The 115,343-nt window shown below is 57.3% G+C and carries 89 protein-coding genes; 41 read left to right on the forward strand and 48 right to left on the reverse strand.

Going from position 1 to position 115,343, the window contains the following annotated elements; genetic code table 11:
• Positions 1-444: 444 nt before the first annotated feature.
• Complete coding sequence (locus tag HDF12_RS05525; protein ID WP_179581586.1) at positions 445-1,839, forward strand: sensor histidine kinase; 1,395 nt, start codon at positions 445-447, stop codon at positions 1,837-1,839.
• Between the two features lie 245 nt (positions 1,840-2,084).
• Here the strand turns inward: HDF12_RS05525 and HDF12_RS05530 are convergent, their stop codons facing one another.
• The 3 genes from HDF12_RS05530 to HDF12_RS05540 form a co-directional block, all read right to left on the reverse strand.
• Positions 2,085-2,885, reverse strand: a complete 801-nt coding sequence (locus HDF12_RS05530) for an SDR family oxidoreductase (protein WP_179581587.1) — start codon at positions 2,883-2,885, stop codon at positions 2,085-2,087.
• 25 nt (positions 2,886-2,910) lie between these two features.
• Complete coding sequence (locus tag HDF12_RS05535; protein ID WP_179581588.1) at positions 2,911-3,315, reverse strand: GlcG/HbpS family heme-binding protein; 405 nt, start codon at positions 3,313-3,315, stop codon at positions 2,911-2,913.
• A 264-nt stretch (positions 3,316-3,579) separates the two neighbouring features.
• Positions 3,580-4,407 carry an AraC family transcriptional regulator gene (locus HDF12_RS05540; protein WP_179581589.1) on the reverse strand — a complete coding sequence of 276 codons (828 nt, stop codon included), beginning with the start codon at positions 4,405-4,407 and terminating at the stop codon, positions 3,580-3,582.
• An 82-nt stretch (positions 4,408-4,489) separates the two neighbouring features.
• On the opposite strand from HDF12_RS05540, the gene HDF12_RS05545 reads away from it, so the two are divergent.
• Complete coding sequence (locus tag HDF12_RS05545) at positions 4,490-4,909, forward strand: VOC family protein (protein ID WP_179581590.1); 420 nt, start codon at positions 4,490-4,492, stop codon at positions 4,907-4,909.
• A 292-nt stretch (positions 4,910-5,201) separates the two neighbouring features.
• Complete coding sequence (locus HDF12_RS21965; protein ID WP_218892306.1) at positions 5,202-5,372, forward strand: hypothetical protein; 171 nt, start codon at positions 5,202-5,204, stop codon at positions 5,370-5,372.
• 1,358 nt (positions 5,373-6,730) lie between these two features.
• Here the strand turns inward: HDF12_RS21965 and HDF12_RS05550 are convergent.
• Positions 6,731-8,119 (reverse strand): di-heme oxidoredictase family protein, encoded by a 1,389-nt coding sequence (locus HDF12_RS05550; protein ID WP_179581591.1) that lies wholly within the window; start codon positions 8,117-8,119, stop codon positions 6,731-6,733.
• Positions 8,120-8,356: 237 nt separating this feature from the next.
• Between HDF12_RS05550 and HDF12_RS05555 the strand changes: the two genes are divergently transcribed.
• From HDF12_RS05555 to HDF12_RS22215, 5 genes are all read left to right on the forward strand, one after another.
• Positions 8,357-8,593, forward strand: a complete 237-nt coding sequence (locus tag HDF12_RS05555; RefSeq protein WP_179581592.1) for a ferritin family protein — start codon at positions 8,357-8,359, stop codon at positions 8,591-8,593.
• 30 nt (positions 8,594-8,623) lie between these two features.
• Complete coding sequence (locus HDF12_RS05560) at positions 8,624-8,836, forward strand: hypothetical protein (RefSeq protein ID WP_179581593.1); 213 nt, start codon at positions 8,624-8,626, stop codon at positions 8,834-8,836.
• A gap of 436 nt (positions 8,837-9,272) precedes the next feature.
• Positions 9,273-9,611 carry a DUF362 domain-containing protein gene (locus HDF12_RS05565; RefSeq protein WP_179581594.1) on the forward strand — a complete coding sequence of 113 codons (339 nt, stop codon included), beginning with the start codon at positions 9,273-9,275 and terminating at the stop codon, positions 9,609-9,611.
• 30 nt (positions 9,612-9,641) lie between these two features.
• Positions 9,642-9,899, forward strand: coding sequence for a hypothetical protein (locus HDF12_RS05570; RefSeq protein WP_179581595.1), 258 nt, complete (start codon positions 9,642-9,644; stop codon positions 9,897-9,899).
• Positions 9,900-10,136: 237 nt separating this feature from the next.
• Positions 10,137-10,361, forward strand: coding sequence for a hypothetical protein (locus tag HDF12_RS22215; RefSeq protein WP_257025367.1), 225 nt, complete (start codon positions 10,137-10,139; stop codon positions 10,359-10,361).
• Between the two features lie 116 nt (positions 10,362-10,477).
• On the opposite strand, the gene HDF12_RS05580 is transcribed toward HDF12_RS22215, so the two are convergent.
• A complete protein-coding gene (locus tag HDF12_RS05580) occupies positions 10,478-10,753 on the reverse strand; it encodes a hypothetical protein (protein WP_179581596.1) in 276 nt (91 codons plus the stop codon).
• A gap of 493 nt (positions 10,754-11,246) precedes the next feature.
• Positions 11,247-11,636: a DUF5367 family protein gene (locus HDF12_RS05585; RefSeq protein ID WP_179581597.1), complete on the reverse strand. Its 390-nt coding sequence runs from the start codon at positions 11,634-11,636 to the stop codon at positions 11,247-11,249.
• Positions 11,637-11,716: 80 nt separating this feature from the next.
• Between HDF12_RS05585 and HDF12_RS05590 the strand changes: the two genes are divergently transcribed.
• The 4 genes from HDF12_RS05590 (at position 11,717) to HDF12_RS05605 (ending at position 15,137) form a co-directional block, all read left to right on the forward strand.
• Entirely contained in the window at positions 11,717-12,298 is a 582-nt protein-coding gene (locus tag HDF12_RS05590; protein WP_179581598.1) for a TetR/AcrR family transcriptional regulator, read from the forward strand.
• A gap of 342 nt (positions 12,299-12,640) precedes the next feature.
• Positions 12,641-13,336, forward strand: a complete 696-nt coding sequence (locus HDF12_RS05595; RefSeq protein WP_179581599.1) for a response regulator transcription factor — start codon at positions 12,641-12,643, stop codon at positions 13,334-13,336.
• Positions 13,314-14,657, forward strand: coding sequence for an ATP-binding protein (locus HDF12_RS05600; RefSeq protein WP_179581600.1), 1,344 nt, complete (start codon positions 13,314-13,316; stop codon positions 14,655-14,657). Before HDF12_RS05595 ends, HDF12_RS05600 begins: the two co-directional genes overlap by 23 nt.
• Before the next feature lie 132 nt (positions 14,658-14,789).
• Positions 14,790-15,137 (forward strand): hypothetical protein, encoded by a 348-nt coding sequence (locus HDF12_RS05605; RefSeq protein ID WP_179581601.1) that lies wholly within the window; start codon positions 14,790-14,792, stop codon positions 15,135-15,137.
• A gap of 158 nt (positions 15,138-15,295) precedes the next feature.
• Here the strand turns inward: HDF12_RS05605 and HDF12_RS23040 are convergent, their stop codons facing one another.
• Positions 15,296-15,736: an outer membrane beta-barrel protein gene (locus HDF12_RS23040; RefSeq protein ID WP_479729374.1), complete on the reverse strand. Its 441-nt coding sequence runs from the start codon at positions 15,734-15,736 to the stop codon at positions 15,296-15,298.
• Between the two features lie 192 nt (positions 15,737-15,928).
• Between HDF12_RS23040 and HDF12_RS05610 the strand changes: the two genes are divergently transcribed.
• Positions 15,929-18,466: a beta-glucosidase gene (locus HDF12_RS05610; RefSeq protein WP_179581602.1), complete on the forward strand. Its 2,538-nt coding sequence runs from the start codon at positions 15,929-15,931 to the stop codon at positions 18,464-18,466.
• 215 nt (positions 18,467-18,681) lie between these two features.
• Here the strand turns inward: HDF12_RS05610 and HDF12_RS05615 are convergent, their stop codons facing one another.
• From HDF12_RS05615 to HDF12_RS05650, 7 genes are all read right to left on the reverse strand, one after another.
• Entirely contained in the window at positions 18,682-19,113 is a 432-nt protein-coding gene (locus HDF12_RS05615) for a TetR/AcrR family transcriptional regulator (RefSeq protein WP_257025369.1), read from the reverse strand.
• A gap of 830 nt (positions 19,114-19,943) precedes the next feature.
• Positions 19,944-20,657, reverse strand: coding sequence for a hypothetical protein (locus tag HDF12_RS05620; RefSeq protein ID WP_179581603.1), 714 nt, complete (start codon positions 20,655-20,657; stop codon positions 19,944-19,946).
• Between the two features lie 543 nt (positions 20,658-21,200).
• The gene (locus HDF12_RS05625; protein ID WP_179581604.1) at positions 21,201-23,021 is read right to left on the reverse strand and encodes a caspase family protein; all 1,821 of its coding nucleotides are present in this window, start codon (positions 23,019-23,021) and stop codon (positions 21,201-21,203) included.
• Between the two features lie 8 nt (positions 23,022-23,029).
• Positions 23,030-23,668, reverse strand: coding sequence for a hypothetical protein (locus HDF12_RS05630; protein WP_179581605.1), 639 nt, complete (start codon positions 23,666-23,668; stop codon positions 23,030-23,032).
• Positions 23,669-23,707: 39 nt separating this feature from the next.
• Complete coding sequence (locus HDF12_RS05640) at positions 23,708-25,927, reverse strand: glutamine--fructose-6-phosphate aminotransferase (protein ID WP_257025370.1); 2,220 nt, start codon at positions 25,925-25,927, stop codon at positions 23,708-23,710.
• Positions 25,928-25,993: 66 nt separating this feature from the next.
• Positions 25,994-26,728, reverse strand: coding sequence for an FkbM family methyltransferase (locus HDF12_RS05645; protein ID WP_179581606.1), 735 nt, complete (start codon positions 26,726-26,728; stop codon positions 25,994-25,996).
• Positions 26,725-27,933 carry an O-antigen ligase family protein gene (locus tag HDF12_RS05650; RefSeq protein ID WP_179581607.1) on the reverse strand — a complete coding sequence of 403 codons (1,209 nt, stop codon included), beginning with the start codon at positions 27,931-27,933 and terminating at the stop codon, positions 26,725-26,727. The genes HDF12_RS05645 and HDF12_RS05650 overlap by 4 nt, the downstream gene beginning before the upstream one ends.
• A 251-nt stretch (positions 27,934-28,184) precedes the next feature.
• Between HDF12_RS05650 and HDF12_RS05655 the strand changes: the two genes are divergently transcribed.
• Together HDF12_RS05655 and HDF12_RS05660 are read left to right on the forward strand one after the other, a co-directional pair.
• Positions 28,185-29,384, forward strand: coding sequence for an acetate/propionate family kinase (locus tag HDF12_RS05655; protein WP_179581608.1), 1,200 nt, complete (start codon positions 28,185-28,187; stop codon positions 29,382-29,384).
• A 68-nt stretch (positions 29,385-29,452) separates the two neighbouring features.
• Positions 29,453-31,870 (forward strand): phosphoketolase family protein, encoded by a 2,418-nt coding sequence (locus tag HDF12_RS05660; RefSeq protein ID WP_179581609.1) that lies wholly within the window; start codon positions 29,453-29,455, stop codon positions 31,868-31,870.
• Positions 31,871-31,943: 73 nt separating this feature from the next.
• Here HDF12_RS05660 and HDF12_RS05665 read toward each other — a convergent pair whose 3' ends face one another.
• A complete protein-coding gene (locus tag HDF12_RS05665) occupies positions 31,944-35,189 on the reverse strand; it encodes an outer membrane beta-barrel protein (protein ID WP_179581610.1) in 3,246 nt (1,081 codons plus the stop codon).
• A 662-nt stretch (positions 35,190-35,851) separates the two neighbouring features.
• Here HDF12_RS05665 and fabF point away from each other — a divergent pair.
• Positions 35,852-37,105 carry a beta-ketoacyl-ACP synthase II gene (gene fabF, locus HDF12_RS05670; protein WP_179583387.1) on the forward strand — a complete coding sequence of 418 codons (1,254 nt, stop codon included), beginning with the start codon at positions 35,852-35,854 and terminating at the stop codon, positions 37,103-37,105.
• 2 nt (positions 37,106-37,107) lie between these two features.
• On the opposite strand, the gene HDF12_RS05675 is transcribed toward fabF, so the two are convergent.
• A complete protein-coding gene (locus HDF12_RS05675; protein WP_179581611.1) occupies positions 37,108-37,926 on the reverse strand; it encodes a glycosyltransferase family 2 protein in 819 nt (272 codons plus the stop codon).
• 223 nt (positions 37,927-38,149) lie between these two features.
• On the opposite strand from HDF12_RS05675, the gene HDF12_RS05680 reads away from it, so the two are divergent.
• Positions 38,150-39,697, forward strand: a complete 1,548-nt coding sequence (locus HDF12_RS05680; RefSeq protein WP_179581612.1) for an MFS transporter — start codon at positions 38,150-38,152, stop codon at positions 39,695-39,697.
• A gap of 14 nt (positions 39,698-39,711) precedes the next feature.
• On the opposite strand, the gene HDF12_RS22805 is transcribed toward HDF12_RS05680, so the two are convergent.
• Both HDF12_RS22805 and HDF12_RS05690 read right to left on the reverse strand, forming a co-directional pair.
• Positions 39,712-40,947 carry a beta-ketoacyl-[acyl-carrier-protein] synthase family protein gene (locus tag HDF12_RS22805; protein WP_179581613.1) on the reverse strand — a complete coding sequence of 412 codons (1,236 nt, stop codon included), beginning with the start codon at positions 40,945-40,947 and terminating at the stop codon, positions 39,712-39,714.
• 403 nt (positions 40,948-41,350) lie between these two features.
• Positions 41,351-42,031 (reverse strand): VOC family protein, encoded by a 681-nt coding sequence (locus HDF12_RS05690; RefSeq protein ID WP_179581614.1) that lies wholly within the window; start codon positions 42,029-42,031, stop codon positions 41,351-41,353.
• Positions 42,032-42,299: 268 nt separating this feature from the next.
• On the opposite strand from HDF12_RS05690, the gene HDF12_RS05695 reads away from it, so the two are divergent.
• Positions 42,300-43,193, forward strand: coding sequence for a class I SAM-dependent methyltransferase (locus HDF12_RS05695; protein ID WP_179581615.1), 894 nt, complete (start codon positions 42,300-42,302; stop codon positions 43,191-43,193).
• Between the two features lie 37 nt (positions 43,194-43,230).
• Here HDF12_RS05695 and HDF12_RS05700 read toward each other — a convergent pair whose 3' ends face one another.
• From HDF12_RS05700 to HDF12_RS05720, 5 genes are all read right to left on the reverse strand, one after another.
• A complete protein-coding gene (locus HDF12_RS05700; protein ID WP_179581616.1) occupies positions 43,231-44,676 on the reverse strand; it encodes a PP2C family protein-serine/threonine phosphatase in 1,446 nt (481 codons plus the stop codon).
• Between the two features lie 237 nt (positions 44,677-44,913).
• A complete protein-coding gene (locus HDF12_RS05705) occupies positions 44,914-45,171 on the reverse strand; it encodes an acyl carrier protein (protein WP_179581617.1) in 258 nt (85 codons plus the stop codon).
• Between the two features lie 96 nt (positions 45,172-45,267).
• A complete protein-coding gene (locus HDF12_RS05710) occupies positions 45,268-45,486 on the reverse strand; it encodes a hypothetical protein (RefSeq protein ID WP_179581618.1) in 219 nt (72 codons plus the stop codon).
• A gap of 45 nt (positions 45,487-45,531) precedes the next feature.
• A complete protein-coding gene (locus HDF12_RS05715) occupies positions 45,532-46,608 on the reverse strand; it encodes a type III polyketide synthase (protein ID WP_179581619.1) in 1,077 nt (358 codons plus the stop codon).
• A gap of 162 nt (positions 46,609-46,770) precedes the next feature.
• Positions 46,771-47,643, reverse strand: a complete 873-nt coding sequence (locus HDF12_RS05720) for a hypothetical protein (protein WP_179581620.1) — start codon at positions 47,641-47,643, stop codon at positions 46,771-46,773.
• Positions 47,644-48,132: 489 nt separating this feature from the next.
• Between HDF12_RS05720 and HDF12_RS05725 the strand changes: the two genes are divergently transcribed.
• Positions 48,133-48,849 carry a PEP-CTERM sorting domain-containing protein gene (locus tag HDF12_RS05725; protein WP_179581621.1) on the forward strand — a complete coding sequence of 239 codons (717 nt, stop codon included), beginning with the start codon at positions 48,133-48,135 and terminating at the stop codon, positions 48,847-48,849.
• Positions 48,850-48,946: 97 nt separating this feature from the next.
• Here HDF12_RS05725 and HDF12_RS05730 read toward each other — a convergent pair whose 3' ends face one another.
• Complete coding sequence (locus HDF12_RS05730) at positions 48,947-49,918, reverse strand: SDR family oxidoreductase (RefSeq protein ID WP_179583390.1); 972 nt, start codon at positions 49,916-49,918, stop codon at positions 48,947-48,949.
• 393 nt (positions 49,919-50,311) lie between these two features.
• Between HDF12_RS05730 and HDF12_RS05735 the strand changes: the two genes are divergently transcribed.
• Positions 50,312-51,679: a nucleotide sugar dehydrogenase gene (locus tag HDF12_RS05735; protein WP_179583392.1), complete on the forward strand. Its 1,368-nt coding sequence runs from the start codon at positions 50,312-50,314 to the stop codon at positions 51,677-51,679.
• A 120-nt stretch (positions 51,680-51,799) separates the two neighbouring features.
• On the opposite strand, the gene HDF12_RS05740 is transcribed toward HDF12_RS05735, so the two are convergent.
• Complete coding sequence (locus HDF12_RS05740) at positions 51,800-52,711, reverse strand: hypothetical protein (protein WP_179581622.1); 912 nt, start codon at positions 52,709-52,711, stop codon at positions 51,800-51,802.
• A gap of 365 nt (positions 52,712-53,076) precedes the next feature.
• On the opposite strand from HDF12_RS05740, the gene HDF12_RS05745 reads away from it, so the two are divergent.
• Positions 53,077-53,973 carry a glycosyltransferase family A protein gene (locus HDF12_RS05745; RefSeq protein ID WP_179581623.1) on the forward strand — a complete coding sequence of 299 codons (897 nt, stop codon included), beginning with the start codon at positions 53,077-53,079 and terminating at the stop codon, positions 53,971-53,973.
• Between the two features lie 10 nt (positions 53,974-53,983).
• Here HDF12_RS05745 and HDF12_RS05750 read toward each other — a convergent pair whose 3' ends face one another.
• From HDF12_RS05750 to HDF12_RS05800, 11 genes are all read right to left on the reverse strand, one after another.
• Positions 53,984-54,859 carry an FkbM family methyltransferase gene (locus tag HDF12_RS05750; RefSeq protein ID WP_179581624.1) on the reverse strand — a complete coding sequence of 292 codons (876 nt, stop codon included), beginning with the start codon at positions 54,857-54,859 and terminating at the stop codon, positions 53,984-53,986.
• Between the two features lie 84 nt (positions 54,860-54,943).
• The gene (locus HDF12_RS05755) at positions 54,944-56,668 is read right to left on the reverse strand and encodes a hypothetical protein (RefSeq protein WP_179581625.1); all 1,725 of its coding nucleotides are present in this window, start codon (positions 56,666-56,668) and stop codon (positions 54,944-54,946) included.
• Positions 56,665-63,450, reverse strand: a complete 6,786-nt coding sequence (locus HDF12_RS05760; RefSeq protein WP_179581626.1) for a beta strand repeat-containing protein — start codon at positions 63,448-63,450, stop codon at positions 56,665-56,667. Before HDF12_RS05760 ends, HDF12_RS05755 begins: the two co-directional genes overlap by 4 nt.
• A 594-nt stretch (positions 63,451-64,044) precedes the next feature.
• Positions 64,045-66,486 carry an Ig domain-containing protein gene (locus HDF12_RS05765; protein ID WP_179581627.1) on the reverse strand — a complete coding sequence of 814 codons (2,442 nt, stop codon included), beginning with the start codon at positions 66,484-66,486 and terminating at the stop codon, positions 64,045-64,047.
• A gap of 564 nt (positions 66,487-67,050) precedes the next feature.
• Positions 67,051-68,256, reverse strand: a complete 1,206-nt coding sequence (locus HDF12_RS05770; RefSeq protein ID WP_179581628.1) for a glycosyltransferase family 4 protein — start codon at positions 68,254-68,256, stop codon at positions 67,051-67,053.
• Positions 68,253-69,419 (reverse strand): glycosyltransferase family 4 protein, encoded by a 1,167-nt coding sequence (locus tag HDF12_RS05775; protein ID WP_179581629.1) that lies wholly within the window; start codon positions 69,417-69,419, stop codon positions 68,253-68,255. Before HDF12_RS05775 ends, HDF12_RS05770 begins: the two co-directional genes overlap by 4 nt.
• Positions 69,394-70,185, reverse strand: a complete 792-nt coding sequence (locus HDF12_RS05780) for a polysaccharide deacetylase family protein (RefSeq protein WP_179581630.1) — start codon at positions 70,183-70,185, stop codon at positions 69,394-69,396. Before HDF12_RS05780 ends, HDF12_RS05775 begins: the two co-directional genes overlap by 26 nt.
• Positions 70,186-70,269: 84 nt before the next feature.
• On the reverse strand, positions 70,270-70,698 hold the full coding sequence (locus HDF12_RS05785) for a VOC family protein (RefSeq protein WP_179581631.1): 429 nt from the start codon (positions 70,696-70,698) through the stop codon (positions 70,270-70,272).
• Positions 70,695-70,943, reverse strand: a complete 249-nt coding sequence (locus HDF12_RS05790) for an acyl carrier protein (RefSeq protein ID WP_179581632.1) — start codon at positions 70,941-70,943, stop codon at positions 70,695-70,697. The genes HDF12_RS05785 and HDF12_RS05790 overlap by 4 nt, the downstream gene beginning before the upstream one ends.
• Positions 70,909-72,858 (reverse strand): HAD-IIIC family phosphatase, encoded by a 1,950-nt coding sequence (locus HDF12_RS05795; protein ID WP_179581633.1) that lies wholly within the window; start codon positions 72,856-72,858, stop codon positions 70,909-70,911. Before HDF12_RS05795 ends, HDF12_RS05790 begins: the two co-directional genes overlap by 35 nt.
• On the reverse strand, positions 72,848-73,423 hold the full coding sequence (locus tag HDF12_RS05800) for a serine O-acetyltransferase (RefSeq protein ID WP_179581634.1): 576 nt from the start codon (positions 73,421-73,423) through the stop codon (positions 72,848-72,850). Before HDF12_RS05800 ends, HDF12_RS05795 begins: the two co-directional genes overlap by 11 nt.
• A 341-nt stretch (positions 73,424-73,764) precedes the next feature.
• On the opposite strand from HDF12_RS05800, the gene HDF12_RS05805 reads away from it, so the two are divergent.
• Together HDF12_RS05805 and HDF12_RS05810 are read left to right on the forward strand one after the other, a co-directional pair.
• The gene (locus HDF12_RS05805; protein ID WP_179581635.1) at positions 73,765-74,922 is read left to right on the forward strand and encodes a glycosyltransferase; all 1,158 of its coding nucleotides are present in this window, start codon (positions 73,765-73,767) and stop codon (positions 74,920-74,922) included.
• Positions 74,923-74,984: 62 nt separating this feature from the next.
• Positions 74,985-75,953: a glycosyltransferase gene (locus HDF12_RS05810; RefSeq protein WP_179581636.1), complete on the forward strand. Its 969-nt coding sequence runs from the start codon at positions 74,985-74,987 to the stop codon at positions 75,951-75,953.
• A gap of 65 nt (positions 75,954-76,018) precedes the next feature.
• Here the strand turns inward: HDF12_RS05810 and HDF12_RS05815 are convergent, their stop codons facing one another.
• Positions 76,019-77,545: an oligosaccharide flippase family protein gene (locus HDF12_RS05815; protein WP_306457996.1), complete on the reverse strand. Its 1,527-nt coding sequence runs from the start codon at positions 77,543-77,545 to the stop codon at positions 76,019-76,021.
• 481 nt (positions 77,546-78,026) lie between these two features.
• Between HDF12_RS05815 and HDF12_RS05820 the strand changes: the two genes are divergently transcribed.
• The 3 genes from HDF12_RS05820 (at position 78,027) to HDF12_RS05830 (ending at position 81,781) form a co-directional block, all read left to right on the forward strand.
• On the forward strand, positions 78,027-79,142 hold the full coding sequence (locus HDF12_RS05820) for a glycosyltransferase family 2 protein (RefSeq protein WP_179581638.1): 1,116 nt from the start codon (positions 78,027-78,029) through the stop codon (positions 79,140-79,142).
• A 64-nt stretch (positions 79,143-79,206) separates the two neighbouring features.
• The gene (locus HDF12_RS05825; RefSeq protein WP_179581639.1) at positions 79,207-80,550 is read left to right on the forward strand and encodes an O-antigen ligase family protein; all 1,344 of its coding nucleotides are present in this window, start codon (positions 79,207-79,209) and stop codon (positions 80,548-80,550) included.
• 58 nt (positions 80,551-80,608) lie between these two features.
• A complete protein-coding gene (locus tag HDF12_RS05830; RefSeq protein ID WP_179581640.1) occupies positions 80,609-81,781 on the forward strand; it encodes a glycosyltransferase family 4 protein in 1,173 nt (390 codons plus the stop codon).
• A gap of 52 nt (positions 81,782-81,833) precedes the next feature.
• Here HDF12_RS05830 and HDF12_RS05835 read toward each other — a convergent pair whose 3' ends face one another.
• From HDF12_RS05835 to HDF12_RS05845, 3 genes are all read right to left on the reverse strand, one after another.
• Positions 81,834-84,131, reverse strand: coding sequence for a tetratricopeptide repeat protein (locus tag HDF12_RS05835; RefSeq protein ID WP_179581641.1), 2,298 nt, complete (start codon positions 84,129-84,131; stop codon positions 81,834-81,836).
• Positions 84,132-84,251: 120 nt separating this feature from the next.
• On the reverse strand, positions 84,252-84,917 hold the full coding sequence (locus HDF12_RS05840) for an exosortase C-terminal domain/associated protein EpsI (RefSeq protein ID WP_179581642.1): 666 nt from the start codon (positions 84,915-84,917) through the stop codon (positions 84,252-84,254).
• The gene (locus HDF12_RS05845) at positions 84,914-85,825 is read right to left on the reverse strand and encodes an exosortase/archaeosortase family protein (RefSeq protein WP_179581643.1); all 912 of its coding nucleotides are present in this window, start codon (positions 85,823-85,825) and stop codon (positions 84,914-84,916) included. The genes HDF12_RS05840 and HDF12_RS05845 overlap by 4 nt, the downstream gene beginning before the upstream one ends.
• A gap of 457 nt (positions 85,826-86,282) precedes the next feature.
• Between HDF12_RS05845 and HDF12_RS05850 the strand changes: the two genes are divergently transcribed.
• From HDF12_RS05850 to HDF12_RS05875, 6 genes are read left to right on the forward strand one after another with little or no spacing between them, the layout of a single operon-like run.
• On the forward strand, positions 86,283-86,993 hold the full coding sequence (locus tag HDF12_RS05850; RefSeq protein ID WP_246373575.1) for a polysaccharide biosynthesis/export family protein: 711 nt from the start codon (positions 86,283-86,285) through the stop codon (positions 86,991-86,993).
• 8 nt (positions 86,994-87,001) lie between these two features.
• Positions 87,002-88,330: a hypothetical protein gene (locus HDF12_RS05855; RefSeq protein ID WP_179581644.1), complete on the forward strand. Its 1,329-nt coding sequence runs from the start codon at positions 87,002-87,004 to the stop codon at positions 88,328-88,330.
• 9 nt (positions 88,331-88,339) lie between these two features.
• Positions 88,340-89,878 (forward strand): GumC family protein, encoded by a 1,539-nt coding sequence (locus HDF12_RS05860; protein WP_179581645.1) that lies wholly within the window; start codon positions 88,340-88,342, stop codon positions 89,876-89,878.
• A 1-nt stretch (position 89,879) separates the two neighbouring features.
• Positions 89,880-90,806: an ExeA family protein gene (locus HDF12_RS05865; RefSeq protein WP_179581646.1), complete on the forward strand. Its 927-nt coding sequence runs from the start codon at positions 89,880-89,882 to the stop codon at positions 90,804-90,806.
• On the forward strand, positions 90,803-91,753 hold the full coding sequence (locus HDF12_RS05870; protein WP_179581647.1) for a CpsD/CapB family tyrosine-protein kinase: 951 nt from the start codon (positions 90,803-90,805) through the stop codon (positions 91,751-91,753). Before HDF12_RS05865 ends, HDF12_RS05870 begins: the two co-directional genes overlap by 4 nt.
• An 18-nt stretch (positions 91,754-91,771) precedes the next feature.
• On the forward strand, positions 91,772-93,148 hold the full coding sequence (locus HDF12_RS05875) for a TIGR03013 family XrtA/PEP-CTERM system glycosyltransferase (protein WP_179581648.1): 1,377 nt from the start codon (positions 91,772-91,774) through the stop codon (positions 93,146-93,148).
• A 135-nt stretch (positions 93,149-93,283) separates the two neighbouring features.
• On the opposite strand, the gene HDF12_RS05880 is transcribed toward HDF12_RS05875, so the two are convergent.
• Complete coding sequence (locus HDF12_RS05880; protein WP_179581649.1) at positions 93,284-94,378, reverse strand: sigma 54-interacting transcriptional regulator; 1,095 nt, start codon at positions 94,376-94,378, stop codon at positions 93,284-93,286.
• 502 nt (positions 94,379-94,880) lie between these two features.
• Here HDF12_RS05880 and HDF12_RS05885 point away from each other — a divergent pair.
• From HDF12_RS05885 to HDF12_RS05905, 5 genes are all read left to right on the forward strand, one after another.
• The gene (locus HDF12_RS05885; RefSeq protein ID WP_179581650.1) at positions 94,881-96,326 is read left to right on the forward strand and encodes a sigma-54-dependent transcriptional regulator; all 1,446 of its coding nucleotides are present in this window, start codon (positions 94,881-94,883) and stop codon (positions 96,324-96,326) included.
• Positions 96,221-96,832: a DUF6982 domain-containing protein gene (locus HDF12_RS22810; RefSeq protein WP_373563849.1), complete on the forward strand. Its 612-nt coding sequence runs from the start codon at positions 96,221-96,223 to the stop codon at positions 96,830-96,832. The genes HDF12_RS05885 and HDF12_RS22810 overlap by 106 nt, the downstream gene beginning before the upstream one ends.
• A 30-nt stretch (positions 96,833-96,862) precedes the next feature.
• Positions 96,863-97,219: a cupin domain-containing protein gene (locus HDF12_RS05895; protein WP_179581652.1), complete on the forward strand. Its 357-nt coding sequence runs from the start codon at positions 96,863-96,865 to the stop codon at positions 97,217-97,219.
• A gap of 324 nt (positions 97,220-97,543) precedes the next feature.
• Entirely contained in the window at positions 97,544-98,842 is a 1,299-nt protein-coding gene (locus tag HDF12_RS05900; protein WP_257025371.1) for an alginate export family protein, read from the forward strand.
• 137 nt (positions 98,843-98,979) lie between these two features.
• Entirely contained in the window at positions 98,980-100,293 is a 1,314-nt protein-coding gene (locus HDF12_RS05905) for a cupin domain-containing protein (RefSeq protein ID WP_257025372.1), read from the forward strand.
• A gap of 12 nt (positions 100,294-100,305) precedes the next feature.
• On the opposite strand, the gene HDF12_RS05910 is transcribed toward HDF12_RS05905, so the two are convergent.
• Positions 100,306-101,247 (reverse strand): branched-chain amino acid transaminase, encoded by a 942-nt coding sequence (locus tag HDF12_RS05910; protein ID WP_179581653.1) that lies wholly within the window; start codon positions 101,245-101,247, stop codon positions 100,306-100,308.
• 64 nt (positions 101,248-101,311) lie between these two features.
• On the opposite strand from HDF12_RS05910, the gene HDF12_RS05915 reads away from it, so the two are divergent.
• Both HDF12_RS05915 and egtB read left to right on the forward strand, forming a co-directional pair.
• On the forward strand, positions 101,312-101,989 hold the full coding sequence (locus tag HDF12_RS05915) for a MarC family protein (protein ID WP_179581654.1): 678 nt from the start codon (positions 101,312-101,314) through the stop codon (positions 101,987-101,989).
• Between the two features lie 130 nt (positions 101,990-102,119).
• On the forward strand, positions 102,120-103,520 hold the full coding sequence (egtB, locus tag HDF12_RS05920) for an ergothioneine biosynthesis protein EgtB (RefSeq protein ID WP_179581655.1): 1,401 nt from the start codon (positions 102,120-102,122) through the stop codon (positions 103,518-103,520).
• An 87-nt stretch (positions 103,521-103,607) separates the two neighbouring features.
• Here the strand turns inward: egtB and HDF12_RS05925 are convergent, their stop codons facing one another.
• Positions 103,608-105,140: a glycoside hydrolase family 1 protein gene (locus HDF12_RS05925; RefSeq protein WP_179581656.1), complete on the reverse strand. Its 1,533-nt coding sequence runs from the start codon at positions 105,138-105,140 to the stop codon at positions 103,608-103,610.
• Positions 105,141-105,234: 94 nt separating this feature from the next.
• Here HDF12_RS05925 and HDF12_RS05930 point away from each other — a divergent pair, with 94 nt between their 5' ends.
• Positions 105,235-105,417 (forward strand): DUF5522 domain-containing protein, encoded by a 183-nt coding sequence (locus HDF12_RS05930; RefSeq protein ID WP_179581657.1) that lies wholly within the window; start codon positions 105,235-105,237, stop codon positions 105,415-105,417.
• Between the two features lie 12 nt (positions 105,418-105,429).
• Here HDF12_RS05930 and HDF12_RS05935 read toward each other — a convergent pair whose 3' ends face one another.
• The 4 genes from HDF12_RS05935 to HDF12_RS05950 form a co-directional block, all read right to left on the reverse strand.
• Entirely contained in the window at positions 105,430-106,341 is a 912-nt protein-coding gene (locus tag HDF12_RS05935; protein WP_179581658.1) for a tetratricopeptide repeat protein, read from the reverse strand.
• Between the two features lie 65 nt (positions 106,342-106,406).
• On the reverse strand, positions 106,407-108,623 hold the full coding sequence (locus HDF12_RS05940; RefSeq protein WP_257025373.1) for a VWA domain-containing protein: 2,217 nt from the start codon (positions 108,621-108,623) through the stop codon (positions 106,407-106,409).
• 11 nt (positions 108,624-108,634) lie between these two features.
• Positions 108,635-112,150: a TonB-dependent receptor gene (locus tag HDF12_RS05945; RefSeq protein WP_257025374.1), complete on the reverse strand. Its 3,516-nt coding sequence runs from the start codon at positions 112,148-112,150 to the stop codon at positions 108,635-108,637.
• Between the two features lie 8 nt (positions 112,151-112,158).
• The gene (locus tag HDF12_RS05950) at positions 112,159-112,989 is read right to left on the reverse strand and encodes a hypothetical protein (protein ID WP_179581659.1); all 831 of its coding nucleotides are present in this window, start codon (positions 112,987-112,989) and stop codon (positions 112,159-112,161) included.
• Between the two features lie 155 nt (positions 112,990-113,144).
• On the opposite strand from HDF12_RS05950, the gene HDF12_RS05955 reads away from it, so the two are divergent.
• Positions 113,145-113,879 carry a VIT1/CCC1 transporter family protein gene (locus tag HDF12_RS05955; RefSeq protein WP_179581660.1) on the forward strand — a complete coding sequence of 245 codons (735 nt, stop codon included), beginning with the start codon at positions 113,145-113,147 and terminating at the stop codon, positions 113,877-113,879.
• A 449-nt stretch (positions 113,880-114,328) separates the two neighbouring features.
• Here HDF12_RS05955 and HDF12_RS05960 read toward each other — a convergent pair whose 3' ends face one another.
• Entirely contained in the window at positions 114,329-114,880 is a 552-nt protein-coding gene (locus HDF12_RS05960; protein ID WP_179581661.1) for a DUF4337 domain-containing protein, read from the reverse strand.
• Positions 114,881-115,343: the final 463 nt, after the last annotated feature.

Here is a 115,343-nt window from a genome sequence, read left to right on the forward strand (position 1 = left end):
GACTAGCGCACTGGTGTCTTGAGCATTTCTCAAGCCTAGTCAGCGTCCAGGCTTCCTCGCTGGTGATCTGGTTGCTAACCGTCATCCGCAAGGCGGATACGAGTCGATCAAGGTATGTGAGGACAGGGTTATCCAGATGATCGAAGTCACCAAATTGCTCTGTCTGACGAAGGCCGGCTTTAGAACCCGTGAACTCTGACCACTTGGCGATGAGATTCGCTCGCGCTTCGGCCATTTGAGCTGCTTCGAGAATGACAATCAGGTGTTCGAATAGGTGTAGGAAGTTTTCTCACTCGGCAACCTGGATCGTTTTTGACTTTCGATTCTCTCCAATCCGATCGTAAGATTTTCCTGAGACTGGACGAGCCGCCCACGAAAGGCGATTTTCTCTCTGATATGTTGTTAGGCAGCAGTTTTTTCCTCTTATAGGGAGATTGCACGCCCGTGATAGCACGTGATCTTATCGATCGGCTGGCGGAGCACAGAACTCTGAGCGCAGCGTCCCGGACCGAGCTGGAGTGGCTGGCAGCGCATGGGTCCATTCGAAATCTGAATACTGGAGACGCGTTAAGTATGAAGGGCCACCCGGTGGAGGGCCTTTACATCATTCTTTCCGGACGACTGGTTGTGTTTGTCGATCGTGGCGACGGGCCGAGCAAATTTATTGAGTGGCGTGAAGGAGATGTCACGGGTATGTTGCCGTATTCGCGGATGGTGACTCCGCCCGGAGATGTGCGTGCCCTGGAACCTGTGGAGGTTTTCGCGATACCCCGCGAGCATCTCAGGTCGATAACGCGAGAATGTTACGAAGTCACTGCGATTTTGGTGCATAGGATGCTTGATCGCGCCCGGCTTTTTACCTCAAGTGAGCTGCAAAACGAAAAGATGATCTCGCTGGGCAAACTCTCGGCGGGTTTGGCGCACGAACTCAATAATCCTGCCTCGGCGATCGAGCGTTGCGCGGCGATGCTTGAGGATCGTCTGAAAGACTCCGAAGAGGCCACGCGCGATCTGGCTGCGGAGACGCTGAACGATGAGCAGATTGCCGCTGTGGAGGCGGTTCGCAGGTCCTGCATCGCGAAACAGGGCCGTGAGGTGCGCTCTCCGCTGGAACAGTCTGATCACGAAGAGGCGATTGAAGAGTGGCTTGCCGGGCACGGACTGGACACGTCGAACGCACAGATGCTCGCCGATACCGAGGTGACATTTGAGGCGCTGGAGCTGCTGGCTGCTGGGGTGGAGCGACCGGCATTGAACGCGGTGTTGCGGTGGGCCGGTGCCGACTGTGCGGTGCGGCATCTGACTTCGAAGATTCAGCATTCGGCAACGCGCATCTCTAGCCTGGTGAATGCGGTGAAGGGATTTACCCACATGGACCAGGCGAACGTGGCGGACCCGGTGGATCTGGGGTCATGCCTGGCGAACACAGTGGCGGTACTTCAGTCGAAGGCGCATGAGAAGTCGGTGAATGTAACGCTGGAGTTGGAGGCCGAACTACCAAAGGTCCGTGGCTTCGCTGCTGAATTGAATCAAGTATGGGGAAATCTGATCGACAACGCCTTAGACGCCGCGGTCAATGGAGGCCACGTGCAGGTGCTTGCGAATCGAGAGAACCAAAGTGTTGTGGTGCGAATCCTCGATGACGGCGCCGGCGTTCCGGCCGAGATCCGCGACCGAATCTTCGATCCATTCTTCACCACCAAACCAATGGGACAAGGAATTGGCCTCGGGCTCGACATCGCCCGGCGCCTCGTGCGTCACAACGACGGCGCGATCACTTTCGAATCGCAACCGGGCCGGACGGAGTTTCGGGTCACGCTGCCGATCGCAGAAATCTAGCGGGAGTTGTACGATAACTGGACCTTCACGTCATTTTGGATGACGGGCGGATGGCCGGCAATTCGGAAGTTACGTGGACCTCGTCGCAGTCAAACCCCCGAACACCGACTGGCCGCGGGGCAGTGTCGCCCTTGATGAGAAGGGCTTTATCCCTTAGTTGGTAGATCGAAGCGGCGCAGACTCCCATGCGCATACCGCGAACGATGACGAAAGCTCGATCGTCATCGTTCGCCAATAGTTGCCTGTTAGATAGTGCGATCGAAAAGTTGCTGCTGGTAGCTCTTGACCCAGTCTTCCGACGAAGGAGGAAAAATGTTGAGAAACTTCCCCTCGCGAGAAGGGATCACTTCAACCATCTTTGCGATCATGTCTTTTGGATCGAGTCTCCCTTCTGGTTTCCCTAGCAGCCCGTCGACGATTTTCTTGAAGGCTTCGCGCTTGATAAAGTTGACGTCATCGCTCATCCAACGTAGACCCGCTTCAACCACAGTTTCGTTGAAACCGGTAAGGTACGGTCCGGGATTGATCGTTTGGACCTGAATTCCGAAGGGTTTCAGCTCCTCGTACATCGCTTCAGCGATAGATTGCACGGCATGCTTGCTCGCGGCATATGCGGGAATTGGTGGGACCGTGAGAAGTCCGACGGCTGAGGAGACGAATACCACCTTTCCATGAATGCCCGCGGCTACCCAACTCCTCACCACGCGCTGTGTAAAATCCAAAGCCGCGAAGACGTTTGTTTCAAAGTTCTTGCGCACTAGCTCGACGGGAATCTCAGACATCGGTCCTCCTTCGCCGATGCCGGCGTTATTCACCAAAATGTCAAACTTCAATTTCAGCACGTGTGCGACATCATAAGTGTCGAGCAGGTCGAGCTTCTCGACCCTTAGTGTTTTGAGGCCGAGTGAGCCAGCTTTTTCACGCAGAGCTGTAACTTGTGGCCAGGTCTGAACAGCTGCTATTACGTTGTGCCCTTTTTGCGCTAGTCCGAGAGCGGTCCCTTCGCCAAATCCTGAACCTGCTCCCGTGATCAATATTTCCTTCATGTGAGTTACCTCTCCTCTCTTTTAGCTAGCCTTTCAAGGCTGATTGACCGCTTTGAGCGACTGCATAATCTTGAGCCACCTGCCCCCCGGACACGCCGATGCTACCGATCATTTGTCCATCGACGTCCTTAAGGGGGATTCCACCGGCAAATGTTACGAGGTGGCCATTGGTGAGCTCAATTCCATGCGCATCTGCCCCTGCTTTGCTGTAGTTATCAAGGACCTGCGTCTCCATTTCGAACAGAGCGGATGTCTTCGCTTTCTTAATGGCCACATCGATCACTCCAAGCCATGCTCCATCCATACGATGAAATGTTTTCAAGTGGCCTCCCGAATCAAGGATTGCGATGCAAACTGAAACTCCTAGTTCGCGAGCCTTCAGTATGGAAGCCTTCAAGACGCGCTCCGCTTGCTCCGTCGTAATTTGCATGCCCTTTGCTCCTTTGGGGTCAACTAGACGACTCGGCGACCATAATATCAAGGGCGGTACCCCTGGAAGCTTCAAATGTCCATGGAACCAGAATGCAGCGTCAGGATTGCCAGAGCAGTTTGAACTGTTTCCAATGTCGCTGCTTGATGCTTACCGGCTGGTGGCATTGGTAACGCGTGGATTGTCGGTCAACAAGAAGTGGTCCGATTCCTTCCGGTTTGCCCGTGATCCAGGCCAATCTTTTTTTAGACACAGAAGTTATCATCACAGCTTGCCAGAGCGTTGGGGCGCTGAGGGCGGCTTGTGTGTGGTTGGTGGATCATTGGCTAGGGTTTCCAATGCTAACATCCACGCCTTTGGAGTTGTTCCAAATGTCCGGCGGAACATTTCGACAAAGGCGCTCGGCTGACAATAACCGACCTTGTGGGCTACTTCCTTGATCGAATATCCCGAAACCAATAGCTCCACGGCTTTGGTCAATCGGACCTGTCGTCGCCACGATTCAAAGTCGATGCCGATCTCCTTACGAAACACCCTCTGGATCGTTCTGACACTGACACCTGCCTCGGCACATAGATCCGCCATCGCCATCGACTCAGCCGGTTTCCGCAAGACTGCCTGAGCCACAGCAAATGCTCTCGCGTCTCGTGGCAGCGTCACAAAGGTGGGCATCGGGGAGGCCTTCTGAATCTGAGAAATAAGCAGGTCGCGAAGAGCGCACTCGTAGCGATTCCGCACACGAAGCTGACTGACGCGTACGGTTTCCACGATAAGTTCTCGTAGCAGCGGAGTCACGTGCAGCACGGCGCACCGCGGATCCAATCTCGCGGTCAGGCCTATTCGCAGATAAAGCGTGCGCATCGAAACAGGTCCAGGCATGTGAATCCGATGGTGGGTTCTGGCTGGAATCCACAACGCAAAATGCGGCGGGATCAACCATATGCTCTGATCGGAAGATATTTCCATGAGGCCACTGATTGCGTAGATCAGTTGATCCGACCCATGTGCGTGTTCTAACACCTCAAACCTGGAAGGGTATTCATAGGCGAGCGTCGCAACAGAAATGCCGCGCTTCGGGTCGTATTCCGTCAAAAGCGTGCTCTGTCGCAATAGAGATATATTATGACGTAAGGGCACTCTTGCGACAACCGATGAAGAAGCTCATCATGGTCGCATGTCACAACCGTTCGGACTCGGCAAGTACAATGTCATCGGATTCGTCTCCATCGTAGACGTATCCCGCGCAAGAGCTTTCTATCGGGACACGCTTGGCCTGCGGCTGGTGATAGAAGAACCGCCGTTCGCGTTGGTCTTTGACGCCAACGGCATCATGCTTCGACTTGGGATGGCTAACGAGATTGCGCCAGCGCATGGCACGGTCTTGGGTTGGCAAGTCCCGGAGATCAGCGCAACCGTCAAAAACTTGGGGCAAGCTGGAGTCCAATTCGAGCGCTATGGGGGTATGGATCAGGATGAGTTGGGTGTCTGGACTTCACCTACCGGCGCTAAGGTCGCCTGGTTCAAAGACCCAGACGGAAATATTCTGAGCATCTCAGAACATCCTGAGTTGAAGATCGGAACACAAGACCTCTGATTCGATTCCTACTGTGCCGGTAAGTTCCGGATCGTCGGCTAACCGGAAGCTACATCGAGCATACAGGGGTCAACTGTTGCGAAATCGCCTTCTTACTCAATGTGCGAAAAGTCCTATTCTCACCAACTGAAACTCAGTTTTCGGGTAGCCGGTCACTCGGCACGAATCACCTACAGTGAGAAACCCAAGCGACAAACACAGCGAATTTTTCGTTTTGGGACCAAGGGAAACCAAGCGGGTGGCCTAGATCGGCGAGACGACGGGCAACCTCATCAGGTTGCAGGCGAAGAGCATGCACGGCCCGTTCGAGCAGGTCGCTCTCTTTCGCAGTGAACGTCTCGACGCCGCACCGCTTGCTTACGTGGAGCAGTGCTTCGCGGAAAAGTTCCCCGTCAGCAGCGTGAATCAGCGCATGAGACGCCAGGATTTGAGCGAGACCCGGAAGCGGCCTTCCGGAAGCTAGAAGAAGACTGCAGCGCTTGAGTTCATAGCCTTGCTTCTGAAGGTTTACCTGTACAGACTGGATGGCTCGATATGCGAGACGTCTTGCTTCGGCGCGCACGCCCGAGATGAAGCCGCGGGCCTCGGCTGGCGGTCTTTTTCCAGCAGTGTGATAGGCTGACGAAATTCATAAGTGAAGGTTTTGACGAGGTCAGGGCGCTCACGAAGAAGTACCTGCGGAAAGCCGTCTTCAAGCGATATCGCGACAAGAGCGGTCCATCCGAAATGGGCGCGAAAACCAAGGACGGCGTGCTTCGTAAAACTCCCGCTAGACCAATCCAAGTACGCGGCGAAATAACACTAATGACTCACAACAGCAAAGGACAGACCACTTGATGGAAAATCGCCAATTAGCGATTTGAGACCGCGCATCCTGGAAACGTGGTTACCTGGCGGATCGAGCCACAGCGCCTCCATCACGATCTCCAGCAACTCAAGCCAATACCTCAACTCACTAACAACCAGTAAAAGTGGCGAAGTTGATATTGAGACCCTACCTATGGGATCTATCTCCTACGCGCAGAGAGCCAGGGCTTCACGGCAACCACCGATACAATCGAAGTAAGATCCGCAGTCCCCGCCGAGCACACCATCAAGCTCACCATTGCCCCGGTCAACACATCGGTACAGGTCAACGCCTCCGCACCGCTGATCGATCCCTATCGTCCCTCATCCGTCATGCAGATCGGCTCGCAGCAGATACAGGACCGCGAAACCTCCCTGCCCGGCAGGGTCCATCCAGGACCTGGTCGACACCCAACCCGGCTGGCTCTACGAGGGCAACGCCGTCCTTCATCCGCGCGGCTCCGAGTACCAGACCCAGTTCGTCATCGACGGCATCCCCCTCACAAATTTCTAGACGTAGGAAGCCGGATGATTTGCTAGAAAGTGGCCCGGAGTTGAGGATCAAGGATTACTATGACGAGCCGTACAGCGATTAGGGGCAAATAATCATGCGTGAATGCTGGTTTTGCGGACTTCTCGTAAAGGGTCTGTACACTTGCATCAGCTTGATTTGCCCAATAAAACCGAGGTTTCTTCGTTGGCCTCAACAAAGCAAACCAATACAAGAGGTTGGAAGACGCTGCCAGGTAGCAGAACACAAAGTGCGTCTGCGTTCGGGGAATTTATTGACGCAGAGCGTTGAGCCCCTCAGTGATTAGCGCCGGGTAGTCGGCAACTCTTCCATAACGTCCCGGCGACTCTGCGATTTGGTTCGATTCCGATGCGATCATTGACCGCCGACCGAATCCGCTGCTTGCAGCCAAGGGACGAGCTTTGAGTGCACGGCTGGCAACGGGGTTGAGAGTGCTGTTCTTGCTAGAGCGAGCGCAGGAAATCGATGATCTCCTGCTGCTCCTGAGTGCTTAGTTTATTGAAGCGTTCGATGACCTTGTTTGCTTCGCTGCCGCGGCTTTGGTGCGCTCTGATGGCGTCTACCAAGTTGGTGGTCCGTCCATCATTCAAGAAGAAGACACGTTGGCCGACGCCCCACAGGGGGGCTGTTCGGAACTCGTCAGGGCCGGCACCGCCTTGCGTGATGCCATCGGCGAGACCTTCGCCCATGTGGTGGACGAGGAGGTCGGAGAAAAGATTCGCGGTCTGATTGGAGAGCGCGGCGCTCGGGACTTTAGAGGAGCCGCTCGCGATCATTGTGCCGGTGGTGAACGAGGGGGTGTGGCATTGGGCACATCCTATCTGCCCAAACGTGTTGCGTCCCTTTTCGCTGGACGGTGTGGCGGGAGCCGGTGTGGGCGGGGCCAGCATACGCATGAAGTTGGCAAACGCTTCGATGTCTGAGAGGACTGCGGTGTTTGAATTGCCGGTGGTCGGGGATCCGGTGGTAGGCGGAGCAGTCGTAAAGTTGAGCGTGTCCTCGGGAGTGGCGATGAAGCGACAGCCGGGCGTCTCGTCGCGCTCTTGCGGGAAGAGCTGGTTCGAGATTCCCATCTCGACGTTGTATGCCTCGCCCGCGAACATGAGGAGGGATTTGTTCTGCGCCTTCCAGCCGAAACGTGTGATGGTGCCATCGTTTGCACTGAGGTTCACATTTCCGCTCAGGTGTGCATTCGCATGGCCGGAGATACCCAGGGACGACTTCGTGGTTGCATCGGACGCCAGATTGGCAAGAATGGCTGAGTCGGGGATCGATTCTATGAGCCCTGCGCCAAAGAGGGGAGTCGGGATTCGGAAGATTATATTCCGATTGCCATGCTGGCCAGTGAGCGGATCTCCCGCGGGCAGGAAGTCGGGTTGCGCGATGGTGCAACCGGGGGCGTCGGTTCGCCCGGTGATCACGAAGTCATCGTGCACCTCGCCGTCGCTGGCTCCGCTGGGGCTCCGTTTGAATCGCGCTTCGCGGACAGGACCGTTTTGCGTGATGAACCAGGGCACGGTGTTCTTCGCGCCATTCAAGGTGGCAACTGCCAGCAGGGGATTTTGCGAAGGGCTCGATCCGCCTGCAGTCGGCTGCGCGTGGCAGGAGAGACACTGGTTTGAGTTGAAGCGGGGCCCGAGGCCGTTGTTCGCGCCTTTGCTCACGGCCTCGACTTGAGCGAACCTCGTCATTCCATCCTGGAAGAACGCAGCTTCATCCGCAGTTAGGCCCTTGAGCGGATCGCCGGCACCGGCCACGCCACCGCGCACGCCGGGGTCTACCGGGCCTGCTTTGGTTTGAGCCGATGTATACGCGCATGTGGCCAAGGCCACAGCAACGATTCGGCCGAAACTCTTGAGTGCAATGCTCCGGAGTATTATCAGCACGTTATCTATCCCTCGCTGACTCAGGAATGCCGGTAATTGTACATCGATCAACATCTCTAAAATTCCAGTTTGCAAAAATGTCTTTTGTGACTAGTCTGTTACGGACGTGAGGGGCACCCATGGCGGGATCTTCTTGATTGGGGAAGAAATCAACAATCGAATAGGTAGTCAAAATATTGATATTTGCTCAGGCCCGAGGGAGAGGCGAAGACCGATTCGGACAATGAGAGACTACTCGCAGCGCTGGAGGCCAACTGGCAGGCGGAGATGGAAGGCCATTACACCTACTCGGCGCTGGCCAAAGGAGAGACTAAATCCACAGCGGCGGAACGCTTTACGTGTCTGGCCGCTGCAGAAAAGCATCATGCTGGCCTTTGGGCTGAACGCATTCTGGAACTCGGTGGACAAGTGCCCAAGTAAACGGGGAGTGAATCTGGACAGGCCGAATCCTTGGCGACACGGATAGGCGGAGCGGACCTCGCCCTGCGCCAGGCGCTCGGCGATGAACCAAGCGTCGCGATTCTCAAGGAAGTGATCGCTGATGAACGAGAGCACTATCAAACCTTGGGAAATCTCATTTCCTTCCTGGACCTCAATCGCGACGGACGCCGCAGGCAGATCAGTAGCATGGGCCACGGCGACCACGATCACGATCACGACTAGCGCTGGGCCCTGCATCTGCTAGTTGTGATAAGTCCAGTCAAGGATGTTCGCGTTCATGGTTGAAGCACCAGTTCATGCTGTAAAACCAACGTAGGCTGTTGTACTACTAACAACGCTGGCTATATTCACAGCATACGTCGCAATAAAGCTTGCAGATGTTGTAGCGTCAGTTAGCAGTGTAAGATTTGCACCGTCGTAACTGACATGCGAATGTATAACGTCCCCGCTGATCAAGACAATATTGGAAGGTGTCAGATCGATAGCGGGTATCGTTGGCGATGCCCCATCTGGATAGAACCCGGTTAAGTTAGTTCCCTCGCCGGAGTTGTTATGGATATCAAACCTAATTGCCAGGCTATTTCCGATTCCAGCGGTCCCTCCTCCGTAGCCCAGACCGCTTCCCGTTGGTCCAATAGCCGAGAGCCCTTTGTTTTGGATGGTGAACGCTTCGGGGCTTGATACCACAGTCATCGATGCTGCCTACTTGGTCGATGCGGCCTTATTGAAAGGACATGTTAGCTCTGGTGTGACGCTCTGCGCGAAGAATCTGTTCGGGGCTACGAGCATCAACCCCGACTGGCACAAGAATGCGCACGATGGTTTTCGCCATAACGTTGACGGCTCGGCAAGTTACGCTGCATTTGTAGATTATTTGGGTCATAAGGATCTCGGCGAGAAAACCATTCTGTTTCTCGTCGACGGGCTCTATGGCAGCGACAATGCGGATGGTCCGCCTCGTCGCAAGTGGAAGATGGTGCCGTTCAACGATGCCTGACCGAGCAGCATCTTCACGTCACTTGACGGCGTGGCCATCGATTCGGTGGGCTTCGACTTCCTAACTTCGGAATGGCCCGATCTCGTGGATATCGCGAACGCAGACAATTACTTGCGCGAAGTAGCTCTCGCAAACGATCCACCTTCCAAGACGCTCTATGATCCGGAGCGCGATGGCATCCGATGCCGCAGCCTCGGGGTATTTGAGCATTGGAACAATGGAACAGACAAGAAGTACTCGGGCAATCTCGGAAAAACGCACGGGATCGAACTTTTTAAGGTCATTTGATCGGTATTGACGGGAGTTGAAGAATGAACCGGAGAGTCCTTTTCTCATGTTTTCTCGCCGCGTCGATGCTAGCGGCGACTGCGTTTTCTCAGTCATTTTTGAGCCAGTATAAGGGCGTGCCCTATCACGACAGCCGTTATCAAGCCGGCCCACAGAAGATACCGGGTCGGGTGTTGTGCGCCTATTACGACCTGGGAGGCGAAGGAGTGGCGTATCACGATACCGACCCGAAGAATCATGGCCAGTGGAGAGTTGAATCCGGCCGATGGTACCTACCTCAATGAATTTCGTATCCATGAGGGGGTCGATACTTCCTACTCGAAGTTCAATCGCAAGCCGGATCCGATTGACGATAACCCCTACGACAAGATTGTTCCTCCTCAAGACTTGCCCTATGTTGGCTGGACCGAACCCGGAGAATGGTTAAACAGAAGGGTCGTCACTAAAAGCTCGAGGGTGTGAACCAACCCACTGCGCGGATCCATTAGGAACCCACGGATAAGGTTTAGGTGACTATCCCAGGCGATAGGCGTTTGCTGCTCACACGGAATAGTGAGACAGAGAGCTGCGAGGATGGGCTACTCCGGCGAATCGGTGTGAAGAATGCCGAGCTTCTGTGCCTCATTCTGGCTAATTTCCAGGGACGACGCATGGCCGTTCTGCACTTCGTCCAAAGCCTTTCTCGACCGATCAATTTTTACGCCGGCAGCCTCGAGAGCGGTTACCATTGCTCCTTCGCTGGCGAAACTACGTGTCAGTCCGCTAAAGCCCTCCAGGTCGGCTTGAACGGGGCATGAGGCGATCCATGGACCGTCTGGAGATTCGTGACGAAAATGGAGAGAGAATGTATGCATAAATCCTCCTGATTGCTGGTCATTATGATGCGTGGAAACGGATAGGAGAATACTTAACGGAACGAACTGAATGAACTATCCGGAGTGTCCTGCTTCCTGTCCAGACTGCATTTGTGGGGACGGCTGGCTAAGTACCGCGGCCAACGGTGCGCCGTTCGGCGATCCGAGTCCAGTACATGCATCCCCTCCTTGCCCGGCTTTAAAGGCACGATTGTTGCCATTGGTGATGTCGCATTGCTTGGGTAACAGCGATGGAGTACAGCCTGGGATTCAGGAACCCACGGGCTGTCCGAGCTTCTGATTCATCAAGGCAATGAGGCCTGCCCACAGTGGCGCGGCCGCACTGGTCCCGCCGAAGATGCCGGACTCCCGTCCACCTGAATCTGATAGCCCGACTGAGGATCAGCGTCCCCTTGACACTGACTTACATAGATGCCGGTCATTCAGGAACTAGTGATTCTGCTGGGCAGGCTTTTGACCTTTGCTAAGGCCGCTATGGGTTCGCCCTTAATGTGACCACTTCTGCTATTCCAAGCACAAGCGCATATGCAGCGAATAGAAAAGCCCCGTAGCGGCCTCCCGATGAGGCCTGAATCCTTGGCATGAATGTCGATAGGTGAGAGAGAACGACGGCCTCTCCAATCATCCCTGGAATCGCGAGGAGGAGCATACCGGAAGTCCAAGCAGACGGCGGCACGTGACGCAGTTTGAGAATAGCGATGCAGATGATCGCACTTACTAACGGCGAAATGAAGAAGCTGATCCAGTAACGTAGGCTTGTTGTCTCAAGGACGAAGGGACCGCGGTAGGCGTAGTAGGCCGAACCGAGAATCCAAATAATGAGGCCGAGGATAATTAGGACGACACTGTCTTGTGTTTTCATCAGGAGTCCCTCAGAGATAGGATGGATGTACCACCTGGTACACGCCGTTAATGTACCACATGGTACATTCTGGAGATCAAGTGGCGAAAAAGGAAACAACGGACCATAGCGACCTCATCGAGAGCTGCCTCGGCGCCTTCATCCGTTCTGGAACACTCGACCTGAGCCTGGATCAGCTGGCGAGCGCCGTTGGAATCAGTAAGCGCATGCTGGTGCACTACTTCGGAGGGCGAGAGGCCATTGAAGAACGAGCGATGACGCTTTTGGAGAACCGACTGCGTGCCCAGTTCGCTCCAGAAAGTTTTCCGGCCGGAATCGCCGCACAGACAGTCCTCAATGCACTTTGGGACAGGACGACGAATCCTGAGTCCAAGGGAGTCCTGTTGCTAGTCATGGACCTCTCACGACGAGCATGGAACGGTTCTCCACGGGCTAAATCCTTCTACCGAGAGCAACAGCGCCTATGGGTTGAGCTGCTATTGAGGTATCTGCCGAATAAGGACGCGGTGGAGGAGGTACTCCAGTCCTTTCAGGGAGCAGTTCTCGCATACCTCATCACCGGCAACCCCGAACCGGGAAGACGCATGCTAAACCGACTATGCACGAGACTTGAGACGCGCCGGAAGTCCGCTAAAGAGACAAAGCAGCATCGGATAGGTTGAGCCGATTTTCGGTCTACCGGCAATCAAGAAGTAGCGTAATTACTTCCGAATTGCCCGTCATCCGCTCAAAACACTACCGCGACCTCGGAGAAACCTACCGTTTCAAGTGCATCCGCTGCCTTCACCTTCACATCCGGCTCCACGTCCGTCCCTTCCCAGTCGACCTTTTCGAATCTGCGGATCTACTCGCAGGTGGACAAGAAGACAATCCCCAGGGCTGAAGGTCGCCTTTGGTGCGTGTTTACGAGGGCGAGGTCCAGGTCGTGGTAGACAGGCCGCGAATTGGGTTGCTACCTTAAGGTAGGTTGCCGCGCATTTGAAACGTGCGAGGCTTAATAGCCGATGGAGACTGCGGAAAAAGACGCGCGGCTATCGCTGTTGGTCGTTGATGACGACAGAGAGTTATGCGGGATGATGAAGGAGTTTTTTGCCGGAGCCGGACATCGCCTGGACTGCGAATATGATGGCCGCCGAGGGCTCGCCTCTGCGGCCAGCGGAACATATGATCTGGTGATTCTCGATGTCATGCTCCCCGTCATTGATGGCTTCAGTGTGCTGCAACAGTTGCGACGCAGAAAAGACGTCCCTGTAATCCTTTTGACGGCGCGTGTCCAGCACCACGACAGGATTCTTGGGCTGAATGCGGGTGCTGACGACTATCTTCCGAAGCCTTTCGATCCAGATGAGCTCCAGGCACGGATCCGCGCGGTATTGCGCCGCACTGATGCTACGAAAGGCAGCAAAGATGTAACCATCGGTGACATCCGAATCAATGCAACTAAGCGCGAAGTGTGGATCGCGGGATCGCCCGCAGAACTGACTGAAATGGAGTTCGACCTACTGGAGATACTGATGCGCTCTGCAGGACGTGTCGTCTCGCGAGATGAATTAACTCTGGCTCTGTTCGAACGCAAAGCAGCACCGTATGATCGCATTCTCGACGTCCACATAAGCCATTTGCGCAAGAAGCTGGAGGGCGGTCGAAGTCTGATTCGCACGATTCGGGGAGTCGGCTATGTCTTTGCGCGAGCGGCTTAGGTTGTCGCCAACAAGGTCTCTTTATTTCGCCGTCTTTCTCGCGATGGTGGGCACGCTGTCGCTGTCGTTCTTCGTATTTCGACAGATCTCAGTTCGTCTGGAGAGGAAGCATTTCGATCCTGTTTATGACCGCTTAGACGAACTCCAACTGGAGACCGCAAGCAGAATATTGAACAACGACGGCCAGAAGGCGCTGGCAAACTATCTGACAGGCCTGGATCGTATTTCTGGGGCACATCATTATTTACTCGACGCAAATGGTATCGATCTCATAGGCGGCGGCAGTAAGGCAGAGCTGTTACCGCCTTATCCAGCGTCCAAATGGCGCATCCGGACCGGTGGCCATTCGGTCGCAGCGCAACGATCCGAGGACGGCCGGTATTGGTTTGCAGCAGTAGGCCAGCCTAGCCGTCCGCAGATTTGGACGTTTCTACCGTACTATTTTCTGGTGCTCGGTGCCACGGGCGTTCTGTGTTGGCTGGCCTCGGTTGCAGTGGTGTCGCCGATCCGCAGGATAGCTGCCTCTATTGCGCTCTTCGGACAAGGCAATCTATCTGTTCGCGTGCCTAGCAAACGGCAGGATGAGATTGGACAGCTAGGTGCTTCGTTCAATCAAATGGGCGAACGCCTGCAGCGAATGATCATAAGTGAGCGAAGACTGCTCGCGGACATATCCCATGAACTCAGATCGCCGTTAGCGCGGTTAAAGTTCGCCGCTAAGTTGGGCAGAAAATCCACGGACACCGACGCGGCGTTTGATCGCATAGACCGCGATGTGGACCGAATCGCCTCGCTTGTGGCTGGCATCGTGGAGATCACTCTCGTCGAAGGCGACCCTGAGGCCCAGGGCTTAGAGATTGTGAGCCTCGGAGAGGTTCTCGATGAAGTCATTCGCGATAGCACTTTGGAGGCTGAGGTTCGGGGTTGTCGTATCGCATTGAATGGTTCGCCCGCCGGCGAAATTCTTGGCAATCGTGAGTTGCTGCGGCGTGCGATCGAGAATGTCATGCGCAACGGGATTCGTTACTCGCCGGAACAATCAACAATTGATGTGTTCCTCGTTGGAGATCCAAACGCTGCGGAGATCGCAATTCGTGACTACGGATCGGGTGTTCCTGAAGACACACTTACAAGGATATTCGATCCATTCTTCCGGGCTGAAGAGGCACGTGACGCACAGGGCGGAGGATCAGGGCTCGGCTTATCGATCGCAAAACGGGCCGTGCAGGTGCATCATGGCACGATCACTGCAGAGAATGCATTGCCTGGTCTGCGCGTTCGAATTAGGATTCCGTTTTTCAAAGCGACCATGCAGGATTGACGATACGTGTCACTGCCGATCTCTTCAGTTCGGGCTTAAGAATTCTTAAGGTTCAGTGGCGACTGAACATGGTGTACTTCTCTCAATGCCAGACCCGAAAGGGAAATCTGTAAGGCGTTGGAGGACACACCTATGAAGCGATCTCTTGGTTTCGCAATGATGCTCACACTCCTTTCTGCCCCCGCTTTTGCGGGCAGGAACTCCCAAACAGTGAACATTCCCGAGCCGATGAAAGCTGGAAACACCCAGCTTGCCGCGGGTGATTACAACGTGACATGGACAGGTACCGGACCCAACACTCAAGTCACGTTTACGCAAAACCACAAGGTCCTCGCGACGGTACCGGCCCAACTTGTCGTGGAGAGCAATAAGAACGAGGCATTGGATACCAAAGTCCAGGGAACAGTCGAAACTCTCGAATCAATTCACATGAGAAACATGACTTTGGTATTTGAAGGTCCGTCCTCATCCGAAAAATAGGACGACAGACCCCCTTCGGAACCTATTCAACTTCATGCCCATGAATGGACAGTAAAGATAACGTTGTAACCGCCATTCACCCTTCTTCGAAGGGCTTTTTTTGCGGCGTGAAAGGTCTGTATCGGCGATAAGCGACGGCTTTTTCATCGCAAGGAAGGTTACTCCACGCGAGTAAGATACGCTTCGCGATAAAGATGAGTACTGGGAGCCGCGATCCACTTTCTTGTAGGTGAACGTTGGAGAACCCGTCGCTCGGTTACGCTGAGGCGGATTGCTAGTTGCAAGACGCGAGGGCCGGTTGCTGTGCTGGTGATGCTGCTAAACGCTGCGGCGCCGAAGCTGCCGTTGGGCTGTGAGAAGACGGGGGCGTTGGTGATGTTAAAGAGCTCGGCGCGTAGGACTTGGCGCGTGCAAAATCGATCACGAATTTCGCAGACGGATGACAAGTCTCTATCTGCTTTGTCCGCGCAATCCACGAATGGAGTAGTTCCCGGTTGGTCGGCAACTCGGACGTTGACCGACCGGTACAGAGATGCGCGTTCACCTGTACTCGGACTGGCGAATCGACGCGAGTTTTTCCGATACGCGGTCTCGTGCATACCCGCTGCCGAGTGTTTCCGCAGCACCCGAGCAAACAGTCTCTGTCCCCACGTACCTCAAGTCTGGGATAATTCCATCACGTTCGAGGATGTCGAACAACGAACCCTGAGTGAGGCCAATTTTTGATGAGAGCCGGGAACCGCACTGTCCTGATCCTTTTTTGTCTTGTCTGCCCGTTGTGGATTCCAGGAGTGGCTGCATTTTCGCAAGCTCCCGCTCCAGATAGTCATGCCATGGAAGCGCGGGTGAACGACCTGCTCGAACGGATGACGACGGATGAGAAGATTGACCTCATCAGCGGCGATACCCCTTTTCGCACTCACGCCATCGCTCGATTGAACATCCCCTACTTCCAAATGGCCGATGGACCTGTAGGGGCACACATACCAGCGCCTACCATCGCGTATGCTGCGGGCATCGGATTAGCTGCAACATGGGATCCAGAGTTGGCTGAACGTCTCGGCCGCGAATTGGGTCGGGACGCTCGATCTCGCGGTGCAGTGTTTCTGCTCGGGCCTGGCGTAAACATCTATCGTGCTCCGATGAACGGTCGGAACTTCGAATATTTCGGAGAAGACCCGTTCCTCGCCGGAAGGATGGCAGTTGGTTATATTCGCGGCGTTCAGAGTGAGGGAGTGGCAGCCACGGTAAAGCACTATCTCGGAAACAACTCCGAGTATCTTCGCTATGACAGCGATTCGGTCATCGATGAACGTACCCTGCGCGAGATCTACATGCCGGCGTTCGAGGCGGCGGTGAAAGAAGCGCACGTGGGCGCAGTGATGGACGGATACAACATCACAAATGGCGATCACATGACGCAAAACCGTCCGCTCGATCTGGAGGTTCTCAAGCAACAATGGCAGTTTCCGGGGGTTCTGATGTCGGACTGGACTTCAGTTCATGACACCGTCGCCGCGGCGAATGCCGGACTCGACCTCGAGATGCCCTTTGAGGTGTATTTCTCTCGCGAAAAGATCAAACAGCATCTGGCAAATGGAACGATCTCTGAGACCACGCTCGATGACAAAGTCCGGCGAATTCTGCGCGTAGCAGCGACCTTTGGGTGGCTAGATCATCCAGCAAAAGACCTGGGCATTCCTCGTTACAATCTGCAGGGCAGAGCGGTCTCGCTGCAAGCTGCGTTGGAAGGGACAGTTCTATTGCAGAACACGGCAAATCTTCTCCCGCTCGACCGGACTAAGGTGCAAACGATTGCGGTCATCGGTCCCACTGCGGCGCAAACCCTCACGACTGGGGGCGGCAGCGGCGAAGTAGTGAGCTTCGCGAATACGAATCTTATTACCGGAATCAGCAATATATTTGGTGGCGAGAAAAAGACCTTATACGCTCGGGGGATGTACACGCTGGACCAGTTCGCGCGCCTGACTCATTTCACGACGACAAGCGATGGAGAGCAAGCAGGTCTTACCGTTGAGCACTATTCTCAGCTCAATTTGCAAGGCCCGGTACGTTCGACCACAATTGAGCCCGTCGCTATTGTCCCAGGGAGCGCACATCGCAGGCCTGAGGAGCAGGAGATCAACGCCTTTTACTCACACAAGGGCTCTGATTTCGTCGTTCCTTCTGAGTCGGATCGTTGGACTGGCTATTACACACCTGAGCAGGCCGGGCTACATGCCGTTTTTGTGCATACGGATGGTCGCTTCCGTCTTTATATTGATGATCGACTGACCTTCGATAATGTCACCATCCCAAAGTACATCCTCAATCAGACCACGGTAGATCTCACTAAGGTCTCCCACAAGGTAGTGCTAGAGGTATATGCTCAGCGCCGAGCTTCGTCCATTGGGGTGAGCATGGGTATCGTCAGTCTGGCCACAATTGTGGACCCGGACGCAATCAAGATGGCTCAGATGGCTGACGTGGTTGTGCTCGCCGTTGGATTCGACAATACCTCGGAGTCTGAGGGTGGAGATCGCAGCTTTGAACTTCCCCTCGGTCAGCAGGAGTTGATTGAGCAGGTGGCAGCAGTCAACAAGAACACGATTGTGGCGATCACCGCAGGTGGGAGCGTTGATGTGCTGCCTTGGAAGGACAAGGTTCGTTCCATCCTCGCGACGTGGTACTCCGGGGAGGAGGGCGGAGATGCCTTCGCAAGACTGTTGTTCGGTGATGTCAATCCTTCGGGTCACCTGCCGATCAGCTGGGAACGTCGCATCGCCGATAACCCCAGCTTCGCTCACTACTATCCCGACCCAGGCACGAACAGGATCGTATACCGGGAAGGAATCTTCGTTGGGTATCGCGGCTATGAGCACAGTGGGACGGCACCGTTGTTTCCGTTTGGCTATGGGCTCTCGTATACAACCTTCGCCATGTCTAATCTTAAAACAACATCGAATGCGGATGGTCATGTTCTGGCGAGTTTCGATGTAGAGAATACTGGCAGGGTGGCCGGCGCGACTGTAGCGCAACTCTACGTCTCGCAGAAGAACCCATCCGTACCAAGACCTGCTGAAGAGTTGAAGGGCTTCTCTCGGGTAGAACTAGGCCCAGGTGAGCGGAAGCACGTGACGGTTGAACTCGACCCTCGCAGCTTTGCATACTTCGATACGAAGGCCGGTGACTGGCAGGCCGATGCAGGATCTTACACTTTATCTCTCGGCAACTCCGTGAATGAAATCCTTGCCAAAACCCTTGTGCAACTTAGTCGAACGCTTCATATAGGAGTCGCGGAGCAGATCGCCAGCCCAGCACCGAACTGAGACGAAAATAGCCTCAGTCCTGTGAGTCGGCTCGTCAGTTTACTTCCGTATAGCCCGTAACCCGGAAGATTGGAGATCATCCGATACATCTGGAATGCTCGACGAGCGCCTCGTCGATTTAGCGCTCATTGCATCAGTTAGAAAGCCCTTGATTGAGTTCGAGCAGTGCACGGTGACTCGGCACACGTGGTCGCGTTCTCAATTCGGATTCGCGATCAGCTGAGCTTCTGTCGGACACTCATAAGAATCTCGTCAGAGAACTGCGGGTCCTGTACGGCGCGAGCCAGCACGACGCCACCGATCATCGCGGCGGTTTGAAAGATGGCTTCTTTCCAGTTCCCACCCATCGCCGAGAGATATTCCTCAAGCCCCTGCTCGAACACTCCTTTGAGTTCAGGCGTCGAGCGAGCCACCTCCTGCCCCAGTGCTGCCATGGTGCAGCCGTCGCCTGGATTATCTCGGTGCCATGGGCTCAGATACTGGTCAGCGTACGATCTTTTGCCCTTCTTGGTGTCGCAGCGCTGCACGCGGCCTAGCGAAACGGCCTGTCCGTAGGCAACTGCAGCCTCTTGGAGTTCTTGCTTCGAAGCGAAGTGTGCATAGAACGCGTCTACCTCGATGACATTCGCTGCATGTGATGCTCGCAAAGCACAGCGAACAAGTAACAGCTATAGATGACTACCAAAGGAGAACGACATGGGCAAGCTTGAAGGAAAATTGCACTCATAACCGGTGGTAATAGCGGCATCGGTCTTGCGACGGCGAAGCAGTTTGTGAACGAAGGCGCCGCTGGAGGTGTCAGCGTAATCGACCCACCAGTCAGCCCGGCGAGATACGACTCGATCCCCGTCACTAAGCTCATGACCCGCGCTACCTTTAGGTTGATCTGAGTGATCAACCGGCAACTCGCGGTTTGAAATATCCACGTCATCGCTGTGAATTATCCCGAGCGCGTCGCTCCTTGGCTTAGCGGCGCCTCCCAGGTTTCCGACAATCTGTCCCTGACTGACGATGTCCTCCTCGTCCGTGGTGATCTTTGCGAGGTCATCCGGTGGCAGTCCAATTCTCTGTCTCAGGAAGGCTAATATGCGCTTGCATCGCAATATCGTCCAGAATTGACCGGGCCTTGGCTACATCGGCGTTGCTGAGCGTTGCCAGCTTCGCGTAGTCGGTTTTGTTCGATTACCTGTTCGAGGGTGTCTTTGGATTTGGGGGATTCGAGGTAGGGGGAGACGACGGTAGCAGCTGAAGGTGATGAAGTGAAGTTGTCCTGTTTTCTGGCGTCGTTCTAAGCCTAAGGGCATGTTGGATTTTATCGGCTTGGGAGGGAAGGCGGTTCGTGCTTTCGCACGAATGCCCACTCATCCACCCCAACGAGCAAAAGCCGCTCGCTGGGGACCCCGGCATGCGGCGAGACTGCATGAATGGGGCACCCAAGGGTGTCGGTTGGTTTTATGTATGGGCCACCCGCCATGGCTTACTTGATTGGTGTCACCGCGTCGATTGCAGTGAATAATTGGACTGAAACAAGGGTACGCAGCTTTTGGAACTGCCCGAAGGTCGCTCCCAACTCCCTGTCTGGATGCACCTTCTTAAAACGCTCACTCGACTGCGGGTCGTCTTTGAAGACGTCGTCCCAACGTGGGTACACATCTATCGCCACTCCCTGGAATTTCAAATCGGCGCCCCCAGGCAGAACCTGTACGTTGAGCGACCAGCCTAATCTTTTACCATCTTTCACCATTGCCTCGGCGACCGGTCGCCAGACCTCCTTCTCAAAAGCAATCCAATCATCAACGTTCCCTGCTTTCATGTAATTCACTACCAGATAGTTTCCTATCGTAGGAGAAGCTCCTACTGAGGCGCGATTCTGGAAGAGGCTGTTCGAGACAAGTGTGGCAAGGGAATCGCGGCGATCCATGAATTGCTGTCCGGTCATTGTGAGCCGCGCTTTTTTTAGCGCCTCGTCCAGTGCCTCAGGACTGAGGGGCTCGGGCGGTGTGGTGGGATACATTGAAATTACCAGGTAGTCGCACTCTGCAGATGTGCCCTGAGGCTGAACCGATCTCGCCAGGAGCCATCCTGACAGGACCCCTGTGTCGACCATTGATTGCGCGGACTTATGCAAATCTGAAGCCGCCCACGCGCGGAATTCGCTGGCTTTCTCCGGCTTTACCTTGATGCAAGCCATTGAGTGGTAGCCGACCTCACCCTCTTGCTCGAACTGGGCTAATGTTGGAACAGCGCACGCAACCGTAACCACTACACACAATATGGTTCTGTGAATGATCGTTGGGCCTCTCCTTCGGACCGGCTTCAGTCTGCGGCTTGTCATCGATAGAAAATACACTCTTGTTCTCCTGGCCGTTCTGTCGAAAGCGCCTGACTGGCACTAAGACCTATGCGCGCTTTTCGCTCATATTCTCATGGAGAGTAGTGTTTGGCTACTCGCATTTGAGAAAATCTTGAGCAATGAAGAAGCTGCGGATCAGGCATTCGCTAAGGGCGGCATCGATCTAACTGCGATGAAACAGTTGATAGCAGCAATGCTGGCAAAACAGTGCGCGCGATTTATGAGGAGTCGGGGTCAAGCGGCGATAGCATTTTGTTGGAGCGGTTCGTGCTTTCGCACGAATGCCCACTCATGCGGTGAGACTGCATGAATGGGGCACCCGCACCCGAGGTTTTGGTTGGTTTTGTGTATGGGCCAACCCGCCCGGCTGCTTAAATATGGTCAGCGCAAGTTCCTGAGTTGTTCCGCCAGTCCGCGGAGGTACGATGCGACAGCGAGAAATTTTAGCGGAGGGTTGAGTGCTTCGCTTCGTGTATTCGGAATGGGATAGATTTCCCCTGCCGCTTTATCTGCGGCTTCGAACTTAACGTCGTCATTTAATAATTCAAGGCCGTTCAGTTTAAGCTGGGTGAGCGCTCTGTCACGTAATTGGCGAATTTGAGGTCGATACGAGATATACCGTGACACTTCCTTTCCATTCAGGACTACCGCAGCATCTCGACACTCCTTTGTAAGGTTATTCCCGAAGGAACCGCTTCCGTATAGGCTGCACGTACCCGGACCACCGTGCCCGAGTGTGCTATTTCGTTCCATCGTTTCGGACGTTCGGATGCGACTGATTTCTTGGGAAAGAGTTTCAACCTGCGTTGCCAGTTGTTCAGTGGCTGACTCAGCCGGTCTTGGGGGGAAAGAAGGAGAGGTAAATAAATTTGGCGGAGGTTTCTGAGGCTGGGGATGAGGCAAATAATGAGCCTTAACACTCACCGTGTTCTTGCAGCCAGACAGCCAACTTGATGGAGACGGTGCGCAAAATAAAACTAATGAAAATTTGTCGCCGAGTAGTTTCGTGGAAGAAACGGAATAAATTCCAGACGCCGTAATCGACAATTCGAAACCAGCAGGGATGTCGGACAGGGTCATGGTCTTATCGACGCCGCTGCAGCAGTTGAAAGCTTTTTGGTGATACGAAGTGTTTAAGAGGTCGAGCTGAATCGCCGGGCAAACTTCGGGAGTGGTCACACCGCGTTTTTGTTGGTGACCTGCTGCTATGCTAGGCTGACAAATCTCTACTATCCTTTCCCCGCTTTCACTTGATTTATCCTCCTTGAAAATCTGACTTGTTGGGGGAGCAACCGGCCTCGGGATATCAAAGTGTGCGAGGATCAGCTCATTGGCATCGCCTTTACTGAAGAAATCCGGAACTTGAATTTTGGGATCAGATGAAGATTGAGCTGCCTTTGGGACCGCACTTTTTAAATATTTTTGGAGGCTAGCGATCGTGACATCTCCACTGCTTTCAGCGGCCTTTCCATTCAACCCATCTACTAACGCTGCTGAAAAATATCCCATCTGACGTTTTTGATCGGTCCACGCATACTGCCCTTCTGAGGTAGCGTAAAGTACGACAAACGCTTTGATCCCCTGATTAGCAGCATCAAGGTCAAACGTCTTCTTGTATGCCGAAGTCATAGTACCAACGGCTTCACCCTTACTCATATTCGAAGACGGGTTGCTTCTGCACGCGTCGAGCAGAACAACAGTTTGCGCGGCTCGGGTATGATTCACGAAATCAGTTATGTCCGCCAGTGGCACCGAAGTCTTCTTAAGTACTGTCGAGTCTTCTTGGTTGTCCGAATCCTGCGCGAGGAGCATAACCTCGCCATCACTTTCCATCCCGTGTCCAGAAAACATAATTAGCACTAAATCGTTATCTTGAACCCGACGCTGCATTCTGGATAGCTCAATCTGTATGTCTCGTTGGGTTGGCGGAATGCGGGATTTGGACGTGAGGACTACGATATTCGCGGGATCGAAGTTTGCAGACTTAACGAGGGCGTCGTGCACTTGTTCGACGTCTTTTGTTGGACCTGTTAGTGGCGGAATACCCGTTGTTGGACCGTAGTTTTCAACACCAATCAAAATCGCAAAGCGATGAGGGCTCGGCGTAAGCGGCGCAGAGCCGTCTTGTCGAGCTTGCGCCTGAGCACAAATCAAAATGCTCGAAAGCATAACAAATAACGTAAGCGGCAGTGAGAAACGCATAAAACTTTCTACTTGTTCAGAGTTGGGGTAGCCTTTGGCTCCGGCTTCGCCGTTCCGGACGGTATGCCTGAAACGATCTCATTCCAACTCTGCCATTTGGTATCTGTAGTAAAGGCCGTTGCCGCTGCCGTTCGCTCAGCACTGATTTTGTTACTCCACTTCGTCCAAAGGTCTATTCCAAGGCCTGCCAAAGCAGTAAGGGCAGTTGTGATCGCTTTGCTCTGGCTGGTCTGCACATCCACGTAATTAGTGAATGCAGCTGCGCTTTGGCTTGCGGTCGAGGCTGCTTTAGCGTACTTGGGATCAGAAGGCAGTCTTTTCGTTCGGCCTGAACGAATTGCTGAAGCCAGATAAGAATTCCAAGCGGTGTAATCGGAGTATGCCTTTGCATACAACTTATAGGCCTGCGTGTACTGGGGGCTGTCGCTCTTAAATCGGCTGTTTGCCAATAGTACGTATTGTGAAGTGAACGTACGCGCTTGGACTATGTCCGCAGTCGTGGAGTCAATATTGATGGTGGTATTGGAAGCCGGTTGTTGCGCGGGGGACTGGTTGGTCAGTAAAAAAAACGAAATGAAGATCGCAGCGCAAAAGATGGACTTACTCAGCATGGGAACGTACATCTGAAGCACCAAAAAAATATTCAATTAAGTTCCGTGTGGTATTCGAATTATGACACATGGCACTTACTCCACGGTGACGCTTTTTGCTAGGTTTCTGGGTTGGTCTACGTCGCAGCCTCGGCGGACGGCTATGTGGTAGGCGAGGAGTTGGAGGGGAACTACTTCTAGGATGGGTAGGAGTAGTTCGGGGGCCTGGGGGATGTAGATGGTCTGCTCGACGAGCTGGCTGATCTCGGTGTCGCCTTCGATGGCGATGGCGATGACGCGGCCAGAGCGGGCGGTGACCTCTTGTATGTTGCTGAGGGTTTTTTCGTACTTGAGGACACTGGAGGGATCGTTGGGGTCCTTGGTGGCGATGCAGACGACGGGGAGGGATTCGTCGATGAGGGCGTTGGGGCCGTGCTTCATCTCGCCGGCGGGGTAGCCTTCGGCGTGGATGTAGGAGATCTCCTTGAGCTTGAGTGCGCCTTCGAGGGCGATGGGGTAGTGGATGCCGCGGCCGAGGAAGAGGAAGTCGTCGGAGGTGTGGAAGAGGCGGGCTAGCTCTTCGCACTGGGCGGAGAGGGATAGGCGGGTGGTGGCGCGGCGGTCGGTTGCAAAATGCGGGGGTCCCTCCACTCCGCTCCGCTCCGGTCGGGATGACACATTTTGGGTAAGACCAGAGAGGTCGCTTTGCGCCTTCGGTCGAAATGACACATTTTTGTTATACCCAACATTTTGGGCGGAGCCGAAGCGGGCATTTTGGGAGAGGCGGGTGGGGGCGGCTACGCCTTCGGAGGAGCCGGGGGCGTCGGGGGAGTTGATGTTGAGCAGGGAGGCGAGCTTGCCGGGGAGTTTGGAGAGCTCGGTGACGAGGTGGAGGGATTCTTCGTCGGAGATGGTGCCGCGGACCTGGGCGAGGTGGAGGGCGAGGACGAAGAGGGCGGTGAGCTGGGCGGTGAAGGCTTTGGTGGAGGCGACGCCGATCTCGGGGCCGGCGTTGGTGGTGAGGGTGCCCTGGGCTTTGCGGGTGATGGCGGCGCCGACGACGTTGCAGATGGCGAGGGTTTTGGAGCCTTTGGCGATGAGTTCGGCCTGGGCGGCGAGGGTGTCGGCGGTTTCGCCGGACTGGGTGATGAGGAGGCCGATGGCGCGGGGGTCGGCGATGGGGTCGCGGTAGCGGTACTCGGAGGCGTAGTCGACTTCGACGGGGAGGCGGGCGAGGCGCTCGATCATGAACTTGCCGGCGAGGCCAGCGTGCCAGGAGGTGCCGCAGGCGGCGATGGTGATCTGGCTGGCGTTGCGGAGGTCTTCGTCGGAGATCTGCATGGCTTCGAGGAAGACTTTGCCGGTGTCGAGGGAGACGCGGCCGAGGGTGGTGTCGCGGATTGCGCGGGGCTGCTCGTTTATTTCCTTGAGCATGAAGTGCTTGTAGCCGGCTTTTTCGGCCTGGATGGGGTCCCAGGTGATGCGCTGGACTTTTAAGGGCAAGGCTGCGCCTTGAAAATCTGTTAGCGAGACGCCTTCTTTGGTGAGGATGGCGAGTTCGCCGTCGGCGAGGAAGTGGATGTTGCGGGTGTGGTGGAGGATGCCGGGGACGTCGGAGGCGAGGAAGAATTCGCCGTCGCCGATGCCGATGACGGCGGGCGGGCCCATGCGGGCGGCGACGAGCTTGTTGGGTTCGAGCGCGGAGAGGACACCGATGGCGAAGGCTCCGGTGATGCGCTTGACGGCGCGGCGGACGGCCTCTTCGAGGGACATGGTGGGGCGGGAGCCGTCGGGGTGAAGGGTGGTGACGACGGCTTCGGACTCGTTGGCGGATTCGCTGGCGGCGTAGGGGCTGGCGGTTTGTGCGCGGCCGTGTCCGATGACTTGCGGCTGGCCGTTTTCGTAGGCGTCCTGGATGAGGTGGGCGATGATCTCGGTGTCGGTCTCGGAGACGAACTTGTGGCCTTTGGCGATGAGCTCTTTTTTGAGGGCGAGGTAGTTTTCGACGATGCCGTTGTGGACGACGACGAGGGTTCCGGAGCCATCGCGGTGGGGGTGGGCGTTCTCTTCGGTGGGGCGGCCGTGGGTGGCCCAGCGGGTGTGGCCGATGCCGAAGGTGCCATCGATGGGGGAGTCGCGGATGACGTTTTCGAGGTTGCGGAGCTTGCCGGGGGCGCGGCGGAGTTCGAGGCCTGAGGGGCCTCCGGCTACGGCGATGCCGGCGGAGTCGTAACCGCGGTACTCGAGGCGGCGAAGACCTTCAATAATGACGGGGACGACAGACTGAGGGCCAATGTATCCAACGATTCCACACATGGATTGAGTTTAGATGGATGGGGCAAATTTTGCGCGAGGAAGCGGCTGGGACTTTTGGGGGAGGTGTTACGCGATGGCAGAGCTGCGAACGAAGATGCCGTCGACCTGGAGGAGTCGGCCGGTGGCGGGGTCGCGGAAGGAGGGCTCGAGGTCCCAGAGCTGGAAGCCGTGATTGCACATGGTGGCGGACATCTCGGGCATGAGGGTTTCGCCCTGGTAGAGAGGAAGGAGGGACATCTCGAGCTGGACGGCGAGGGCCTGGGAGAGGATTCTGGGAGCTCCGGTGAGGACTTGCAGCTCGAAGCCCTGGACGTCGAGTTTGAGGAGAGCTTTGCTGGTGAAGGCGGGGGGAGGGAGGACGTCGTCGAGGCGGCGGATAGAGACTTTTTCTTTGTGGAGGTAGCCGGAGCTGGGGGCGGCGGAGAGGTGCGAGTCGAGCATGGGGAGGATGGAGCTGCAGAAGGAGTCGGCGGAGACGTTGATCTCCGTTTCGCCAGTCGTGGATCCCAGGGCGATGCCGGCTACGGTCCAGTGCGGATCGGATGAGGCAGCGGCAAGAAGCTTCTGGAACGAAGTGCTGCTGGGTTCGAAGGAGAGGATGTTGCCGCGATAGCCGATGGCGCGGCAGAGGGTTGCGAACTGGCCGGCGTTGGCGCCGACGTCGAGGATGAGATTGAGGTCGAGGAGAGAGAAGAGGCGGCGATAGCGGAGTCTTTGAGAGCTGTAGACGTCGGTCTTCCGAATCTGATGGCCGGTGGCTTCTACTACGGAGCGGAGGGAGCGTTTGAGGGAGTGCGTCATGTGGTGGAAGTCTCGAAGAGGGCTGTCTCTGCTGGGTGAGATTGGGGAGTGCGGATTGAGAGCAGGATGGAGAGCATGATCATTAGCCAGAGAGGAAGAGAGAGGTCGTAGATCTGGGTGTCGGTGAGGCCTCGGACGAGAGCGAAGAGGAGTATTGTGCCGGCGAGTGTTTTGAGATGAGATGCAGGCGCGCGGCGAACCTGGCGAAAGAAGGTCCAGTAGAGGCCAATCGTGAGGAGGACGCCGACGGCTCCGAAGGCGAAGAACTGCTGAAGGAGTTCGTTGTGGGCTTGCTGGGCTTCGAAGAGTCCGAAGGGTGGGACGACGAATCGGTAGGAGTAGAAGCCGTTGCCGAAGATCGGTTTCTTGATGGCGTATTCGAGAGACATGGCCCAGATGATGGTTCGGCCGGTAAGGGTTTCGGGATCGGTGCCAGCGGCGTAGGTGGTGAAGTAGGCCTCGAGCAGACCGGAGAGAGAGACAAGGACGGCTGTCGCGGCGATGCCGATTCTGATCTTTATCTTGCGGGAGAGCGTGGAGTCTCGGAGGAGATAGAAGCAGAAGGCCAGGAGGAAGGCGAAGATGGCGCTTTTGCTGATGGTGCGCAGAAGCGTTGTCGCAAGGAAGAGTGCGGGCCATCGCCAGAGCGTGGTCTCGTGTGCGAGGTGGATTGCCAGCAGCGTGGCGATGGCGAAGAGGAAGCCGAGTGTGTTTGGATGCAGGAAGATCTCATCCCCGAGGCGCAAGTCGTCTCGGGCAGGGATGGCCCAGGCGACGATGGCCACGATGCAGGCTCCGTAGACGAAACCTTTCATGATGGCCGCTGCTTTGATCTCAGGGTCGCCGTCACGCAGGAGAATCCAGACGGTGGCGACGTCTGCGGCCCAGGAGAGCCAGTAACCGGCGGCCGCATCGAGGGGTGCCTGGGACCAGAAGATACTGACGAAGCTGAGGCTGAGTAGGGCGGCGGCCCAGCGAATGGGTGTGGTGCGATAGGACGCGGTGGAGGTTGTTGCGCTGCCTATAGTGAAGAGCGTTGCGAGGGAGAGAAGAATCAAGCTTAGCGCTAGCCAGACAATGGTTCCTGACTGAGGCTCATCTCGAAACCAGAGGAAGGTCAGCGAGACTCTGAAGGCGAAGATGAAGCCAGTTGCGGCGGATAGTAGAGGGAGGTCGTCGCGGGTTTTATCGACTGTTGATGCCATAAGCTGCGCGCGGGCGGATGCCATGAGAAAAGGTTGCGGGATGCGAAGGGCCGCTCCTTTTGGTCTGCTGTGAGTTTATGGCTTGTTGGAGGCCGCAGGTCGAGGCTCAGGCTGGTACTGCAATCTTTTTACAGCGACGAGACAAATGTTCGACATTGGACGTCATCTGGTGAGGAACGCGCTTGTGGAGAATTTACGGGCCTGTGATGGGCTGGGTGTAACGTAGGGAAGGGTTTCGCGACAGGGGTGCTGTGCACATACTCGTTATCAATAGCGGATCTTCGTCGATAAAGTTTTCCCTGTTTGAAGCTCAGGGAGAGGAACCTCGGTCGTTGTTTGAGGGTGAGGTGATCGGGATTGGTGGGGTGAAGGCGAGTTTCAAATTTCGCGACGCTGGTGGACGAGATTTAAGCGGAGGACGTAACGAGGTAAAGGCGCAGACTGCGCTAGAGGCGATCGGGCTGGTGGTTGGAGCGGTGAGTGGGCAGGGTTTGCCGACTGTGGATGCGGTGGGATATCGGGTCGTGCATCCGGGAGCGAAGCTTGACCGGCATCAGCGGATTACCGAAGAGGTGCTGAAGGATCTCGAGGAGGCGGTGGTGTTTGCGCCTCTGCATGATCCTGCGGTGATTGAAGTGATCAAAGACATGATGGTGAAGTTTCCTGGGGTAGCGCATTATGCCTGCTTTGATACGGTGTTTCACCAGACGATGTCTGAGGCTGCGACGACGTATCCGATTCCGATGGAGTATCGCGAGCGGGGAGTTCGGCGATATGGATTTCATGGATTGAGCTGCGAGTCGATTGTGCGGCAGTTACGCGCAGAGAAGGAGCTTTCGTTTCCGAAGCGGATGGTGATTGCGCATCTCGGGAGCGGATGCAGCGTTACGGCGTTGGTGGATGGATGCTCTATCGACACGACAATGGGACTGACGCCTACGGGTGGAGTGGTGATGGGGACACGGCCGGGTGATCTCGATCCGGGGCTGGTGCTCTATCTGCTGCGGCAGATGAAGGGAGATCAGGTTGCGGCGCTGGAGAAGATGCTGAACCATGATGCGGGGATGGTGGCGCTTTCTGGGATGCTGAACGATATGAAGGCTGTGCGGGAGGCGGTGGTGAAGGGCGACGCACAGGCAAGCCTGGCGGTGGAGATATTTACTCGGAGTGTGAAGAAGGCGCTGGGCGGCTTTATTGCGTTGATGGGCGGAATTGATGCGGTGGTGTTTGCTGGTGGAATCGGAGAGCATGATACGCGGTCGCGGCCGGAGATACTGGCCGGGATGGACGATTTGGGTATTTCTGTTAATTCTGAGTTGAACGGTGCAGGGGGCGACGCTGTCCGACAGATAAGTGCATCTGACTCAGTGACGGCAGTGCTTGTCGTTCCGGCTAAGGAAGATTGGATGATCGCGATGCATGTTCATCGAATGGCCCAATCTGCGAAATGAGTCTTTTCCGGTTACAAATTTTCTAGGATTGCTTCCGGATCTACTGATTACGATTGACGGAGTTATTTATGAGTAATGTGTCCAAGGAACTGGTTAAAGACAAGAGTCAGGGTGGTAAGCCGCTTTCGGCTGAGGAACTGCGGAAGCTGGATGCCTATTGGCGGGCGTGCAACTATCTTTGTGTTGGGATGCTTTACTTGCGGGCGAATCCCCTGTTGCGGGAGCCGTTGAAGGCGGAGCATATTAAGAACCGGCTGTTGGGGCACTGGGGTTCGGACCCTGGGCAGACGTTTGTGTGGGTGCATCTGAACCGGCTCATCAAGAAGTACGATTTGGATTTAATTTATTTGTCGGGTCCGGGACATGGGGCGCCAGCTACGCTTTCGAACAGTTATCTGGAGGGTGTGTATTCGGAGGTGTATCCAGATAAGAGCGAAGACGTTGCGGGAATGCTGAAGTTCTTCAAACAGTTTTCCTTTCCGGGTGGGATTGGGAGTCACTGCACGCCAGAGACGCCGGGGTCGATTCATGAGGGGGGCGAGCTGGGCTACAGCTTGTCGCATGGGTTTGGCGCGGCGTTTGATAATCCTGACTTGATTGTGACCGTAGTGGTGGGAGATGGAGAAGCTGAGACGGGGCCGCTGGCTACGTCCTGGCACTCGAACAAATTCTTGAATCCTGTAAGGGATGGTGCGGTGCTGCCAATACTGCACCTTAACGGTTACAAAATAGCTAATCCTACAGTGCTGGCGCGTATTTCTCCCGAAGAGTTGGAGTGGATGTTCAAGGGATTTGGCTGGGAGCCGCATGTTGTCGAAGGAGATGATCCGGCGACGATGCACCAGTTGATGGCGGGAGTGATGGAGGATTGCGTGAAGGAGATTCGCGCGATTCAGAAGAAAGCCAGGAGTGCGCCGAAGGGGACAGCGCCGGAGCGGCCGCGGTGGCCGATGACTATTCTGCGTTCGCCGAAGGGATGGACTTGCCCGAAGGAGATTGATGGGCACAAGCTGGAGGGCTCGTGGCGAGCGCACCAGATGCCGGTTCTCGATCCGGTGACGAATCCGAAACACCTGAAGATGGTTGAGAAGTGGATGAAGAGCTACAAGCCGGAGGAGTTGTTTGATGAATCGGGCAAGCTGATCGCGGAGTTGAGGGAGATGGCTCCTGTCGGTCAGCGAAGAATCACAGCGAATCCTCATGCGAATGGTGGACTGCTGCGGAAACCGATGGAGCTGCCGGACTTTCGCGACTATGCGGTGAAGGTGGAAAAGCCGGGCCAGATCGAGGTTTCGCCGACTGATGTGTTGGCGCACTTTTTGCGCGATGCGATGAAGAGGAATATGACGAGCTTTCGTGTCTTCGGGCCCGATGAGACGGCTTCGAATAAGTTGCAGGCTATCTATGAGGCCAGCGGGAAGACGTGGATGGCGAAGCTGCTGCCTGAGGATGCGGACGGCGGGGATCTTGCGCGAGATGGTCGCGTGATGGAGATTCTGAGCGAGCATACGCTGGAGGGATGGTTCGAGGGCTATGTGCTGACGGGGCGGCATGGCTTCTTTTCGACCTACGAATCGTTCGTGCACATCATCGATTCGATGTTCAACCAGCATGCGAAGTGGCTGGAGAAGAGCAAGCTGGAGTTGAGATGGCGAGCGCCGATTTCATCGATCAATCTGCTGATTACGTCGCTGGTGTGGCGACAGGATCACAACGGATTTACGCATCAGGATCCCGGGTTTCTAGATGTAGTGACGAATAAGAGCCCGGAGGTAACGCGGATCTATCTGCCACCGGATGCGAATTGTTTGTTGAGTGTTGGGAATCACTGTCTGCGCAGCTCAAATTACGTGAATGTGATTGTTGCGGATAAGGCGCCACATCTGCAGTATCTGAATATGGATGATGCGGTGAAGCATTGCACGAAGGGAATCGGGATATGGGACTTCGCGAGTAATGACGCGGGGGATGAGCCGGATGCGGTGATTGCGTGTGCGGGGGATATTCCGACGGAAGAGGCGTTGGCTGCTGTCGCGATTCTGCGAGAGCGATGTCCGGATGTGAAGGTTCGGTTTGTGAATGTGGTGGATCTGTTCCGGTTGATGCCGGAGACGGAGCATCCGCATGGGCTTTCGGAGAAGGAGTTCGATAGCTTGTTTACGAAGAACAAGCCGGTGATCTTCAACTTCCATGCCTATGCTTCGCTGGTCCACAAGCTGACGTACAAGCGGACGAATCATGAGAACTTCCATGTGCGCGGATACAAGGAGAAGGGCAATATCAATACTCCGCTGGAGTTGGCGATTCTGAATCAGATCGATCGGTTTGACCTGGCTATCGATGTGATCGATCGAGTGCCTCGGCTGCAGATGACGGCGGCTCATACGAAGGAGTGGCTGAAGGGGCAGATCATCGAAGCGGTGAACTACGCGCATGAGAACGGGATTGACAGCAAGGGGATTCGGGAGTGGAAGTGGCCTTTGTAGGTTGAATAGGCGGACGTGAAAAAGCCCCATCCGGCGATGCTCTGCTGGATGGGGCTTTTCGTTGTGGTTTGGGTTAGAAGATGATCTTTCCACCGAATTGAGTGTTGAATGCTTCGCCGGCTCCGATGCCGGGTGCGCCGTTATAGTCGCCGATGGTATCGCTGAGTTGCGAGCTGCCGCCGACGGATGGGGAAGGAGGAGCGAAGTTATTTCGGTTGAAGAGGTTGAACATCTCTGCGCGGAGCTGGATGGTGAGACGCTCGCCGATCTTCGTGTTTTTGAAGACGGAGAGATCGACGTCATTGTAGCCGGGAGCGTAGAAGGAGTTGCGGCGAACGGTGCCGAAGGTGCCCGGAGCCGGATCCTGGAAGGCGCTGAGATCGATCCAGTTTGCGGTAGTGGACTGGCCTTGGTAGCCGACGCGTGCTGGAGCAATTTGAACTGCGCGGTCGTTGCCTTCGTTGGTGCCGCTGATGTCTCCGGAGGCACGAACCGTAAAGGGCTGGCCACCATGGAAGGTAAGCAGACCATTGACCTGCCAGCCACCGGTGAGCCCCTTCAGGTGCTGCGAACCCGGAACATCGTAGCTCAGGAAGCTGACGAAGGTGGCCCTGGTATCGAAGTCTGAGTTGCTGTAGTCCCCTTTGAAGTTGGTACTGTCTTGAGGAAGAGCGCCGCGGTAAGCGGTGACTTCGTCAAGGGCGTGTGACCAGGTGAAGACGGTTTGGGAGGAGAAGCGATGCCAGTTGGTAACGCGAATCTGCGCCTGGAAGGAGTTATAGTTTGCAGTCCCGATGCTTTCAATCTGGTTGATGTTGCCGTACTGGGGATAGAGGCCGTAGAAGGGGCGTTTCATCTGGCGATCAATGTCTGCGCTGTAGATGCCGGGAACAGACTGGTTGATGTCGAGAAGGCTGAGGAGATGACGGGCTGAGGAGCCCACATATCCGAGTTGAAAGATAACGCTGGACGCCAGCGTGTGCTCGAGGTTTACGCTGTAGTTCTCGTTGTAGGAGGGGCGGAAGTTGGGGTTGACAGAGAAGACGCCGCAGGGTGATCCGGCAGCGCAGGGGTATCCAACCGAGGAGGGGAAGATCGGAACGCCTGCGACGATGGTGGTGTTCGATCCGCCATTAGCAGCCGAGACGGAGTAGACGGGGCTTGCACCGCCGGGATTGCCTTCGACTCCGTTGGGAGCCTGATTGCCCGGACGATTGTCGAGGAAGGGATTGAGGTTGGGGGTATCAGCAAACCAGCCGTAACCAGCGCGGACGACTGTATTCTGGTCGATCGCGTAGCTGAATCCGACACGCGGGCTGAAGTTCTTGTAGTACTGAGGATAGAGCGAGCTGATCTGATTTCCCTGGAAGGCAAGCCCTTCATTTGAGATGAGAGCCGGACGGAAGACGGCCAGATCCTTGTTGGAGTTATGAAGCGGACCTTCATAGTCGTAACGAATGCCGTAGTTTACGTTGAGCTTGGGAGTGAGCTGCCAGGAGTCGCCGGCGTTCAGGAACCATGTATTGACGAAGACCTGACGCTCTGGATCTCCGATGGTGATGCTGGCTGAGGAGGTTTCGCCAGCCAGGAAGTCGGCGAGTGCACCAGCGTAACCGGGACCGCCGACCTGGCTGCCATCGAAGGTGAAGGACCCGGTGGAGTGACGATGGTAGAACTCGTCGAGCTGCGCCTGGCGATATTCTCCGCCGAAGCGCATCTGGTGCCTGCCTTTTGTCCATGAGAGCTGGTCTGTGAGGTGGCCGGTGATGTCGTTGCGTCCTTCGGGCGGGGTCAGACCGACGGGATCAAAGTTGCTGCTTTGGGCGGTTGTGCCGCCGCCTGAGCTGGCGGGCCTGCCGATGGTGATGTTCGGAGCGTTCGGGAAGGTGGCGCCGGTGATGAAGCCGAGGCTTTGAACATCCTGGCCGGTCTGGTTGTCGTTGAAGACCTGATTGAAGTAGTTGACTCCGGCGAGAACCTGGTTGGAGATGCTGGAGGATATGACCCGGTTGTAGACGATGGCGATGTTCTGTACGTGAATTGGTGCGACTTCGTAGTAAGCGAGGAGTTGGGAGCCAACGGGCGCAACCTGACTGCCTTGACCGACGAACCAGTGAGCGCTGAGGTTATCTTTGTCGCTGATTCGATAGTCAACCTTGCCGAGACCATTCCAGCTGTATCCGAACTCGGGATCGCTGGAGTGGTAATTGTTTACGACTCCGACAGTGTCCTGAGCGAGTACGTTCGAGCCCCACAACCTGTTGAGCACAGCCACCATCACCGGATTAACTGGAACGCCTTTGGCAGCGAGGATCGCTTCGGCTTGGGTTTGCCAGCCGATCGATGGTTCGGTCGCCGTTCCAGATTGGCCGATGGTGAAGCGTTGATGTTCGAAGGTGGCAAAGCCGAAGAGCTTGTCTTTGAGGAACGGGCCGCCGAGGGAGAAGCCGGTGTTGTAGTTGCGGACCTTCTGCTTGGTTGATGAGAAGGGGCTCTTGGCACCGAAGAGTTCATTGCGATTGAAGTAATATGCGGTGCCGTGAAGTTGATTGGTACCAGAGCGGAGGGTCAGGTTGATGGTGCCACCTGGGTTACGTCCGCCTTCGGGACCGGACTGTGTCTGCGCGGAGAACTGGTCGACTGCGTCGAGTGGGAGGATGATACCGGCGATGCCGGAGACGCCGCCCTGGTTGACTGCGGGAATGTTATGCCAGAGATCATTGTTATCGACGCCGTCGATCTGCCAGTTCATCTGATTGGCGCGGGTTCCATTGAGGGAGCCGAAGCCGCCGCCGCTATAGCCGGCGTAGCCCGCCGTGAGCGAGATCATCTGAGTGAAGTCGCGACCGTTGAGTGGCAGGTCTGACACGACTTTGGCATCGAGCACGGTGGTCTGCGTGGTGGTTGTGGTATCGAGAGCTACGGCTGCTGCATCGACTTCTACAGTTGTGGCCGAACTCGAGAGTGGAAGAGAGACTGGCAGAGTGAAGATTACGCCGGCCTGGACCGCGATCTTGTCGGTCTTTACAGTCTGGAATCCAGAGAAACTGACGGTGACGCTGTAGTTGCCGAGGGGAAGATCCTGGAAGAGGAACTCGCCACCACTGGAGCTGGTGGTTGTGTGCTTGACGTCAGTATCGGTTTGCACGGCGACGACGGTTGCGTTCGCGATGGCAGCGCCGGTGCGATCAGTTACAGTACCGTTGATTCCGCCGCGGAAGGTCTGGGCGTTTGCAAACGATGTTCCGAGAATGGTTAGCAGAATGGCGGCGAGACTGTAGAGCACAGCCTGTAAGGGTCTTACCGATTGCCTACGCATAGAACCTCCGAAAAAAAGACAAAGAGTCTCTGTGATCGCTTTGAAGCGATTTTTTAGGTCGTTTTAGACAACAAGCCGACATCGCAGCGGAATGCTGCGGGTACGTCACTGTGTTCCAAGGGCCAAGCGGCTGCTAGAAGTGTGGCGAAAACGGCAAATTAAGAAAGAGTGAGCCAACCTTAAATGGCTTTCACGAATATTGCAAGAATTTTTTTGAGATATCACACAAACGTGAAGTGAGCGCAGCTGATATGGCTGGAAAATCAGGCGCAGCGCCCCAGATTTGTAACTTTGAGAGTTCTGACAAAGTCTTATGGGCTGAATGATGCCGGTAAGTTTTGCAGGCAGGGTATGAGTCGACAGAACTCTGCAGGGACGATTCGAACTTGCGTGACGTGCCGATTTTTTCGGGGGGGTCTTGCACGTCCGTATGGTTGCGGGTTATCAGCCAAATATCGAGAGTCAGAACTTTAGATTGTTGCCTTCCGGAGTGACTTCGCGAAGCGGCTCCCACATAGGGAGTTGCAAAAATAAATTATGATTGTCATGTAAAAAGTGCCTCCGGGGAGTGAACTTGTTCCGAAGCGAGGCGTTGGACATGGCCAAGGCGATGACAGCCCGTTGCAGCGAAGAGAGGGAGTTGGATGACTTCGAAGACAGATATGAGAGAACAGTTTCGCGTTGTGGTGACCGGTGTTGGGCTGGTGAGTCCGGTAGGGGTTGGCACGGAGATGACCTGGGCCGCGCTGCAAAGGGGGGACTCCGGCATCGATAGAATCTCACTCTTTGATCCGGAGAGATTCAGCTGCCAGTTTGCTGGGGAGGTGAAGGGTTTTATTCCTGAGAACTTTGTCGATCGCAAGGATGTGAAGAAGATGGGGCGCTTCATTCAGTTTGCGATGGCTGCGGCGCAGTTTGCGATGGAGCAGTCGGGACTGGATATGTCTGCTGAGGACGCGGAGCGGGTGGGCGTGTACGTCGGCAGTGGGATCGGGGCGTTCGAGGTGATCGAGCGGGAACATGCGAAGCTGCAGAGCGGAGGGCCGGACAGAATATCGCCGTTCTTTATTACGGCAACGATTGCGAATCTGGCGGCGGGGCAGATCTCGATACGGTATGGGGCTACTGGGCCGAATCTGACGTGCGCCACTGCTTGTACGACGGGAGCGCATGGAGTTGGCGAAGCATTTCGGATTATTCAGAGAGGCGATGCGGATGCGATGATCTGCGGCGGGAGTGAAGCAGCTGTTACGCCGCTCTCGGTGGGCGGATTCGCTGCGATGCGGGCTTTGTCGACGCGGAATGACGATCCTGCGCGAGCTTCACGGCCGTGGGATCGCGGGCGCGACGGATTTGTTGTGGGCGAGGGCGCGGGAGTTCTTGTGCTTGAAGAGCGAGAGCATGCGCTGCGGCGTGGCGCGCCGATTTTGGCTGAGATCGTGGGTTACGCGGCGAACTCGGATGCGTTTCATACAAATGCTCCGCCTGAGGATGGGCGCGGAGTCCGTCGAGTGATGCAGTTGGCGCTCGCGGATGCCGGGCTTGAGCCGAGTGCGATTCAGTATTTGAATGCGCATGCTACCTCTACTCCGCTTGGAGACAGAGCGGAGGCGAGGGCGATTAGCGAGACGTTTGGCGATCACGCGTTGAGCCTTCTGGTGAGTTCGACGAAGTCGATGACGGGGCATCTGCTGGGTGGCGCGGGAAGTCTTGAGGCAGGCATTACGGTATTGGCCTTGCGGGATCAGATTGCTCCTCCGACGACGAACATCGAAGATCTGGATGAGGTGGTTCAGTTTGGATTGGTGAAGGACAAAGCTGTCAGCGTGCCGATGGAGTATGCGATGTCGAACTCGTTCGGATTTGGAGGAACCAACGCTTCGCTGATATTCCGGGTACACCATCCTGATGTGTAAAGCTATGCTCCGCCGCTGCGAAGTTCTTTAGTCTTGAGAACGATGAGGTACTCATAGAAGGCCTGCAGGGTGGCGTAGGTGAGGCCGGCCGCGCCGTCGAGTATTGCACCGCGGAAGAAGACCATGTAAAGCCACTTGATGAGAGGGCGGCCTGGAAGGCGGTAGAAGATGGCCTTCTGGTGGAGGCGGCGGGTGTGGAAGTCCGGGTCGCGGAGGGCTGTGATGAAGGAGGGATTCTGCAGGCCCTGGTTGCGGACGATGAGCTCGGCCTCCATGGTGGAGTAGAGGTTGTGCTTCTCGACCCAGCGGGCGATGCCCTTGGAGAAGGGGTAGTGATCGAGTGGATAGCTGAGTTCGGCTACGGGGCCGTCGATCTCAAGGACTTCGTTGATCGCGCGGGTGTAGCGGGCGCGCTCGGGGCGTACGAGACGGATGTAGAACGGAGAGATCTGCGCGTGTTTGAGCCAGGTGTCGAAGAGGAAGTCGCGGCGGCGTACGCGGAAGGCGGCGGTCTGGTCGGGGGCGGCGAGTGCGAGCTGCTGCATCTCGCGGGAGAGCTCGGGGGTGGGTCGCTCATCGGCGTCGAGGATGAAGACCCACTGGTGTTTGAAGGGCAGGGTGGTGAGGGCGGCGTTGCGGTGGGTGGCGTAGTCGTCGAAGGGGCGGGTGTGGATGTGGGTGCCGGCAGCTTTGGCGATCTCGACGGTGTTGTCTGTGGAGTGGGAGTCGAAGACGTGAATGTCGTCGGACCAGGAGACGGAGGAGAGACAGGCGGGGAGGTCGCGCTGCTCGTTGCGGGTGAGGATGAGAACGGAGATCATCTATCGGGTATGGTATCGCGATGATCTCCGGTTGAGGTTAGAAGCGATAACGAGTAAGGCACTGCGGGTGACGGGTGAGGCCTCGCTGAGAGATACGGGGGGCTAGAGGTAGTTGGCAATGCGCCAGTCTAGATCGTTTAGTGGTGGTATCCATGCCTCCTGCCAGCGGTCGGGCATCGTTACGGATAGCTGGTATGATCGGCGGCGGTGGGAGTAAAGAACCATGCCAAATTTACCTTGTGAAGAAGGTGCGATTCGCAGCGTGGCCTCTGCGCCCGAGAAGACGCGGGGCGGGGTGTGGGTGCTCGCAGCTACGATTCTTGGATCGAGCATGGTGTTCATTGATGGGACGGTGGTGAATGTTGCGTTGCCGGCGTTGCAGACCTCTCTAAATGCAACTGTGACTGATGTGCAGTGGGTGGTTGAGGCTTACGCGTTGTTTTTGTCGGCGCTTCTGTTGGTGGGGGGGTCGCTCGGCGATCTTTATGGGCGGCGGAAGATATTTTTGGTTGGGGTCGTGTTGTTTGCAGGGGCCTCGGCCTGGTGCGGGTTTGCTTCCGATGTTCGTGCGCTGATTGTCGCGCGGGGTCTGCAGGGGGTGGGTGGGGCTTTGCTGGTGCCGGGTAGCCTCGCGTTGATCAGCTCATCGTTCTGCGCGGAGGAGAGAGGGAGGGCGATTGGGACCTGGTCGGGCTTTACTGCGATCACCACGGCGGTGGGCCCTGTGTTGGGCGGTTGGTTGATTGAGCATCTCTCTTGGCGTTGGGTGTTCTTTATCAACTTGCCGCTGGCGGTGCTGGTGGTGTTGATTTCGTTGGCGAGGGTGCCGGAGAGCCGCGATGAGGAGATGGTTCAGAGGTTGGATGGGTGGGGGGCGGCGCTGGCTACTGTGGGATTGTGCGGGATTACGTTTGCCTTGATTGAGGCTGATGGCGGCGGGAGGCGAGCGTTGGTTGCTGGTGTGGTCGGCGTGGCGGCTCTTGCGACTTTCTTTGTGGTGGAGTCGCGGTCTGAGGCTCCGATGTTGCCGCTGGGTTTGTTTCGATCGCGGACCTTTAGTGGGGCGAATTTGATGACGTTGTTCCTGTATGCGGCGCTGAGCGGGGTGTTGTTCTTTTTGCCGCTGGATCTGATCCAGGTGCAGCACTATTCGGCGACGCAGGCCGGTGGGGCTTTGCTTCCGCTGATTCTGCTGATCTTTGTGTTGTCGCGGTGGTCGGGTGGGCTGATTGTGAAGTATGGAGCGAGGCTGCCGCTCATTGTTGGGCCTTTGATTGCCGGTGTGGGATTTGGATTATTTCGGCGGGGCGGGGTGGGTGGGTCTTATTGGTCGACTGTGTTTCCGGCGGTGATTGTGCTTGGGCTGGGGCTGGCGGTTAGCGTGGCTCCGTTGACGACTACGGTGATGAGTTCGATCGATCAGAGCCGCGCGGGTGTGGCTTCGGGGATCAATAATGCGGTGTCGCGCGTGGCGGGGTTGCTGGCGGTTGCGTTGATGGGTCTGGTGTTTTCGATGAACTTCAACGGGAGGCTGGGGAGGGGGCTGGATGGGCTTGGTCTGCCTGTGGCGGAGCGGCAGAGTGTCGAGGCCCAGAGGGCGAAGCTGGCTGCTGCGAGGAGCGATAATGTGCGGGTGCAGCGGTTGATCGGGGAGTCGTTTGTCAGTGCTTATGGGGTGGTGTTGTGGATTGCAGTGGGGCTCTCGGTAGCGAGTGCTTTGAGTGCGGCGTTGCTGATTGAAGGCAGGCCGACGCCGGCGCGCGTTGAGTGAGTTTTTCAGTCGAATTATTCGATAGGACGGAAGGCGAGTACCGCGTTCAGGCCTCCGAAGGCCAGGGAGTTGGACAGGGCTAGCTTTGGAGAGGCTTTGCGGGGTGCGCCGAGGATGATGTCGAGGTTGATGGCCGGGTCGACCTGCGTGATGCCCGTGTTGGCGGGGAGGAGACTTTCCTTGAGGGCGAGGATGGTTGCGAGGGCTTCGAGGGCTCCGCTGGCTCCGATGGAGTGGCCGTGCAGGGATTTGGTGGAGCTGACGGGAATTTTTGACGCGAGCGGTCCGAAGACTTGGTGGATGGCGGCGGCTTCGGTGGTGTCGTTGACCAGGGTGCCGGTGCCGTGGGCGCTGAGGTAGCCGACCTCTTCGGGTGAGGCGTCGGCGTCTTTGAGGGCGATACGCATGGCGGCGGCGGCGCCGTCTGGGTGGGGCTGGGTGACGTGGCTGGCATCGGCGGAGCTGCCGGTGCCTACGATCTCGGCGTAGATGGTCGCGTTGCGGGCCAGGGCGGACTCGAGGGTTTCGAGAGTGAACATGGCGGCGCCTTCGCCAAGGGTCATGCCGTCGCGGTCGGCGGAGAAGGGGCGGCACTGGGTGGGGGAGACGACGCGCATGCTGTCCCATGCCCGAAGGAAGCCGAAGGTGAGGGGGGCCTCATGGCCGCCGGTGATGGCGGCGTCGATCATGCCGCTGCGGATCATCTGGAAGGCGAGGCCGATGGCGTGAGCGCCGGAGGAGCAGGCGGTGGAGATGTTGAGGGCGGGGCCGGTGATCTTGAGGTCGATGGAGATGTTGCTGGCTCCGGCGGAGGCCATGGTGCGGACGACGGTGAGGGGATGGACGCGGGCGTCACGGGTGTAGAGCTTGGCGGTCTCGGTCTCTTCGGCCTGTCGGCCACCGCAGGCGCAGCCTACGATGATGGCGATCTTGTCTGGTGTGTAGTGGTTGGTTAGCTGGGACTCTGCGGCGGCCTGGCGGGCGGCTACGACGGCGAAGTGTACGGTGCGGTCGGTGGCAGTGAGGATGCCGGAGTCGAGGTGCTGGCTGGCGTCGAAGTCTTTGACGGCAGCGGTCTGGGTGAAGCGGAGCCCCTGGGTCTTGTCGTGCGCTTCGCGGGCGGGTGCTTCCGGGTAGGGTGGGAAGGGGGCGATGCCGGTGGTGCCGGCGAAGAGGGAGGTGCGGAAGTCCGCGACGGTGTTGCCGATGGGGGTGATGCATCCGAGGCCGGTGACTACGACACGATTCACTTCTTCTCCTGGTGGTGCTCTTGGTGATTGTAGATTCTTTGAGGAATCGGCCTACCCTCCCCCTCCCCCCGGGGGTATTTTGCGGCTAAAATACTTGTTTTGAGCAGTTTGCGGGTGGTGCCTGTCTGTAAAATATTGCATTGAAAGGGTTTACTTGCAAAATATTACATCCAAAGGAGTTACGGGCGATCATAAAATAAAAAGCCCCTGTGGTTTCAGGGGCTTTCCTGTTCTGTTTCTATTATAGCGGTCGGGACCGAACTCATACGCCACGCTTTTGTGCTGGATTGACGCGGGGTTTGATGATTTCGGGGGTTGACAGGATTTTACGGACAGGAGGGCCTGCTGGTGACTGTAATCGCTAGCTGTTCCCATCTTTGCGCTTGATGGCGTCGTAGTCGTTTTATTGCGGCGGCTCTTCGCCGGATTGCTCGCGCACCATGTACTCGGCGTACCAGTCCGGCCAGTTCTCGTCGCGCAGGCCGCCGGTGCGCTTTTCATGCTCGCCGTGGGCCGCCCCCGCCCGCCGAAGCGCGCTCGCCAGATCGTTCGCCGACGCGTAGGTCGTGTCGCCGGTCACACGCCCGGGAAGCCGCGTCGTGATCTCCTGGAGTAGCCAGCCGTTGCCGTCGGGATCACGGAAGGAGGCGAACGAGCGGTAGCTGCGATGCTCGGGATCCGGACCGCTGACCCTGCGCCGCCCAAAGAGGTAGGGATCGTCCGGGCCAGCGTACACGCCGCCTGCGTCGTGGAAGACATCGCTGATCTCTGCGCCGCGACGGAGCATCTCGCTGCGGGCGGTCGCGATGTCGGAGACGATCAGGTACAGGCCCTGGGCGGAGCCGGGTTCTGCCGCAGTGACGTTCTTGCCGAAGATGACCGAGCACCCGGAGCCGGGCGGCGTGAACTGGATGACGCGGAAGTCGGTACCGTTGTCGTAGTCGGCGTCGAGGCGCCAACCGAGCCTCGCGTAGAACTCTTTCGCGCGGTCTACATCGGAGATGGGGATGACGATTATCTCGAGCTTTGTGTCGACTCTGGCGACGCTGGCCGCGTCGTTACTACGAATTTCGTTCGTGCTCATGACTCCCTCCTGAGATGCGCGGGATGAAATGGTATTACGACATTTAATTGTTGATCAAGCGGTGCTTGTGAATCTGAGTGGGTTGCGGATTGAATTTAATCTCCGGGGGCGATTCAATTAGACTTGCGCGATTGTGCCGGGGATTCCGGGATTAGGTGCGTTGCTGGAGGGTGGCCGGCAATGCGGAAGGTGAGCGGCATTGTCCATCGCGGTTGTACCCTGAGTCAGCAGGAGACGTTTTATCGCTTAGGAATGGAGCTTCCAACCGTTGATCGATCCGCTTGAGCGTCTTGTGTGGCAGTTAGAAGACGAGCCGTCGCTGCTCGAGCCGGATCGGCTTCGGGAACGTCTGGCGGCGCTGGATCGGCTTGATGCTTATCTTCCGGATATCCCTGGAGCGGTGCCTGGGGCTGAGTCGAATGACGGCGGACTCTATCGCCGAGCGAGAGCAGTTTGCGGCAGGCTGGAAGCTGTGAATTGTGAGCTGTACGAAGGCATTCGATGTGAGATTCAGCGTGGGGAGCGGCCTGAGACTTTGCTTCGGTGGATCGATTCTTCATCGGTGATGGATGAAGCGGCTGGGCCGATTAATGGGCCTGTCAGCGGCATGGGCTATGACTATCTGGATGAGCTGGTGAGTGGTGTGTTTCAGTTTGAAGAGCCTGGCGGTGGCGATGTTCGACGCGAGGTTGAGATGGTGTTTTATCAGCCGACGCCTGCGCGCCATATTTTCAGACTTATGGGATTGACTGCGCTCGATGAGGCCGATGTTCTTGTCGATCTTGGCTCAGGATTGGGCCATGTTCCGTTGCTGGTCTCGGCCTGCACCGGTGCCGGCGGCATAGGGATTGAGCTAGAGGCGAGCTACGTCGGATGTGCCCGGGAGTGTGCACAGAGGCTGAATCTGAATAAGGTTAGGTTTCTTGAGGAGGATGCGCGAGTGGCGGATCTGTCCATTGGCACGGTGTTCTATCTTTACAGTCCTTTTGTAGGGACCATCCTGAGCGATGTGCTCGACCGTCTGAGGCGTGAGGCGGCTACTCGTCGAATCCGAATCTGCACGTATGGCCCTTGTTCGTCTGTCGTCGCTGACGAGCCGTGGCTTGAGGCAGCTGCCAAGCCAGAGACAGGTAGGATCGCACTCTTCCGTTCTCGCGATTGAGTGTTTGAGTCTGGATGTTGGTCAGGGCTTATTGGCTTCAGGCGGGAGTTGCGGTTAGGCCGGGAAGAGAAGCGCTTTGTGAGGGAGTGTTTGCGCAGAGATAGTCGCAGACGAGGAGGGTGAGGTCGTCGTTCTGGGACCTGGACGACCACTGTTCGAGAGACGAGAGGATGCTGGCGGCTGCGTCTTCAGCGCGGAGGTTGGCGGCCTTCTTGAGGAGAGTGTGGAGGCGGCTTGATCCGAACTCTTCTCCTTGTGCGTTGGTGGCTTCGAGAATGCCGTCGGTGTAGAGAAGGAGGCGATCGCCGGGTTCGAGGGGGTGGATGGCGGTGGTGTAAGTCGCGAAGGAAAAGGCTGCGAGCATGAGGCCGTTTTCGGTGAGTTCGATTACGTTGCCGGAGCGAACCAGAAGCATGGGCGGATGCGCGGCGGCGGAGTATCGGAGGGTGGAGGACTCGGCGTCGAGATAGACGTAGGCTGCGGTGACGAACTGTTCTTGCGTGTTGCCGCAGAGGACGGTGTTCATTCCGGCGAGGAGAAGGGCGGGATCGGCTGCGTTGGCGCGCTGTGAGGTGGCGGCGAGTTTGACCATGGAGGCGATGAGTGCGGCGGGAACGCCGTGACCGGAGACGTCGGCGATCAGGAGGCCTGCCTGGGTTTGATCGGCGACTAGGAAGTCATAGAAGTCTCCGGCTACGGCGGTCATGGGGACGTAGCGGGCGGCTACGCGGAAGTGGGGGGATTGAGGATAGGCTGGCGGCAGAATCGAGGTTTGGATGCGGCGTGCGATCTCGAGTTCCTTTTGGAGGGCGTTGAACTGTTGATCGCGATGGAGGCCGCGCTTTGCGGCGACATAGCCGAGGGTTGCAAGGAAGAAGGTAAAGCCTAAGGGCTCTATGAACCAACGGTATCCGAGGGCTCCCCCGATGTTATCGAAGAGGGCGAAGATGACAAAGACGATGATGCCTCGGCGAGCGATGACGAAGTCTTTGTCTGCCTGCTTTCTTGTGAAGGATTGGATGATGAGCGCGAACAGACTGACGATGACGACCAGGTTGTTTGTCAGCTGAAAGGCGTCCCTTTGACCGAACAACATCGTTGCGACGGCGAGACCCAGGAACACGGAGGTGAGAACGATGGCGATCTTGCGGCCTGAGCGGCCCAGAAAGCCTGCCGCCTCAAAGTAGAAGAAGGCGGGAATTGGCACCAGGTAATTCCCTATGGCGCGAAGGTCATCGAAGAAGTGCGAGGGTGGGATGATGAGGGTGAGAAGCCCCAAGTGGAGCCAAAGCCTTTGACCGTAGAAGATGGCGAAGAGAGCGAGCCAGAAGAGCATGGCGTCGAACTTGCGACCGAGGAAGGCGAATGCTATCGAGACGAGCCCGACGGCAGTGAATGCGGCTCCCAGGAAGAGGTAGAGCTCGTCGTGATGAAAGGTCCGCAGGACCTGACTGGCCGTCAGCTGAGGGTCGCCTACGTACATACGAGCGAATGATACACGGGAGCGGGAGGGAGACTGTGAACGCTGCGTCAGGGGGAGATTTTATCGCTGGGGCAAGGAAAGCGGTTCGCGCCTTTTGCGGCGAATGCCCACACATCAGATGAGACGGCATGAACGGGGTTCCCGCCACCCGTACCCGAGGTTTAGCGGATTCGAGCAGTGGGCCACTTTTTCGAGTTGCCAGTCGTGAGACGGGAGGTGTCCGGGGAGGCTGGATGGTCAGCGGGTGGTGATGGGGGAAGGGGCGGCGGTCAGCTTTGCGACGCCTTCTACCATGTCGCCAACGGTGCGGAGGGTGCTGAGGGCTTCGTCGGGAATCTCGATGTTGAAGGCCTCTTCGACCTCGAAGGAGATGTTGATCTTGTCGAGGGAGTCGATGTTGAGCTCGTCGAAGGTGTTGGCGAGAGAGATGGAGTCCGCGGGGATGCTTTTAGATTTAGCGATGATGTCAATGCAGCGTGTGGCGATATCGTTCATGGAACTCCGGCGTCCTCGGGGATAGCCTCAACTTACAGGGAGGCGAGTGCCGCTGTAAAGTTCGTTGAGGCCGCCGTCCTGATCTAGTTTAGCTTGTCAGCATGTGTAATCCGGTAGCAAGTAGTTCGTCAATACCCGGGAAGATGCAGGGCGGTGGTCGATGTGTACCTCGAGGAGACGCTGGAAGAGGATCGAGGGAAGGCTGCATGGCGTCGTGATTTTCGACGTGGAGACCTTGATTGCGGCGGCGAGGCCGGCGGGACCTGCGCTAACGATCAAAACCTCCGCGGCAGGCTGGCTGCTGCGGAGGTTCATCGGGTGCTGCTTTTGTCTTGGGTCACGGCGCTGCAGAGGAGGCTGTTACCACTGGAGGAGAACAAGCTCCGAACAGAAGGCTGGGCCCATGGCAGCGAGGATGCTGTAGGTGCCGGGTTTGCCGGGGGCGTTGACGAGAACGTCTTCGAGGACGGCGAGGACCGACGCTGCGGAGAGATTGCCGACCTCACGCAGGCTGCGCCATGAAGGTTCGAGGGCGTTGTCGGGGAGGTTGAGGGTGGTTTCCATTGCTTCGAGAACTTTGGGGCCGCCGGAGTGGAAGATGTAGCTCGAAATGTCATCGAGGGTTAGACCGTTGTCGGTCAAAAACGATTCAACGTTCCCGCGAAGATGCTCGTTGACGACCTTGGGGACGTCGGGGGAGAGGACGATTTTGAAGCCCATGTCGCCGATGTCCCAGCCCATGATGTGCTCGGTGTGGCGATAGAAGGTAGAGCGCGTGTCGAGGATTTTGGGGCCTGAGATGCAGGTGACGCAGGTGCGCTTGGCGAGCGCGGTCTCGGAGCCTGCGATGATGACGGCGGCGGCGCCGTCGCCGAAGAGACCGCAGGAGATGAGGTTGGCGATGGACTGGTCGTTGTCCTGCCAGGTGAGGGAGCAGAGTTCGACGGAGAGAAGGAGAGCGTACTGGTCGGGAAAGGCGCGGACGTAGTCAGAGGCGCGGGAGATGCCTGCGGCACCGGCGACACAGCCGAGGCCGAAGATTGGCGTGCGCTTGATGCTGGTGGGGAAGGGCATGCGGTTGATGAGGCGGGCGTCGATGGTGGGGCTGGCGATGCCGGTGACGGAGGCGAAGAAGATAGCGGAGATGTCGGCGGGGGTGAGGCCTACGCGGGCAAGCGCGGTGTCGATCGCTTTCTCGCCGAGTTCGACGGCGGCGACGATCCAGGCGTCGTTGGTGGGGCCGAAGCCGGAGAGATTCTCATAGACGTCCAAAGGGAATACGAGGTTGCGGAAGTCGACACCGCAGTTGACGAAGAGCCGGTTGATGAGCCGGGGCTCTTCCATGCGGTCCTGCCAGCGCGCCGTAAGTGCTTCTGAGATTTGTGCCTGTGAGTAGCGATGAGGTGGATAGGCGGTGCCGACAGATGCAATGCGCATGCTTATGAGAACCCTTTGTGATGACGTAAATTGACTGCGTTTGGTTGACGTTGCGTAGTAATCGAGAGTTGCACGCCTGCAATCGTCTCTGGAGGCGTGGGATGGAGCGATCGTTTAAAGGTACACGTTGAGAGAGATTCAGTGTTGAATTTCGGCAGGGGGCTAATGAAGGCGGGCGATCTGACGCTGGTAGAGGTCGTTCTTGGGAAACTCCTGGGAGAGGCCGATCAAGATTTGTTTGCCTGATTGGGTGCGGCCGTCGCGAAGCTCTCCGACGGCGAGCATGAGGCGGGCGAAGGGGGCGAGATAGTGACCCTGTTCTGCGGTGAGTTTGAGGAGGCGGACGCCTTCGGCCTTGTTGGTGCCGGCGCCAGCCATGCCAAGGAACCAGCGGATGGGCGCGGCCTTGAGGCTTAGCATGTAGTTTTCAATGCCTACGGCGAGGTTGGCGTCGTAGAGGGTGGGGTTGATGGCGAGTGCTTGTTTGGCGTACTTGCTGGCGAGCTCGCTGTATTTGAAGGCGCCGTACTCGTGGCGGTCGATGAGGGAGGCCCAATCGGCCTGCATGCCGGAGGTGACGGCTTTGCAGTAGAGGGCGTTGGAGTCATTGGGGTTGTGCTGGAGGGCGGCGTCGGCGAGGCGGTTGGACTGGTCGATGCGATTGTTGAAGCCCTGTTTGAGCGCGGGATCGACGGGAGGACGGGTACGGGACTGGAAGCGATTGTCATCGGCGAAGAGCTCGATGTCGAGGACGCCGAGGAGGTTGAACTCATTGAAGATATAAGCGGCCGCGTCAGACGCTGAGCCAAGGCAGTCGTCTGGGTGGGCGGCCATCCATTGACCGAAGTGGGCGTGAGCGGCGTTGAAGTCCAGATTGTAGAGGGCGTAGTAGCCGTCATTGAGGGGGGTGCCGGTAAGCGGCGCGCTGAAGGCGAGGACAGGAGCTGCCAGGAGAAGCAGCAAGAGAGATCCGGAGAGCGCGATGCGCTGGGTGATTCTGGCCGAGGATGGGGCGGTCCGGGCTGCCGGAGACATAACATGCATTATCTTCTTTTACCTCATTGGCTTGAAAACGCGGGTTCGGATTTAGAGCTTTGCGAAAGGAATTTTCGCTCAAGTAATAGTGTCCGCGGCGGTTCTTTTTACTGAGATGCGAATTGGGAGGGGCAGTTGGCGGACGCGATCGCCGGGATCTATTTCGCTATTTCGGCAAGTTCGGTGGGAGAACTCTTGGGATGTTTAGCGTGGATGCGCAAGATTTGGCAGGAAAGTGGCAAAGATTGTCACATTCGCGGCAGAACTATGCAAAATCTTGCCGTCTGTTTTCACTCTTGAGCTCTAAATAATTGATTCAAAATGGTTTTCGTTTGGGTACCAAGCTGCATTAAGGGTTGCGTGATCGCCTTTCAGAGCCGCCGCTAAATCGGCTGGCCTATTGAGGGCAGTGACAGGCGCGCATGTACGAGACCGTGGCAAACCATGGTTCAGAATGAACCGCTCAAGCGGAATTCAGGAGGCCCTTTCATGCAATTATTTTCGAAACTCTCTGCCTTGGGAGTGGTGTTCGTGGTTGCAACTACGTTCGCCTCTGCCGATACTCTCTCTTTGGGAAGCTACGCTCAGGATGCCGGTAGTGGCGGCAACAATAACTCTGCTTTAGCGGTGATAGCGCCGCCGAGCTATGCGTATAACGATGGACTACCTGACTTCACAGCACCTGTAGATCCGTTGATTGGTACACAATATCTTCAGATTACCAATAGCTCGGTGTGGAGTCTGCCGATCGGTGATTCGAGCTGGGTGTCGTACGCGCAGACCAGTCCGGAGTCGAGTCCTTTCGTCAACACACCGAATGGCAATTATTTCTTTACCAGCACGTTCGATATCGAGACCAAAGATCCATCCGATTACAGTGGTGCGATCTCCGTCCTGGCGGATGACACGGCGATTGTGTTTTTGAACGGGCAGATATTGAACGTGCCAACGGGGTCATCTTATCCGCATTGCTCAAACGGAACGCCGACCTGCACAGGCTCTGGCACGTTGATCTACCTTCCTTCGAGTGATTTTGTGAGTGGGGTCAATACGCTGACGTTCCAGGTCGTTCAGGCTGGAGGAGCGGACTTTGGAGTCGACTTCGACGGGACAGTCTCGTCTGTTCCTGAGCCCAGTTCGCTCTTGCTTCTTGGGACGGGCTTGATTGGCTCTGCAGGTGCGCTGATGAGACGGATGCGCGCGTAGATTTCGGAATGACGTCCCTGCGAGGGATCGGTCTTGAGGGAAGTCGTACCGACGTGTTGCTTCGAGGGCTGCCAAGACATTTTGGCAGCCCTTTTTGTCAGACTTTGAGAGCCGTGACTTCTTTTTTCTGCTTCTCGTCGAGGTACCAGGCGACGGTCTTCTTCAGGCCTTCGTGGAAATGAGCTTTCGGCTGGTATCCGAGCTCCTGGGTGGCTCGAGTGATGTCGGCCAGGGAGTGCTGGATGTCGCCCGCTCTGGGGGGACCGTAGATTGGCTGGGCGGTGAAGCCGAGATGTTCGGCGATGGTGGCGTAGACCTCGTTGAGCGTGTGGCTTCTGCCGGTGCCGATGTTGAAGACGCGGCCTGTGGCGACTTCGCTGGGCGCGAGGCATGCGAGGAGGTTGGCGCTGACGGCGTTGTCGACGTAGTTGAAGTCGCGGCTGGTGAGGCCGTCGCCGAAGATGGTGGGGGTGATGCCCTCCATCATCTTGAAGGTGAACTGGGCGATGACGCCGGAGTAGGGCGAGTCGGCTGCCTGGCGCGGGCCGAAGATGTTGAAGTAGCGCAGGCAGACGCCTTCGAGGCCGTAGGCTCGGTAAAAGGATTGGATGTAGTACTCGCAGGTGAGCTTCTGGACGGCGTAGGGCGAGAGCGGCCGGGGGAGCATGTCTTCCTGCTTGGGCTGGGTGGGCTGGTCGCCATAGGCTGAGGAAGAGGCCGCGTAGACGATGCGGCGAACCTTGGCGTCGCGCGCGGCGATGAGGAGATTCAGGGTCCCGTTGATGTTGGACTCGTGCGAGGTGAGGGGATCTTTGACGGAGCGTGGGACCGAGGCGAGGGCTCCCTGATGGAGGATGAAGTCAACGCCTTCGCAGGCGGATCTCATGCAGGCGGCGTCCTGGAGGTCCATCTCCTGGAAGTCGATGGAGTGGCGGATGTCGGCGAGGTTGTCGAGGTCTCCTGTGGAGAGATTGTCGATGCCGCGTACGTCGTGTCCCTGCTCGACGAGAGCGTGGGCCAGAGATGAGCCGATGAAGCCTGCGATTCCGGTGATGAGATAACGGGCCATCATTCCTCCACCCAGACGTACCGTGCTGGGGTGTTCAAAAGATGTTTCGTGACGTTATGCCTCCCTTATTATCAGGGTTTGCAGGACGAAAGCTAGTGCCGAGGGCAGATGGACGACATGAATTAAATTTTGATGAGCGAGAAGATGCAAGTCAATGCGACTTTCGTGCGACCTGGACGACGGAAGAGGACTGAACGATTGGTGCGGTGATGAATTAGAAACTAAGGATAGTACTTTTTGAGTTTTCTGGTGAAATCGCCCGTATTGTTGCATGCAATTTGAGTGCGGAGTGTGAAGCCAGTTTGCGAAGGCGAATAATTTACGAGGAATTCGATTGTTTTGATCGAGTTTCAGGAGATGGAAGTGCCGAAGGTGGATGCGATAATCGAGACTATGTCGACACAGAGCCAGGTTGTTTTACCAAAGATTGCACAAGTGCGCATGGCGCGTCTGGAGAACCGTACCGCGAAGATCGGAGTGATCGGGCTCGGGTATGTAGGGTTGCCGCTGTCCCTGCTTCTGTCAGAGGCGGGTTTCAAGGTGACGGGATTTGATATTGATACAAAAAAAGTTACAGATCTCGAGGCGGGCCGGTCTTACATCTTTCGGATTCCCGCAGAAGAGATTCAGAGCGCACGGAAACAGGGTTTCAAGGCTACGGCGGACTTCGCTGGCCTCTCTGATCAGGACGCCATCATCATGTGCGTGCCGACGCCGCTGACCGAACATCGCGAGCCGGACCTGAGTTACGTGGAGAATACGGCGAAGGCGGCCGCTCCGTGGTTGCAGGAAGGGCAGCTGGTGGTGCTGGAGAGTACGACGTACCCGGGGACCACGGAGGATCTGATGATTCCGATCCTCGAGGCGGAGAACCGCAGCGGGCTGAAGGTGCAGAGCCAGGGAGCGGTGGCCGAGCATGGAGTGTTTTATGTTGCGTTCTCGCCCGAGCGCGAGGATCCGGGCAATACCACCGTGGCGCGGCACAATATTCCGAAGGTTGTGGGCGGCCATGAGGAGATTGCCACGGAGCTGGCGGCGGTGATGTATGAGGGCATTTTTACGCGGTCGGTGAGGGTGTCGTCGACGCGCGCGGCCGAGATGACCAAGCTGCTGGAGAATATCTATCGCTGCGTGAATATCGCGTTGGTGAATGAGTTGAAGGTGCTGGCGCTGAAGATGGGGATGGATATCTGGGAGGTGATCGATGCTGCGGCGACGAAGCCCTTCGGCTTTCATCCGTTTTATCCGGGACCGGGGCTGGGTGGACACTGCATCCCGATCGATCCGTTTTATTTGAGCTGGAAGGCGAAGGAGTACGACTTCAACACGCGCTTCATTGAACTGGCCGGAGAGGTGAATGAAGCGATGCCTGCGCATGTGGTGCAGTATGTTGCGAAGGGGCTGAACCAGAATAAGAAGGCTCTGAACGGGTCACGCATTCTGATGCTGGGGATGGCTTATAAAAAGGACATTGATGACTTGCGCGAGTCGCCATCGCTGACCGTGATCGAGTTGCTGCGGGAGCAGGGCGCTGAGGTGCAGTACAACGATCCTTACTTCCCGACGGTGGGCAGAGGGCGGCACTACAACCTGAATATGACCTGCACGCCGCTCGATGATCTGGGCCAGTACGACTGCGTTCTGATCATGACGGACCACACGGACTACGACTACAAGGATATTGTGAGCAAGTCGAAGCTGGTGGTGGATTCGCGGAATGCGACGAAGGGGATCAAGTCGGATAAGATCGTTCGTTGCTAGATGGGGCTAACGTAGTCGTGTCCTGCCGGACGGGCCCACTACGCGTGGGGCGGTCACTTCGTGACTTGTATACCGTTCTTTGATTGGTGAAAACTGAATCGGCCCTCCCGTTGGTCGGAATCAGGCGGGAGCTAGAGACGCGATTGCTTTCTTTGCTTTCCTCAGGTAGAGGCCCTTGGAGAAGCGATAGGGTCCGATGAAGTGGATGAATGCTGAGTCTTCGTAGGGAACGTCGGGGTGGGCCCAGTAGGAGAGGTACTTCGGGGCTGGCAGAGGTGTGGCGCCGTCTGAGTTTGCTATGAGGAGATTCGAGGTGAGCTGCTCGCTACCCCACTCGTTCCACTGCTCCTTGGCAAGACGGCGCATGAGCTCGGAGAACCACTCCACTTTTTCACGGTCGATCGATCCTCTGGCGAAGCCGTTGAAGCCGGCGTTGCCGCGTACGTAGTGGAGGGAGGCGGCTTCGGGAAGCTGGTCGAAGTTTCGTTCGCAGACTGCCTGCACCATGGGATGGAGATTGGTCTTCGAGCGCAGGCAGGCATCGGTCATGGATTCAACCTCGGGGAAGGAACGGTCGCCGAGGAGAGTGAAACTGCGGTTTGCGTCGATGCACTGCTGGACCTCGGCGATGGAACCTGTTGTGAGGGTATCGGAGTCGAGCTGGACGACGAAGGTGTTGGCTACAAGATCGCTGATGAGAAGAAGGCGCTCCCAGCAGCTTCCTTTCGGTGTATTGGCCGGGGCTACTTCAGAGATGGAGACGATCTTTGCTGCAGGAATGTGTTTGCGAATCATTGTGCAGTCGGATTCGGTAAACGATCCGTCATTAAGGACGACGACCTGCGGATTTCGGCCCAGTTGATTGCAAAAGGACTTTGCGGCGAGGAGATACATGAGGACCTCGCCGTGACAGACCATCGAGACAAGGGTCAGAGAGGTATCACTGGAGGCGATGGGAGATGTTTTGAGGAGAGACCGACAGTTGAGATCAAACCAGGCCCTTTGAAGCGCCCGCCGTGCGCGAAAAAACATGCTGAACCTCTCTCCCATCCGTGTTACTGGAGTTCATTGTTTCGTGGTTCCGATTGTTGGGCAAGTATCTTTTGGGTAGTAGCTATTCGGGGTCAGATCCTATGAGATGAATGGTGACTTAGGTTACGTCGGCCCACATGGGATTTCGACGAAGTATTCCGTGACTTGGTTTCTCGTTATCCAAATTGGGAGATAGTTCTTTGGATCGAGGCGAAAAGAGAGCAAACGTGTGTCAATCATCTGTAATACTGCGGTTATTAGGCTTTCAAGTCATTGTGAGATTTGCCGTGTCAGAATAGATCCTGACTTTGCCGATGCAATTCGGGTTGTACTAGGCGGGGCGTTTAGGAAGAGAGATTGTGGTAATGGCGACAGTTGACATTATTGTACCGACGTACAACACCGCAAAATATCTGCCGATTGCTCTTGATAGCGTCCTGGCGCAGACCTTCGAAGACTGGAGGATTCTGCTGATCGATGACGGCAGCACGGACAACACTGCCGATATTGTCGCTTCTTACCAGGAGCGATTGGGCCCTAAACTTGTGTACATCAAACAGGCGAATGGCGGGGTGTCTGCGGCGCGGAACAACGGAATACGCCACGCGACTGCGGAGTTTCTGGCGTTGCTGGATGCGGATGATGTGTGGCTGCCCTGGCGTCTGGAAGAGTCGCTGCGATGCTTTGAGGATCGACCGGAGGTTGGACTCGCGTATGGATTGATTTCGCGCATCGATTCAGAAGGCACGGTCATCGATACGTTCAAAGGCAATCGGCGCAATGCCCAGGGAAAGATTGCCCCTTACATCTACATGAGGAGCGTGCAGCTTCCTACTTCGTCGATGATGTTTCGCAAAGCCTGTACGGATAAGGTTGGGGTGTTCGATGAGACCTTGAAGCAGACAGAGGATCGCGATCTCTGGCTCCGGATGGCGTTTCACTATGAGGTTGGATTTGCTCCGAGAGTGATCTCTCTCTACAGAACCTCAGATGACTCGCTGACCACTGATTCCGACGGAATGCTTAAGGCTCAACTGCAATTCATTGAAAAGCACTATGGGTCTCCAGGATGCGGCATGACAGCTCGCAGGATTGCTTTGAGCCATATCTATCGTCAGCGAGCCGAGGCGTTCGGGCTTAGGCAACAGATGCAGGGAGCGGTACAGAGTTCGCTGCGTGCGTTGGCCTTGTATCCGCTTGACCTGAGCAACGTGCGGACTGCAGGGTCGTTTCTACTGCGGTATGCGGGGCTTTACCGATGATCTGTGGGTCTCAGGATTTGGAAACCAGGACTTCTTCGCGAAGGTGCCGGGCTGTTGTTGTGTCCTGACCTGGAACCTGGAAGAGGAGCAGATTCTCGCCTCGAAGAACGACATCGAAGTTATTTTCGCCGAGCCGCTTGAAGAAGTTTCTGCTGGTGCCTTGTGCCGGCATGAGCCAGTCGTGCAGTTCGATGATCAGCACCGCGGTGAGTTTCAGCCACTCCGCGGAGTCCTGAAAGACCTGTGCTTCGCCTCCCTCGATATCCATTTTTACCAGGAAGAGGCGGTTCTTCTCGGCGCGTTGAAGGACTTCGAGAACGGTGTAGGCGCGCAGCACGCTGGAGGATGAGGAGTCTGAAGGGGCCGATGTCTCCTGCAGACGAAACGAGGCGCTTCCTGAGAGCGGATTCTGAATCTCCAGATGGCACGACTTGTTCCATACGCCGCCATTCAGGCAGGTTACGTTTGGATATGTCGCGGTGTTTTGCTGGAGGAGGGCGAAGTTATTTTTGTCGGGTTCAATGCAGTAGAGCGCAGCCTCCGGATAACGAGAGGCAAACCATACGGAGGAGAGCCCGATGTGACCCCCGCAGTCAACGATGACGGGCTGGTTGCCTTCGGACAGAATCTTCTTGTAAGCGTCCCTCACTCGCTGGGCCTGAGGTAACGACTCGAAGTCGTTCTCTTTCATGACCAGGATCTGCCAAAAGATCGGCAGGTCCTGTTGGCGCAGGTGGATTGGCGCTGGAAGGTTTGGAAGATGAAGTTGAATTAAGGCAGACTTGCGATTCGTTTGACGGAGTAGAGAAAACCAGAGACGGATGCCCGCTGCGATGCCAAATACTCGAATGAATTTCAGGAGTTGGCGCAGACGAGATTCAGGCATGACCTAGTATGCCTGACCGCAGAAATGCTCCGCAACTACGCAATTGGGTCATTGAAAATCCTCGTACTAACGTTTCGGCGATGGTCAGTGTTGACTGGCGCCTATGTCGTAGTTGCCAGTGGAGGGCCGGGGCTTTCCTTCGTAGTCGGATTGGACCTCGGGGATGCGTGCTCCGTTACCGCGGGCTGGGCTTGAGGGTGAGAGGTGAAAGTTGAAGTCGTCGAGATCTTTTTCAGAGGAGAAGTGAGGCTGAGAGACGAACTGCGGATTTTCACACTTCTCGCCAGTGTGCCCAGTCGGGCAGCGAAGCCCTCTTAGTCCATAGAAGATATTGTTGCTGCGAACGATGTGACCGATGGGTTTTTGGAAGTAGAAGCCGCCTGGGCCCTCGGGTTTTCCGCCGAGGCTGTAGGTCTTGGGATTGTCGTATCCGAGAACGATGTTGTTCTTGAAGGTGAGAGTGCTGTCGGAGCAGCTCGGGTCCCAGCAGTCGATGTCGAAGGTGGTGGGGGCGTAGGAGACGATGGTGTTGTTAGCGAAGAGGACGGTACCGCCCTGACGAAAGTCGAATGGGAGGGCATCCTCCGCGCGACAGAAGTCTGCCAGGTGAGCGTTGAAGGTGCTTGGCTGGCCGGGGATTGGTTCAGACATCCGGACGCAGTTTCCGATCGCGATGTTGTTGGTGAAGACGGCGGGATTCTCGTTGCCGCCCCACTTGAACGAACCTCCTCCGTTACCGTAGGCGATGGAGTTGGTGATGGTGAGCGGGCAATCGGTTCCTTTATCGCCGTGTCCCAGATCGAGCCCGTCCTGCGTGTTGTAGATGAACTTTGAGTGATCGATATTTGTGGCGAGGCACATGCCCATCGGGGTTCCCACGCCGTCTCCATATCCTCCGTTGCTCTGTCCGTAGCAGGAGACGGCGCCAGGGCCAGGATAGGCCTGGTTGCATCCGTTCCACTCGATGGTGGAGTAGTTTAAGTTCCAGGTGGCGTGAACGCTAGGGGTGCCGTTACCGTCGTCGAAGTCCCAGCCGGCGCCGCCGTTGTAGGCGATATCGCAGCGGGTGCAGGTGACGAGTCCTCCGATGGGCCCTTTGACGCCGCGTCCGACGTGTCCGTGAATCCACATGTCCTGAAGGAGGAGATCGTGGGTATGGACGTCGGTGACGACGCCGTCAGAGTCGTAGTCGTCTTTGGGGCCGCCTCGATTACAGGGAGCGGGAACGGGTGGATCGCCGAAGAAGACGCATTGCGAGTGCCGGGCGACTTCAATGCATTCGATGTCTACGTACTGAGCGCCCTGAAGGTTGAGAGGGGTCCAGACTCCGAACCCGCCAAAGATCTGGGTGAGCTTTGATCTGTCGGTGGCTTCCGGGGTTCCACAGCTTGCGTAGTTTTCGCCGAGGATGCGGGTGTGATGAGCTGCTGATCCGGAGGGGATGGGAGGATTGCTGCAGCCGGAGGTTCCGCCGCCCAGGCACCAGGTGTATCCGGCACCCTTGCCGGTTGCGGCGTCCCAACCTACGCGCCACGGGCCGTCGTGGATGATGACGGTGTCGCCGCCAGCGATGACCCAGGCGTCGTTGTTGTAGGTTTGATCGTCCCAGAGATAGCGGTAGTCGCTGAAGGCGCAATGCTGGCCCGATCCCTTGCGATAGGGTGCGTCTGTTTTGCCGTCGCACTGCCCTGAGTGTTCTTTTGAGGAGCGTGTGCCTCCATCGTGGCGGATGTACCAGGTTTCTCCTGACAGCGGCAGCGAAGCTAGTAGAGCAAAGAACAAAAACAGGGCGGTGCGGTGAAAGATCATGGTTCAACGGCTCCCATGGAAGGCGGATTCGGACGGCTGACACCGTTGTAATCGGTGGCCGGAACGCCAGTATAGGTTATTCCGGTTCCCACCGCCGCGCTTCCAGAGGAGATGTTGAAGTTGAAGTTATCGAGTTCGGTAGCAGTGAAGGTGCTGCCAGTTCCCACGGGCTGACTGATGAAGTCCGGGGTGACGCACTTCTCGTTCGCGTAGCCGGTAGGGCAGGTGAAGCCGTGTCCTATGCCGTAGTAGAGGTTGTTGCTGCGATTGATGGTGCCTATGACGTAGCCGGAGGTACTGCCGTTGGGAGGGGGTTCCTGGAAGTACCAGGCTCCGGGTCCGCCCTGTTGTCCGCCGAGATTGTAGGTTGCGGGGTTGTCGTAGCCGACGATGATGTTGTCGTGGAAGTTGAGGGTGGCTCCGCCGCATCCATTACCGTTTGCTCCCTGGACGCCTGGAGCATCCCAGCAGGAGATATCGAAGATGGTGGGTGAGTAGGTCACGATGGTGTTGTTGGCGATGGTGATGGTGCTGTTCTGCCGGAAGTCGAAGGGTAAGGTATCTTCAGAACGGCAGAAGTCGGCGAGGTTGGCGTTGTAAGTGCTTGGCGTACCGGTGATGGGATAGGCCATGCGTATGCAATCGCCGATGGCGACGTTGTTGGTGAGCACTGTGGTGCCGAAGTTGCCTCCGATTTTGAAGGTTCCTCCGTTGTTGGAGTAGGCGATGGAGTTGGTGATGCTGAGCGTGTAGGGGCCGCCGGTGTCGATGTGGCCGAGGTCAAGTCCGTCCTGGGTGTTGTAGATGAACTGCGAGTGATCGATAGTGGCGGAGAGACCGGTGCCGTGCGGGGTTCCAACACCGTCGCCGTAGCCGCCGGTGCTCTGGCTATAGCAGGAGGCGACCGGGATGGTGTGGACAGCAGGGTACTCCTGGTTGCATCCACTCCACTCGATGGTGGAGTAGAGGAAGTGCCAGTCGCCGTTGACCATGGGAGTGGCGTTGCCGTCGTCGAAGTCCCAGCCTGCGCCGCCGTTGAAGGCTATGTCGCATCGCAAGCAGGTGACCAGACCGCCGATGGGCCCTTTAATGCCGCGGCCGATATGGCCGTGGATCCACATATCCTGCATGAGCAGATCGTGGGTGGTGTTGTCGGTGTGAATGCCGTCAGAGTCGTAGTCATCCGCGGAGCCACTGGTGCAGGAGGCTGGAATTGCAGGGCTTCCGAAGGCTATGCACTGCGAGTGGCGTGTCACTTCGAGGCACTCTACGTCTACGTACTTGGCGCCGGTGAGGTTTAGAGCTTCGGTGACACCGAATCCGCCGAAGATCTGCGTGAGTTGCGAGCGATTGGTAACGCCGCCGCTGTTGCAGGAGGCGTAGTTCTCACCCAGGATGCGGGTGTGCTGGCTGGCTGTTCCTGCGGGGATCGGGGGGTTGTAGCAGCCGTAGTTGCCGCCGCCGCCGAAGCACCAGGTGTAGCCGGCGCCGCAGCCTGCACCGCTGCAGCTTCCGGGAGCCTTATCGTAGCCGATGCGCCACGGTCCGCCGCGGAGGATGACGGTGTCGCCGCCCGCGATGACCCAGGCGTCGTTGCCGTAGCTCTGGTCATCCCAGAGGTAGCGCGGATCTTTGAAGGCGCAGTGCTGGTTGGTGCCGGTGCCGGAGTAAGCCACGTCGGCCTTGCCGTCGCACTGGCCAGTCGTGACATGCGCGGAGTAGCGGGTGCCGCCGTCGGGACGGATGTACCAGGTCGTGCCTGGGTTCGGCGGTGCGGCAGCTGCGATGGTGATTGCGGCTGAAGCGGATTGGGTCTGGGCGGGGCTGCTGTTGTCGGTGACGGTTGCGGTGAAGCTGGAGGTGCCGGTGGCGGTGGGCGTGCCGGAGATGATGCCGGTGGTCGCAGCCAGGGTGAGGCCTGCGGGCAGACTGCCGGAGGTGATCGACCAGGTGTAGGCCGGAGTGCCGCCAGTTGCTGTCATCGGGGCAGAGTAGGCAGTGCCGTCGGTGCCGGAGGTTAGTGTCCCGGTGGTGATGGTGAGCGCCGGAGTCGTGATGGTGAACGAGACGGATGCAGACTTCGTCTGTACGGGGCTGGAGGAGTCGGTGACTGTGACGGTGAGACTGACAGTTGTGGCTGCGGTTGGTGTGCCGGAGAGGATGCCGGTGCTGGCTGCGAGGCTGAGGCCGGTGGGCAAGCTTCCCGTCGTGATGGACCAACTATAGGGAGTCGTGCCGCCGGTTGCGGTGAGGGTCGCGCTGTATGCCTTGTTCGTCGTGCCTGAGGCGAGAGTGGAGGAAGAGGTGATCGCGAGTGCAGGTGTGCCCGCCGCGATGGTGAGTGAGAGGGTAGCGGTTGCAGTCTGCTGGGTGGAGCTCGAGTCTTTGACCGCTACGGTGATGGAGAAGCTGCCATTGGCTGTGGGCGTGCCGGAGATGATGCCGGTGCTGGCCGAGAGGCTGAGTCCTGCCGGAAGGCTTCCTGAGGCGATTGACCAAGCGTAGGGGGCTGTGCCGCCGGTTGCGGTGAGGGTTGAGCTGTAGGCCTTGTTCGCCGTGCCGGAGACAAGCGTGGAAGAAGAGGTGATCGCGAGTGCCGGTGGAGCGACTGCGAGTGAGAGAGTAGCGGTTGCAGTCTGCTGGGCGGAGCTCGAGTCCTTGACCGCTACGGTGATGGAGAAGCTGCCGCTGGCTGTGGGCGTGCCGGAGATGACGCCGGTGCTGGCGGAGAGGCTGAGTCCGGCAGGGAGGCTTCCCGAGGAGATCGACCAGTTATAGGGAGCTGTTCCGCCGGACGCGGTAAGGGTGGCGCTGTAGGACTTATTCGCCGTACCTGAGGCGAGAGTGGACGACGAGGTGATGATGAGTGCAGGCGGAGCGATGGTGAATGTAAAGGCGCCGTTTGCAGTCTGTTGGGTGGAGCTTGAATCTTTGACCGCTACGGTAATCGAGAAGCTGCCGCTGGCAGTGGGCGTGCCGGAGATGATGCCTGTGCTGGCGGAGAGGCTGAGTCCGGCAGGGAGGCTTCCAGAGACGATTGACCAGCTATAGGGAGCTGTGCCGCCGGTCGCGGTGAGCGTCTTCGAGTAGCTCGTGTTTTGGGTTCCGGCGGGTAAGGATGTGGTGGTGAGCAGCAACGCTGGAGGTGCGATGACGAGTGAGACTGCGACGGACTTTGATTGAGCAGGGTTCGATGCGTCGGTGACGGTTGCGGTGATGTTGGAGGTTCCGTTTGCCGTGGGAGTACCGGAGATGACGCCTGTGCCGGCGGAGAGGCTAAGTCCGGCGGGTAAGCTGCCGGAGGTGATCGACCAGCTGTAGGGTGTGGTGCCGCCGGTTGCCAGCAGAGCGGTTGAGTAGGTTGTGCCCTGGGTTCCCGCGGGCACCGACGTGGTGGTGATGGCGAGGGCAGGAGGAGCGATGACGAGTGAGAGTGCAGCAGACTTCGTCTGGGCGGGATTTGAGGCGTCCGCAACGGTGACGGTGATGTTGAAGGTTCCGTTTGCTGTGGGAGTACCGGAGATGAGGCCTGTGCTGGAGGAGAGGCTCAGTCCGGCGGGTAAGCTGCCGGCGGTGATCGACCAACTGTAGGGTGTCGTTCCGCCGGTTGCTGCAAGGGCGTTTGAATAGGCTACCCCCTGAGTTCCGGTGGGAAGGGCTGAGGTGTTGATGACCAGCGCCGGTGCCGCAATGACGAGCGACGCGGATGCAGACCTGGTCTGGGCAGGGTTCTCTGCGTCGGTGACCGTCGCGGTGAAGTTGAAGGTTCCGCTGGCCGTTGGGGTGCCGGAGATCAGGCCCGTGCTGGAGGAGAGGCTGAGACCGGCAGGAAGGCTGCCTGTGCTGATCGACCATGCATATGGGGTAGTGCCACCGGTTGCGAGCAGGGAGGCGGAGTAAGCGGTTCCTTGAGTGCCTGGCGCGAAGGCCGAGGTTGTGATTGCCAACGCCGGCGGTGTGATGAAGATTGAGAGAGCGACCGACTTGGTCTGCGCCGGGCTTTCAGCGTCAGTGACGGTAGCGGTGATATTGAATGTTCCGTTCGCTGTTGGGGTGCCAGCGACGATGCCGGTGGTTGTACCCAGGCTGAGTCCGGCTGGCAGAGCGCCAGAGGTGATCGACCAGCTGTAGGGTGCCGTTCCTCCAGTTGCCTGGACGCCGGTTGAATAGGCAGAGCCCTGGGTTCCAGAGGGCAGGGACGAGGTGATGATGGCCAGAGCCGGAGGTGCGATGACAAACGAGATTGGGGCGGATTGTGTCTGCGCAGGACTTGAGGAGTCAGAGACGGTGGCGGTGAAGCTGACGGTTCCGCTGGTTGCCGGTGTGCCGGAGACAGTGCCGTTAGATGCGAGGGTGAATCCGCTGGGGAGGCTGCCGCCGGTGATGGACCAGCTGTAAGGAGCGGTGCCCCCGGTGGCGTTGAGAGTGGCGGTGTAGGGGATGTTCGTTGTACCGGAGTGCAGGGTGCTGGAGGTGATCGCGAGCGGCGAGCCGGCAGCCACCACAGAGAGAGGCAAGGTTACCGTTGCTGTCTGCGCGGTTGTGGCTGAGTCTTTGACCATCACGGTGACGCTGAAGCTGCCGCTTGCGGTGGGTGTCCCGGAGACGATGCCGGTGGCCGTGCCGAGAGTAAGTCCGGCAGGCAGGCTGCCTCCGGTGATCGACCAGGTGAAGGGCGCGGTGCCTCCGCTCGTGCGCAGTGTGCTCGAGTAGCTCGATCCTTGAGTGGCGGAGGGGAGCGTCGATGTGAGGATGTTGAGGGTTGCGGGAGCGATGGAAAGAGAGACTATCGCGGACTTGCTCTGCGCTGGGCTGGCTGCGTCAGAGACGGTGGCGGTGAAGGTGAAGCTTCCGCTGGCGGTGGGTGTGCCGGAGACTACGCCAGTGGTTGAGCCGAGGGTGAGACCGGCCGGCAGAGCGCCTGCGGTGACCGACCAAGTGTAGGGGGCGGTGCCTCCAGACGCCTCAAGCGCGTTGGAGTAGCCTGAACCGTTCGTTCCGGAGGGGAGGGTGGAAGAGGTAATGGCCAGTGTCGCCGGTGCGATGGTGAGGGAGACTGCGACGGACTTGCTCTGAGCGGGGCTGGCTGCGTCGGTGACGGTTGCGGTGAAGTTGAAGGTGCCGCTTGCAGTTGGCGTTCCGGAGACGATGCCGGTGGAAGAGACAAAGATAAGCCCTGAAGGTAGGCTGCCTGAGGTGATCGACCAGGTGTAGGGACTCGCGCCTCCCTGCGCCTGGATGGGGACCGAATAGCCAGCGCCGACTGTTCCGGAGGGAAGGTTTGAAGAGGTGATGACCAGTGTTGCGGAGGCGATGGTGAGCGAAACTGGAACAGACTTGCTCTGTGCGGGACTGCTCGCGTCGGTGACGGTGGCGGTGAAGTTGAAGGTTCCAGTGGCGGTGGGTGTGCCCAGGACTGAGCCGCTGGTTGCGAGGCTGAGTCCTGCGGGGAGACTGCCTGAGGAGACCGACCAGGCATAAGGGGCGCTGCCTCCGGCCGCCTGGAGGGATTGAGAGTAACTTGAACCGATCGTTCCGGGCGCCAAGGTTGAGGACGTGATGGTCAGCTGCGTGGGTGCGATGGAGAGCGTGACCGCGGCATGTGCCGTCTGGGTGGGGCTCGACGAGTCAGTTACGGTGACGTTGAAGGGGAAGGTTCCGCTGGTTGTCGGCGTGCCTGAGATCGAGCCGTTGGAGGCGAGGCTGAGTCCTGCGGGTAGAGAGCTGCTGGGCGACCAGGTGTAAGGTGCGGTGCCTCCCGCTGCGTTGAGGGTGGCGCTGTAGGGCTGGGTTGCTGCGGCTGCAGGCAGCGTGCTTGAGGTGATTGAGAGCGGTGATCCTGCGGCCACGATCGAGAGGGACAACGAGAGGGCCGTGGTCTGCGGAGTGGAGGAGGAGTCCTGAACGGTTACGGTGATGGGGAAGTTGCCGCTCGTCGTGGGTGTGCCGGAGATCAGGCCGCTGCCTCCGAGGGTGAGGCCGGTGGGCAAGCTGCCTCCGGTGATCGACCAGAGGTAAGGTGCGGCGCCTCCATTAGCCTGCAGAACACCTGAATAAGACGAACCGCTGGTGCCGGTGGGAAGAGCGGACGAGGTAATGGTCAGGGGAGCCGTTGGCGGAACGATCGGCGCAGCTGGGGCCACCGACAAGGAGATTGTGGCGGTTGTCGACAGTGTGGGCGAGCTGGAATCGGTCACCGACAGGACAAAGGAGTAGCTGCCGCTGGTCGTGGGGGTACCGGAGAGAATGCCGGTGCTTGCGGAGAGGTTGAGACCTGCGGGTATGTTTCCCGAAACGAAACTCCAATTGTAGGGAGAGGTTCCTCCCGTCGCCGAAAGAGTTGCAGAGTACGCGGTGCCGGAAGTAGCTTGAGGTAAGGAGGTCGCCGTGATTGCGAGCGGCGTGAGGGACTTACCGGTTGCAGTTGCCGAGACAACTACGGGAATGGTCTGCGACTCAGCCCTCGTATCCTGATTCTGCACCTGCAGCTTGGCCGTGGAGGGCGTGGCGAGATTGTTGCTACCGATGGTCCCGGTCAGAGCTGTGGAACTGACCAGGGAGGTAGAGATTGGCGAGCCGTTCCAGAGAATGACGGCGGCGCTGGTGAAGTTCGTGCCCGTGACCTTGAGGGTCTGAGTTTGAGAACCCGCGGGGATCGTCTGCGGAGTGACCTGACTGATGCTTGGAGCTGCCGGTCCGGTGATGCCCGATCCGCAACCGAGACCAAAGATGATGAGGGTGATGCTCAGACTCGCAGCGATCGTCTTGATTACTTTTCCCAAATTGCACCCCGAAAAAAATCAAACTTGTTATCCGTATAACGGCATCTTTGGCAGCCAGGTTGAGGCTCTCGGGATGAACGTTACAGGTTAAAAGTGGTGACTACAGTTACCCGATGGGGGATCTGAGCTGCCACTTCCGTGTGAGTGGGCGGAATTGCTAACCGACTCATTCAGGCTTGCTTGCAGAAGAGTTGCAAAGTGAGACAGACAATCAAGGGCGGGTCAAAGTCGTAAATTGCACACAACAGTAACCACTTTGAAAAGTATGGGACTCTGTGCCAAAAAGGGAACATCCCACTTCCGTGGTATGTGGACCGGAGTTTGTCCGGAATTTAAAAGGAAATGGCGTGTCTCCTTTCGAGAGACACGCCATAGTTAGTTTCAGAATTTGTTCTGTTGGTGTTGCTTTTACACCAGGTCGAGGGGTTGGTAGAGACGCGGACCCGACGGCTGGTGATCTGGAACGAGTGGTTGAATTGCTCCAACCACTCGTTCCGCCATCGGTGCATAATTTGTAACTTGCTCGTGTTGTCGACCGGTCGCCCGACACAACAGAGATCGTTGTGAGGGGCGACAGTCACGCAGACTTGCGGCTTATGGTTCGACAGCTCCCATGGAGGGCGGGTTCGGACGACTGACTCCGTTGTAGTCGGTGGCCGGAACGCCGGAGTAGGTGACTCCTGTTCCTGCTGCCGCGCTTCCTGAAGAGATGTTGAAGTTGAAGTTATCGAGTTCGGTAGGGGTGAAGCTCGTACCGTTTCCAGTGGGCTGCTTGTCGAAGTCCGGGGTGACGCACTTCTCGCTGGAGTAGCCGGTGGGGCAGGTGAAGCCGTGGCCGATGCCGTAGTAGAGGTTGTTGCTGCGATTGATCGTGCCGATGACGGTGCCAGACTTGCTCCCACTGGGGGCTGCTTCCTGGAAGTACCAGGCTCCGGGTCCGCCTACCTGACTGCCCAGGGGGTAGGTAGCGGGATTGTCATAGCCGACGACGATGTTGTCGTGGAAGTTCAACGTGGCTCCGCCGCATCCCTTACCGTTTGCTCCCTGGACGCCTGGAGCGTCCCAGCAGGAGATATCGAAGATGGTGGGTGCGTAGGTCACGATGGTGTTGTTGGCGATGGTGAAGGTGCTGTTCTGGCGGAAGTCGAAGGGGAAGGCATCGCTTGCCCGGCAGAAGTCTCCGAGATGGGCGTTGTAAGTGCTCGGCGCTCCGCTGATCGGGTAAGCCATTCTGTCGCAGTCTCCGATGGCCACATTGTTGGTGATCATCGCGGTGCCGAAGTTGCCTCCGATCTTGAAGGTTCCTCCGCTGTTGGAGTAGGCGATGGAGTTGGTGATGCTGAGGGTGTAGGGTCCGCCGGTGTCGATGTGGCCGAGGTCAAGTCCATCCTGAGTGTTGTAGATGAACTTCGAGTGGTCGATGGTGGCGGAGAGACCGGTGCCGTGCGGGGTGCCGACGCCGTCACCGTATCCGCCATCGCTCTGGCCGTAGCAGGAGGCGACAGGGATGGTGTGGACTGCCGGGTACTCCTGGTTGCATCCGCTCCACTCGATGGTGGAGTAGAGGAAGTGCCAGTCGCCGTTGACCATGGGAGTGGCGCTGCCGTCGTCGAAGTCCCAGCCTGCGCCGCCGTTAAAGGCTATATCGCATCTGAGGCAGGTAACCAGGCCGCCGATGGGTCCCTTGATGCCGCGGCCGATGTGGCCGTGGATCCACATATCCTGCATGAGCAGATCGTGGGTGGTGTTGTCGGTGTGGATGCCGTCGGAGTCGTAGTCGTCTGCCGAACCGCTGACGCAGCTTGCGGGAACTGCAGGACTGCCAAATGCGATGCACTGTGAGTGGCGTGTCACTTCGAGGCACTCTACGTCTACGTACTTCGCTCCGGTGAGGTTGAGCGCTTCGGTGACGCCGAATCCACCGAAGATCTGCGTGAGCTGCGAGCGGGTAGTAACGCCGCCGCTGTTGCAGGAGGCGTAGTTTTCACCTAGGATGCGGGTGTGCTGGCTGGCCGTTCCTGCGGGGATTGGGGGGTTGTAGCAGCCGTAGTTTCCGCCGCCGCCGAAGCACCAGGTGTAGCCGGCGCCGCAGCCTGCACCGCTGCAGCTGCCGGGAGCCTTATCGAAGCCGATGCGCCACGGTCCGCCGCGGAGGATGACCGTATCGCCGCCGGAGATGACCCAGGCGTGGTTGCCGTAGCTCTGGTCATCCCAGAGATAGCGGGGATCCTTGAAGGCGCAGTGCTGGTTGGTGCCGGTGCCGGAGTAAGCTACGTCGGCCTTGCCGTCGCACTGGCCGGTCGTGGCGTTCGCGGAGTAACGCGTTCCGCCGTCGGGACGGATGTACCAGGTCGTGCCAGAGCCGCTCTGCTGCGATCCTTCCGCGGCAACGGCGATGGAGGTCGCAGCGGATTTGGTCTGGTCTGGGTTGCTGTTGTCGGTGACGGTTGCAGTGAAGCTGGAGGTGCCGGCGGCGGTGGGTGTGCCGGAGATCATGCCGGTGGTCGCAGCCAGGGTGAGCCCTGCGGGCAGTTTGCCGGAGGTGATCGACCAGGTGTAGGCCGGAGTGCCGCCACTGGCCTTCAACTGCGAAGAATAGTTTGTGCCGTCGGTACCTGCGGCTAGCGTCGCCGAGGTGATCGAGAGTGGCGAGGGTGAGGCGTTAGCAGTTGCAACAGCAACGGTGAGGCTGACGGTCTTGGTCTGGGCCGGCTTTGAGGAGTCCGTCACAGAGAAGGTAAGCGGGAACGATCCGTCCCTCGTCGGTGTGCCGTAGAGCAGGCCTGTGCCACCGTTGAGAGCGAACCCTGGGGGATGAGTGCCAGAAACAACCTTCCAGTGGTAAGGCACGGTGCCGCCGGTCGCTTTGAGAGAGGCGCTATAGGCCTTCTCAAGGGTAGCTTGGGGTATCGAGGTGGTGCTGATGGCAAGCGCTGTGGCGGCGTTCGCTGTCTGTGACGGGGAGGTCGAATCCAGACAGAAGAAGATAAGTGCGAGGGTGATGCTGGTTACGAGGGTTCTGAATACTTTTCGCAAAATATGCTCCGTACAAAGAGGAAATTGGTTAGTCAAATCACGCTGCCTGAGCCGAAAGTAAATCGGGGCCCGGACATCCGGATGAATATTTTGTTTTGAAATGGTTACTACAGTTACCCTGCAACGGAAACCGGGGCCCACTTCGTCTATCGCGAGGCAAAGTCTCTCATCTGCATGTCCAGCTAGGTTTGCATGCAGTGAGTTCGCAAATGACACAAAGAAACAGAGCTTGGAGAACCAAGGTTTAATTACTAAAGTAACTTATTGGTGCAGTACACCCTACTCAAGCCGATAGAACTATCCCACGTTCGTTGTATGCAGGATTTAGCGCTCGACGAGGCAGACGTCGTTATGTCCGCGGCAGGTGTTGAGGCCAACGAACCAAGTCCAGCGCAATGCATGGTGGTGGGGAACAGGGAGGATGCGAATTTATAAGTTCTATATCGAATTGGTCTTGCCCGCCTGAGAAAGATAGCTCTTGAGAGAGCGATCTCCTAACGCATCAGAACCGGCAGATAGAAAGAGCGACGACTTACAACGACGAACGCTTCAAAAAGGGATTACTTAATTTTTATACCATAGCCGGAGAGGCTGAACGAATTTGTAACACTCAATTGTTTTATCCGCAATTGACAACCAGGATTCCTCTCCAAAGTTCATCTTCCGCACATTTTCTGCAAGTCGTTCTCTTAAAAGAGCATCTTCCAGGAGCTGAACGAGCGCATCGGCAAGTTCGACTGGTCTTTGGGGGTCGAAGAAAAATACATTTTCGCGGTCGGTGAGCAGCTCACGAAAGACGGGCAGATCGCTGGCGACGATGGTTTTGCCTAAGGCTAGCCCGGTTGCAAGCGCTCCGCTGGTCGTAATCGCGCCATACGGATAGACGACGATGTCTGCGGCTCGATAGAGGGCTACGAGCTCTTCCGTGGAGATGAAGCGTGGGTGAAGCCGGACGCGCCGGAGTTTCAGGCTGCGAATTTGTTCGCGAATTTGATCGAGTAGTTCTGTTGGTCCTGTACCAACGATCAGCAGGTCGACGTTCTCGACGGTTGCTTCAACGTTCCGCCAGGCCTCGAGGAGGAGATCGATTCCCTTGTAGGGAGAGATGATGCCTTGCCATAGCACGAGCATCTTTCGTGGATCCAGCTCGAAGCTCTGCAATGTTTGTTCGGCAGTGGCAGGCAGATCGTAGAAGAACGGACCATGAGGGATGACCGCGACCTTTTCTCCTTTCACAGAGAACTCAACCGCGAGCCCCTCTCGAATACTCTCCGAGTGACAGATGATCCGGTCGACCATTTGATAGAGGTCGTGGAAGATCTGCTTGTGACTCTCGCCGGTGTTATGGGGGAGAAGATCGTGGACCGTCAGCACGATCTTAGAGCCGCGTCGGCGGCAGAACTGAACGAACCAGAGATCGAGCGGTAGGCGCGAGGTCAGCATGGGAAGAAACTGCACATGGACAACATCGGGCGAAGAGATGAGGAAGCGCACCGCCAGCGCAGCGAGATTGAGAAGTGATTCAAGGAGCTTCAGAACTCTGCGTGGGAGTCGCGGCAATCGGAACTTGCCGACTACGTCCATCAATCCTGGGTCGAGCATGATGCCGCGATTTGAAAAGCAACCGGGGTCGAGATAGTAAGAGATGGAACCGACCATGAGATTGACGTGTTTCTTCAGGAGCGCCTTCGACAGATACGCCGTGTAGTAGGGCACAGTGGCCCAGAGATCCATCATGAAGACGGTTGGTCGCCGGGTATTTTCCGTCACTTGGTCTTTCCTTGCGGGACTGCGGAGGAACTTGAGGGAGTGGCTGCGGTTTGCCTCTTGGTTGCGATCGCCTGTTCGTAGATGCGGAGGTAGTCTGCTGTCATCCGCTGGGCGGAAAACTCTTCTTCAACGAGTTTTTTCGCGGCGCTCCCGAGATTCTGTCGCCGCGCCTGGTTGGGCAGGAGTTTTATGATCTCCGACGCCAGAGTTTCGACGTTTTCCGCAGGGATGAGCACACCCGTGCGACCATCGAGAACCACGGTTGGCACCGCGCCTACTGCGGTTGCAATAATTGGCAGGCTGCTTGCCATGCCCTCGAGAATGGCAATCGGCAAGCCCTCGCGGCGAGACGCGGAGACCATGATGTCGAACGAGGCGTAGACAGAAGACATGTCGTCTCGACGTCCGAGCATGGAGACATTTCTCCGAATCTGCAACTCGTCGATGAGCAACTCAAGTTGTTCGCGATCCGGTCCCTCGCCGACTACGACGAACTTTGTAGACGGAAGCTCAACCAGGACGCGCGCGGCCGCTCGAAGAAAGATGTCTACGCCCTTCTCCGTGGCGAGCCTCCCAACCAGTCCTACGATTGGAGGTTGATCCTGGGAAGAGACACTTCGCAGCAACGGAGACGCGTTATCGAAGGGGCGGAGGTCGATGCCGTTTCGAACGATATGAACCCTGTCCTTGCGAACGCCAGCCTTCAACAGGCGCTGGCTCACCTCTTCGGACACTGCAACTACTGCCGCGTAACTCCGGAGCACGAAGCGGTCCGCCATCCCGTATAGGGAGACAGCCAGATCGTTGTCGTACCAAGTGTGGCAGGTGGAGATGAGCGGAACGGCCGATTGGCGCAGGGCGAAGTAGGAGTATATGTCTGCTTTGTAGCCGTGCGCGTGGACGATGTCCGCGTTGGTGCGAGCGATAAGCTCTCGGATGCTTGCAGGTACGGTCCGATCAATCTGTCCCGCGCAGGAGATCAGATGCGAGTCGATCCCCTGCGCAATAGCAACTTCGTGAAGCTGCAGGTTCGGGTTCGCGGAGTTCGAAAAGACTCCGAGAACGCTCGAATGCGAGCTCTGGTTCAGAGTGCGCGACATGTTCAGGATCACCGCCTCTGCGCCGTACATGCCTCCGCTACTGATGATGTGCAGGATCTTCATGAGTAGCAGCTCCTCCGTCGTTGGTGTCCGGCTCTTGTCGATTGAGGAGAGCCCAAAGCTTTTCGTAGAGCCGGTCGCCTAGCAGAGTCTTGGCGGTGGCCTTTATGTGGTGCTGTCGTTTGAGGCTGGATAAGATGCCGCTCTCCGGTTCGAAGAGTTGTGCGATCCAATCCAGCGGCATGTCGCCGCGAATGTTCAGACGACCTACGGTTGTTCCGGTTGGTTGCGGTTCTAGTTTTGGGACCGAGGTAAAAACCTTGGTGTACCCAGCCTCGCGACAGGCATCGAGAACGCGTTGATTCGATCGTCCGCCGGGCAGCGACATCCCTGTGACTGGTACTCCGAGCTTGTCTTCGAGCGTGAGTCGCGCTTCGACTAACTCTTTATGTAACTGCGCCGGGTCGCAATGGGTGAGGAGTGCGTGGGACCATCCGTGTGCGCCGATCTGTTGGCCGGCTTGCTGCAGTTCGCGCAGCTCCTGCCATCCCATGTAGCCCGGCCTCTGGCCCGTCCAGCCTGTTGTGATGAAGAACCATGCTTTGATGGCGCGCGATTGCAGGATAGGCAAAGCGAACTCGAAGTTCGAGACATGCCCGTCGTCGAAGGTGATCTCGGGAAAAAGGCCTGGCGGGTGTCTTTTTCTTAGTTCGAGAAAAAGGTCGACCTGTTTTTCAAACTGGTCTGTCTCGACGACGTAGGAGTACTCGCTTCGGCTGGGCCGCAGTTCGTGATAGAGAAGATAGAGTCTGTCTGGCGGCCTGGTCACCGGATTTGTCCCGATTCAACGAGCGATGATTTTCTCTCAAACAGATTGGGAAGCATTGGCTGAATCATACATAGATTGCATCGGCTAAATCGCAGCTTCGACGAGTTCGAAGAGTTGGTGGGAGCGGGTGTAGATCCAAGCGATTCTGCGGCCGTTGAAGGCGACTGCGGGAACCGGCGGGCTGACGATGATGCAGCCGCTATTTTTTGCGTGAGCCACGGCTTGCTCGATGTCACTGGTCTCGAAGCAGAGGTGGTAGGCCGCACCTCCGCCCTTCGCAAGCATCGCAGTGATGGGAGAGTCTTCGCTGAGAGGCGCGATGAGCTCGATCTCAGCTACGTCGTTGTCTGACTTTGCGAGGAAGTTTACGCTGACTTTTTGGATCGGGTCGTCGAATGGGCCGGAGACGACCTTGTAGCCGAACAGCGCTTCGAGCGCGTCCGTCGTAGGCCCGAGTTTGGGAACCGCTACTCCTACATGACGAAGTTTGAAGCCGAGATCCTCAGCGTTCAAAGTGTCGCTCCCTTGGCGACCAGCTCGGCCTGGATCAGCGAGACGGTGGTCAGCTCCGCGATGCGGGATGGATCGAACTGAACGCCGTACTCGCCTTCGATGGCGAGGATCGCCTGCAGATGTCGGAAGGAGTCCCAGTTGTCGATGGTGCCGACACCAAGCTCAGGGGTGACCTCTTCGGGCGAGATTTCCAGGATGTCTGCGAGAATGTCACGAAGCGACGACGGCACTTGCTGAGAACTCATTCGATTCATTTCCTTCCAGGGTTAGCCACTTGGGGCTCTCAGGAGCCGCGGTGGTCAGATCAAGTTGATAAAAGATGGAGTCAGGGGAGGCACCGCTCGATGAGGCATCTTTGACAAAGCCGTGATCGAGATAAAAGTCTGCGCAAGGAGAGTTTTTCTTCGTCGGAATAAACTCGCCTACCAGACGCGTGGCGCCCGCTCTGACGGCATTCGCTCCAAGGTGCGCCAACAGCGCGGTTTCGATGCCACGCCCAATCACTCGACACGATAACAACAAGGAATCGATGGAACACGTACCCCCTATTGTTCGCGCGAGAGCGAGCCCGACAACTCCAGCATCGCCGAATCGGTCGCGTACGCGAACGGCGATTGCCTGGCCTCCTGCGGCGGAAGCGAACTCCTCTACCTCAGCTGTGGAATGCCGGCGTGTGGTGAGATTGAACTGATTTGTCTTGGCGAGAAGTTGAACTGAACGTGCGAGGGGGGCGTCCAAAGCACTGAGGAAGGTGCAGACGATCTCGAGCGAGGCGAGAAACTCATCGCGATCTCCTGCTGTGTTGGCGAGCTCTGCTCGTTGAGCCTGCGCTTTGTATTCGTTCAGACGATTGAGGTCGTCGTCGGTGACGACAGCGGCGTCGAAGAACGGTTGAGACGAAAGGAGCTCAACCAGCTTCCATGGTTCCTCGACCGGAGCTGCGATCACGGCCACCTCGGGCAGTTGTTGACGGATTGCTTCACACTCTACCGGGTTGTCATCGACAAAGACGAAGGAGTCGAGGCCGAGAGAAAGCTCTTCTGCAAGCTCACGAATAGAGGTTGCCTTTTCGTTCCAGCTGATCTTCGTCGCGACGAAATGATTCAGGGTGAGTCCCAGGTCGGCGGCGCGGATTTGAAAGGCCTCGCGAACGTCTGCGTCGTTGTTCTTTGAGACGATGGCGAGAAGGATACCGCGAGACGATAGTTGCTTGAGATACCTCTGATATTCGAGGTAGCAGTTGCCCGGGAAGGCGCTGCCGGTAGCGATGCCCTCCGGCCCTTCCTCTCCCAGAACTCCGCCCCATAAGGTGTTGTCGAGGTCCGTACACAGAACTTTGCGGGGAGCACGAAAGAGCGGGGAGAACGAGCGAACCAGGCCGCGCGAGTAAGCTCCGAAGCAGGCAGAGGCTACGGGAAGGCGGGATGCCAAAAACATTCGCGCGTCGCGCCAGCTTGCGCGGCCGTGACGGGCTGCAAGATGATCCACATCGAAGAAGACACAGTCTGAGACGGAACGGCATAAGGCCGCGAGCTTTTGGTTCAGCTGGTAGACCGCGTTGGTTAGACTGTGGGGGAGGTTCGCCTCTCCGACGTCTCCAAGCGAGGTTTGGTCGGGAACAACGCAGCCTTGAAAGAGAATGCGCGCAGAGCTGCCGGAGCGAAAGTTTCCCAGCAGCTGAGCGATGCGCGTGACGGATTCTTCGATCTCTACCTCAACAGCGTCGCCTATACCGTCCGCACAGAGATCTGGCAGACGGCCTGCGATGTCTTCGAGATCCAACAGGATGAAGACGAGGTCAGGCTTGAACTTGGCGAGGGCGCTTAGGGGATTGAGCAGCTCATCGACGTAAGAGCCGTAGCCACCGATGTTCAGATCGAGGACATAGTTTGACAGCACCGCTTCGGTGGTCAGAGAGGGTAGGATCGGCTCAATCGTTACTGACCGGACGATGTGAGTTTTGAGTCGTCTGGCTTGCAGTTGGCTCACGAGAGCGTCGCCCAGGGCTGTAAACGACGAGGCGCAGAACATAACGTCGGCGGGTTTGCTGGAGGTGGCGAGGAGCTTTCGCGCAACACCTACCGCAGTTGCTGCATCCTGCGACGTCGCGGCCTCCTTGATAGCGCGGCGCAGTTCCTGTCGCTCTGTATCACTTTGCATCTGTGGTCTCCGCTACCGCGGGGGCGGGGGATTCGACCGCCTTCGGTGCTCTCATGATGATGCGGCCGGGTACTCCCATGACCGTCGCGCCGTCTGGAATATTGCTCATGACGAGGGTATTGGCTGCAATCTTTGCGCCACTGCCTACTTTGATCTTGCCGACCAGCGTCGCGCCTGTGCCGATGTAGACCCGGTCGCCAAGGACCGGCGCGCCTTTGCGGCCCATTGCAGAGGCTCCGATGGTTACGCGATGGGCGATATCGCAGTTGCTTCCGATGATCGCCTGCGGGTTGATGTGAACGCCGCCGATGTGCGCGATGTAGAGGCCGCCGCCGATCGTAGCCTGGGGATCGAGACACATCTCCATGACGACCTCAGAGAACATGTAGGCGAAGAAGTACAAGATCTTTAAAGGAATCCGAATCAGGACAAAAGGGTTTGCAGAGTAGAGCCAATTACCAAATCGATAGATCGTGATCGCCCATATCGCGGGGTTCAGCCAAAGCTGTCTCCCGCTATGGCCCATGGATCGGTAACGTGCTATATCTTCGGAGAATTTATTCATCTTCAATGCCCGGAAAAAATGGGCTCAGCAGCCAATTTGCCTTACGGTACAGCGATCTTATCAGTCCTCTATCCTCGCGAGGCAAACGATCTTGCGCGTTATTAATACGGGATTGATCTTCTGCGAGATTGCGGAAAGATGATCCGATTTGTGACAGTTCTGCTGCAGGACCGACGGGGCCCCGAGTATTTATGGAGTCGGGCAACAATTGCAATTGTCTTGACTGTATCAACGGCCCCAGCGCCGCCGCACTCCCCAAAAGTACCAGCGATTGATACGACATTGCTGAGATATCGATATATCTTTTGTGTCCATCCTCGTAGGATTGGAGATGAGGATACATGCGAAGCGCAGATTCCAATGTGGTTGAGGCTGAAAAGCCGACAATCGCTCATTTTCTCCCATGGGACGGCATCGGAGGCGTCGAGATTGCGACTCTCCGAATCATTGAGGCAACGCGGGATCAGTTTCGCCACGTGGCGTTTTGTAAGCCAACCGCACTGGAGTTGAAGGACGCCTGCGAAAAAGCAGGAGTGGTCGTGGTGTCGTATGTTCCGCCAGAGCCAAGCGTTCGGCATGCGCTGCGTTACTTCAAGCAGTCCCTGACTGTGGCACGAGAGATGAGGCGGCTTGGCGTAAATCTGGCCCATTGTTCCGAGACGAAGGCGACCTATCACAACAGCCTCGCGGCGTTTCTGGCTCGAGTGCCGATGATTACCCATGTGCGATCGAGATATCCCGAGATTGGTCTGCGCGATCGACTTGGCTTTCTCGGGGTGGCGGGATATGTTTTTGTTTCACAGGACTCAAGACGACAGTTCGCGCTGAGGATTCCCGATGCGAAGGCGCGGGTCCTTTATGACGCAGTGGATATTACCGAACCACAAGAGGCTTCCGTCAGCAAAGCGCTTCGCAAGGAATTAGGCGTGGCAGAAGGCGCGACTCTTATTGGAATGATTGCCAGAGTGAATCCACAGAAGGACTATGCCACGTTGGCCAATGCGGCCGCGTTGGTTCTGACTCACCGAACTGATGTACAGTTCCTGGTGGTCGGGGACAACTCTGTAGTGGAGATGAATCGAGAGCACTACCGGCATGTGCACCAGCGTCTGGTTGACCTTGGTATCGGCGACCGGTTTATCTTCACAGGCTTTCGATCGGATGTGCCGCGTATCGTTTCGGCGCTGGATCTCTTCGTGCTTTGCACTCACAGGGAGGGTCTGCCGCTCTCGATCCTCGAGGCGATGGCGCTAGGCAAGACTGTCATTGCAACCAGCGTCGATGGAATTCCTGAGGTGATTACCGATGGTGTAACCGGATATCTCCACGGTCACGAGAAGAGCGATGAGTTGGCCAATGCGATCCTCAAATGTATCGACCATCCGGAGTTGGCTAAGCAAATTGGAGATGCGGCACGCGAACATTGCAGACGCACCTACAACTCTCAGGTGTTTACAGCCAATGTGGCCAAAATCTATCGTGAATTTCTACCGAGCTGACTGATGACAGAAAGAATTACATCGTTGCCGCATGGCTGCATTTGTTTGAGATCGGAAATTTCATGAGCGAAGCCTCTCTCACTCTGCTGATGCCTGTGCTGAACGGCATGCCTTTCCTGCCGGAGACCTTGGAATCGATCGAGCGTCAGGATTACAAAAACTGGGAGATTCTGGTATGGGACAACGGTTCGACCGATGGAACGCTCGAGGAGCTGCATCGCTGGATTCCTTCGCGGCTTCCCGGACGAGTCATCTCGGGGGAACCTCTGAAGCTTGGGCCTTCTCTGGCGAAATTGGTTCTCGAGGCCAAGACGGAGTTGTGTGCCAGGATCGACGCGGACGACGTCATGTATCCGCATCGCCTAGGGATGCAAGTTGCCTTCATGCAACAACATCCTGAAGCCGGAGTTTTGGGTACAGAGGTCGAATTTATCGATTCGAAGGGTGCGATACGCCCTCATATCACACCTTATTCGACACAGGACGCGGATCTTCGCTGGCTGGTGCGATGGCTTAATCCTATCTGCCATCCCACCGTGATGTTTCGGCGCAGCATCATCTTGGAAGCTGGAAACTACCGAGATCTGAAGCCTTTTGAGGATCACGATCTATGGTTTCGTGTGAGTTTAATCTCTGAACTGGCGAATTTGCCGGAGGTGCTTCTTAAATACAGGCAACACTCCGCAAGTACGATGGGTCAGGCCAATTCGAAGTACCACACCTACTTCGATGCCATGGCGGAGCTGAATGCGGATCTCCTCTTCACCGGCTTCTCTCCGCAGGATGCGATGGATCTGAGGGGGAAAGCTATTCGCGACGCGGAGGTGAGAGTGGCTTTGGCCGATTTTGCCTCCTATCGAAGAGCTGCCGTCACTACCGCGGTTGCTGTAGGCAAGCCGAAGACCTACTTTCGCTCAACGAAGGCGTACGGAATGTTTCACAAAGAGATGATACGGAATTACCTGCTGCAATATGGTCTCGTAAAGACGATCATGACCGCGCGGCATCGGATGCTGTCTAAGTCCGAATGACGGGTGTTGGTGCGCCTATCGCCTGCGGTGACGAGCTGACGTATCTCCAGCCAGTGACAAGAGCTTCAGTGCGCGCTGGTAAACAACAAAGAACGTATTCGCGGGACGACCTGCTGTCGAACATAGCCTCGGAAGATAAAGGCAACCGCGAGAAAGTAAACCGGCAACGTAGCTAGAACCTGGATGAAAAATATCGTCAAGTTATGGACCGGGAAGGCTGCCATGGCGTAAGAAGCTATGACGAAGGGTACCCCAGCAAGAAACATGGGAGCCCAGACATTCCATATGACCTCAAAGGCACTGAGTCCGACCAGCTTTGAGATGTAGCGCGGCCAGAAGACCACATGGACGATCAAACTCGGGATCATGGTTCCGAGCGCAACGCCATAGATGCCGTACCAGCGAACCAGGACGACGCTCAGTATCAGATTTGTGACTCCCTCTGAGATCGCCCAGAGAGCGGAGGCCTTATGTTTTTCTACTCCGTAGGCAATTGATGCGGCGGTTCTGTTTGCGAACGAGAAGAAAAGCGCCGTGCAGAGAATGATCAGAACTGTTCCCGAGCTCTGCGCATACTGCGGTCCCATCCAAAGTGAAATGAAGGTGCGACCGCGAACGACCAGGGTGATGAGTATCGGCAGGGAGACCATGATCGTCGCTCGCGTCCCGTTTCTGAAGAGCGCAAGAAGTCCAGCCGTGTCGCCAGCCGCCTCATAAGTGCTTGCGGCTGGAACGAAGGATCCTCCGATCGAGCCAACGATCTGACTGGCGTATCGACAGAGGGAGTTGCCGATGGCATAGTAAGTGACTGCAGTCGCGGAGACGAAGGCGCCGACAACCAGATTGTCCGCCTGATAGACCAACTGGACTGCGATGGTCGTCAGAAAGGCATACGAGCTGTAGACCCAGAGTTTTCGCAGGGTCTCCCTCTTCGGTTTTTGCAGCTTCACTCTCAGTTCAGGATAAAGACGATGCGCGGTATACAAGAGAAGGGCACTGCTGACGATGATCGCGATGAGCTCGCAGAAAGCAATGGAGATAATCCCGTGCCCGGTGCGTAGTGCGTAGACAACTCCCATGACTCGGATCGCAGTCTGCGTGAGACCGACATAATTTTGCAGATCGTAACGATTGAGCGCAGAAAGAACAGCCGAAGCGACACCGAAGGTCATTCCAATGACTGTGGTTAGCCCGATCAAAAGAATGGCCTTGCGAGCGTCGCTCGCCAGCGCGGGTGGGACTTTGAACCACAATGGGAAGATGGCAGCCAGGCCGACACTCAGCACCAGGCAGACTGCGCCGATCTGTAAGCGTACCCAGAGCGCGGCGGAGATTGCCTCCGAGGATCCTTCATGATCTCCGGTGGTATGGCCCTTCGAGACAAACCTCAGGACAGAACTTTGCAGGCCCAGGTCCATCAGGCCCAGATAGCCTACGACCGAGATGGCCAGCACCCATACTCCGTAGGCGGCGTCTCCGAGGCGATGCAGAATGAATGGCGCAAAAAAGAATCCGACTGCCATATTGGCGAGTGTTCCCAGCCAATTGAACAGTACGTTCCGAGCAATGTGTCGTACACGCAACTGCGGCAAGTTGAGGCTCCAGAATGGACGTTTGGCTTAGAAGCGGAGGAACTTCGTGATGCTGCTTCACTCAGGGTCCCGAAAGTCGTTGCCTCACTGAGTATCGGCTACGTTGAGGCCGTCGATGACTTTCGACGACCAGTTTATATCAGCAAGATGTGTTCCTCTCGGGAGTTCGGCCATCCGGGTCGGGTCGAACGTGACTATCGTTTAAACAGAGCCCAATTTGAAATTTGCGGGCGACCCTGGAGACTTTTTACGCGGTTCCACCGACGCCGCCAATACCACTTCGGTGTAAATCATATTGTTGTCTGGTATGGAGATAGCAGCGTATCGTAGACCTGTGGGTCATCGCCGACTTCGGCTCGCAATGCAAATAGCTGTTGAAGTCCCCGGATCAGCCAATGAAACGTCTCAAGTCCGAATCTGCGTCGTTTCTTAGCCTTAGCGTACGACCGAGACCGCTCCACGCTCTCCGGAAGCATACAGTATGACAAAGTTGATCTTCTGGTACTGCTTTGCGCTGACAGTCTACGCGTATCTCGGCTACGCGATCTGGCTTTGGTTCTGTGTTCGCTTCCGCAAACGTCGTCTTCCCGGAACTCGCTCCGCAACTCCAAACGTCTCGATCATTATGGCGGCGCGTAACGAAGAGGCGAATTTGCCAGCCAAGCTGGAGAATCTTCGTCGTTTGACCTTCCCGAGAGACCGGCTTCAGATCGTCATCGTCTCCGACGGATCGACGGACCGCACAGCCGAAATTCTACGGGAGCAAGCTCCCGGCATCGTCCCGGTAATTCTCGAGAGGTCCAATGGTAAAGCTGCCGCCTTGAACGAAGCCGTGAGGCTGGCGCAGGGCGAAATCCTCGTATTTCTTGACGCGCGGCAGACCGTCGACGAGGACGCTGTCTCGGAGCTGGTCGCATGCTTTGATGATCCGACGATTGGCGCGGTCAGTGGTGAGCTTTTGCTCGAAACGCCCTCTGGCGCTGCCAGTGAAGAGGGCCTCGGAATCTACTGGAAGATCGAGAAAACGGTGCGCAAGCTCGAGTCTGCGTCAGGCTCGGTCGTGGGGGTGACGGGAGCGATCTACGCAATCCGGCGCGAACTGTATACGGAGATTCCCCCTGGGACGATTCTTGATGACGTCTTTGTACCTATGAATGTAGCGCGGAAGGGAAAGCGGATTGTGTTTCAGCCTTCTGCAATTGCGAGAGACCGGATCTTCAGCAAGAAAGGAAAGGAGTTCTCGCGCAAGGTTCGTACGCTGACCGGGAACTACCAGTTGCTTCGGCTGGCTCCGTGGCTGCTTTCGCCGTCGAATCCTCTACTCTTCCGCTTCGTGAGCCACAAGCTTCTCCGGCTGCTCGTTCCATTTCTGATGATTTTGATGCTCGTGTCCTCTGCGTTGGCCAAAGGACCGCTTTATGCGACGATCTTCTGGATTCAGATCGTGTTCTATATCTCAGCCGCGTTTGGAACGTTGATTCCATCTGCTAAAAAATTTAGACCAATCGCAATCGCCAGTACGTTCGTAATGCTTAATATGGCAGCCGCACTCGCGTTCTACAATTTCATCGTAGGACGAAAAGAAGTCTGGAATTAGGAGATAGGAAGTCGATCTATCAGTTGCGGGGTTAGTCCTTCATAGATCGATGAAATGAGACTGCATGTTAGGAACAGGAATCGGACATTACATTCCGTTGGTTGCTTATCTGGGCTTCTGCGTCATGATCATCGTGTCGCTGGTCAAAAGGCCTCTCTACGGGCTTTATTACATGATTCCGTTCCTGCCCTATCGCACGATGCGCGATCACTTCCTGGACTATCCGCTGGGTGGCAATATGCTCACCATCCTGGTGCTCGCTGTGATTGTGGGAGCCTTGATCAAAGGTAAGCGTCTGCCCAAGGGAAAGGGAAAACTCTACCTGATCTGGCTGATCTTCGCGATCTATCTTTATATCTCCATGTGGCTCGGCGTAGCGATGGGAAATGCGCCCCCACCGATCTGGCTGCAGGACATTAACTTTGTGACGTGGAAAGACTACATGCTGATTCCTCTGGTCTTTCTCGCGGCAGGTCTCGTTGTTGAAGACAGAAAGTCGGTGAAGATAATAATTTTTCTCACTGCATTTTCAGTAGTCGCCATCGACCGAAGTTGTCTGATGGACAGCATGTCCAGAAGCTGGTCCAACTTCGACGAAAACAAGCGCGGAGGCGGTCCTCTGGGCTTCGGATCGAATCAGACTGCAGCCTACCTCGCTCAATTTTCGATGTTCTTCTGGGGCTTTGCACAGTTTCTAAAAAGGAAGAAACTGCGGCTGATCTCTTACGGAATCGTCGCGCTGACCATCTTCACGGACATGTACACTTTTTCGCGCGGCTCGTATCTTGCGATCATCCTTTCGGTAGTTGTTCTTGGGTTCTTGAAGGACAGGAAACTTCTTATCGTCGCCGCCCTCTTCTTAGTGACTTGGCAGGCTATCGTTCCGACCGCCGTCCGTGAAAGAGTCAACATGACGGAGAACTCGAATGGTCAGCTTGAGTCCTCGGCCAACGAGCGGGTACGATTGTGGCAGGATGCTGAGGATGCCATCGCAGCCGACCCGATCTTCGGGGCAGGCTTCGCCACCTATCAACTGACAGCCCACGTCGACAACCTGAGGGACACGCATAACTGGTACATCAAGGTATTGGTGGAGACTGGCATCGTCGGAATGCTGATTGTGCTTGCCATGCTCCAGCAGATGCTTGCGGCGGCCTATCGCCTCTTCAAGATTGCGGAAGACCCACTCTATCGCGGTCTTGGCCTTGGCCTCTTCCTGGCGATCTGCGCCTGTCTCGTAGCGAACTGCTTTGGCGATCGATGGACGTATATCGAAATTACCTCGCCGCTGTGGCTGCTGGTCGGAACCACTCTTCGCGCCACTGAATTCTCCGAGGCGGCACCGGTGACGGAGGCGACCGCTTCGAATGCAACGATCAGTACGAATCCATTTCTCGCGTATCGGTAATGTGCGAGTGCGTTGTCTGTGCTGTTCTTCACTTTGCGTGCGGCTGGAAGATTTCTAAATGAGTATGATTCGGGCGCTCCACCTTGAGGAATCGACTGGCAGGAACGCGGCGTATGCTGAATTGCCTCACGTGCTGCTGGTGCTCGATCAGTTCCCCAAAACACTTGGCGGCGGAGAACGGATCGTACTCAAGCTCGCAGCTCTCCTTCCCCAGTATGGATACCGCGTCTCGATCCTGACCTTTTCAGCCGACCCGGCAAGCGCTGGTCTTCAGTCGCCGCCATGCTCGGTGTACGTGTTGCCTTTGCAGCGAACCTACGATCTGACGGCAATCCGAGGCAGTCTCGAGTTGAGGAAGTTTCTCAAGGAGCAGCAGGTCCGGATCGTTCAGACGTTCTTTGAGAGCTCGGACATCTGGGCAGGATTTGTAACTAAAGTGATGTCCAGTGCAAAGCTCATCTGGAGTCGAAGAGATATGGGTATCCTTCGGACCGGCAAGCATCATGCAGCCTATCGCCTTATGGCAGGAGTTCCGGACAAGGTGTTTGCCGTCTCCGAACAGGTGCGTCGGCATTGCATTGAGGTGGACGGCATCGATCCGTCGCGAGTGCAGACGGTCTACAACGGGCTCGATCTAGCAGACTGGAATGCGGACTCCAGATCGGCAGAACGCGCTGGAGAATCTATCGTGGCGACGGTTGGTAATATTCGCCGGGTAAAAGGGCACGATATTTTTATCCGGGCCGCCGCCTCCATCGCAGAAAAGTTTTCCAATACGTCGTTCCGTATCGCCGGCGATGTTCTGGAGCCGGAGTATTTTGCGGAGTTGCAGGCACTGGTCAGCGAACTGAAACTGTCCGGCCGCTTTCACTTCGTTGGAGGCGTGACCGATCTCAGAGGCTACCTCTCTGCAGCCGAGGTCTTCGTGTTGCCATCACGGAGCGAAGGTTTTTCCAATGCGATCGTCGAGGCAATGGCTGCGGCCCTTCCCGTAGTCGCCACTGACGTAGGTGGCAACGCAGAGGCCGTTCAGGATGGTGTGAGCGGCATCATCGTTCCGCCGGAGGACTCTGATGCTCTGGCGTCCGCGATCATCAGTCTGCTCTCCGACATCGCTAAGGCGAAGAAGATGGGAGCAGAGGGAAAGAGGCTGGCCGCCGAGAAGTTCACGACCGAGGCCATGATGGGCCAGATCACCAGTGTTTACGCAACTCTGCTCAGGGGAGAATAGTCCCTCATGAGCCGTTCGGAGCCGATACAGCATTGATGCCTCGGAGGGGGATTCAGCTCAACAGAGCGAGTTCCTTGTCGGCGTCCTTCGCGGTCTGTGTGTTCGGCGCCAAGGCTACCGCTTTCTTCAGGTGAGTCATTGCATCGGCGGTGTTGGAGAGCTTGGTGTAGGTCATACCCAGGTGATAGTGAATGGACGCACTGTTGGGAGCTGCTTTGACGGCATCCTCAAGAAGATCGCGGGCCGAAGCAAAGTTGCCCTTCTGATAGTAGATCCAGGCCAGGGTATCCGCGGTGTTTGGCGAAGAGGGCATGGCGCGTCGCGCTACCTGAGCCAGAGAGAGGGCAACATCAAGGTTTTGTCCAGTCTCCACCATAAGGTACGCGAGATTGTTGGCTGCAATCGGTTGTTCGGGCTGCACGGCCAGAGCCTTCTTGTAGCTGGCCACAGCCCCGTTGCGGTCGCCCTGCGACTCCTGCATGGTACCCAGCATGGTGAACCCCTGAGCGTCTGTGGGATGATCCGTGGTCCACTGTTGCCATTTGGCCACGGCCTTGGCGGGATCGCCAGCTGTAACTTCGGCTCGAGTGTAGTTGATGACTGCTGAATTGTCGTTCGGATTCAGCTGCATCGCTTTCTCGGATGAGGTCAGCGCATCTTTGGGGTCGCCAGTGCTCAACTGCAACTCAGCCAGCAGGTTGTACATGTCGGCGTTTTGCGGAGACTTCGCGATCTGGTCCTGAACTCGGCTGATCGCCTTAGCCGGCTGCTTTTGATACAGCAGAGCGGAGGCCAGCAGACGCAGAGCGCGTGAGGAGTTGGGGTTCAGCTCGAGCGACTGTTCGAGCAGGGTCTGGGCTTCGGGAGTCTTCTGCTGGAAGAGGCGAAGCTGCGCAAGTTCCAGATAGCCGGTGGGGCCCTTCGGGTCCAGCTTGATGGCCTGACGGAAGTCCGCGTCTGCCTTGTCGAACTCTTTCTGGCTGCCTTCGGCCATTCCGCGCCAGATGTAGGGTCCCGCAATCTGTGGGTTGATAGAAATGGCCGTATCGGCTACTTGATGAAGCGTGCTGAAGTCGTGGGTATCAATTGAGACCTCCGCGAGGCCGGCCTGCGCCTCCAAACTATTGGGGCTGAGTTTAGCGGCATCGCGGAAGCTCTGCTGAGCAACTGCCATATCGCCTTTAGCGCGGGCTGCCCGGCCGAGCCAGAGCTTGACGACCAGATTGTCGGGATTGGCCTTGGCCGCCTTTTGCAGCATGGTGAAGGCATCGCCGGTCTTGCCATCGTTGAGCAGCAGCATGCCATTGAGAACGGCAACCTCTGGAATATTGCTGTCGGCTTTGGCCAGCTCCGCGCCGACGGTCCTCGCCTTGGGCAGATCTTTGTTCAGAATCAGGAGCCGCAGATAAGCGATCTTGAGCGGCGCACTCTTTGGGTGTTTGGAGACAAGATCCGCGTAGGCGGTCTCGCCTTGGGGGAGCTGGTTGGTGCGGATGTAGTAGGTAGCCAACATGCCTGCGCCACTCTCGGAGTCCGAGAGATCTTCCGACGCCTGGCGAAGAGTCTGCTCAGCTTTGGCAGTGTCCTTTTGCCGCATGTAGAGATCCGCGAGGCTGGCCCGCGCCAACACGCTCTTGGGGTCGGCCGCAATGGCAGCCTTCATCTGATCCTCGGCACCCTGAAGGTCACCCTTCTTCTGCAGAAGCGAGGCCAGGACAACACGCGCTGTTACATTCTTCCCATCCAGCGAAACAGCCTTACGGAGTTGATCTTCCCCAGCGGCGGCGGTGGCTGGATCGTTGCTCTGTAACAGACCCAGGGAGGCATGGAATGCGGCGCGATTCGGGTCGGCCGCTAGAGCCTGTTTAATCTGCGCCAGTGCCTCGATGCGATCCCCCTTGGCTGCGGCGATGCTGGAGAGGAGAGCATGAGCGTCAGCGTTATTGTTGTCGATGGCGAGGACCGCGGTGGCCTGGGCGGTGGCGCGATCGATCTGTTTGCCGGCCAGCAGGATGTTGCCGAGATCGATCCGCGCCTGGAGGTTGCCAGGCTGCAGATCGACCGTGCGCATCAACTCACCGTACGCGGGCATGACCGATCCTTGTTTCAGGAAAACCTTAGAGAGCTGGTAGTGAGCATCGGCGTAGTTGCGGTCCACTTTGAGGGCGTTGGCGAACTGAATCGTCGCTTCCTTCAGCTTGCCCTGGTCGGCATAGCGCTTGCCGCTTTCGAGATAGCGCAACTTCTGTTTGTTGGGATCGCGATGACAGCCCGCGGTGAGTCCAAGGGCAAGCGAGACTGCCAGCACTGTTGCGATTTGACGGGCTGCCTGGGGGAGGGTAGTTCGCATCGCGCATTTCCTCAACTGTTCTTCAAACGATCTTGTCATTCTCGCACTGTAATTGATACTGTCGGGGCCCGACGTGGCTCTCCGATATACAACTTAGGTGAAAGTTCGGTCTGCCGGTTCTCAGTCGGGAATAAACCGGGGCAGATTTGGCGCCATCAGCTGGGTGAATTGGGTAGCCCGTTCCCTGGCGCTGTCTAACGACTCCGACGGCAGAACCTGAGTGATGACCCGAACCAGGGCTCCATCGGTGCGGTTCATGCGAATGGCATCGGCGACCATGTAGAGCTTGGCCCTGTACTCGTTGGGGATGCTGCGGCCATGCGCCTGATACCAGTAGATGACAAACTGTTTGATGTCTCCGTTGCTAATAACGTATTCGCCAACCTTATACTGCTTGCCGTTAATATCCTGCAGGCCAGTGTATCTCTGCGAGTCGAAGGTCCAACCCGCGCCCGGCAGGCAGTTTTGCGGAGAGTGCATGGTCTGGCCTGTGCGTTGGCTGGCAAAGTAGCCGATAAAGAGGCTGACGGGGGCGAGTCTGGTCGTCGAGCTTGTGGTTACTGCTGGCTGGCCTGTGTAGATCCGATTCAGAAAGTCGCCTTTACCCAGAACGGCGAGGGTATCGTCGGTAAGCGGAACATCCTGTGCGGTCCAGCCACCGAAGTGTTCCGGCATCTCGCTGAGCGGCTGGCTGATGGGTATGCGGTCCGCGTCGCCTCTGCTTTGCAGAATAAAGGCCGTCGAGGCGAGCAGAACGATCACAAGCCAGAAGCGTGGGGATCTCATGTGGTTTGTGCCCTTACGGGGGAGATCAGCTGCATGGCCCGGTGAACCAGGTAGAGGCAGGCGAGAGAGATCACGAACATGACCCAACCGGAGAACTCGTGGAAGAATCCCAACGCCTTCTCCGGGTCCCAATACTGGACGCACAGGCCGGTGCCTACGATGCGCGCAACGTTGGCCGCGACGGCGATGGGAATGCTCGCCAGAGCAAGAAGGACGCGACGCCTGTTGGTCCGCTCCAGAAAATAGCCGTAGAAGACCGCAAGCGTGAACAGGCTCATCAGCGAGCGGATGCCGCTGCAGGCCTCGGCGACTTCCAGCTTCATGACCGGCAGTTCGATCACGTTGCCCTCGTGGAGCGTCGGCACCCCCAGCAGCGGAAGAATGTCACTGGCGATCCGCGACGCCAGCAACTGCAGCGGGAAGGTGATCTGGTTGAAGAGGATGGCGGGAAAGGGAATCGCGAGAACCAGAACGAGGAGGGGAAAACGGAGCGCACGCACCATCGCCGAGCCGAAGAAGGTCCAGATCAGGCCGGTCATCAGGAATAAGAAGGACATGCGCGACGTGAATAGTTCGACGCCATAGACGCCAAGGATCAGAACCGCGATCGAGAAGACGATCAGAGGAACTCCAAACCAGCTCTGCCGGATCGGGGTGGTCTGGAGCACCTTCCTCTTGTCCCAGACTAAAAAAGCCGCGAAAAGGGGGACCAGAAAGCCATGAGAGTAATCCGGAAGAGTGGCCCAGTCGTATACCAGTTTGATAGCCACGCGGTAGTACAGAACGACGACCAGGAGGGCAATGGAAGCGTAGGGAAGCCAGCCAAGCCCGGCGGGAGCGCCGGAAGGAGAGGTGAGCGGCAGCTCGGTATTGGCCTCCTTTGCGTCTACATCCACTGCATAGGGCATGATGTGAGTTGTCCCCGGTGTTGCTCGTATGACGTTATACTTCACCTGATCCCTGTAAGCAATTCACCTGCCTCTTTCTGGAACTTCGATTTCTTCACCGATTTGGAGTCTATCGACACAAAAGTGGTAGCAAGGATACGTCCTATGGGAAAAAGTTTTCACACTGGCACTGATAATCTGCATACCACAGGGAACCCAAGGAGGGCAGCGCGGCAATTTTCCAAAGAATACCTATATTTTTCGGTTTTCTCGGGGGAAAAAGGACAAATGGTGAGTTTTGGCCCTCGCGTTGCAGGAAGCATCATATTTCGCCGATAGAAGATTAGGGATCTTCACTCCGATCCTGAGGCGATGGGGTGACAGAGTGTATCCCGGGTGTGATCTTCTAAATGGATTCGAGGCGAAGTACTCTCACGCGTAAGGGGATGCGTCAGAATAGATGAGTCAATCCAAGCGAATGAGCAAAGTGAAGGTTGAGGGCAATTTGATGAAGCGGTTTCGTTCCATGGGCGCCATGCTGCTCCTGCTACCAGTTGCGGCCGGGCCACTCGCAGCACAAGTCACATCGAACCCTGCGGCCACGACAGGTGCAGCACCGAACGCGACGCCAGCAAATCAACAGACGTCCGCTCCCGACACGTCGAAGTCTCCCGCAACGGCAAGTGCGAGCTATGCAGGTCCGATGGATGCAGCGCGTTACATTATCGGCCCCGAGGACTCCTTGCAGATAACCGTCTGGAAGGAGCCTACGCTCTCCGGTACGATCCCGGTGCGGCCGGACGGAATGATCTCCATGGTGTTGGTGGGAGATATCCCAGCGGCCGGAATGACGCCGACTGCACTGTCGACCGATATCAGCCAGCGACTCAAGAAGTACATCCAGGATCCCGTGGTCACGGTAGTGGTTCTTGGAGTCAACAGCCAGCGAATTTTTCTGGTAGGCGAGGTGGGTAAGGTCGGTCCCGTCGCCATGAGTCCGGGAATGACCCCGCTTCAGGCGATTGTCACCGGCGGCGGTCTGACGCAGTTTGCGAACTCGAAGCGCATCTACATCCTTCGAACGATCGCCGGCAAACAGCAGAAGATCCCGTTCAACTACAAGCAAGCGCTCAAGGGCGAAAATGCGGGGGTCTCGCTTCTTCCCGGAGACACGATCGTCGTCCCATGAAGGATGGTATGAAGATTCAAACACTGATTCTGGCCTTGTTGCTGTCGATGGCCACCTCCATCGCCCAGGGCCAGGCCTTGCCGACCGCAGAGTCGTCGATGGCCTCCACCTTAGGTCCGAACCTGCCCGACCTCGATGGGGTCTTTCATTACGCTCTCAGCGCATCGGAGGTTATTCAGTACGGATACTACAAGTCCGGCGAAACGACTTATGCGACCGATCTTTCCGGCAACGCAGCCTATACCTCGCGCAGCACAGCGCGACCGTTCAGCGTGCTCTTCGCGGGGGGAGTCATTCTGGGCAACCAGACCGGCAACGGAACCTCAACCTTCTGGAACATCTCTGCCTCGCAGGGGTACGTGACTCGTCACTGGATATTCAATATCTCCGACTCTTTTAGCTTTCTTCCGCAGTCTCCCACGACAGGGCTATCGGGAATCGCCGGCGTGGGAGATCTCGGAGCACTTCCGATCCAAGGCCCATCGGCGGGACCGATCGGGGATATCCTGACAACGAATGGCGATCGCATCGGCAACGGCCTGAGCGGTAGTGTTGAACGGGAAATCAGTCGCAATACCTCCATCAGCGGTTCGGGCAATTGGGGGGTGCTTCATTATCTCGACAGCAACGCGGGGCTCGATAGCAGCCAGGTATCGGGAGTCGTCGCTCTAAACCGTCGAATCGACGCTCGGAGTTCAGTCAGCGTGTCTGGTGTCTACTCGACTTATTCTTACAGCGGCTCTGGAGCAGGCCTGACTACGCCTGACTTTCAAACTCGCGGAATAAATCTCTCTTATCAGCGGGTGTTGTCCCGCACGCTCAGCTTTAGCGCCTCAGTCGGTCCACAGTGGGTATCAAGTTCCAACAGCGCCGCCATTCCCAACTCGACCGACATCGCCGTGAGCGCGGGAATCTCCTATGGAAATAGGAATGTGCACGCTGGCCTGAACTACACGCGTGGAGTAAACAATGGATCTGGGGTGCTGCCCGGTGCCCTCTCCGACTCCTTTGTGGCCTCCGCGAGCCGCACCTATGGCAGGGACTGGGTTGTCTCGCTTAGCGGCGCCTACACTCGCAGCTCCGGTCTCAACCAATTTCTACTGGGCTCTTCGATCATCGTAAGCAACGATACCTATGACACCGTCTATGGCGGCTTTCAGGTTACGCGCCGATTCAGCCCTCACTTCTCCGGGTATGCGAGCTATACCGCCGCGAGTCAGTCAAACAACAACAACCTGATTGTGCCGGTCACACAAAACGTATTGGATGGGACCTACCAGACGTTTGGGTTTGGAGTTACGTTCACTCCCCGTTCCACAAATCTGGGGCAATTTTAAGGAGACAACATGCTTGGCCATCGCGCATTGACGGTGCAGGATTACATCACCATTTTGAAACGAAGATGGTGGATGATTGCAATTCCGGCGGCGATCTTTCCCATCGTCGGATACGCTCTCACCTTCCTGGTGCAGCCGCAGTATATCTCCCAGACGCTGGTTTTGGTGGAACAGCAGAAGGTCCCGGAGTCCTATGTCAAGGCGGTCGTGACCGAGGACCTGAGCGGAAGGCTCGCCTCGATGAAGGAGCAGATTTTGAGCCGGTCGCGGCTCCAACCGATCATCGAACGCTTCAATCTCTTCGCGAATGGAAAGTTGTCGATGGACGAGCGTATTGATCTGACGCGTAGAAACATCGGGATCACGCCGATTCAGTCGGAGATTGCGCGAACCAACGGGTTACCGGGATTCTTTATCTCCTTCAAGGCGAACGACGCGCGCACGGCTCAGCTGGTCTGCGGCGAGATTCAGTCGCTCTTCGTGAGTGAAAACCTTAGCGATCGGGCGGCTTCGGCTGCAGGAACGACCGAGTTTCTGAAGAGTCAGCTGGCCGATGCCAAAGCCAAGCTGGACGAGCAGGACGCAAGACTCGCCAAGTTCCAGCAGACCTACATGGGTAAGCTGCCGGCTGCGGAGGCGTCCAACATGAACATGTTGACCAGCCTGAACACGCAGCTGGACGCCGCGACTCAGGCGCTTGCTCGCATGGAGCAGGACAAGAGTTATGCGGAATCGATCCTGTCGATGCAACAGGCGCAGCAGCCGCAGACCACAGAGCGAGGCGGGGGAGCGGTGGCACCCCAGGCCCAGCAGCTTGAACTGCAGCAGCTTCAGTCTCAACTGGCGGACTTGAAGGCGCGTTACACCGACGACTATCCAGACGTGGTCAGTACGCAGAGAAAGATCAATGAGCTGGAACGCAAACTAGCTCAGGCGCCCCCACCGTCGGTTGCGTCGGCGTCTTCCGCTCCGAAACCGACCGACTCCCTCAGCGTGCAACAGACGCGTGCTCAGCTGCGTGCGATGGAGCAGGGGATCGCTCAGAAGAAGCGCGACCAGGCAGCGATTCAGGCCGAGCTTCGCACCTATCAGGATCGCGTCGCCGCCAGCCCCGCCGTGGAGGAGGAGTACAAGAGCATCACACGCGACACCAGTACAGCGCAGGCTTTCTACGACGATCTGCTCAACAAGCTGAATCAGTCCAAGATGGCAACCGACCTGGAACGGCGGCAGCAGGGGGAGCAGTTCCGGGTTATGGATGAGCCCAACCTTCCCGAGTCGCCCTCCTCTCCCAAGCGCTCGGTCTTCGTCATCGGAGGCTTTGCCGCAGGGCTGGGACTGGGCTTGTTCATCGTAGCGTTGCTCGAATATCTGGACACGGCCGTTCGTAGCGAGCGCGATATCTGGGCATTTACCAAGCTGCCTACCCTTGGCGTCATCGGTTTTACCGGCGATCCGGAGCCGGTGGCCACCAAGCGGAACCTATTTGGCCGTCGTAGCCCTGACATAACCGCGGGCGGTAAGCCACTGATGAATGCGGGGGGCTGAGATGTATAAAACCTTCTTCAAGCTACAGAGCAGTCCGTTCGGAACCAGTCCCGACCCCCGGTTCCTCTACATGATGCCCCACACGCGCGAGGCCCTTGCGTGTCTGGAGTACGGAATCTCCGCACGAAAGGGGTTTACGGTTCTGACAGGCGAGGTGGGCACCGGAAAGACGACACTGCTCCGCCGGGCGTTGAGCTCCTTCAGCGGCCGCAAGGTCTCCACGTCGTTCGTCTTCAATCCACGCCTCGATGTGCTGGACTTCCTGGAGTTTGTGTTGACCGACTTCGGCATTGTGCCGGCGACGCGAACCAAGTCGGGCATGCTGCTGCAGTTGAATCGCTGGCTGATCGAACGCTTCCGTATGGAAGAGACCTGCGTGGTGGTTGTCGATGAGGCTCAGAATCTCTCCTGGGAGCTGTTGGAGGAGATTCGGTTGCTGACCAACCTTGAGACCTCGTCGGAGAAGCTGTTGCAGATTGTGTTATCCGGACAGCCCGAGCTCGAAGAGAAGCTGCGCCATCCGAGCGTAAGGCAACTCCGGCAGCGCGTCTCTCTCTGGTGCCGCACTCAGGCTTTGACCGAGAGCCAGACCCACGCTTACGTCGCCGAGCGCCTGAGAATCGCAGGTGCAAGCTGGCCGCTCTTCTCGCCTGAGGCGCTGGATCTGGTTCATCGTGCCAGCCGGGGAATTCCGCGCATCATCAACCTGCTGTGCGAGCACTCACTCATTGTGGCCTATGTCGAACAGGTGCAGCAGGTGACTGCGACGATCGTCGAGGGTGTCGCGGCGGAGCTTGAGCTGGAGGTGCTGCCGTTCATGCTCTCGTCGGCGGTGATTGGTAACGGCGACAAGCAGCCCGCTTTTAACTCGAAAGAAGACAATTTTATGGCAGCTTTCAATAGAGAGCCGGGAAGGCACGACCGATGAGCCGCATTTACGAAGCACTCCAGAAGGCAGAGTCCGAGCGGAGGTTGGAGCGGCGCGAGCCGGAGCCGCGAACTCCGGAGGAGCCATTCAACTCAACGATCTATGCGACGGCCGTCGCCACAGCTGAGGAAGAGCGCACAGACGTTGCTACGGTCACTGAACCTTATGTCGAGCCGTCTGTCGTTCGAGTGGACCCAAACGCGCTCGATGTCAGCAAGATTCCCGTCCGCCCCTGGGCGTTGTCGCTCGAGCACCTGCCGTCACTGCTCGAACGAGGACCCGCGGTCGAACAGTTTCGAAGCCTCCGTTCCCGAATCTTCGAGCTCCGCGACATCAGCCCGCTCAAAAGCATCATGGTCACCAGTGGCCTGCCACAGGAGGGTAAGAGCTTCATCTCAACCAATCTGGCCATGAGCCTCGCCCGCCACAAAAACAGCAAGGTGCTTTTGATTGACGGCGACATGCGGCGCTACACCCTCCATCAACTTCTTGGCTGCGAGTCGCATCCTGGCCTCGCGGACTATCTCGCCGGCAAGGCGGGCCTGGTCGAGGTGATGCAGCGGTCCGAGACATTTGAGGGAATGACCGCGGGAACTGCCGCGGTTGCGCACAACCTGACCTTTATCGCAGGCGGCAACGGAGGCGATAAGGCAGCCGATCTCTCCGGCAGCCCGCGCTTTGGCGAACTGATTCGGCTGGCTGCGCCACACTTCGACTGGATCATCATCGACTCTTCGCCCGTCCTGCCTGTCTCCGATGCCGTTAACCTTGCCCGATCCTGTGACGGCGTCCTTCTGGTGGCACGCAGCGGACAGACTAAATTCCCCACTGCGCAGCGTGCACAAAGTGAGCTCAAAGCCTCGAACATTCTGGGGTTTGTCTTGAACGCCGTGCAGGAAGCGCCCCAGGTCGGCAGCTACTATGGGTACGACGCCGCCAAATCGTAAGAGGGAGCGATTGACCAGATGATCCGGCTTTTCAATGTGTACTATCCCACGCGTACCATCGTTCTCCTGTTGTGCGAAGCGCTGATTGTGAGTGGTTGCTTCCTGCTGGCGACGGTGCTGCTGCTGGGGCCGGATACCTATCTCGTTTTGAACTATGAGAATGGTGGGCTGAAGATTCTTGGCCTTACGATCCTGACGCTGCTCTGCTCGTACTACTTCGATCTCTACGAGCCACAGCGCATCTCCGCTAGCTGGGAGATCTACTTTCGCCTCCTGCTGGTTCTCGGCTTTTTGTCGTTTCTGCTCTCGGCCATCATCTATCTCTTTCCCGCCGCCGACATCGCTCACTATGTTCTGCTGCTCGGTCTCATCTTCCTCACTTTGGCGCTGGTTGCATGGCGCAGCGCGTACGAATGGATCATCGGCCGCGAGATGTTCCGCGAGCGGGTCTATGTCCTCGGCGCAGGCGACCGTGCGCAGACGATCGTCAACCTGCTCGAAGCACGCAAGGATGCGGGCATGGAGGTCCTGGGATGGGATGGCGTGGTTGCCGACCGGGACCAGCGTAAGGAGGCGATCCATGCTGCGTTGGAAAGATTCTCCGTGCCGAAGCCGCCTGTCGACCGCGTCATCGTCGCGATCGAGGACCGTCGTGGCGAATTTCCGGTGCGAGAGCTGCTCAAGCTGCGGTTCAACGGAGTTGTCATCGAAGATGCCGGCAGCCTGCTGGAGCGGCTTACTGGCAAGCTGCATCTCGATGGCCTTCATCCCAGCAGCTTTATCTACAGCGAAGGCTTTCGCGTGAAGCCGTCCCAGCAGATCGCACGGCGGATCGTCTCGACCTTGACGGCCGCGTTCGGTTTGCTTCTGTTCCTGCCATTCTTCCCTATCGTTGTGCTGATGGTTCGGCTGTCCTCCCCGGGGCCGATCTTCTTCCGGCAGACCAGGGTAGGTCTTGGCGGCAAGAACTTTACGGTCTACAAATTCCGTACGATGCGAACCGACGCAGAGGTAGCTGGAGCAAAGTGGGCGACTAAGAACGATCCGCGCGTAACCCGTGTCGGCATGTTTATGCGCAAGACCAGGCTCGATGAGGTGCCTCAGCTTTGGAATGTGTTGCGCGGCGATATGGGCTTCGTCGGTCCGCGTCCGGAGCGGCCTGAGTTTGTGCCGTGGCTTACCGAGCAGATCCCCTACTTCAACCTTCGTCACATGATTCGCCCAGGCCTCACAGGTTGGGCGCAGGTGCGTTACGGCTACGGAGCGACGTTGGCGGAGAGCCGCGAAAAACTGGAGTTCGATCTCTACTACATCAAGCACATGACGCTTGGGCTCGATCTGTTAATCATGTTCGAAACGATCAAGACGATCATCCGGCGGCAGGGCGCGCAGTAGCTCATTCTCCTTCCGACCAACGGGAGGACGAGCGATGCCTATCCTGTCAAGACAGGGTATACAAGTCACGAAGTGACCGCACCACGCGCAGTGGGCCCGTCCGGCAGGACATCTCTTCAGAATCAGAAGAGGCAGTTAGTAGATGCGCGTCCGTGAGGACAGTGCAGGCTTCAACGTCCGCTCTTCCTTCTTCACCAAATGAGGTATCCGCAGAGGCCGGGGCGGAACCTCAGGCATGCCGACTTCGCTCAGCTTATAAAGCAGGGACCGATAACTGATCTGAAGCCATTTCGCCGTCTTTTGACGATTCCAGCTATTCTCCTGCAGGACTTTCAGAATGATCTGTCGTTCAAGATCCTGAGTCGCTTTTTTGGTGATGTGCTTCAGGGAGACAGGTTCGCTGAGGTCGATATCTGTAGTAATACCGCCGCGCGGAGTCTCGGGCATAAGCTCAGCGACGAGCGCCTCCTCGCTACCGATCAACACGTAGCTGCGGATCAGGTTCTCCAGCTGACGGATGTTTCCCGGCCAATGATAGTTCTGCATCAGGCGAACCGCGCTCTTGGAGAGTAATTCCGGTGCATTGTGGAAGATCTTTGCATAGTGGTCGATGAAGTAATCGATCAGGATGGGAAGATCGGCGATCCGTTGACGCAACGGCGGCAGGTTAATAGTGACTGCATTGATGCGGAAGAGGAAGTCCAGGCGGAAGGACCCATCCTCGACCTGGCTGCGAAGATCTGTATTAGAAGCCGAGACCAACCGGGTGACGATGCTCCTGGGTTCGTGGCCGCCCACGCGGACAAAGGTTCCGTCCTGCAGCACTTGAAGGAGCTTGGATTGAACTCCCAGGTCTAGGCTGCCTACCTCATCCAGAAACAGCGTGCCGTTGTGCGATTGTTCTACGCGTCCCAGTTTCGTGGACATGGCGCCTGTAAAAGCGCCCTTTTCATAGCCAAACAGCTCTGTTTCGAGTAGCGAATGTGGTATCGCCGGACAACTTACTTTGACCAGAGAACCCCTGGCCCGCAGGGAGAAGGCGTGCAGCAGGCGCACGCATATCTCCTTGCCGGTACCGCTTTCGCCCTGAATCAGAACAGGGACGTCGGTCTCGGCAACGCGCTCCAACTTGTTTCGCACCGCCTGCATAACGGCTGTCTTGCCAAAGAAGATCTCGAGGGGCGGCAGATTGAGAGAGGAGGCGGATTCGGCGTGGTGATCCAAGGTCATTTTTTCCTATCGGCGTTGGGCAGAAACCGCAAGTTTGCAATACCCTTCACACTGCACGTCAAGCGCCATTTCCGCGATACCAGGAGAAAAGGTTGAGGATTTCATGGCCTAAATTATCAATCGAGATATACGAAGAAGAGCCAAAATTGGATCGAAGTGTCGCTTTTACTTTGGATTTTGAGGTCACCAAGCTCTCTTTCACCAAAGTAACCCGCAAAAAAAAGTTCACATTTTTTTAGTTTCACTCGTGCCAGTACCATGTAAGCTAGGCCTACTCGATAGGAGAGTGGTAAACGTTTATCTCTTTTGTCGGCAAAGTTCGTAACATTTTTGTGTAAACGTTGTGTCGGACGAGCTAGAATTTGCTGGCGCAAGGGGCAGGATGCCTTCCGCCGCTCTTGCAACTGTCTGGATCGAGTACAGCCTGTCCCTGGGGGCCAACCAGGTTCAGGATCACCGCGGGTTTGGGAGACAGTCCAAACCGCAATTTGAGGTACTTTGTATGTCAGCTGCGCTTTCGTATCCCGTTCCTGCCTTGAAGCCCAATACGCGTGCGCGCGCCCAGATTCTGATTCTGGAGCCGGATCTCGCCGTTCTGGATTATCTTCGATCGACTCTCGGCTCCCGGTACTCACTCAGTCTCTTTTCAGACGAGCAGACCCTGCTCGAGCGTTTGGATAAGGCCGAGCAGCCGGATCTGCTTTTGCTTGCCCTGCACACCAACCGCGACCCATTGCCGCTCTTAACGCACATCCGGTGCACCAAGCCAAATCTCGCCGTGGTCGTCCTCTCCTGCTCCGCCGAACTTCGCGACCTGGAGATGGTGATCCGTCTGGGCGTCCGCGCCATCGTGATGAAGCCGTTTACTGGCAGCGACGTCGAGCAGGCCATCGAGGAGCACCTCGCCTCTGCTGAGAAAAAGATTCCCGTCGCCGATGCACTGAAAGAGATTCCGCTCAACGAGACGCACTCCTTTGTGCGGTCCAGCAAGAGAATGCGCGAACTGGAAGCTCAGGCCGCCTTGGTAGCCCGCGCCGACATTCCACTCCTCATACTTGGAGAGAGCGGAACCGGCAAGGAGATCCTCGCCCTCTACACCCACAAGATGTCTGCCCGCAGCCAGAACATCTTTCTCAAGGTCAACTGCGCCGCAGTCCCGGCCGACCTGTTGGAGAGTGAACTCTTCGGCTACGAACAGGGAGCATTCACCGGAGCGGTGAAGACCAAGCCCGGCAAGTTCGAAGTCTGCACCGGTGGAACGATCTTTCTCGACGAAATCGGCGAGATGCCGGCCATCCTCCAGGCCAAGCTACTTCAGGTCTTGCAGGATGGAACGTTCTCTCGCCTGGGCAGCCGTTCGCCGATGAAGGTGGACGTACGCGTGATCGCCGCCACTAACATCAATATGAAGGAGGCCATGGCCAACAAGACCTTCCGCGAGGATCTGTACTACCGCCTCAACGGGTTTACCCTCAGCATTCCGCCATTGCGGGAGCGCCGCGAGGAGATTCCCGTTCTGTCGGAGTACTTCATGCGCAAGGGGGCCAAGCGGTATGGTCGCGACCCGCTACCTTTCTCACAAAACCTGCTGAATGCGCTATCCGAGCACTCCTGGCCGGGCAACCTGCGCGAGTTGGAAAATGTAGTCAACCGCTATCTGGTGCTTGGCGAAGAAAGGTCCATCGTCGACGAACTCTCCCCCTCCACGGTCTATCAGGGAGGAGCGGCAACACCGACAGCAGCCCAGGAGACGCCAAGTGGCGCTGGGCTTAAGGCGATGGTCCGCAACCTAAAGGGCGATGCGGAGTCGACGGCAATTGCACAGGTACTGGAGGGAACTGGATGGAACAGGAAGGCCGCGGCAAACGATCTACAAATCAGCTACAAGGCGCTCCTGTACAAGATCAAGCAGTACGACCTGTCACCGCGGAACAACCACGCATCGTAAGGTCTCAGGCCAAATCCCAGGTCGCCGAAAAAGAGCTGTCCGAGGCGTATCGAATCGTAGTCCGTTACGAGAATCATGCCGTTCGCGGACTCGCTGAGCCACATGAGCTTGGTTCGATCGAACAGCTTCTGCGCAACGATCCCATCTATCCGCTTGACTCCATCCGGCTGAAGCTTCTGGGCTCGGACACCATCGAGGACGTGCCCACCAGAGACGCCAAGGCAGTCTTCTTCGTCAAGACCTTCGATGGCGACCTTCGCCACAGGGCTCTTCACTTTCACGAGCATGCGCCCATCGTGCCAGGCCTCTGGGTGCGCGTCTACTTCTACGACGGAGAGATGATCGAAGGCATCATCAGCAACACCCGGGACTTCGTGCTCGAATCAGGCTTCTTCCTGCGGCCGACCGATCCGAATGGAAATAACACCCTGGTCTACGTTCTCAAGGGCGGACTCAAGGACTTCCATGTCCTCGGAATGCGAAACGTTCCCAGAAGCTCCAACTAGTCCGCTAGAAGAGCGGCAACATCCATCGCGATGACACAGATCGTCAGCCCGCAAACCGCCGAGCATTACAAATGGGGTGGTCCTCGAGGAGAGGACTGCGACGGCTGGCATCTCGTCAGGACTCCAGATCTCAGCGTCATCGAAGAGCTCATGCCGCCGGGCACGAGTGAGGTCCAACATCTCCACCTCCATTCGCGCCAGTTCTTCTACGTTCTCGCGGGAGAGTTGACCATTGACGTGGAGCAACACAGCTTCGTTCTTCACGCCGGCACTGGCCTCGAGGTTTCTCCCGGGCAGCGTCATCGGGTTTTCAATCGCGGTACGAACCCGACGCGCCTGCTTGTCACGAGTCAACCTCCGAGCCATGGCGACAGGGTCAACACCTGACGAGCGATAACGGAACCACAGGAGTCGCGGCACAAGGAAGGCCATTTCAAACCACTGATGCTTTTCGCCTTATCGTACGTCCTTCCTGTGTTGGTTTATTCCCACTGCCGCTACTGCCGATCTATTGATCGACGGACGTAAATTAAATTCAATACCTCTGATGGGGAAGGGGTTCTTCGCATATCAGATAGTGGGAGAATTGTGGTCTTTCAGTTGGCTGGAATTTCATTTGGTTCTTTTTCCACGCGATCCGCTCGACCCGTCTCGCAAAGGCTGGCGTTAACTCTGGGATTGTTCGCTGTTTTATCTCAAGGGTCACAGGCATTGGCGCAAGAGGCCGCCGCCCGCTACATCGAGTATCCGCAGCTTCAGGGCAAGGTACAGCCGTTGCAGTTGGAAGCCTTGCCGAAGTGGGCCACCATAGACTTTCAGCTTCGCGGACGTTTCGAGAATCAGTCTTCGGACGACTACATCTCCGGCAACGGGCAGTCCTATCTTCTGACTCGGGTCTACGGCGGGTTGGAGATCCGTCCGACAAAGTGGCTCACGGGATATATCCAGTTCATAGACACCCACGCCCTGGGACTGCCGTTGAAGTATGTAACAGCGAATCAGCGGGACGTCTTCGATGACCGCCAGGCGTACCTCGAATTCCATTTCAAGCAAACGAAGATCTTCGCCGGACGGCAGGAGCTGAAGTATGGCGGCGAGCGGCTGGTCGGTATCAGCGACTGGACCAACAACAGCCGCACCTGGGACGGCTTCCTCGGACGATATGGAGATAACAACCGGATCGAGCTCTTTAGCACCTCGGTCGTAACTGTCCATCCGTCATCGCTTGACAAGCATGGAGCGGGCCTGACCTTCCACGGCGCGGTCGGCACTATCGGAACCTGGGTGCCCCACGCCGTGATTCAGCCGTTTGTCTTTATCAAAGCCCTTCCGCGCGTACAGGGTGCAAATGGCGTCTTCGGCACCGAGACAACGGTGACGCCTGGTGCGGAATTTGCCGGCGACTTTGGCGGATTCGACTTCGACGTCCTCGGAGCGCTGCAGCGCGGCAGCTACTCGAACGAGTCGATCGAAGCCGCTGCCGGCTATGTCAACGCCGGTTATAGTGCGGCTCACCTCAAGTGGAAGCCGCGTCTGCGGGCAGAGTATGACTACGCCTCGGGAAACCCACATACGAATCCTCTCCGCATGGGCACCTTCGATCAGCAGTATCCCAGCAATCACAACGCGTTCGGCCTGACCGATCTGTTCGGATACCAGAACATCAAGCAGGAGCGGATCAATCTGGATCTGACTCCGGTCAAACATCTCTCCCTGTTGATCCAGGAGGAGTCCCTGCAGGTCGCGTCCAGGTTTGACAACGTCTACAGCGGCAGCGCAGGGACGACCATCAAAGCGCCCACTGCTGGATTTCGCAGCGGAGATCTCGGACATGAGTTCGATGCCTCCGGCAAGTATGTCTTTCGTGACTACCTCGTGCTGAACGTCGGCGTCGGCCACCTGTCGTCAGGCACGCTGCTGCGGGAGAACTCGCATGGAGCTCCGTTAACGCTTGCCTACTTCGGATTGACCTACCGATTCAGGTTGGATCACAAGAGTGTCGCTCCGTAGCGGGTCCCCTCTGGAGGAGAAAGTCGTCAGCGCGTCGGAAGGCAACAACTGTTTCATACTTCTAATGGTGGAGGTATCTGATATCTCCGGGTACGATCAAATCATAGAGGGTAGTTCATCAGGGAGGATGTTCCAAAATGGATGAGGAAAAAGATCAGTCGAAGGTAAGTCGGCGCAGGTTTCTCGAAGCCAGCACGGCGATGTTGGTAGCGGCGGCAGGCATGCAGGTGGCCCAGGGTCAGGAGAAATCTGTAACAACCTCAAACCACACCGGCGCTAACGAGAGCCAGCCACTCCCCATCAACAGGGCGCTCGATGATCAGAATCCGTCGTCGGTGTGGGCTCCGGAGACCGACTCCGGCGGTCAGCCTCCCTTCAAGTATCCGTTTTCATTTGCCCACAAGCGTATCGAAGAGGGCGGCTGGACCAGGCAGGTGACGGTTCGTGACCTGCCCATCTCGAAAAAGATGGCCGGCGTCCAAATGAGGCTCATCAAGGGCGGCATTCGCGAGCTCCATTGGCACGTCGGCTCAGAGTGGGCATTTATGATCTCCGGAACCGCGCGCATCACCGCAGTCGACCAGCAGGGCCGGGCGTTCGTAGAGGATGTAAGCGCCGGCGACCTGTGGCTCTTTCCTGGTGGAATTCCTCACTCGATTCAAGGCGTCGGCGAAGATGGCGCGACCTTCCTGCTCGTCTTCGATGACGGAAACTTCAACGAGTTTCAGACGTTTCTGCTGACCGACTGGCTGACCCACACCCCAAAGGAGGTTCTGGCGAAGAACTTCGACGTGCCGGCATCCACCTTTGACAAGGTGCCGAAGAAAGAGCTGTTCATCTTCGAGCGCCCGTTGCCCCGTCCGCTCGAGGAAGAGAAGCGCGAAGCCTCTGCTGGAACCGGGATGGTGCCAAATACGTTCGCCTTCTTTACCGGGAAGATGCAGCCGACTAAGGTCTCAAAGGGCGGCGAGGTCAAGATCGTCGATCGGAAAAACTTCCCGGCAACAAACATCGCTGCTGCGATCGTTACGCTGAAGCCGGGCGGCCTGCGCGAACTCCACTGGCACCCCAATGAAGACGAGTGGCAGTACTACGTCAACGGCAAAGGAAGAATGACGGTCTTCACCGCGGGAGGCCATGCCCGGACGATGGACTTCGAGGAGGGCGACGTTGGCTACATCGATCGGCTGCCCCACACTACATCGAGAACACCGGCGACTCGGATCTCGTCTTCCTGGAGGTCTTCCCGACCGCTCACTACGAAGACATCTCTCTGGCAGAGTGGTTGGCCCATACTCCCTCGCGTCTGGTGGACCAGCACATCGCCACTGGCGAAGACTTTCTTCGCCAGATTGCCAAGAAGGAGACGGTCATCACTCCCGAATAAACGCCAGGAACTCGCACCCACAAGAAAGAGGCAGCCGCTATGGCTGCCTCTTCTCTATTTTTGACCGTCCAGTTGCTTACACGCCGACTGGTTCGCCGACCTTCACATTCACTGGCGTCAGCCAGTTGTGGCGGTCAGGAAGTGTGCCATGGACGATGCCGAAGAACTCATCGTGCAGCGCTTTGGTAATCGGGCCCATCGTGCCGTCGCCAACCATAATCCGGTCGACCGAACGGAGATGGGTCACCTCTGCCGCTGTGCCGGTGAAGAAGGCTTCATCGCAGATATAGAGCATCTCGCGGGGAAGCGCCTGCTCGACCACTTCGATGCCAAGCTGCTTCGCCAGCGTAAGAACGGAGCTGCGGGTGATGCCGTTCAGCACCGAGTTCGCCAGCGGTGTGGTGTAGAGTACGCCGCCGCGCACCAGAAACAGGTTCTCGCCCGATCCTTCGGAGAGGTAGCCATTCGTGTCGAGGCCAATGCCCTCGGAGTAGCCGTTGATCTCGGCCTCCATGCGAATCAGCTGAGAGTTCATGTAGTTCGCACCGGCCTTGGCCAGCGTCGGCATCGTGTTCGGGGCGAGCCGGCTCCAACTCGACACGCAGACATCGGCTCCGGAGGTGCCGGGAACATACTTGCCCCAGGGATAGTTCGCGATGTACACCTCAACGGGCGACTTCAGCGGATTGACGCCAAGCTCACCATACCCACGAAACGCGATCGGGCGAATGTAGCACGGAGCGACGCCGTTGGCTTCCACCACATCTATGACTGCAGTCGAGAGCTGTTCCACGGTGTAGGGAAGCGGCATCCGGTAGATCTTGGCCGAATCGACCAGCCGGGCCATGTGCTCCGGCAGGCGGAAGATGCTGGCAGCGTTGGGCTGGGCGTAACAGCGAATGCCCTCAAAGACGGATGAGCCGTAGTGGACGACGTGGGACATAACGTGAATCTGGGCTTTGTCCCAGGGGATGAGGCTACCGTTGTGCCAGATGTTCGTGGTGGTCTGTATGGGCATTCGTACGCTCCTAAGCGCTGAAGGATCATTATAACGGTTGCCCGTCATGGGAGAATAGGGAGTGATGTTCAATCCCCATGCCGTCAGTCTCGCGGGGTTGGAGCACTCGGCGTACGTGCAGTTTTCTGTTCTCGCGCTCAGCTCCATCTTCTTTCTCGTCGACCCGTTCGCAGCTCTGCCCACCTTTCTCGCGGTGACGGCGGGTGCGGATGCGCCGCGTCGACGAAAGATGGCCTGGAAGGCGTCGGTCACGGCGCTGGTGGTGCTCAGCGCCTTCGCTGTCGCTGGGCAGTACATCTTCAAGATGTTCGGCATCACCCTTCCGGCATTCGAGATCGCCGGCGGCATCATCCTCCTGCTCATCGGTCTGGACATGCTCGAGGCGAAACGCTCGCCTACGCAGGAGTCAACCGAGGAGACCACAGAAGCCGCTCAGAAAGAAGATGCCGGCATCGTTCCTCTCGGAATTCCGATGCTGGCTGGTCCTGGCTCCATCACCAGCGTGATGGTGCTGGTGGGCCAGGCGCAGACGCGCTGGCAGATGGTCGCGATTCTGGTGTCGATCTTCATCACGGCCGCCATCTGCTACCTCGTCCTCGGCAACTCCGACCGCGTCGCCCGCGGTCTGGGAGAGACCGGCGTCAGAATCCTCGTCCGCATCATGGGCCTGCTGCTGGTTGCCCTTGCGGTGCAATACTTTGTGAACGGCATGGTCGATCTGGGCGTTATCAACAAACCGTAAGCGATTTTTGAGCTGTCTCTAAAGGCCGTTTGCGCATATGCTGACCATAACCGTCGGGTAACTTTTCGGCAACTTTGACCTCTAACCGGGCATCACATCTCCGTCCTCGATCTCATGAAGCGAGAAGAATATGTCCCAGACCGTAGAAGCAAACGCCGCAGCAACATCACTCCTCGCTCGATACAAAGCCGTTCGCCAGGCGAGCAAGAATCTTTGTCGTCCCTTATCCCCTGAGGACATGATGGTTCAGTCCTCTCCCGAAGCCAGTCCGGTCAAGTGGCATCTCGCCCACACCAGCTGGTTCTTCGAGACCTTCGTTCTACGCGAATTCGCCGCCGGCTACCAGCCTTATCATCCCGACTTCCACTGGCTCTTCAACAGCTACTACAACTCGCTCGGCGAGATGCCGGAGAAAAAACTCCGCGCCTCTTTCTCCCGCCCTCCCCTCGAATCGATCCTCGCCTACCGCACCCACGTCGACGCCGCAATGACTGCCCTCATGCAGCATCCGCTCGAAGACGAGGCCGCCCGCCGCATCGCCCTCGGCCTCGAGCACGAGCAACAGCATCAGGAGCTCATCGCCACCGACATCAAGCACGCTCTCTTCACCAACCCGCTGCATCCTCCCTACATCGACGGACCCGCCAAGCAGAAACTCGACACTATCGCACCGCCTCTCGATTGGATCGACTTCGCCGGCGGCATCACCGAGATCGGCTTTAAACTCGACTCCGCCGATCCTATTCAATCGGTCTCCTTCTTCGCCTTCGACAACGAGACTCCGCGTCACCCCGTCTATCTCGCGCCCTACCGCCTCGCCACACGGCTGGTCACCTGCGCTGAGTATCTCGCCTTCATCGACCAGAACGGCTACAACCGCCCCGAGCTCTGGCTCTCCGAGGGCTGGACCACCAACCGAGCCGAAGGCTGGCAGGCGCCCCTCTACTGGCGTCGCGACGAAGAGACGAACTCCGGCTGGTCCATCTACACGATGAACGGCTTTCGCTCGCTCGACGACCTCAGCGAGACCCCCGTCTGCCACCTCAGCTTCTTCGAGGCCGACGCCTACGCCCGCTGGGCCGGGCACCGTCTCCCCACCGAGTTCGAGTGGGAGCACGCCGCCAGCCAGCTCGGTCTTCTGCGCAAAGAGGTCAACTCACAACCCGCGCTCCTCACCTATCAGCCCGACCCCGCGCAGAAGCTCACCGCCATCCCAGCCATTCAAGCGAACCTCTTCGAGACCGGCAACCTCCACCCAACACCGGCTTCGGCAGTCTCCGGCCTCCAGCAGATCTTCGGCGACGTCTGGGAGTGGACTGCCAGCGGCTACACCGGCTATCCCGGATACAAGCCGCTGCCAGGCGCACTCGGCGAGTACAACGGCAAGTTCATGTCGTCTCAGGTCATTCTTCGCGGAGGCTCCTGCGTTACGCCGGCGACCCATATCCGCGCCACCTATAGAAACTTCTTCTCGCCCTCCACGCGCTGGCAGTTCTCCGGCCTCCGCCTCGCCCAGGACGTCTCGAAATAACCTGAACACCCGCGCGCGAATAAGAGCCTCCCGCGAGCCACACCACGCGAGGCTTCTCCATTGAAAGCTCACCCACCGAGCTACTCCTCAAGTGAGCCGATTCGAGCCCGCAACTCGCCCATACCAGAGTCCCGAATCCTTCACGATCCGCCTCTGATCGCGGAAGTCGACATAAGTCAACCCGTATCGCTGCGTGAATCCGTCTGCCCACTCGAAGTTATCGACCAGACTCCACGCGTGATACGCACGAACCTTCGCTCCATCCGCAATTGCCCGCGCCAACTCGGCCAGAATCTCCCGATGAAACGCAATCCGCCGCGCATCAGGAACCCGCCCACTGGCATCAGGCCCATCCAGATAGCAGCAGCCATTCTCGCTGATCTCGATAATCGGGTGGTTGAACTCCCGCGAGATCTGCGTCACCAGGTCATAGATGCCACGCGGCCAGATCTCCAGCCCAGCTTCCGTCAACGGCCCCTCGGTCGGCATCTCCACATGCATCTGCGTCAGCGGATCACGTGCTGCCCCTCCTCCCTCACCCTCGGTCTCCGTGCCGAAGTGTCCCCCAACCCCCGCACTCCCGCTAGCATTCGATACGACTCGCCGGGTGTAGTAGTGGAACCCAACCCAATCCAGCGGAACCTTCATGATCTTCTCATCGCCCGCTTTGAATCCCATCGCCTCATACGGCGTCGCGCCAACAAACGCCTTGGGATACTCCCCATGCATCGCGGGATTTAAAAAGTAGAGGTTGTTCATCGCGTGATACCGCGCCGTAGCTGCTCGATCCGCCTCGCTGTCCGTCTTCGGATACGCCGGGGCCATGCCATAAGCGCTGCCCACCGTAGCCTTCGCCGCCGCCGCCTTGATCGCGCGAAACGCCTCGCCCTGCGCTAGGTTCACCGTATGCGCAGCCTTGAGAAACTGATTGAAGTCCGACTTGCACGGAGGAAAGACACCGACTCCGTAGCCATAGTAGGTAAACGTCCACGGCATGTTGAAGGGAGCCCACGTCGTGATCCGGTCTCCCAGATGCTTCGCAAGAATCCCCGCGAAATCCGCATAGTACGACGCCAGATCGCGGTTCGGCCACCCTCCCCGGTCTTCAAGCGCCTGCGGCAGATCCCAGTGATAGATGGTGCAGAACGGGCGAATCCCGGCTTCCATCAACGTATCGACGAGCCGGCTGTAGTGGTCGATACCCTTCTGATTCACCGGTCCCGTTCCATTCGGCTGCACCCGTGACCACGACGTAGAAAACCGATAGCTCTTTTGATTGAGCCGCTTCAGAATCGCGATGTCGTCTTTGTAGAGGTGATATTGGTCGCAGGCAACGTCGGCCGTAGCCCCGCCCTTCACCTTTCCAACCGTGTGCGCGAAACGATCCCAGTTCGATTCGCCCTTCCCATCGACGTTCCACGCGCCCTCTACCTGGTAGGCCGCCGAAGCCATTCCCCACAAAAATCCATCCGGGAAGCGTGCACCTTCAATCTCAGATTCTGCTATGGACCCTGGAACACGATCCTGCAAGGTCGCTGAACTCGCCGCCAGCCCATGGCTCGGCAACAAGGCCGCGCTTCCAGCGGCAAAGGAACTCCTCAGAAAAGTACGACGATCCATCCCAGACCCTCATTTGAAAATGAAGCCCCGCAGTCGCCCCACCCGCAGGTCTCAAACTGATCTAGGATTATGTCAGCAATACAGGACTCTATCAATGCAGGATTCCATCAAGCCCGTCGTCATCCCACCCTCTGTTCCACCCTCTGAAGACGCGCCCCAGGAACTCCTGCCCGAAGACTTCTACTACGAAGGCCCATACCTCGTATTCACCGCCGCCTACCATCTCAAGCGCGGCTACTGTTGTAACTCAGATTGTCGTCACTGCCCTTACAAATAGGTCAATCCCGATTTAGTTGGGGATCTGCGGCAGCAGCGGAGGAACACCACCATTGCGCGCATCGGCAACCGCGGTCTTCTGATTCCGCAGAGCATTCGCGTTCCGCACCAGGCTTATCACACGCGGATCTTTGCGATACTTCGCCAGCACCTCATCCGAATTCATCGATCCCAACACGTCGAATCCACCCTCACTGGAAAGCGTTAGGTAGCGAAGCATATTCTCTTCGTCGCCGCGATGAGCATAGAGCCTCGCTATCTCGAAGCAGTAGTGCGCATGATCTGCCGGCGAAAGCATGTGAGCCTCTATTCCGCTCGCTCCGTGGTGTTGCATCATGTCCGGATCCAGTGTCAGCGCGATATCGAACTGTCGACGCGCCTTCTCGAAGTCCTTTTCTTCAAAGTAAGCTGTTCCAAGGTTGGAGTGATAGATCGCGGACTTCTTGTCCAGCTTGATCGCTTTGCTGTAGTCGGAGACAGCGTTCCCGTAGCGCCCTTCCACATATTCGGCCGCCCCAAGGTTGTTCCATCCCTGTGCGTTCTTCTTCTGCAGGTGAACCACTCGCAGAAAATAAGTCCGCGCAACCTCAATATGCCTCAGATCAAGCTCTGTGACCCCCATTCGAATCAACAGCTCCTGTTCCGGACCGCCGCGCTGCAGAGCATAGCCGTAATAAACCAGGGCATCTTCCGGAAAACGCCGCGCGCGCAGAACGTCGCCAGCTATCTCCAGTTTTTGCGGGCTCGCAGTCGCCGGATCAGGGAGATGCGGCTCGATCGCGAACCAGTCTGCGCTTTGATGTCGTAAATCGCGAGCCGCGTCGGGGGTAGCGGATGTCGAAAGCTTCTGCGACGTCAGGGGAGAGTTGGAAAGCACCAAACCGAGAACAGGGAGGAGAAGAGTCAAGCGAAGTTGCGGTCTCATACGAGGACCTCACTAATTCGCCATCATCATCGGCCTCGCATTTATCACTGTCAATAGCCACTTCGCTAGGGTTTCATAGGACCACCAGAGGTAACCGGCGCGCCGGCAGCGCCTGCAGGAGCCACAACCGGCGCGGCTCCCGGCTCTACCCTCATCGCCATCCGGGGAAAACTGAAGCTTCCACCGGCATCATCGATCACGTTCACCTGGCATACATAGGTCCCAGGTTTCAGTGGCGTTAGCGGCACATCGAACTGGAACGCCACGGCGCCCCGCTCGGGAATGTTGACCGCTTTGGCCTCAACTAGCGGCGTTTCATACACTTTCACGCCCCCAATCAGAAATTCGATGCTGGTCAGCACCCTTACCGGTCCGCCCTCCCTCCGCGTCAAACCCAGAGAACTCGCAGGTTCGGGCGAACCCTTCTCCTTCGCCGGGTCATACACCTCGTACAGAAAGTAGAGATGCTGATCCTGCCGGAACACATGAGGCACATTCGGAATCCACTCCACTCCGTCCCGTACCAAAGGGCTCGCGGCTTTTTTGGCGGCGTTAGGCACCCGCTGGCTCGACAGCACAATCGAGCTCAGCTTCAGCGGAATCTTCTTCAGATCCGGCACCTGCAGGTCGGTCTCGAAGCTTCCCATCGCTCCCGTCTGGTTCTCCCGCACCACAAACTTCAGGTGGTATCTTCCAGGAGCCAGCGTAAAGCCGGTCGAATACTGAATCTTCTTCTGCTGAACCTGCTGCGCAGCATCCAGCGCCAGCTTCACCGTATCGCGAACATTCCCGACGACGATCCCTTCAGCGTTCTTCACCTGACCAATAATGTCGATATTTGCCTTGTCCCGGTCGCCGTTCTTCACGCTATGGATCTGCGATCCCGGAATGATCAACGACACCGGAACAAAAAACTTGTTATCCCCCATCCGGAAGTACAACGCTTGCAGATAGACCGCAACATCGGTCGCCGGGAGATCGCTTCGCAGCTCCTCCATCAACGCTTGCTCCCGGTCTTCTGTCTTCTGGTGCTGAAAGTCTGCCGGAGCATAGTATCCGGGCCGGTAGTCGAGCTTCACATCGGTGCGATTCAGCTTCACCGTCAGGTGTCGGAAGCTTCCATCCCGCGCCGTATTGGTCGACCGGAAACCGACGATGTAGTAAGCCTCTGTGTCATGCTGCACCTGCTGAAATGCAGGCGCAAAATCATTCGAATCGAAGAACGCCTTTCCGCCCGTGTCGGAGGAGAGCGTAGCCAGTGTCTCCTGCGAGCCGAAGTTCGCATCCAGCTGGCTCTGCATCGCACCTCCGCTGTAGGCCGCAGTCCCTCGCAGGCTTCCGGTCGATGCATTTCCAACCGGCGGCAGAGCCTCCAGCCCGCGCGAGTCCACGCTGTAGATCGCCATGTTGGCCTTCACTGCCTCATTCGTAGCCGCCCGCATACTGGCCTGGTTTTCGATCCCCTGCCGCGTCAACCCACCGCTGAAGTACAACAGGCTCTTCCTCTGATCCACCCTCTCCAGACTCTTCGCAATCGTCCGGATCGCATACAGCTCGCGATCCGTATTCAGCGCGTTGTACTCGCTGTCGTCCGAGGTAAAGCTCGAAGCATCGTCCGCCGTCCCACCCGAGTTGCCTCCCTCGTTCCCATTCGCAAACCCAGTGCCCTCAGTCCCGTTGTACTTGCCGAGTCCACGCAATAGAGCTGCCTTATCCGACGTGAAGTCCTGATCCATACTCAACCCGGTAGCCATGCTCACCAGCGCCACCAGATCTGCCGGCTGCATCTTCTTATTCACATAATCCTGCGCCGACTCCACCGCTCGGTCGATGTCCTCCGGCTGCATGCTGCTCAGGTCGAAGAACATCACGATCAGTCGGTGATCCCGCAACGAAGCCGGATTTGCCGCAAACTCCCCATTCACCAGATCCGCAATCGTAGCCTTCCCAATCACGGTCGACTTCTCCCGCAACACCGCAGCCTCATCGACATTTTGATAGTCAAAACTCTCAATCTTCTGCGGCTTCCCATTCTCCAGAATCGTGAAGTCGCTCGCCTTCAACCCCTTCACCACCTCACCCGTCTTCTTATCCCGAACCACCACGTTGGTCAGCACAATATCGCTCTGCACCTTCAGCGTGAAGCCCCCCGACTGGTCCGGCTGCTGCGCCCACCCAGCCACTGGCGTCCCCGCAATCACGCCCACCAGCACCGCAGCCATCGCCCGTCGGCATTTCAAATCCACTGCCCGTCGCAAGCTCATCGCTAGTCGCAAACTCATCGCCCCGCTCCTCAAAACCGGTACCGCGCCAGCACCGTCAACCGCCGCATCGCCGCCGCTGAGGTCACCTGCCCAAACGTCTGCGAGTTCAACGTCGTATCAATCCCCGAGTACTGCACCGTGTTGAAGACATTATTCGCCGTCACCCTCGCCTCAAACGACCGCGTCTCCCCCAGCGCCACCGTACGCGACAGCGAAGCATCCACCGCCACGATCCCCGGCCCTTCGATCGACCCGCGCGACGCCGTTCCATATCCGTTCGCTGGAGCCGTAAACGCCGCCGTGTTGAACCAGTTCAGAATATTTCCCCTCCCCGGAATCGGCTCAGAGAACACCCTGTCCGGTCGCAGAGTATTGTTCGTCCCCGTAGCCGTCTCCGCCACCGTCGAAACATAGTGCGGCGTAAAGTAAGTCCCCGAAGCAAACGTAAAGTCGCCCGACAGAGAAAACCCGTCCAGCGCCCTCGACCAGAATCCCCCCTTCGTCAGGAAAGCCCGATTCGGCCCGAACGGCAGCTCCAGCACCCAGTTTCCCGTCACCTGGTGCCGCACATCGAACGAGCTGTTCCCCTCCTCCGCATTCAAGTCCTTATCGTTCTGCGCCGGCACCACCGTCGTCCCCCCAATCGACGAAGCATTATCGATCGAGTGCCCATAGTGATACGTCGCCTGCAGCGAAACTCCCTTCTGCAGCCGCTTCCTCACATTCACACTCAGCTGTTCGAACCGCGAAAACCCCAGCGAATCCTCATAGTTGAACGGCTGTGCCCCCGGATTCAGCACGCCAGTCGCAGTTCGGTTCGGCGCCCGCACAATATCGAGCTCTCCACCCTTCGCCCCGTTGTATCCAATATTCGCCACGATCCCCAGCGGAAACGTCCGCTGGATATCCAGGTTCCAAACCTGCACATGCCCCAGCCTGTAGTCCAAATTCGCCGCGTAGTTGTTCTGCACCGGCGTCGTCGAGCAGCCAAACCCATTCGCCAGCGTCAGCGTCCCCGGCGTGCATCCTGTCTGCCCCACCACATTCGTCTGCGTCAGCGCAAACGGCACCTGCGCCGACAGATTCCTCGCCAGCGTCGCATACTGTCCCGTGTTGAAGTTAATCCCATACCCCCCACGCACCACCGTATCCTTGAAGATCTTCAGCTTCGGCCGATACGCAAACCCCACCCGCGGCGAGTACATATTCCGATCCGGATTCACCAGCGACCGCACCGTCCCCGCCCCGCACGCCCCCGCAATCGCCACCGGACACACCGGCGTCACCACGGTGAAATCCGCGTTGTGATCCAGATTCACCAGCCGATTATCTTTCTCGACATAAGGCGAAAAATACTCATACCGCAGCCCATAGTTCAGCGTCAGATTCGCCAGCACCCGCCAATCATCCTGCGCATACCAGTCAAAAACATTCGCTCGCAGATACGTCTTCTGCGTCGCCGCCTGTATCGCCGACTGCTGCGGCAACCCCAGTAAAAAATCCGCCAGCCCATACCCGCTCGGCGACAACACCGGACACGTCACCGTCGACGAAGGCGTACACCCACTCGCCGGATTCTGAGTCGCGTACCCCGTAAACGTAAACGACCCCACCACATTCGTCCCGCCCACCGTATCCGCATGCACCCGACGAATATCAATTCCATACCGCATGTTGTGTTTCTTATATCTGTAACTCACAAAGTCCGAGAACGAGATCGTTTGATTCACCGCATCGCTCGGCAGCGCCTGCGTCAACCCGGTATAGTTCGAGATCCCCACACTCGGCAGTCCGTTATAGATCCCCGGCTCCCCGCCAATCACCGGCTTCGGAACACTGATGCCCGTCCCATCCAGCGGATTGACGCCATTCGTAAAGTAATTACGCGCCGTAGCGTGCGATCGATTCCAGTTGATCGAAGCATTGTTGGTCAGCTTCCCATATCCAATCGTGTAGCCCGCCGTCACGCCGTACCCGTCCGTCTCAGTCGTACCACCCAGCGGCAAAAAGATATTTCGATTATCCGCAGCTGTGTGCGAATAGCTCCCATTGAAGTTGATATTCTGCCGCAGCGTCGCCGGCCCGCTCCCCTGCTGTTGCCTGCGCTCTCCGCCAAAGCTGTTGTTCTGCCCAAAGTTCCTCACATACCGCAACGCTGCCGTAGTGGCGTTGTTCCCCGCAGTCGTAATCGTCTGGTAGTTGTACCCCTGTCGTCCCGTCGCCGAGATATTCGGTGCGGGAAAATAGTTCAGCAGCGCCGCAGCCTGCGAAGACACAGGCACCTGATTATTCAAAAATGGCTGCCCCGTCGCAGGGTTATACAGCGTCACCGGAGTCGTCACGCCGCCGACTGTGTTGGTAAGCCCCGAAAAATCTCCGCTCCGCTCGGCCAGCGTCGGCACCGTGCCGTACAGATTCGAAGGTGTCGTATTCCGCTGCCCCGTCAGGTTGAAGAAGACGAACTGCTTTGTACTCGCCTTCACCACTCCCGGAATAAACGGCGACCCGGTAAAGCTCACACCAAACCTGTTCGAGCTATAACTCGGCTTCACCACAGGCGCGCCCGTCAGCGAAAAGTTCGTCGCATCCAACGCACCGTTGCCACCTTGATAGAACACCGCTCCATGCGGCTGCGTAGGATTGAATCCTCGAAACCCTCCTCCCCCACCGCCTCCACCACGTCCCCCTCCACCACCTCCGCCCCGTCCCCCGAATCCTCCGCCCGGGCCGCCAAATCCTCCCCCACCCATCATTCCGCCCAGCATCCCCGCCACCGTATTTGCGATATCGCCAACCGCTCCACCCTGCCGTTGCGCCTGTGCAATCGCATCCTGCACCCGCTCCCGGATGTCGTCTTCGCTATATCCCGCAAGACCATTCGTCTGCCCCACAGCACCATTCACAGTGACCGAATCGCTGGCCGCCGCTTCGCCTCCGCCCAGCCCCGACAACGATGGAAGTTGAGCCCCAGCGTTTCCTCCGCCCGCCGTCGCATCCGCAGACCCCGACGCATCTCCCGTCACACTTAACGCCTGCAATCCACGCGCAACTCCCGCACTCGCTGCCGCCGTCTGCCGCTCCTCCTGCTGTTGCACCCGTGAAGCCAGCTGCAACCCAAACTCCGCCACCTGCGCCGGCTTGCCGCCATTCTGTCCGGCAGCGTTGATTAGTACCTCCTTCGTCTCCGTTGCAAACGCCGCCAGCTCCGCCCTCACTACGTAGCGCCCGTTGCGTGGAACCGTCATCGCAAACGCGCCATTCACGTCCGTCGTCGTCGCATACTTCTTCCCGGTCAGGGTGTTGCTTGCTGTCACAGCAACTCCTGGCAAGGGAACCGCTCCAGCCTTCACCGTCCCCGTAATCTTTCCGCCGCTCGCCTCAACCGCAGCAGGCGCCACCCCATTCTGGGTCACCGCCAGCGTAGCCGGTTGAGTCGGCGTCACAGTCTGCCCCCACGCACTCCCAACTAACACCACGCCCAACGCCATCGATCGAATCGATCCCTGCACCTTTACCTCGCCTCGCTCCATCGCCCGACAACTCATGGCTCGCACTACTGTGGAACCGCGCCGGTCTTCGCCGGAGCAGTAGCCCCCGTCGGAGCCGCAGCAGACCCGCTGCCATCAAGCTCGCGTCTTCGCCTTCGCGCCACCGACGCAGCATCAGACACCCCCAGCTCCGTCGGCACAAACAACCCATTCTTCAGCGCCCCTCGTCCCGCTACCGCATCTCCAACCTTCACATCCGCGAGCGTAATACTCTCCCCGGCTGCTCTATCTCCGGAGCCCGCTCCCGCACCGCTCCCTCTTCCACCCCCTGGCCCCAGCTCGGTCACTCCCGCACCGCTCGCAAGTATCCCCATCCCGCGGCCGCCGCGCTTGAACGAGGTCTGCTCATCCACCCCAATCACCTGGGTCACACCATCCGGACGCAACACCGTCAGCTTCAGCGCGTCCATATCGATCGCCGTCACCCTCCCAGTGATATAGACCTTACCCATACCCTCCCGTGCCTTCTTCACCTGTTCGGCGTCCATCACGCCGACAAACACGGCATGTACCGTCTTCGTCGCAGGGTCGAGCACGCCCATCGCCCCCACACCATCGCCCGCCTTGATATCTGCAACCTTCACCGGCTGCCGGTCCTTGCTCACTCGCGTATTTGCCGAGAAAACAACCTGGTACACCTCGCCCGCCTCGGTCTTCACCGTCAAATGGTCGGCGGTCGCGGTCGTCACAGTCCCGCGTACCATCTGCCCACCCGCAAAGACAGGGCCGTCCCCGGGGTCGTCATTCCCCTGCTGAGCGCGCACTGTCGACGGTAGAACTGCCGCAACCATCAGCAGCATCACCGTTCCACAGGGCCCAATCCGCCGCCGTCTCATCTCCCGCCACCGCCTCGCCTTTTATCTCGAGTCCAATGCTCATACAGACGATCTCCCAGCGCGAAAGACTCTAGGCGTCCGCAAAACATCCGGTACAACCGCCAAAGCTCAAGGGTTGTTTTCTTCCTGCGCAATAGCTGCACTACACTACCCAAATGCATGAGGTAGCCCACGCACCCCACACCCACGGCCCCCACATCGAAGGCCACTTCGAATCCTCCGAGGCCGTTCGCGATATCGTCATCGGCCTCTCCGACGGCCTCACTGTACCGTTCGCTCTCGCCGCCGGACTCTCCGGCGCAGTCGCCTCCTCGCACATCGTCGTCCTCGCCGGTCTTGCAGAAATAGCAGCTGGCTCCATCGCAATGGGCCTCGGCGGCTACCTCGCCGCCCGCGGAGATGCCGAACACTACGTCTCCGAACGCCTCCGCGAAGAACGAGAGATCGTCGAACGCACCCGCGACGAAGAAGAAGAGATCTACGAGATCTTCGAGCACTACGACGTCGATCGCGCCAGTGCGACACCAGTCCTCAATGCACTCAAAGAGAATCCCACCGCATGGGTCGACTTCATGATGCGCTTCGAACTGGGCCTCGAAGAGCCCGCCGCGAACCGTGCTCACCGCTCAGCACTCACAATCGCAATCTCCTACATCGCCGGTGGCTTCATCCCGCTTCTGCCTTACATGCTCGTGGCGGACAACTTCACCGCACTCAAACTCTCCGTCGTCATCACGCTCATCGCCCTCGCAGTCTTCGGAGCTCTGAAGGGGAAGCTGGTAGGCACCGGCTGGCTGCGCAGCGCCCTCCAGACCGTCCTCATCGGCGGAGCCGCAGCTGCGGTGGCCTACACGTTAGCGCGCCTTCTCAACGCTCATTCAACCACATAGAACACGTCATCTCGACCGAAGCAACGAACAGCTTCATCGTTCGTTGCGCAGTGAAGAGATCCCTGTATTTCGCTCTCAGCGCCACTTCGCAGCGCGGGCCTTCTCCTATTGACCTTGACCGCCAAACGTAAGTTCTCACCCTGTCAAGCCCCCGGAAACCATAAGTCCCATCCAGTCATCAACATCCACGTGGCGTATGAGTTATCACCAGATCGCTATAATGGAATTGGAAGGTAAGAAAACCCCGACAGTCATCGGGGCTTTTTTGCATTCACCGGTAACTGCTTTAGAAAGACGTATTTGCGTCTAACTCTTTTGGAATGAATATTTTGCAATTTCGTTTAAAGCGTAAGATATTGAAAATAAGTGGCTTATCGGAAAATACCCCCCAGGGGGTACCTCACCGGACGGTAGGCTCATGACGCCAACCAGCCTTCGAAGGGCTAGATCTAGTGAACGAGCAACGCAGACACCGCGACAATGATCCCGGCTGCCCCAAGTGAGAGCCCAAGAAGAAAATAGGCCCGTTTGCGGGTGAATAGGGTTATCGAGCATAAAACCACCGCAATCTGCAGTAACGCCTCTCCAAGATCATAACGAGAGGCCTTCGCCTCAGCCCGAGTCACCTCAGCTTCGAACTCACGAGCCTTATCCTGCTCCTCGGAGAGATCTTCCTTCCACTTCTCGATGTGAGCCTCATATTCCTTACGCTTTGCTTCAGTAGCAGTTGCGTTGACGGTAGGCTCCATCGCAAGAAGATCCAGCGTGACCGCCAGATTGTCCATGCGAATCTTCTTCGCCTGGTACTCATTCCACTGGTCGCCAGCGCGCGATTGCATAAGCACAGCCTCGGTGTGAGTGCGATGCCCAAGCACAGTGACCATCGCAACCAGCACCGCCAGGATCGAGATCCCAAGCGAGATGCTCTTCAACGACTCCCCGCCGGACTCTCCCGACTCCTTCATCTGATTGGCAAATTCCGAGACTTCATTGGCTTCCATAGTGGAACGATTCTAGACCGTGGACCCCCGCCCCGACGGTGATAAACAAATTTCTAGGAGCAATCGCAGTCAACACGCAAATAAATGAACATTTCTTACCCGCGTATTTACTGGACGAAAACAACTTTTCTACAGGAAACCGAGATTATTCACAGCCTTGCGCTTGCGCAGAGGCCTAGTCGCTGATAATCTCAGGAAGTCGCAAAGAGACATACGGCAAGAAACGAAGTGATAAGCATAAAGCTTGCACGGAGACGAAAAGCACGATACTCTAGGTGAGAAGTAAAGCAACACTGCTTCGCACCTTGGCTCTGGCAACACAAGAGCAAGTAACAAGGGAAGACGGAGCGCAGTCCAAGCGTTTGATATCGGTTTAGAGCCTAACGGCCTACCGGCAATCCAAACCCAAGCCACTGCAGTCGATTTGGAAATACCAGGAGCTAAGTGCTCTGCGTTCGTTTTC

This window comes from Tunturiibacter gelidiferens (assembly GCF_013410115.1).
GTDB classification, from domain to species: domain Bacteria; phylum Acidobacteriota; class Terriglobia; order Terriglobales; family Acidobacteriaceae; genus Edaphobacter; species Edaphobacter gelidiferens.

Coding starts and splice junctions, on each gene's coding strand:
- HDF12_RS05530 (WP_179581587.1), bottom strand. CDS start 2,885: ATGAAGGAAATATTGATCACGGGAGCAGGTTCAGGATTTGGCGAAGGG.
- HDF12_RS05535 (WP_179581588.1), bottom strand. CDS start 3,315: ATGCAAATTACGACGGAGCAAGCGGAGCGCGTCTTGAAGGCTTCCATA.
- HDF12_RS05545 (WP_179581590.1), top strand. CDS start 4,490: ATGTCACAACCGTTCGGACTCGGCAAGTACAATGTCATCGGATTCGTC.
- HDF12_RS21965 (WP_218892306.1), top strand. CDS start 5,202: ATGCACGGCCCGTTCGAGCAGGTCGCTCTCTTTCGCAGTGAACGTCTC.
- HDF12_RS05565 (WP_179581594.1), top strand. CDS start 9,273: ATGGTGAACGCTTCGGGGCTTGATACCACAGTCATCGATGCTGCCTAC.
- HDF12_RS22215 (WP_257025367.1), top strand. CDS start 10,137: ATGGCCAGTGGAGAGTTGAATCCGGCCGATGGTACCTACCTCAATGAA.
- HDF12_RS05580 (WP_179581596.1), bottom strand. CDS start 10,753: ATGCATACATTCTCTCTCCATTTTCGTCACGAATCTCCAGACGGTCCA.
- HDF12_RS05585 (WP_179581597.1), bottom strand. CDS start 11,636: ATGAAAACACAAGACAGTGTCGTCCTAATTATCCTCGGCCTCATTATT.
- HDF12_RS05595 (WP_179581599.1), top strand. CDS start 12,641: ATGGAGACTGCGGAAAAAGACGCGCGGCTATCGCTGTTGGTCGTTGAT.
- HDF12_RS05600 (WP_179581600.1), top strand. CDS start 13,314: ATGTCTTTGCGCGAGCGGCTTAGGTTGTCGCCAACAAGGTCTCTTTAT.
- HDF12_RS05605 (WP_179581601.1), top strand. CDS start 14,790: ATGAAGCGATCTCTTGGTTTCGCAATGATGCTCACACTCCTTTCTGCC.
- HDF12_RS23040 (WP_479729374.1), bottom strand. CDS start 15,736: ATGCACGAGACCGCGTATCGGAAAAACTCGCGTCGATTCGCCAGTCCG.
- HDF12_RS05620 (WP_179581603.1), bottom strand. CDS start 20,657: ATGGCTTGCATCAAGGTAAAGCCGGAGAAAGCCAGCGAATTCCGCGCG.
- HDF12_RS05625 (WP_179581604.1), bottom strand. CDS start 23,021: ATGCGTTTCTCACTGCCGCTTACGTTATTTGTTATGCTTTCGAGCATT.
- HDF12_RS05640 (WP_257025370.1), bottom strand. CDS start 25,927: ATGTGTGGAATCGTTGGATACATTGGCCCTCAGTCTGTCGTCCCCGTC.
- HDF12_RS05645 (WP_179581606.1), bottom strand. CDS start 26,728: ATGACGCACTCCCTCAAACGCTCCCTCCGCTCCGTAGTAGAAGCCACC.
- HDF12_RS05650 (WP_179581607.1), bottom strand. CDS start 27,933: ATGGCATCAACAGTCGATAAAACCCGCGACGACCTCCCTCTACTATCC.
- HDF12_RS05660 (WP_179581609.1), top strand. CDS start 29,453: ATGAGTAATGTGTCCAAGGAACTGGTTAAAGACAAGAGTCAGGGTGGT.
- HDF12_RS05665 (WP_179581610.1), bottom strand. CDS start 35,189: ATGCGTAGGCAATCGGTAAGACCCTTACAGGCTGTGCTCTACAGTCTC.
- fabF (WP_179583387.1), top strand. CDS start 35,852: ATGAGAGAACAGTTTCGCGTTGTGGTGACCGGTGTTGGGCTGGTGAGT.
- HDF12_RS05675 (WP_179581611.1), bottom strand. CDS start 37,926: ATGATCTCCGTTCTCATCCTCACCCGCAACGAGCAGCGCGACCTCCCC.
- HDF12_RS05680 (WP_179581612.1), top strand. CDS start 38,150: ATGCCAAATTTACCTTGTGAAGAAGGTGCGATTCGCAGCGTGGCCTCT.
- HDF12_RS05690 (WP_179581614.1), bottom strand. CDS start 42,031: ATGAGCACGAACGAAATTCGTAGTAACGACGCGGCCAGCGTCGCCAGA.
- HDF12_RS05700 (WP_179581616.1), bottom strand. CDS start 44,676: ATGTACGTAGGCGACCCTCAGCTGACGGCCAGTCAGGTCCTGCGGACC.
- HDF12_RS05705 (WP_179581617.1), bottom strand. CDS start 45,171: ATGAACGATATCGCCACACGCTGCATTGACATCATCGCTAAATCTAAA.
- HDF12_RS05710 (WP_179581618.1), bottom strand. CDS start 45,486: ATGAACCTCCGCAGCAGCCAGCCTGCCGCGGAGGTTTTGATCGTTAGC.
- HDF12_RS05715 (WP_179581619.1), bottom strand. CDS start 46,608: ATGCGCATTGCATCTGTCGGCACCGCCTATCCACCTCATCGCTACTCA.
- HDF12_RS05720 (WP_179581620.1), bottom strand. CDS start 47,643: ATGTCTCCGGCAGCCCGGACCGCCCCATCCTCGGCCAGAATCACCCAG.
- HDF12_RS05725 (WP_179581621.1), top strand. CDS start 48,133: ATGCAATTATTTTCGAAACTCTCTGCCTTGGGAGTGGTGTTCGTGGTT.
- HDF12_RS05730 (WP_179583390.1), bottom strand. CDS start 49,918: ATGGCCCGTTATCTCATCACCGGAATCGCAGGCTTCATCGGCTCATCT.
- HDF12_RS05735 (WP_179583392.1), top strand. CDS start 50,312: ATGTCGACACAGAGCCAGGTTGTTTTACCAAAGATTGCACAAGTGCGC.
- HDF12_RS05740 (WP_179581622.1), bottom strand. CDS start 52,711: ATGTTTTTTCGCGCACGGCGGGCGCTTCAAAGGGCCTGGTTTGATCTC.
- HDF12_RS05745 (WP_179581623.1), top strand. CDS start 53,077: ATGGCGACAGTTGACATTATTGTACCGACGTACAACACCGCAAAATAT.
- HDF12_RS05750 (WP_179581624.1), bottom strand. CDS start 54,859: ATGCCTGAATCTCGTCTGCGCCAACTCCTGAAATTCATTCGAGTATTT.
- HDF12_RS05755 (WP_179581625.1), bottom strand. CDS start 56,668: ATGATCTTTCACCGCACCGCCCTGTTTTTGTTCTTTGCTCTACTAGCT.
- HDF12_RS05775 (WP_179581629.1), bottom strand. CDS start 69,419: ATGAAGATCCTGCACATCATCAGTAGCGGAGGCATGTACGGCGCAGAG.
- HDF12_RS05790 (WP_179581632.1), bottom strand. CDS start 70,943: ATGAGTTCTCAGCAAGTGCCGTCGTCGCTTCGTGACATTCTCGCAGAC.
- HDF12_RS05795 (WP_179581633.1), bottom strand. CDS start 72,858: ATGCAAAGTGATACAGAGCGACAGGAACTGCGCCGCGCTATCAAGGAG.
- HDF12_RS05800 (WP_179581634.1), bottom strand. CDS start 73,423: ATGAATAAATTCTCCGAAGATATAGCACGTTACCGATCCATGGGCCAT.
- HDF12_RS05805 (WP_179581635.1), top strand. CDS start 73,765: ATGCGAAGCGCAGATTCCAATGTGGTTGAGGCTGAAAAGCCGACAATC.
- HDF12_RS05810 (WP_179581636.1), top strand. CDS start 74,985: ATGAGCGAAGCCTCTCTCACTCTGCTGATGCCTGTGCTGAACGGCATG.
- HDF12_RS05820 (WP_179581638.1), top strand. CDS start 78,027: ATGACAAAGTTGATCTTCTGGTACTGCTTTGCGCTGACAGTCTACGCG.
- HDF12_RS05825 (WP_179581639.1), top strand. CDS start 79,207: ATGTTAGGAACAGGAATCGGACATTACATTCCGTTGGTTGCTTATCTG.
- HDF12_RS05830 (WP_179581640.1), top strand. CDS start 80,609: ATGAGTATGATTCGGGCGCTCCACCTTGAGGAATCGACTGGCAGGAAC.
- HDF12_RS05835 (WP_179581641.1), bottom strand. CDS start 84,131: ATGCGAACTACCCTCCCCCAGGCAGCCCGTCAAATCGCAACAGTGCTG.
- HDF12_RS05840 (WP_179581642.1), bottom strand. CDS start 84,917: ATGAGATCCCCACGCTTCTGGCTTGTGATCGTTCTGCTCGCCTCGACG.
- HDF12_RS05845 (WP_179581643.1), bottom strand. CDS start 85,825: ATGCCCTATGCAGTGGATGTAGACGCAAAGGAGGCCAATACCGAGCTG.
- HDF12_RS05850 (WP_246373575.1), top strand. CDS start 86,283: ATGAGCAAAGTGAAGGTTGAGGGCAATTTGATGAAGCGGTTTCGTTCC.
- HDF12_RS05855 (WP_179581644.1), top strand. CDS start 87,002: ATGAAGATTCAAACACTGATTCTGGCCTTGTTGCTGTCGATGGCCACC.
- HDF12_RS05860 (WP_179581645.1), top strand. CDS start 88,340: ATGCTTGGCCATCGCGCATTGACGGTGCAGGATTACATCACCATTTTG.
- HDF12_RS05865 (WP_179581646.1), top strand. CDS start 89,880: ATGTATAAAACCTTCTTCAAGCTACAGAGCAGTCCGTTCGGAACCAGT.
- HDF12_RS05870 (WP_179581647.1), top strand. CDS start 90,803: ATGAGCCGCATTTACGAAGCACTCCAGAAGGCAGAGTCCGAGCGGAGG.
- HDF12_RS05875 (WP_179581648.1), top strand. CDS start 91,772: ATGATCCGGCTTTTCAATGTGTACTATCCCACGCGTACCATCGTTCTC.
- HDF12_RS05880 (WP_179581649.1), bottom strand. CDS start 94,378: ATGACCTTGGATCACCACGCCGAATCCGCCTCCTCTCTCAATCTGCCG.
- HDF12_RS05885 (WP_179581650.1), top strand. CDS start 94,881: ATGTCAGCTGCGCTTTCGTATCCCGTTCCTGCCTTGAAGCCCAATACG.
- HDF12_RS22810 (WP_373563849.1), top strand. CDS start 96,221: ATGGAACAGGAAGGCCGCGGCAAACGATCTACAAATCAGCTACAAGGC.
- HDF12_RS05895 (WP_179581652.1), top strand. CDS start 96,863: ATGACACAGATCGTCAGCCCGCAAACCGCCGAGCATTACAAATGGGGT.
- HDF12_RS05905 (WP_257025372.1), top strand. CDS start 98,980: ATGGATGAGGAAAAAGATCAGTCGAAGGTAAGTCGGCGCAGGTTTCTC.
- HDF12_RS05910 (WP_179581653.1), bottom strand. CDS start 101,247: ATGCCCATACAGACCACCACGAACATCTGGCACAACGGTAGCCTCATC.
- HDF12_RS05915 (WP_179581654.1), top strand. CDS start 101,312: ATGTTCAATCCCCATGCCGTCAGTCTCGCGGGGTTGGAGCACTCGGCG.
- egtB (WP_179581655.1), top strand. CDS start 102,120: ATGTCCCAGACCGTAGAAGCAAACGCCGCAGCAACATCACTCCTCGCT.
- HDF12_RS05925 (WP_179581656.1), bottom strand. CDS start 105,140: ATGGATCGTCGTACTTTTCTGAGGAGTTCCTTTGCCGCTGGAAGCGCG.
- HDF12_RS05930 (WP_179581657.1), top strand. CDS start 105,235: ATGCAGGATTCCATCAAGCCCGTCGTCATCCCACCCTCTGTTCCACCC.
- HDF12_RS05935 (WP_179581658.1), bottom strand. CDS start 106,341: ATGAGACCGCAACTTCGCTTGACTCTTCTCCTCCCTGTTCTCGGTTTG.
- HDF12_RS05940 (WP_257025373.1), bottom strand. CDS start 108,623: ATGAGTTTGCGACTAGCGATGAGCTTGCGACGGGCAGTGGATTTGAAA.
- HDF12_RS05945 (WP_257025374.1), bottom strand. CDS start 112,150: ATGAGTTGTCGGGCGATGGAGCGAGGCGAGGTAAAGGTGCAGGGATCG.
- HDF12_RS05950 (WP_179581659.1), bottom strand. CDS start 112,989: ATGAGACGGCGGCGGATTGGGCCCTGTGGAACGGTGATGCTGCTGATG.
- HDF12_RS05955 (WP_179581660.1), top strand. CDS start 113,145: ATGCATGAGGTAGCCCACGCACCCCACACCCACGGCCCCCACATCGAA.
- HDF12_RS05960 (WP_179581661.1), bottom strand. CDS start 114,880: ATGGAAGCCAATGAAGTCTCGGAATTTGCCAATCAGATGAAGGAGTCG.